The 115,343-nt window shown below is 57.9% G+C and carries 78 protein-coding genes, 2 tRNA genes, 1 pseudogene and 1 riboswitch (2 of these 82 running past the window's edge); of the genes and pseudogenes, 39 read left to right on the forward strand and 42 right to left on the reverse strand.

From position 1 onward, the window contains the following. Positions 1 to 1,278: the 5' portion of a proline--tRNA ligase gene (proS, locus tag P8A25_RS04560; RefSeq protein WP_215442716.1), read on the reverse strand. The gene continues 243 nt to the left of window position 1, outside the view; only the first 1,278 of its 1,521 coding nucleotides appear in the window; its start codon is at positions 1,276 to 1,278; its stop codon lies beyond the left edge, outside the window. A gap of 54 nt (positions 1,279 to 1,332) precedes the next feature. Further along, positions 1,333 to 2,025, reverse strand: coding sequence for a site-2 protease family protein (locus tag P8A25_RS04565; protein ID WP_102713520.1), 693 nt, complete (start codon positions 2,023 to 2,025; stop codon positions 1,333 to 1,335). 216 nt (positions 2,026 to 2,241) lie between these two features. On the opposite strand from P8A25_RS04565, the gene P8A25_RS04570 reads away from it, so the two are divergent. The 6 genes from P8A25_RS04570 (at position 2,242) to P8A25_RS04595 (ending at position 8,267) form a co-directional block, all read left to right on the forward strand. Continuing rightward, on the forward strand, positions 2,242 to 2,847 hold the full coding sequence (locus tag P8A25_RS04570) for a hypothetical protein (RefSeq protein WP_404838778.1): 606 nt from the start codon (positions 2,242 to 2,244) through the stop codon (positions 2,845 to 2,847). Between the two features lie 75 nt (positions 2,848 to 2,922). Continuing rightward, a complete protein-coding gene (locus tag P8A25_RS04575; protein WP_180972372.1) occupies positions 2,923 to 3,831 on the forward strand; it encodes a sugar phosphate nucleotidyltransferase in 909 nt (302 codons plus the stop codon). Positions 3,832 to 3,843: 12 nt separating this feature from the next. Continuing rightward, on the forward strand, positions 3,844 to 4,938 hold the full coding sequence (locus P8A25_RS04580) for an aminoglycoside phosphotransferase family protein (protein WP_215442715.1): 1,095 nt from the start codon (positions 3,844 to 3,846) through the stop codon (positions 4,936 to 4,938). Between the two features lie 28 nt (positions 4,939 to 4,966). Next, on the forward strand, positions 4,967 to 5,893 hold the full coding sequence (locus P8A25_RS04585; RefSeq protein WP_215442714.1) for an NAD-dependent epimerase/dehydratase family protein: 927 nt from the start codon (positions 4,967 to 4,969) through the stop codon (positions 5,891 to 5,893). A 407-nt stretch (positions 5,894 to 6,300) separates the two neighbouring features. Continuing rightward, positions 6,301 to 6,657, forward strand: coding sequence for a hypothetical protein (locus P8A25_RS04590; protein WP_215442713.1), 357 nt, complete (start codon positions 6,301 to 6,303; stop codon positions 6,655 to 6,657). 230 nt (positions 6,658 to 6,887) lie between these two features. After that, positions 6,888 to 8,267, forward strand: a complete 1,380-nt coding sequence (locus tag P8A25_RS04595) for a replication-associated recombination protein A (protein WP_215442712.1) — start codon at positions 6,888 to 6,890, stop codon at positions 8,265 to 8,267. 125 nt (positions 8,268 to 8,392) lie between these two features. Here P8A25_RS04595 and P8A25_RS04600 read toward each other — a convergent pair whose 3' ends face one another. The 4 genes from P8A25_RS04600 to P8A25_RS04615 form a co-directional block, all read right to left on the reverse strand. Then, positions 8,393 to 9,610 (reverse strand): hypothetical protein, encoded by a 1,218-nt coding sequence (locus tag P8A25_RS04600; protein ID WP_215442711.1) that lies wholly within the window; start codon positions 9,608 to 9,610, stop codon positions 8,393 to 8,395. Positions 9,611 to 9,636: 26 nt separating this feature from the next. Beyond that, entirely contained in the window at positions 9,637 to 11,865 is a 2,229-nt protein-coding gene (locus P8A25_RS04605) for a discoidin domain-containing protein (protein WP_215442710.1), read from the reverse strand. A gap of 110 nt (positions 11,866 to 11,975) precedes the next feature. After that, complete coding sequence (locus P8A25_RS04610) at positions 11,976 to 12,575, reverse strand: manganese efflux pump MntP family protein (RefSeq protein WP_215442709.1); 600 nt, start codon at positions 12,573 to 12,575, stop codon at positions 11,976 to 11,978. A 792-nt stretch (positions 12,576 to 13,367) separates the two neighbouring features. After that, complete coding sequence (locus P8A25_RS04615; RefSeq protein ID WP_022397069.1) at positions 13,368 to 14,087, reverse strand: GDSL-type esterase/lipase family protein; 720 nt, start codon at positions 14,085 to 14,087, stop codon at positions 13,368 to 13,370. A 142-nt stretch (positions 14,088 to 14,229) separates the two neighbouring features. Here P8A25_RS04615 and rpoN point away from each other — a divergent pair, with 142 nt between their 5' ends. Further along, the gene (gene rpoN / locus P8A25_RS04620; RefSeq protein WP_102721407.1) at positions 14,230 to 15,627 is read left to right on the forward strand and encodes an RNA polymerase factor sigma-54; all 1,398 of its coding nucleotides are present in this window, start codon (positions 14,230 to 14,232) and stop codon (positions 15,625 to 15,627) included. Positions 15,628 to 15,776: 149 nt separating this feature from the next. Then, positions 15,777 to 16,931 (forward strand): MFS transporter, encoded by a 1,155-nt coding sequence (locus tag P8A25_RS04625; protein WP_102721408.1) that lies wholly within the window; start codon positions 15,777 to 15,779, stop codon positions 16,929 to 16,931. A 23-nt stretch (positions 16,932 to 16,954) separates the two neighbouring features. On the opposite strand, the gene P8A25_RS04630 is transcribed toward P8A25_RS04625, so the two are convergent. Both P8A25_RS04630 and eboE read right to left on the reverse strand, forming a co-directional pair. Continuing rightward, on the reverse strand, positions 16,955 to 17,905 hold the full coding sequence (locus P8A25_RS04630) for a M28 family peptidase (RefSeq protein ID WP_215442708.1): 951 nt from the start codon (positions 17,903 to 17,905) through the stop codon (positions 16,955 to 16,957). Positions 17,906 to 17,908: 3 nt separating this feature from the next. Next, complete coding sequence (eboE, locus tag P8A25_RS04635) at positions 17,909 to 19,174, reverse strand: metabolite traffic protein EboE (RefSeq protein ID WP_404838779.1); 1,266 nt, start codon at positions 19,172 to 19,174, stop codon at positions 17,909 to 17,911. Between the two features lie 94 nt (positions 19,175 to 19,268). Between eboE and P8A25_RS04640 the strand changes: the two genes are divergently transcribed. The 3 genes from P8A25_RS04640 (at position 19,269) to P8A25_RS04650 (ending at position 22,939) form a co-directional block, all read left to right on the forward strand. Then, positions 19,269 to 21,641, forward strand: a complete 2,373-nt coding sequence (locus P8A25_RS04640) for a glycosyl hydrolase family 95 catalytic domain-containing protein (RefSeq protein WP_215442706.1) — start codon at positions 19,269 to 19,271, stop codon at positions 21,639 to 21,641. Between the two features lie 215 nt (positions 21,642 to 21,856). Beyond that, positions 21,857 to 22,609 carry a GNAT family N-acetyltransferase gene (locus P8A25_RS04645; protein ID WP_404838798.1) on the forward strand — a complete coding sequence of 251 codons (753 nt, stop codon included), beginning with the start codon at positions 21,857 to 21,859 and terminating at the stop codon, positions 22,607 to 22,609. A 138-nt stretch (positions 22,610 to 22,747) separates the two neighbouring features. Then, a complete protein-coding gene (locus P8A25_RS04650; protein ID WP_404838780.1) occupies positions 22,748 to 22,939 on the forward strand; it encodes a hypothetical protein in 192 nt (63 codons plus the stop codon). A 12-nt stretch (positions 22,940 to 22,951) separates the two neighbouring features. On the opposite strand, the gene P8A25_RS04655 is transcribed toward P8A25_RS04650, so the two are convergent. The 7 genes from P8A25_RS04655 to pheA all read right to left on the reverse strand — a co-directional run bounded on the left by P8A25_RS04655 (position 22,952) and on the right by pheA (position 33,471). Further along, the gene (locus tag P8A25_RS04655; RefSeq protein WP_022397076.1) at positions 22,952 to 24,397 is read right to left on the reverse strand and encodes a Gfo/Idh/MocA family protein; all 1,446 of its coding nucleotides are present in this window, start codon (positions 24,395 to 24,397) and stop codon (positions 22,952 to 22,954) included. Positions 24,398 to 24,886: 489 nt separating this feature from the next. Next, positions 24,887 to 25,495, reverse strand: a complete 609-nt coding sequence (locus tag P8A25_RS04660; protein ID WP_022397077.1) for a hypothetical protein — start codon at positions 25,493 to 25,495, stop codon at positions 24,887 to 24,889. Between the two features lie 112 nt (positions 25,496 to 25,607). Continuing rightward, positions 25,608 to 26,897 carry a DEAD/DEAH box helicase gene (locus P8A25_RS04665; RefSeq protein WP_102721414.1) on the reverse strand — a complete coding sequence of 430 codons (1,290 nt, stop codon included), beginning with the start codon at positions 26,895 to 26,897 and terminating at the stop codon, positions 25,608 to 25,610. A 483-nt stretch (positions 26,898 to 27,380) separates the two neighbouring features. After that, positions 27,381 to 27,989, reverse strand: a complete 609-nt coding sequence (gene pgsA, locus P8A25_RS04670) for a CDP-diacylglycerol--glycerol-3-phosphate 3-phosphatidyltransferase (protein WP_022397079.1) — start codon at positions 27,987 to 27,989, stop codon at positions 27,381 to 27,383. A 253-nt stretch (positions 27,990 to 28,242) separates the two neighbouring features. Further along, the gene (ligA, locus tag P8A25_RS04675) at positions 28,243 to 30,627 is read right to left on the reverse strand and encodes an NAD-dependent DNA ligase LigA (RefSeq protein WP_215442704.1); all 2,385 of its coding nucleotides are present in this window, start codon (positions 30,625 to 30,627) and stop codon (positions 28,243 to 28,245) included. Positions 30,628 to 30,651: 24 nt separating this feature from the next. Beyond that, on the reverse strand, positions 30,652 to 32,268 hold the full coding sequence (locus P8A25_RS04680) for an alpha-L-fucosidase (RefSeq protein WP_022397081.1): 1,617 nt from the start codon (positions 32,266 to 32,268) through the stop codon (positions 30,652 to 30,654). A 45-nt stretch (positions 32,269 to 32,313) separates the two neighbouring features. Then, a complete protein-coding gene (gene pheA, locus P8A25_RS04685) occupies positions 32,314 to 33,471 on the reverse strand; it encodes a prephenate dehydratase (RefSeq protein WP_102721419.1) in 1,158 nt (385 codons plus the stop codon). Positions 33,472 to 33,612: 141 nt separating this feature from the next. Here pheA and P8A25_RS04690 point away from each other — a divergent pair, with 141 nt between their 5' ends. Both P8A25_RS04690 and P8A25_RS04695 read left to right on the forward strand, forming a co-directional pair. Next, complete coding sequence (locus P8A25_RS04690; protein WP_215458411.1) at positions 33,613 to 34,392, forward strand: hypothetical protein; 780 nt, start codon at positions 33,613 to 33,615, stop codon at positions 34,390 to 34,392. A 397-nt stretch (positions 34,393 to 34,789) separates the two neighbouring features. Beyond that, positions 34,790 to 35,323: a TlpA disulfide reductase family protein gene (locus P8A25_RS04695; protein ID WP_022397084.1), complete on the forward strand. Its 534-nt coding sequence runs from the start codon at positions 34,790 to 34,792 to the stop codon at positions 35,321 to 35,323. A 62-nt stretch (positions 35,324 to 35,385) separates the two neighbouring features. Here the strand turns inward: P8A25_RS04695 and P8A25_RS04700 are convergent, their stop codons facing one another. From P8A25_RS04700 to dnaA, 7 genes are all read right to left on the reverse strand, one after another. Further along, a complete protein-coding gene (locus P8A25_RS04700; protein ID WP_022397085.1) occupies positions 35,386 to 36,357 on the reverse strand; it encodes an RluA family pseudouridine synthase in 972 nt (323 codons plus the stop codon). A gap of 16 nt (positions 36,358 to 36,373) precedes the next feature. Next, positions 36,374 to 37,150, reverse strand: coding sequence for a Nif3-like dinuclear metal center hexameric protein (locus P8A25_RS04705; RefSeq protein WP_102729635.1), 777 nt, complete (start codon positions 37,148 to 37,150; stop codon positions 36,374 to 36,376). A 13-nt stretch (positions 37,151 to 37,163) separates the two neighbouring features. After that, a complete protein-coding gene (locus P8A25_RS04710; protein ID WP_404838781.1) occupies positions 37,164 to 39,218 on the reverse strand; it encodes a DUF4340 domain-containing protein in 2,055 nt (684 codons plus the stop codon). Between the two features lie 27 nt (positions 39,219 to 39,245). After that, entirely contained in the window at positions 39,246 to 40,817 is a 1,572-nt protein-coding gene (locus P8A25_RS04715; RefSeq protein ID WP_022397088.1) for a Gldg family protein, read from the reverse strand. Between the two features lie 42 nt (positions 40,818 to 40,859). Continuing rightward, entirely contained in the window at positions 40,860 to 41,642 is a 783-nt protein-coding gene (locus P8A25_RS04720; RefSeq protein WP_215442701.1) for an ABC transporter permease subunit, read from the reverse strand. A gap of 54 nt (positions 41,643 to 41,696) precedes the next feature. After that, a complete protein-coding gene (locus tag P8A25_RS04725; protein WP_022397090.1) occupies positions 41,697 to 42,632 on the reverse strand; it encodes an ABC transporter ATP-binding protein in 936 nt (311 codons plus the stop codon). Positions 42,633 to 42,794: 162 nt separating this feature from the next. Next, a complete protein-coding gene (gene dnaA, locus P8A25_RS04730) occupies positions 42,795 to 44,201 on the reverse strand; it encodes a chromosomal replication initiator protein DnaA (protein WP_022397091.1) in 1,407 nt (468 codons plus the stop codon). Positions 44,202 to 44,794: 593 nt separating this feature from the next. On the opposite strand from dnaA, the gene P8A25_RS04735 reads away from it, so the two are divergent. Next, complete coding sequence (locus tag P8A25_RS04735; RefSeq protein WP_251828037.1) at positions 44,795 to 45,286, forward strand: NUDIX hydrolase; 492 nt, start codon at positions 44,795 to 44,797, stop codon at positions 45,284 to 45,286. Positions 45,287 to 45,501: 215 nt separating this feature from the next. After that, positions 45,502 to 45,576, forward strand: a tRNA-Met gene (locus P8A25_RS04740). Between the two features lie 811 nt (positions 45,577 to 46,387). Here P8A25_RS04740 and P8A25_RS04745 read toward each other — a convergent pair. Beyond that, positions 46,388 to 47,572 carry a hypothetical protein gene (locus P8A25_RS04745; RefSeq protein ID WP_215442700.1) on the reverse strand — a complete coding sequence of 395 codons (1,185 nt, stop codon included), beginning with the start codon at positions 47,570 to 47,572 and terminating at the stop codon, positions 46,388 to 46,390. Positions 47,573 to 48,096: 524 nt separating this feature from the next. Between P8A25_RS04745 and P8A25_RS04750 the strand changes: the two genes are divergently transcribed. Then, the gene (locus tag P8A25_RS04750; RefSeq protein ID WP_215442698.1) at positions 48,097 to 48,525 is read left to right on the forward strand and encodes a helix-turn-helix transcriptional regulator; all 429 of its coding nucleotides are present in this window, start codon (positions 48,097 to 48,099) and stop codon (positions 48,523 to 48,525) included. 59 nt (positions 48,526 to 48,584) lie between these two features. Here P8A25_RS04750 and P8A25_RS04755 read toward each other — a convergent pair whose 3' ends face one another. The 3 genes from P8A25_RS04755 to secA all read right to left on the reverse strand — a co-directional run bounded on the left by P8A25_RS04755 (position 48,585) and on the right by secA (position 53,753). Further along, a complete protein-coding gene (locus P8A25_RS04755; protein WP_146021077.1) occupies positions 48,585 to 48,824 on the reverse strand; it encodes a hypothetical protein in 240 nt (79 codons plus the stop codon). Positions 48,825 to 49,223: 399 nt separating this feature from the next. After that, positions 49,224 to 50,324 carry a GNAT family N-acetyltransferase gene (locus P8A25_RS04760; protein ID WP_102731398.1) on the reverse strand — a complete coding sequence of 367 codons (1,101 nt, stop codon included), beginning with the start codon at positions 50,322 to 50,324 and terminating at the stop codon, positions 49,224 to 49,226. A gap of 75 nt (positions 50,325 to 50,399) precedes the next feature. Then, a complete protein-coding gene (gene secA, locus P8A25_RS04765; protein ID WP_102726697.1) occupies positions 50,400 to 53,753 on the reverse strand; it encodes a preprotein translocase subunit SecA in 3,354 nt (1,117 codons plus the stop codon). A 219-nt stretch (positions 53,754 to 53,972) separates the two neighbouring features. Here secA and P8A25_RS04770 point away from each other — a divergent pair, with 219 nt between their 5' ends. The 3 genes from P8A25_RS04770 to uvrA all read left to right on the forward strand — a co-directional run bounded on the left by P8A25_RS04770 (position 53,973) and on the right by uvrA (position 61,170). After that, entirely contained in the window at positions 53,973 to 54,344 is a 372-nt protein-coding gene (locus P8A25_RS04770; protein WP_146019206.1) for a hypothetical protein, read from the forward strand. Positions 54,345 to 54,438: 94 nt separating this feature from the next. Beyond that, positions 54,439 to 55,437: a hypothetical protein gene (locus P8A25_RS04775; protein WP_215442696.1), complete on the forward strand. Its 999-nt coding sequence runs from the start codon at positions 54,439 to 54,441 to the stop codon at positions 55,435 to 55,437. A gap of 210 nt (positions 55,438 to 55,647) precedes the next feature. Beyond that, on the forward strand, positions 55,648 to 61,170 hold the full coding sequence (gene uvrA, locus P8A25_RS04780) for an excinuclease ABC subunit UvrA (RefSeq protein WP_215442695.1): 5,523 nt from the start codon (positions 55,648 to 55,650) through the stop codon (positions 61,168 to 61,170). A 990-nt stretch (positions 61,171 to 62,160) separates the two neighbouring features. Here uvrA and P8A25_RS04785 read toward each other — a convergent pair. The 3 genes from P8A25_RS04785 to P8A25_RS04795 all read right to left on the reverse strand — a co-directional run bounded on the left by P8A25_RS04785 (position 62,161) and on the right by P8A25_RS04795 (position 68,333). Further along, on the reverse strand, positions 62,161 to 67,866 hold the full coding sequence (locus P8A25_RS04785; protein WP_404838782.1) for an RHS repeat-associated core domain-containing protein: 5,706 nt from the start codon (positions 67,864 to 67,866) through the stop codon (positions 62,161 to 62,163). 80 nt (positions 67,867 to 67,946) lie between these two features. Further along, positions 67,947 to 68,156 carry a hypothetical protein gene (locus tag P8A25_RS04790; RefSeq protein WP_215443754.1) on the reverse strand — a complete coding sequence of 70 codons (210 nt, stop codon included), beginning with the start codon at positions 68,154 to 68,156 and terminating at the stop codon, positions 67,947 to 67,949. Positions 68,157 to 68,174: 18 nt separating this feature from the next. After that, a complete protein-coding gene (locus tag P8A25_RS04795) occupies positions 68,175 to 68,333 on the reverse strand; it encodes a hypothetical protein (protein ID WP_022397449.1) in 159 nt (52 codons plus the stop codon). A 250-nt stretch (positions 68,334 to 68,583) separates the two neighbouring features. On the opposite strand from P8A25_RS04795, the gene P8A25_RS04800 reads away from it, so the two are divergent. The 7 genes and pseudogenes from P8A25_RS04800 to P8A25_RS04830 all read left to right on the forward strand — a co-directional run bounded on the left by P8A25_RS04800 (position 68,584) and on the right by P8A25_RS04830 (position 81,284). Beyond that, a complete protein-coding gene (locus tag P8A25_RS04800) occupies positions 68,584 to 69,630 on the forward strand; it encodes a glycosyltransferase (RefSeq protein WP_215443759.1) in 1,047 nt (348 codons plus the stop codon). 17 nt (positions 69,631 to 69,647) lie between these two features. Further along, positions 69,648 to 71,903, forward strand: coding sequence for an alpha-1,2-fucosyltransferase (locus P8A25_RS04805; RefSeq protein WP_215443761.1), 2,256 nt, complete (start codon positions 69,648 to 69,650; stop codon positions 71,901 to 71,903). Positions 71,904 to 72,236: 333 nt separating this feature from the next. Beyond that, a complete protein-coding gene (locus P8A25_RS04810) occupies positions 72,237 to 74,276 on the forward strand; it encodes a hypothetical protein (protein WP_215443763.1) in 2,040 nt (679 codons plus the stop codon). Then, positions 74,255 to 77,482, forward strand: coding sequence for a glycosyltransferase family 10 domain-containing protein (locus P8A25_RS04815; RefSeq protein WP_215443765.1), 3,228 nt, complete (start codon positions 74,255 to 74,257; stop codon positions 77,480 to 77,482). Before P8A25_RS04810 ends, P8A25_RS04815 begins: the two co-directional genes overlap by 22 nt. Positions 77,483 to 77,527: 45 nt before the next feature. Then, a complete protein-coding gene (locus P8A25_RS04820; protein ID WP_215443768.1) occupies positions 77,528 to 78,334 on the forward strand; it encodes a hypothetical protein in 807 nt (268 codons plus the stop codon). Positions 78,335 to 78,404: 70 nt separating this feature from the next. Next, positions 78,405 to 79,109 (forward strand): annotated as a pseudogene (locus tag P8A25_RS04825) (glycosyltransferase family 10 domain-containing protein); the annotation flags it as partial. A gap of 300 nt (positions 79,110 to 79,409) precedes the next feature. Continuing rightward, positions 79,410 to 81,284, forward strand: coding sequence for a hypothetical protein (locus P8A25_RS04830; protein WP_251827990.1), 1,875 nt, complete (start codon positions 79,410 to 79,412; stop codon positions 81,282 to 81,284). Between the two features lie 147 nt (positions 81,285 to 81,431). Here P8A25_RS04830 and P8A25_RS04835 read toward each other — a convergent pair. Beyond that, positions 81,432 to 81,519, reverse strand: a tRNA-Ser gene (locus P8A25_RS04835). A gap of 241 nt (positions 81,520 to 81,760) precedes the next feature. Between P8A25_RS04835 and cobO the strand changes: the two genes are divergently transcribed. Continuing rightward, positions 81,761 to 82,288, forward strand: a complete 528-nt coding sequence (cobO, locus tag P8A25_RS04840) for a cob(I)yrinic acid a,c-diamide adenosyltransferase (RefSeq protein WP_215443772.1) — start codon at positions 81,761 to 81,763, stop codon at positions 82,286 to 82,288. Positions 82,289 to 82,348: 60 nt separating this feature from the next. On the opposite strand, the gene P8A25_RS04845 is transcribed toward cobO, so the two are convergent. From P8A25_RS04845 to P8A25_RS04880, 8 genes are read right to left on the reverse strand one after another with little or no spacing between them, the layout of a single operon-like run. After that, positions 82,349 to 84,232: a cobyrinate a,c-diamide synthase gene (locus tag P8A25_RS04845; protein ID WP_215443774.1), complete on the reverse strand. Its 1,884-nt coding sequence runs from the start codon at positions 84,230 to 84,232 to the stop codon at positions 82,349 to 82,351. A 43-nt stretch (positions 84,233 to 84,275) separates the two neighbouring features. Further along, positions 84,276 to 86,894, reverse strand: a complete 2,619-nt coding sequence (gene cobM / locus P8A25_RS04850; protein ID WP_215443776.1) for a precorrin-4 C(11)-methyltransferase — start codon at positions 86,892 to 86,894, stop codon at positions 84,276 to 84,278. After that, positions 86,891 to 88,108 carry a precorrin-6Y C5,15-methyltransferase (decarboxylating) subunit CbiT gene (gene cbiT / locus P8A25_RS04855; protein ID WP_404838783.1) on the reverse strand — a complete coding sequence of 406 codons (1,218 nt, stop codon included), beginning with the start codon at positions 88,106 to 88,108 and terminating at the stop codon, positions 86,891 to 86,893. The genes cobM and cbiT overlap by 4 nt, the downstream gene beginning before the upstream one ends. Continuing rightward, on the reverse strand, positions 88,096 to 89,214 hold the full coding sequence (cbiD, locus tag P8A25_RS04860; protein WP_215443779.1) for a cobalt-precorrin-5B (C(1))-methyltransferase CbiD: 1,119 nt from the start codon (positions 89,212 to 89,214) through the stop codon (positions 88,096 to 88,098). The genes cbiT and cbiD overlap by 13 nt, the downstream gene beginning before the upstream one ends. Positions 89,215 to 89,247: 33 nt before the next feature. Continuing rightward, positions 89,248 to 89,910 carry a precorrin-8X methylmutase gene (locus P8A25_RS04865; RefSeq protein WP_215443781.1) on the reverse strand — a complete coding sequence of 221 codons (663 nt, stop codon included), beginning with the start codon at positions 89,908 to 89,910 and terminating at the stop codon, positions 89,248 to 89,250. Between the two features lie 6 nt (positions 89,911 to 89,916). Then, on the reverse strand, positions 89,917 to 91,155 hold the full coding sequence (locus P8A25_RS04870) for a hypothetical protein (RefSeq protein ID WP_215443783.1): 1,239 nt from the start codon (positions 91,153 to 91,155) through the stop codon (positions 89,917 to 89,919). After that, positions 91,152 to 91,859, reverse strand: a complete 708-nt coding sequence (cobI, locus tag P8A25_RS04875; RefSeq protein ID WP_215443784.1) for a precorrin-2 C(20)-methyltransferase — start codon at positions 91,857 to 91,859, stop codon at positions 91,152 to 91,154. Before cobI ends, P8A25_RS04870 begins: the two co-directional genes overlap by 4 nt. 1 nt (position 91,860) lies before the next feature. Further along, on the reverse strand, positions 91,861 to 92,826 hold the full coding sequence (locus P8A25_RS04880; RefSeq protein WP_215443787.1) for a sirohydrochlorin cobaltochelatase: 966 nt from the start codon (positions 92,824 to 92,826) through the stop codon (positions 91,861 to 91,863). Between the two features lie 9 nt (positions 92,827 to 92,835). Then, a riboswitch (cobalamin riboswitch) is annotated at positions 92,836 to 93,041 on the reverse strand. Positions 93,042 to 93,319: 278 nt separating this feature from the next. On the opposite strand from P8A25_RS04880, the gene P8A25_RS04885 reads away from it, so the two are divergent. Beyond that, positions 93,320 to 93,715 (forward strand): TfoX/Sxy family protein, encoded by a 396-nt coding sequence (locus P8A25_RS04885; RefSeq protein ID WP_404838784.1) that lies wholly within the window; start codon positions 93,320 to 93,322, stop codon positions 93,713 to 93,715. 21 nt (positions 93,716 to 93,736) lie between these two features. On the opposite strand, the gene P8A25_RS04890 is transcribed toward P8A25_RS04885, so the two are convergent. Both P8A25_RS04890 and P8A25_RS04895 read right to left on the reverse strand, forming a co-directional pair. Then, positions 93,737 to 94,750: a TlpA disulfide reductase family protein gene (locus P8A25_RS04890; protein WP_102728068.1), complete on the reverse strand. Its 1,014-nt coding sequence runs from the start codon at positions 94,748 to 94,750 to the stop codon at positions 93,737 to 93,739. A gap of 164 nt (positions 94,751 to 94,914) precedes the next feature. Next, positions 94,915 to 95,415, reverse strand: coding sequence for an N-acetyltransferase (locus P8A25_RS04895; RefSeq protein ID WP_215443791.1), 501 nt, complete (start codon positions 95,413 to 95,415; stop codon positions 94,915 to 94,917). Positions 95,416 to 95,608: 193 nt separating this feature from the next. On the opposite strand from P8A25_RS04895, the gene P8A25_RS04900 reads away from it, so the two are divergent. The 11 genes from P8A25_RS04900 to P8A25_RS04950 all read left to right on the forward strand — a co-directional run bounded on the left by P8A25_RS04900 (position 95,609) and on the right by P8A25_RS04950 (position 111,127). Next, positions 95,609 to 96,463: a hypothetical protein gene (locus P8A25_RS04900; RefSeq protein ID WP_215443793.1), complete on the forward strand. Its 855-nt coding sequence runs from the start codon at positions 95,609 to 95,611 to the stop codon at positions 96,461 to 96,463. Positions 96,464 to 96,572: 109 nt separating this feature from the next. After that, positions 96,573 to 97,097, forward strand: coding sequence for a hypothetical protein (locus P8A25_RS04905; RefSeq protein ID WP_102721497.1), 525 nt, complete (start codon positions 96,573 to 96,575; stop codon positions 97,095 to 97,097). Between the two features lie 173 nt (positions 97,098 to 97,270). After that, positions 97,271 to 97,414, forward strand: a complete 144-nt coding sequence (locus P8A25_RS04910) for a hypothetical protein (protein ID WP_022397401.1) — start codon at positions 97,271 to 97,273, stop codon at positions 97,412 to 97,414. A gap of 175 nt (positions 97,415 to 97,589) precedes the next feature. After that, on the forward strand, positions 97,590 to 98,150 hold the full coding sequence (locus P8A25_RS04915; RefSeq protein WP_102729667.1) for a four helix bundle suffix domain-containing protein: 561 nt from the start codon (positions 97,590 to 97,592) through the stop codon (positions 98,148 to 98,150). A gap of 139 nt (positions 98,151 to 98,289) precedes the next feature. Further along, complete coding sequence (gene argS, locus P8A25_RS04920; RefSeq protein WP_102728238.1) at positions 98,290 to 100,047, forward strand: arginine--tRNA ligase; 1,758 nt, start codon at positions 98,290 to 98,292, stop codon at positions 100,045 to 100,047. Between the two features lie 13 nt (positions 100,048 to 100,060). After that, on the forward strand, positions 100,061 to 101,674 hold the full coding sequence (locus tag P8A25_RS04925) for a tetratricopeptide repeat protein (RefSeq protein ID WP_215443795.1): 1,614 nt from the start codon (positions 100,061 to 100,063) through the stop codon (positions 101,672 to 101,674). A 384-nt stretch (positions 101,675 to 102,058) separates the two neighbouring features. Then, positions 102,059 to 102,334 carry an acyltransferase gene (locus P8A25_RS04930; protein ID WP_404838799.1) on the forward strand — a complete coding sequence of 92 codons (276 nt, stop codon included), beginning with the start codon at positions 102,059 to 102,061 and terminating at the stop codon, positions 102,332 to 102,334. 148 nt (positions 102,335 to 102,482) lie between these two features. Then, positions 102,483 to 104,585, forward strand: coding sequence for a M3 family metallopeptidase (locus P8A25_RS04935; protein WP_215443797.1), 2,103 nt, complete (start codon positions 102,483 to 102,485; stop codon positions 104,583 to 104,585). A 24-nt stretch (positions 104,586 to 104,609) separates the two neighbouring features. Beyond that, positions 104,610 to 105,932 carry a Gfo/Idh/MocA family protein gene (locus P8A25_RS04940; protein WP_404838785.1) on the forward strand — a complete coding sequence of 441 codons (1,323 nt, stop codon included), beginning with the start codon at positions 104,610 to 104,612 and terminating at the stop codon, positions 105,930 to 105,932. A gap of 545 nt (positions 105,933 to 106,477) precedes the next feature. Next, positions 106,478 to 107,287: a PEP-CTERM sorting domain-containing protein gene (locus P8A25_RS04945; RefSeq protein ID WP_215443801.1), complete on the forward strand. Its 810-nt coding sequence runs from the start codon at positions 106,478 to 106,480 to the stop codon at positions 107,285 to 107,287. A gap of 132 nt (positions 107,288 to 107,419) precedes the next feature. Further along, positions 107,420 to 111,127 carry a LamG-like jellyroll fold domain-containing protein gene (locus P8A25_RS04950; RefSeq protein WP_404838786.1) on the forward strand — a complete coding sequence of 1,236 codons (3,708 nt, stop codon included), beginning with the start codon at positions 107,420 to 107,422 and terminating at the stop codon, positions 111,125 to 111,127. A 302-nt stretch (positions 111,128 to 111,429) separates the two neighbouring features. On the opposite strand, the gene P8A25_RS04955 is transcribed toward P8A25_RS04950, so the two are convergent. Together P8A25_RS04955 and P8A25_RS04960 are read right to left on the reverse strand one after the other, a co-directional pair. Next, entirely contained in the window at positions 111,430 to 114,222 is a 2,793-nt protein-coding gene (locus P8A25_RS04955) for an SEL1-like repeat protein (protein WP_215443805.1), read from the reverse strand. A gap of 300 nt (positions 114,223 to 114,522) precedes the next feature. Then, positions 114,523 to 115,343: the 3' portion of an AMP-binding protein gene (locus P8A25_RS04960; protein ID WP_102731363.1), read on the reverse strand. Its footprint extends 307 nt past the window's final position; only the last 821 of its 1,128 coding nucleotides appear in the window; its start codon lies off the right edge, out of view; the stop codon is at positions 114,523 to 114,525.

The raw sequence follows: 115,343 nt of genomic DNA on the forward strand, positions 1-115,343 counted from the left end.
GTCCCGGAAGGCGATGGCCCGTTGAAGCAGGGTATCCTGGATGTTCTGGAGAATGTCCGTGACGGTATCAACCAGTTCCGTTTCCGGGACGAAGGATTTTTCATTGACGGGCAGGTCGCGCCGCTGGAGGCAGACGGAGCCTTTTTCCAGGTCCCGGGGGCCGATTTCCAGGCGCACGGGCACTCCCTTTTTCACCCATTCCCATTTCTTGGCGCCGCCGCCCAGGTCGCGCCTGTCCACCAGTACGCGGAGCGGCTGGCCGTGGAAATTCTTGGCGCGGAGGGTGCGTGCCAGTTCCTCGCAGTGGTCCAGGATGGCCTGGCGGCTTTCTTCCCTGGGCGTGACGGGGATGATGACGACCTGCTGGGGGGCGACGCGGGGCGGGCATACCAGGCCGTCGTCGTCGGAGTGCATCATGATGAGCGCCCCGATCATGCGGGTGGAAACGCCCCAGGAGCTCGTCCAGGCGAACTGCTGGGTGTTGTCCCTCCCGGCAAAGCAGATGTTCTGGGATTTGGAGAAGTTCTGCCCCAGGAAGTGGGAGGTCCCGGCCTGGATGGCCTTGCGGTCCTGCACCATGGCTTCCACCGTGTAGGTCTGTTCCGCGCCGGGGAAGCGTTCCGCCTCCGTTTTTTCTCCGGGAATGGTGGGAATGGCCAGAACGTCCCTCTGGAAGTCCTCGTAAACCTTGTGCATGGTGAGGGTCTCCTCAATGGCTTCCTCCCGGGTTTCATGGGCCGTGTGGCCTTCCTGCCACAGGAATTCGGCCGTGCGCAGGAAGATGCGGGGCCTCATTTCCCAGCGCATCACGTTGCACCACTGGTTCACCTTGAGGGGCAGGTCGCGGTAGCTGGAGGTCCAGCGGGCGAAGGCCGCGCCGATGACGGTTTCCGAGGTGGGGCGGATGACGAAGGGTTCCGTGAGCTCCCCGGTAGGAATCATGCGGGTCTTTCCGGTAGCTTCATCCTTCTGCGCTTCCAGCCTGTGGTGGGTGACCACGGCGCATTCCGTGGCGAAGCCTTCGGCGTGCTCCGCTTCCTTCTCCAGATAGGAAATCGGAATCAGGAGAGGGAAGTAGGCGTTCGTGTGGCCGGTGTCCTTGAAGCGCTGGTCCAGGTCCTTCTGGATGAGTTCCCAGATGGCGTAGCCCCACGGCTTGATGACCATGCAGCCGCGCACCTCGGAATTCTCCGCCATGTCGGCGGCCTTGATGACTTGCTGGTACCACTCGGGAAAGTCCTGGGCGCGGGTGGGGGTGATTGCAGTTTGTTGAGACATATTGGATGGTATGTTGAATGGAACGGGCGCGGCCCGCAAAGGAAGCTCGGAATATTAAAAGGGGGCGTTTCTGTATTCCCGGTAATTGCTGTAGGCGAAGAGGGCCATGAATATGGGAATGAAGTAGCCGTGGAAGAGCTGGAAGCTGAGCAGCCCGATAATGATGGACGTGATGAACCCGGTCATGAACACTTTCCTGGGGGAGCGGATGAACTGGGCGATCAGCTGGCCGCCGTCCAGGGGGTAGATGGGCAGCAGGTTCAGGATCGTCCACCATTCCCCGATCATGATGAGGCAGGAGAGGATGTAAAGCTGGGGGGAGATGGCCGCCGCCGTGAAGGGGCTGATGGCCAGGTCCCAGAAGGTCAGGTTGTGCGCGGTCATGACCGGAGCGACGATGTTCCAGGTAATCCACAGGCTGATGATGCCCAGCAGCAGGGTCATCATGGGGCCCGCCAGAATCATGAGGGCCCTTCCTCCGCGCGTCAATTGCATGCCGTGGCTGCTCGTCAGGCCGCCGAAGAGTTCCAGGACGATCGTCTGCTGGCCGCCGCCCAGCCTGCGGCCCACCAGCGCGTGCCCCATTTCATGGGACAGGATGGCGACGAAGCCGGCAATGACGAACAGGGCCGGATAAATGAGGCCTTCCACACTGTTGATGCTGAGAGCGCCGCCGAAGATGGCCAGCACCACCCAGAAGCTGGGGCGGATGTAAACAGGTATCCCGAACAGGGTGAAATGAATCATGCGCGAGAGGGTAAGGGCAGATTCCCCTTTTGCCAAGCCCGGAGAATGTGCATGCACCGTTTTGGCGTTGGTACGGTGCAGGGGATTGTGTTAAAAGGCCTTCATGAGGCTGTTTCCCATCATCCTGTGCTGTGCCGTTCAGGCCGTACGGGGGTATGACGGACCCCCTCCCCTGACGGAGGTGGACGGCCGTTCCCCCATCCGCATGGGGGGGAATTGCTGGGCGGCTACCGTTCGGACTACATCCACCGCGGGGAGAAGCTGGGCCCCAATTCCGTGGAAGGCCAGATTTCCGGCGGGGCCTCCCTGTCGGACTCATGGGCGGTCAGCGGGGAACTCTTCGCCATCCGCAACTGGCAGGGGCGCAATTTCAGCCAGACCACCTTGCACGGGGAACTTCAGTATTACCTGGCGGACGAGTGCACGGCCGGACTGTTTGTCAACGGGCAGTGGTATGATTCCTGCCCCCTGAAAACCGGGGTGGAGCCCGGCCTGTCCCTCAAGTGGAACCCCATGCCGTCCTGGTCGTTCAGCGGCTCCTTCCTGTATGATTCCGGGCAGGAGGGGGTGTACTCCCAGTGGGGCGTTACCTGGCAGCCCCTGCTGTGTGAATCCGTCGCCATGGTGAATACGGTTTCCCTGGGGTTTTCCCATGATTACCTGGGGAGAAACGGCTTGAAGGAACTGATGGTGCGCACGGGCGCGCGGTGGGCCGTTTCCGGCAGTCTGCGGTTGGAGCCTTTCCTGGGATGGTATTGCGGCTACGGGCGTGACGATTTCAAAAAAGTGGTGCTGGGCCTTTGGTGCTCTTACGTTTTTTAACGGGCGGATTTCTCCGGTTTTCCGGCATTTTCCAGTTGCCAAACGGGGAGGCTTGGTCATAATGGCCTGCGTATTATGAAGCCTACACTTCTTGTTTTAGCAGCTGGTATGGGTAGCCGTTACGGCGGTCTCAAGCAACTTGACCCGATGGGTCCCAACGGTGAAGTCGTTCTCGACTATTCTGTTTATGATGCCATCCGGGCCGGTTTCGGAAAAGTGGTATTCATTATCCGCCGTGACTTTGAAGACATTTTCAAGGAAAAGGTCGGCAGCCGCTTTGCCGGCAAGATTGAGGTGGATTACGCCTTCCAGTCCCTAGACGACCTGCCTGAAGGATTCTCCGTGCCGGAAGGCCGTGAAAAGCCCTGGGGCACCGCCCATGCCCTGCGCGCCGCCCGCCAGGTGGTGAAGGAACCCTTTGCCGTGGTGAACGCGGATGACTTTTACGGCGCGGACGCCTTTGTGCAGGCCGCCAAGTTCCTGACCTCCACCACGGATGAACCCGGAAAGGCCCATTACGGCATGATCGGCTATCCGTTGAAGAACACCCTCTCCGACAACGGGGACGTGAACCGCGGCATCTGCTCCATCAAGGAAGGCCTGCTGGACGGGGTGGAGGAATTCGTGAAAATCCAGGCTGATGAAGACGGCGTGGTGCGCGGCAACAACCTGAAGGGCGAACGCCTGCCCGTGGACCCCGGCGAACTGGTTTCCATGAATTTCTGGCTCTTCTCCCCCTCCTTCATTGAGCTGACGGAAGACCGTTTCATTGACTTCCTGAAGGAACACGGCCAGGAGCCCAAGAGCGAATGCTTCATTCCCACCGTGGTGGACGCCCTGATTCATGAAGACCGCGCGGACTGCGCCGTTCTTCCCACCTCCTCCACCTGGTTCGGCATGACCTATCCCGGGGACAAGCCCATGGTCGTGGAAGGCATCAACAAACTCATCAAGCAGGGCGTATACCCTGAAAAGCTCAACTAAGCCTCTTTTCCCATGCACGATCTCAAGGCTGTATCATCCCTGTTCGATCTCCGGGGCGACTTCGTCCACGGTTACTCCTACGGCAGCGGCCACATCAACGACACCTACTGCATCTGGGTGGACCAGGCGGGCCAGCGCATCCGCTACATCCTCCAGCGCGTGAACCATAACGTGTTCAAGCAGCCCATCCCCCTGATGGAAAACGTGAAGCGCGTGACGGACCACGCCCTGAAGCGCCTGAAGGAGGAGGACTGCCCGGAAGCCTACCGCCGCACCCTCACGCTGGTTCCCTCCGTGGACGGCAAGCCGTACGCCCTGGATGCGGACGGCAACTGCTGGCGCGTGTACCCGTTCATTGAACGCGGACGCACCTATGACCAGATTGAAACCACCAAGCAGTGCCAGGAAGCGGCCCGCGCCTTCGGCGAGTTCCAGAAACTCACGGCGGACCTGCCCGGAGAACCCCTGTTTGAAACCATCCCCGATTTCCACAATACCACTTCCCGCCTGGAGGCCCTGAAAAAGGCCATCCAGTCCGACCCCCTGGGCCGCGTGAAGGAAGTGCAGAAGGAAATAGACTGGTACCTGGCCCGTGAAGCGGACTGCCATCTGGTGGTGGATTACCTGAAATCCGGCGAACTGCCCCTGCGCTGCACGCACAACGACACCAAGCTGAACAACGTGATGCTGGACGACGTGACCGGGGAAGGCATCTGCGTGATCGACCTGGACACCACGATGCCCGGTTCCGCCATTTACGACTTCGGGGACATGATCCGCACGGCCACGTCCCCCGCCGCGGAAGATGAAAAGGACATCTCCAAGGTCACGATGCGCATGTTCATGTTTGAGGCGCTGGTGCAGGGTTACCTGAGCTCCGCCAAGAGCTTCCTGACGCCTCTGGAAAAGAGCCTGCTGCCGTTCTCCGGCAAGCTGCTCACGATGGAATGCGGCATCCGCTTCCTGACGGACTACCTGTCCGGAGACGTGTACTTCAAGATTCACCGTCCGGAACACAACCTGGACCGCTGCCGCACGCAGATGGCCCTGGTGGAATCCATCGAGGCGCAGATGGATGAAATGAAGGCCGTTGTGGACCGCTACTAACCAATACCTACCAACATCGGAAAAACACATGAAGATTCTCGTAACCGGCGGCGCCGGATTCATCGGTTCCCACATTGTGGAACACTATCAGGACAAGGCGGAGGAAATCCGCGTGCTGGACAACCTGCGCACGGGCTACCTCAAAAACCTGGACGGGCTCAAGCACACCTTCATTGAAGGCTCCATCTGCGACCGCGAACTGGTGCGCCAGGCGGTGCAGGGCGTGGACTACATCTTCCACATGGCCGCGCTCGTCTCCGTGCCGGAATCCATGAGCAAGATTGGAGAATGCATTGACATCAACGTCAACGGCCTTCTGAACGTGCTGGAGGAAGCCTCCGCCGCCGGGGTCAAGAAAATCGTGCTGGCGTCTTCCGCCGCCATCTATGGCGACAACCCCACCGTGCCCAAGCTGGAAACCATGTACCCGGAACCCAAGAGCCCCTATGCCATCACCAAGCTGGACGGGGAATACTACCTCAACATGTTCCGGGCGGAAGGCAAGGTCAACACGGCCGCCGTGCGCTTCTTCAACGTCTTCGGCCCCCGGCAGGACCCCAAGGGGGCCTATGCCGCCGCCGTGCCTATTTTCATTGAAAAAGCCGTCAAGGGAGAAGACATCACCGTGTACGGCGACGGCACCCAGACGCGTGACTTCATTTACGTGAAGGACATCGTGGGGGCCCTCACCTTCGTGGCGGAGCATCCGGAAGTCACCGGCGTGTTCAATGCCGGGTACGGTGGCCAGATCACCATTGAAGAATTGGCGCAGAACATCATCAAGGCCGCGGGTTCCTCCTCCAAGGTGCTCCATGCCCCGGAACGCGCCGGCGACGTGAAGCATTCCCGCGCCTGTGCGGACAAGCTCCGGAGCGCCGGATGGCAGCCCAAACACACCCTGCCGGAAGGCCTGGCGACTACGCTGGAATATTTCAAGGGCATCCTGGGCAAGTAACTTTCCGGAACCTCCGGGTTCATCATCATTCAGGGACTGTCTCCGCTCCTGCGGCGGAGACAGTCTTTTTTCATGCCGGAATGGCTCATGTATGACAAATTCCGCCGATGCTATCATCTGAATCATTCAAAAAGACATTTTGCCATAACGGGAATGGCAGAAGCGCAGCATTCCGATAGGAATGAAAATTCATTCATCATCAAGCAGGTTTCCTGGAATGAGGCAATACTTTGCAGCTACAATAAGATGATTGGCGGAAGTTGATATTTCGTATTTGTTAGAGAAAAAGATTTCTTACAGGAAGGGCGGGCGCCGGGATTGAATATCATTGACAGGAGGAAGGGTTAATAATAGAGACCAAAAACGATATGCATACCTTCAGAAGTACTTCTGCCAATCATCTAGCTGTGTTTAATGATCCCTATCTTGAACTGGTCATGGCCCGCCGGAAGGAGGAAGCCCGCTGGGGATGGATACCTTTTGCCGCATTCGTCTCCTTTTTATTCGTGTACCGTATCTTCGGCTTGTTCATGCCGAGCAATGATGCGGACGGCTCGGAACCCTGGCTTTTCGTGCTGGCGCTGGCAGGCTGGGGGCTTCTGGCGCTCATCCACATGATTGTGCTTCCCATCTGGATGCTGATCGCCTCCCTCCGTTACTGGGAGGTGAACCGCAGGATACTGGCGGTGACGGGGCTTCTGTTCAGTGTTCTTGCCCCTGTCTGCATGGTTCTGATGCTGTCCTGCTGGTCCGTGTCCGGTTGAAGCGGGGCTTGACCGTTCTACTGGACGCCGCGGGGAAGGGGCATTCTGCGGCGTGAGTCCGGTTGCCGCGGGCTCTCCTGGCTGATGGCCGTTTGGCGGGGCGGGTAATTTCTTCTCCCCTCTTTTTCCTCCTCTTTCTGCGGGGAGGGTACGGCGTTCCCTCCGTGAAACTTGCCGGATTCCGGGGATTGGCCTTTTCTCCGGCCTTCCCAGCGGGTAAAGTGCCTTTAATGGATCTGTTCAGTTTACAGGAAGCGGACGCGAGAGAAGGCTTCGAGCCTGGAGCGGATATGTCCGCCATGCCCCTGGCCGCGCGCATGCGTCCGCGCACCCTGGATGAAGTGGCGGGGCAGAAGCACCTGCTGGCGCCGGGAAAACTGCTGAGGCGCGCGATTGAAACGGACAGGTTCACCTCCCTGATTTTTTACGGTCCTCCCGGCTGTGGAAAGACCACCTTGGCCGCTGTCATTGCACAGACGACGAACGCCCATTTCATGATGCTCAACGGGGTGGAATCCAACGTGGCGGACATCCGGGAGAAAATCGCCCAGGCGCAGATGAGGATGAGCATGCACGGGCGGAAAACCGTCCTCTTCGTGGATGAGCTGCACCGGTTCAACAAGGCGCAGCAGGATGTCCTGCTCCCCCATCTGGAAAAGGGAACGGTCAGGTTCATCGGCGCGACGACGGAGAACCCCTACTTTGCGATCAACTCCCCCCTGCTGTCCCGCTCCCAGGTCTTTCCGCTGGAGCCCGTGCCGGAAGAGGAGCTGGCCGCCCTGCTGAAACGCGCCCTGGCGGACGCGGAGCGCGGGCTGGGAGCCTCCCGCGTGGACATGGAGGAGGAAGCCCTGAACCATCTGGCCGCCAAGGCGGACGGAGACGCCCGGAAGGCCATCACGGCTCTGGAAGTGGCCGTTTTGTCCACTCCTGCAGGGGAAGACGGCGTTATCCATGTGAACCTCTCCGTAGCGGAGGAATCCATCCAGCGCAAGGCCATCAAGTACGACCGCCTGGGTGACTCCCATTACGACACGATTTCCGCCTTCATCAAGTCCATGCGCGGCTCTGATCCTGACGCCGCCCTGTACTGGCTGGGGATGATGCTGGAAGCCGGGGAGGACATCCGCTTCATCGGGAGAAGGCTGGTCATCGCCGCGTCGGAAGACGTGGGGCTGGCGGACTCCAACGCCCTGCGCGTGGCGCTGGACGCGGCGCGCGCGGCGGAAATGATCGGCATGCCGGAGGCCCGCATCCCGCTGGCGCACGCCACCGTTTACCTGGCTACGGCCCCCAAGAGCAATTCCGCCTACATGGGCATCAACGCCGCCATGGATGACGTGCGCAACGGAAAAACGCTGGCCGTGCCGGAGCACCTCCGGACACCTACGCGCAAGAAGCTGGCCGCCGCCGGCGGTGCGGACGCGGCCAGGCTGGAATACCTGTATTCCCATGATTATCCGGAACATTACGTTCCCCAGGCCTACCTGCCGGAAGGCCGCGTTTACTACACCCCCACCGGGAACGGCCTGGAGCTGCGCATCAAGGAGCGCATGGAATACCGCCGCAAGCTGGCGGAGGAAGCGAAAGAAGTCGGGAAGAAGAGCTGAACAGGGCATTTCCCTTCCGTCTTCCGCCGGAAAAAGAAGAAGGCAGGAATTCCCATGGGAACATCCTGCCTTCCTGAAGGTTTTGATCGTGGTGTCTTGTACGTTTGCCGCTTTCCGGAAGGTAATCAGGATTCCTTGGTCACGATGATGTCGCAATCCGCCTCAAACCAGCCCTGGCCCTGGCAGTCGAAGACCAGGTCCGGCTTTTCCGAGCCGGAGAAGCGCAGGGTGAATTCCCGCCCGTTTTTGTCCTGCTGGTCCTTGGGAAGTTCGCTGACCACGCGGCTGCCCCGCATGAAGCGGGGATTGCGGATATTGCAGCCGCCGCTGTTCATCTTGAAGGTGATCTTGTAGTTGCCGGGGCCGTTGAGCATGCTGCCGATGTTGACGCGGGTGGGCGTAAATTCCGGGCGCAGGTCATAGCCCGTAAAGCGCGGCTCCTTGAGGGTGACGGGTTCCGTCAGGAAGCGGTAGTAGTTCTGCGCGCCTGTTCCCATGAGGGTTTTGGGGGAGATTTTGGCGATGTCCGCCAGGGTTTTCAGGGCCTGGTCCTTTTTCCCCTCGCTGCGGTAGAGCCAGAATCTGGCCGCCATGACCTGCTGTTTTTGCAGGGGCGTCAGGCCGGGGATTTTGAGCTGCCTGTCCACATAGGCATGGGCGGCCTTGTAGTCTTTCTGCCCGCCGTTTTTGCCGGAATCTTCCACCATCCGCTGTACCTTTTCAATGTAGGGCAGGTGCTTGAAGGTGTATTTGAAGTGCATGCCCCTGGTGTCTTCCGGGTCTGCCTTCTTGATTTTTTCCAGAATGTCCTTCCGGGCGGAGGCCGCGTACGGGGGAAGCTGCTGGAGGCCTTCCCCGTAAAGAAGGGCTGCGTTCGCGCCGGAAGAGGCGTCCGCCTTTTCCCACAGGGCATTGGCCTTCTCCTGCTGCTTCACGGCTTCCAGCGCCTGCTTCATGACGGCGGGCAGCGTTTCCTTGGAAACGCCTTCCGACAGGAAGACCATGCCGCCGGCGGGGGAAACCACCTGGATGGCCGGGATGTTCCAGATTTCACCGGGAGGCTTGGGCAGCTTCTTTTCCTCTTCCGTCATTTCCTCCCGTTCGTCCTGGATGCACCAGAGGACGGGTTCCGGGGAGTCCTTGGCCAGGTGCTCCACGGCGCGGGTGACTTCGCGCGATTTGGGGGACCAGTCCGTGCCGGCCCACACGACGATCATGTATTTGTTGACGGTTTTGGCCTCGTCCTTCACGGCGCTGTAGGCCGGGAGGGCCGCCTGGACGGGCGCGGACAGGAGGAGGGCTGCGGCCAGCAGGCCGGGAACGATGTTGAGATGATGAAACATGGCGTTAATGGAAAAGGGTGCAGGGGTTATTTTTCGTAAACGAGGATGTGGCGCAGGTGCATGAATTCCGGCTGGGCGTTCTTGGCTTCCACCTTGATCCACTTGGCCTTGGTGCCTTCCGGAGCGGTGATGACCCATTCCTTGGGCATGTTTTCCGTGGCGGCCAGGGGGAACCAGGTGGCTCCGTCCGTGGAGGTGGAGACCTCCATCTTCTTCATCCGGTCTTCATTGCCGTTGCGCTTGGTGACCACCAGCCCGGCCAGGTTCACGCCGTTTTTCAGTTCCACAATGACGTTGGGGTTCGTTTCCTTGTCCGTATGCTGGGAGCCGCCGCAGGGGCGCAGCAGGTTGATGTGGTCCCACGGGCTGTCCCACTGGCAGGTGGTGGAGCACCTGACCATGCCGTCCGCGGGCACCAGCTTCCAGCCCTGGGGGATGGCGGCATTGACCATGTTGGCAGACGTATCGGCGTCAGAGAAGGAGGCGGCCGCCTTGCTCAGGGTTTGGAAGGCCGGAATGGAGCGGGCCATTTCCGTGGCATAGATGGCTTTGCCGTAGGCTTCCTTCAGCTTCTTGGGATCGGGAGCTTTTCCAGAGGCTCCGGCTTCTCCCATCTGCTGGGCTACCTTGGCGAAGGCGTTGGAGAAGACGTCCGCCTGGCCGTTTTCCACAAAGGTTTTCACGGCCCATTCCAGCGCCTGGCCGAAGTTGGTGCCGTCCCCCGTTTTCAGGTGCGTGGAGAGAACCGTTTCCAGATAGGCCGCCTTTTCCTGCGGATTGGTCAGGAAGGCGGACTGGGAGTCCAGCACGGGCTGGAATTTGACCGCCCAGGAGGTGGGGGTGGTGGCGATGGTTTCATGCAGGTCCCGGAACCAGGCGATCCGGTCTTCGGACGGGATGTCCATCAGGAACTTGTTCTGCACGTCCTTCAGGGCGTCGAACGCGGCAAAGCCGTTCCCCTTGTAGTGGGAGAGGGCGTCCTTGGCGTACACGTACCAGTCGATGGGCTGCATGCCTTCCTTTTCCATCAGCAGGCGCTGAAGCTCCGTGCGGAAGAACGGGTGCAGCGGGGTTTGCTTGAGCGCTTCCCCCCAGGCCTGAATGGCTTTGTCCTTATTGCCGGCGGCTTCGTCCAGGCGGGCCTGCGCGGCCCACAGGTAGGCCTGGTCCGCCTTGGCGTTGTCCGCAAAGACGTTTTCCATCAGCAGGTAGGAGGTGGGGGCCTGTCCGCCGAAGATGTGGTTGTGCATCCCGCCGTCCGGTCCGCCGAAGCCGCCTTTCCATTCCCCGCGCTTCACGCGCACCGCATAGGCGCAGTGGCCGGGCTGCCCTACCGGGTAGGCCGGAATGCCGTGGGCCTGGGCCGCCATGGTGCCAAAGTAGGAGAGGCCGCCGCAGACGCCGCCGATGACCTGCGTGTTTTCCGCGGAGGTGTTGACGTCGCGCCACGGCACGTAGAAGAGGGGGCCCTGGATGGTGTCTCCGAAGAAGTTGTTGCCCGTGTAGGGGGCGGCCCAGCAGGCGTCCGTATAGCGCCGCCAGGGGAGGTTGACGTGCTCATTGCTCCATTCGTAGGATTTGTCGTCCCACGTATGGCCCACGACGAAGCGCATTTCCCACGGGCGCAGCTTGATGAAGCCGGGATGCAGCTTGTTTTCCTGATGCAGTTTCTTGAATATCTGGTAACGGCGCACCGGGTTGCTGTTGGCGGAGTTGGTTTTCAGCTTTCCCGCCATGGGGCCTGTGGAAAAGACGGAGGCAAGCCCGGTGGCGAGGGACTGGTAGTCCCGGAAGTCCGCGCTCCTGCTGTCCGCCTTCCAGATGTCGGAAAGGATTTGAAGGCCCTCCGGGGAGTTTTCCGGAATCAGGCCCGCGCCCAGGTAGAGTTCCATCCATGCCGGGTCATGTAAAAAGGCCTTGATGAAGGCCGCGTCCTGCGGGCTTTTGGAGAAAACGGCCTTCACGTTGTCCGGTCCCGTGACGCGCAGGAGCTCGTGAATGTCCAGCAGGTGGCGGTATTGCTTGTCCTGAAGCAGTTTTTGCTCCGATTTGGTTTGTTCTCCAGCCTTCAGGAGGGAGGAGCGGAGTTCCGTTTGCAGACCGGCAAAGTCGCCCGCGGCTATTTTCTGCGTCAGGGAGGCAGGAAGCTGGCTGGCGGCGGACGGCGCTTCCGTTTCAGGTTCCGTCAGATCCTGCGCCATGCAGACGGGCGCGGCGAGCAGGGCGGTGCAGAGAAGAAGATGTGAAATATTCATGTGGAAAAGCTTGTTTAAGGATAGCAGAAGAAGGGGGGAGGAAGCCAGTGCGTTTTCCGACTTATTACGATGCCGGAACAGTGTTTTTATCATCCGCCGCGAGGCATTTTTCAGCACAAATGGTCGCAGAGCATTTTGACGCCCAGGCCGATGAGGATGAGCCCGGCCCCCGCTTCCAGGTGGAACGTGGGGAAGCGGTGCAGCCGCCGGGTCAGGAAGAAGCCTGCCGCCGTGCACAGGAAGGTGGTGAAGCCGATGGCGGCGGCGGGAAGAAGAACGGCGTGGAGGGTGGGGGTGGTGCCGCACTGGGCAGAGGAGAGATAGATGCTGACGCCCGCCACCAGCGCGTCTATGCTGGTGGCAATTCCCACGGCCAGAAGAGTGGGCAGCGTCAGGCTGGTGACGTGGGGCATCTGCTCTTCTTCGTTACGGTGGTTCCAGCCCTCGCGGATGACGTTGACCCCCAGGAAGGTGAAGACGACAAAGCCCAGCCAGTGGTCCCAGGCCGCAATGTACTGGTGCACGGTTCCCGTGAGCAGGAAGCCAAGCACGGGCATCAGGAATTGTCCCGCCCCGGTGGAGAGGGAAAGCTTGATTCCGTTGCTCAAACGTTTTTGCTTAATGAGCAAGCCGTAGGTGAACGCCACGACAAAGGCGTCTACGGACAGGGCGAAAGCCAGGAATAACAAGTCGGCAAGCGGCATGCTCATTGCGGAGAGGCACTCTAGGACATCCCCCGCAAAAAGCAATTTTTTTGTTCCACGCGGTTTTTTCCAGGTTCCGGGTGCATGGGAGAGAGAAGAATCGGCACGTTCCCCATGAGGGACTGCCCAAATGCATGGAAGTCTGTTGTAGAGAGACTTTTCCGTTTTTCGTCAGGAGATTCGCCTATGCAATATTACTCTTTTCAAATGCAAAAACTGCTGAATAACAGCCTTTGCGTGATCGGGGGATCAGTTAATTTGGCGTTGGCGGTTTCTTTTACGCCCAGGTGCAGTAATTCAACGGAATAGCGATTGTCATGAAGAAGATAATGAGAATGGGAAAATTCGTGGTGTTCTCTGTTTTTAGAATTTCCCCTTGATAGATAAAAATTTTGTTTATTCATTAATTTACTCAACGTCAATATTTTAGATTACTTGCATATTTTCTTGCTTAAGAAAATGAATGAGACGGTAAAAAGTAATGCGGCAATAGATGAAAATATAATAGAAAATGTGCTATGGAACCATTCATCAAAACACAGTTCTCTAAGTCCGGAACATACACATAATACGTTGAAGATAGCTACACTAACGAGAATAAATTTCATTTTCAAAGGGTATTAAGCAAAGTAATTTAATCCTGAGGAGTGAAATTCTCAAGCATAAAGGCCTGAAAATGTTTCTGCAGGAGCCGTAAATTTCCCCCAATGATATTCCCGGCGCTACGGCTCCATAAACTGAATGCTGGAAGAGGGACATTTCTTCCGTCCGTCATGCGGTGAAGAAGAAAGGAGAGGATTACTTGCAGTATTTTTTCATGTAGGGCAGCACGGCGTTTGCCCAGATGGCATAACCCTTTTCCGTAAAGTGCAGGTTGTCCCTGCTGATGCCGGGCAGGAGCTTGCCTGCGGGGTCCAGAAAGCGCTTGTTGATATTGGCGTAGGTGGTGCGGGGCAGTTTGCACTGGGCCAGGATGGCATTGATTTTATCATTGTGCTGGCGCAGCTTGTCCTGCGGCCCCGTGCCGCGGGGGAAAATGCCCAGCAGGAGCACATGGGTGTCCGGGAACCTGACCAGCAGGTGCTCCACGGCGCCCAGAATGCCCATGGCCGTTTTTTCCGGAGCTTCCCCAGCCTTGAAATGGCCGGTGTTATTGGTGCCGATCATGACGATGCAGAGTTTGGGTTCCGTCTGGGCCGGTATGCCGGAATCCGTGATGCGGTAAATCAGGTTGGTGGTCTGGTCTCCGGAAATGCCGAAGTTGCAGGGATGGTAGGGTTTGAATTCCTTTTCCCATACTTGTTTTCCTTCTCTTTTCCAATAGTCCGTGATGGAGTCTCCCAGGAAAAGGACGCCGCAGGGATTGTTTTTCACCTGTTCCACCTGCTGTTCATACTGCTGCCTCCACCATTGGGGCTGTTCCCGCGGCAACGGGAGCAGGGGGGACGGCAGGTCGGCCGCCGTCGCCATGGAGAGGGAGGCCAGGAGGGAGAACGCAATTGCATGCAAGGTTTTCATTTACTTTCATAGTATACGCATGTTTTTTTTAAACGTTACATGAAAGTTGTGGTCTTTTTCCGCTTCTGCTGTGCGCTGGCAGCTCTTGCGCCGGGGCGTTCCCCCTTGCCAGATTCCGGGGGGTGGTGTAGCTTGTGACGGTATGAGTGAGGTATCCCTGCAGCATGGAATGGCGCGCCAGATGGCCGCCTCCCAGTCCATGCAGGCCGGGATGCAGATTCTCCAGGCCTCCGCTCTGGAATTGAAGCAGCTTCTCCGCCACGCGCTGGAGACCAATCCCATGCTTGAGGAATTGCCGGACGCTTCTCCGGAAGCTCTGGAGGACGGTCCGGACGGAGACGCCTGGAATGAGCGGGAGGACGGCTGGAACGAGTTTACGCCGGAAGGCCGCCCATCCGCGGAGGCCGCCGCACGCCGCGATTTCATGTATGAGTCCGTGGTGGCTCCGGAGTCCCTGAAAACCCATTTGATGGACCAAGCACAGCATTCCGCGCTGACCGGGCGCGCCCGGGACGCCCTGTTCCTGCTGATTGACGCCCTGGACGACCGTGGCTTCCTGACGGAGTCCCCGGAGGAGCTGGAGGAACGGGAGTGCTTCAGTATGCGGGATATGCAGGAGGCCCTGGCCGTACTGAGGGGGATGGACCCTCCCGGCGTGGGGGCGGTGGATTTGAGGGATTCCCTGCTGATTCAGCTTGAGCAGCGCGGCCTGAAGCGTTCGCTTGCCTTCCGCCTGGTCAAACGCTGCTGGCGGGAGCTGGCGGCGCACAAGTATGAGGAGGCCGCGCGCTTGCTGGACGTGGAGCCGGAAGCCGTGGCGGAGGCTCTGGAAGTGATCCGCAGCCTGACGCCGGATCCCGGCTGCGCCTATGCTCCCGGCGGCAATCCCCATCTGCTTCCTGACGTCGTCGTGGAGGAAGGGCCTTCCGGGGTTCTGGATGTAGTCCTCACTTCCGAGTACCTGCCGCGCCTGTCCATGAATGAACGGTACATGGAGCTGATGGCGGAGAGCTCCGGCAGCCGGGAGCTCCGGCAGTACCTCCGCAAGGCCTTCCGGGAAGGGCAGGAGCTGCTGCGCGCCCTGGACATGAGGCAGGAGACCGTGCTGCGCCTGGCCCGCGCCATTGTGCGGCGGCAGAAGGATTTTTTCAGGTTCGGCCCGTCCCGGCTGAAGGCCATGGGCATGGAGGAGGTGGCGGAGGAAATGGGCGTGCATGTCTCCACGGTTTCCCGTGCGTGCCGGGACAAGTACCTGTTGTGCAAGTGGGGAATGAAGGAGCTGAGGGCCTTTTTCAGCGCGGGCGTTCCGGCTGAGGGGGGCGCTTCCCCGGACGGAGCGGGCGCGGAGGCCGTGGCGTCCGGCGCCGTTCAGGAGCTGATGCGGCGGTTGATTGCAGAGGAAGATTCTTCCAAACCCCTCAGTGACGCCAGGCTGACCGCCGCGCTGCAGGAGCAGGGGGTGAACATCGCCCGCCGCACGGTGGCGAAGTACCGGGAGCAGATGAAGATTCTGCCCGCCTCCCTGCGCCGGGGGATATGACAGTCCACTATATTTTTTAATGGTTTATTGATAGTTTATTATCAATAATTTATGTCTTGTTCTGCGGGAATGCTTTCCCTGTTTTTATTTCCGGCGGAAGAGGCGGTTGACTGATGCGGCTTTGGTGCTATAGTCCCCGCTTTATCGTGATGCGTACATTTACCTGGCCTATTGCCCTGCTGCTGGCGGGGCTTCTTTTTCAGACGGTGGCGTTTGCCGTTCTGAATACGGTGGTTCCGCTGTGGATGGAACAGTCTGACGCCGCCACCTGGGAGGCCGGGCTGGTGGGGGCTTTTTTCTTTCTGGGGAACCTGGCGGGCACGCTGATGGCCGGCGGGGTGATCCGCAAGGCCGGGTTCAAGGGTAGCTACCAGTACGCGTGCATGTTATGCGCGGCGTCCACGCTGCTGCTGCTTGTGTTTCCCGGCGCGCTGGCCTGGAGCGGCCTCCGGCTGCTGACGGGGATAAGCTGCGCCCTGGTCTGGGTGGTGGTGGAAAGCGCCCTGCTGAGGGCCGGAACGCTGAAAACCCGCGGCATTCTTCTGGCCTCCTACCTGGTGGTTTATTATCTGGGAACGGTGCTGGGCCAGCTCCTCCTGGGCTGGTTCCCCAGCGACATGTCCCTGGTGGTGACGGAGGTGTGCCTTCTGTCCGCAGTGGGCATGATTCCCCTGCTGTTTGCCCGTCTGGAATCTGATTCCGCGGGCGCCCTGTCCTCCGTGCATGTGGAGGTACGGACGCTGCTGAAACGCCGCAGCGTGTTTCTGGGCGTGGTGGGGTGCGTTATTTCCGGCGTGGTGCTGGGAACGATTTATTGCCTGATGCCCCTGTTCCTGAAACACCAGGGCATGAACCACTCCTCCGTGGGGTACTGGATGGCCCTGCTGATTGCCGCGGCCATTCTGGGCCAGTGGCCCATGGGACGGCTGGCGGACAAGTACGGGCGCGCCTTCGTCATGAAATGCCAGTCCCTGCTGGTGGTGGCCGCCTGTGCCGGACTGGTGCTGAAAGGCGGCCTGATGGCCCCCTCCCTGATCGCGCTGGGGCTGGCGGGTTTCTCCCTGTACCCCGTCGCCATGGCCTGGGGGTGTGAAGAGGCCTCACGGGATGAGCTGGTGACCATGAACCAGCTTCTGCTGCTGAGCTACTCCATTGGCACGCTGGCCGGGCCTTCCCTGACCTCCTTCCTGATGCAGCGGTATTCCGACAACTGGATGCCGATGGTCATTGCGCTGGTGGCGCTCTCCTTCATGCCCGTGCTGATGCTGGGCGGCGGCCACGGAAGAAGAAAGCTGTCCCGGTAAAAGAAGAGGGGGAGAAAGAGGCGTCAGGGTTTTTTCTGGTCCGCCGCGGCGTTTTTCTCCGGTTTGGGCACGTCATTGTCCGCCACCTGGTGAATCATGTCCGTCAGGGCGTGCACATAGTCCTCCGTATGGGAATCCGTAATGGCGTACTTGCACAGGCATGAGACCGTGGGGATGCCCAGCGCCGCGTAATGGCGGTCATTGCCCGCAATGGCGGAGGGCTCCCGGTGGAAGGTGGGGGGAGCCTGCTCCCAGGATTTGGTGAAGGGAGTGGCGCACTGGCCCGCGAATTCCTTGCCGCGGAGCGTGGTCATGAACAGCACGGCTTCCTGCGGGGATTCCGGTTCCGGCTGTTTCTGCTCCGCAGCGGCGGCCAGTTCCTGCGGTTCCAGGTTGATCATGCCCAGGATGTTGGCCGCGCCGATGCTGCCGCTCAGGGTTTTGGCGTGGACGGAGGCTCCTGAGGAGGCGGATGCGGGTTCCGCTCCGTTTGCATACGCGACGAAGTAAATGTTGTGGTTGGTGGGAATGTCCTTGAGGCCCCTGGCCGTTTCCAGCAGCAGGGCCGCTCCGCTTCCGTTGTTGAGCCGTTCGCTGGAATCGTAATTGGCCCCCACCACGATGCTCTGGTTGTTGGAATACAGTCCGGGCTTGTAAACCAAGACGTTGTAGATGGCGGTCCCCTTTTTCGCATCCCCTCCGGAAACGGGCTGCAAGGTGACGGCATAACCCATGTCCGAGAAGCTTCCGGCGATGTATTTGGCGGCGGCTTCCATGGATTTGGGCTGCCGGGCGTTTCTGGGCCCGATGTCTTTTTGCAGGACTTCCGTATGCTTTTCCATGCGCGCGCCCAGGCTCCGCGGCGTATCCGGGCTGCCGGAGGAGGAAGCGGGAAGGAGGGTGCAGGAGGAGAGGCCGGAGGCCAGCAGCAGGAATCCGGCGGTCAGGGCGGCGTGTTTGTGAATGCGGGTCATGTCTTACAGGGTTTCAACGTAATGCAGTTCACGGGCAATCTGAGCGGCCAGGGGAATTTTCAGATGGTCCGGCAGGACGCTCCACGTATAGGTTTCCACCTCCAGGTGGGGGTTCAGGCCCGGATGGCTGCGGAGGAAGGCGTGCGTTTTCAGGATGAAATCCTCCGTGCCCCGCAGGGGCGGTTCCGGGGAGGCGTACAGGGGAATGTGGTAATGAATGCGCCATTGGGAATCCCGCGTTTCTTCCGCGTAGTCCCGCCCGTAGGCCAGGGCGTTCGGCAGGTCCGGGAAAAGCATGGTTCTGCCCCGGTGGAGGATGCTGGTCTGGTGGAAATAAACGCCGTCGTCAAACTGGCGGAGGCGTTCCAGGTCTTCCTCCCCGCGTATGCGGCATTCCAGGGCGTTGGAGAACTGCACCTTGCAGAGGGAGATGTTGTTTTCCTCCCAGGCGGAGAGGGTGTCTGCCGGTTCCTCCCGCAGGATGGCGAAGTGGCAGGTGTCATACGTCAGTCCCAGATGGCGTTCAATGAGTTCGGGGCGGCGGGAGTGGTTGCGCAGGCCGTTGAAAAAGCGGATGGCGCCCTCCGTATCGTGGAAATGGCCGAAGGGCTCCGGCTCCAGCCCAAGCTGCATCAGGCGTCCGGTCTGCCTGCTCAGCACGTCCAGGAATCCGCTCATGGCGTCCAAGCGGGAGAACATGCGCTCCTCCTCCGCATGGAACCAGCTGTGGGAGGCGGGGAGCGTGCTGACGGTCAGCCTGTCTGCGTTTTCATCCCCGATGCGGGCCAGGATGCGGAAGAGGTTGCAGGTGTATTCAAAACGTTCCGGCGTGGTCCAGTCCGGCTGGAAAACGTGTTCCTTCACCCGCTGGCCGTGAAAGTTCCCGTAGGGAAAGCCGTTGAGGGTTTCCACGCGCGCGTCGTGTTCGTCCAGCCATGATTTCAGGGCTTCCACGGCGTGCGGCGTTTCCAGCAGTTCCGCTGCCGCCCTGGCGGACAGGCGCAGGCCGATGCCCCGGGGGCGGTCCTTCAGGGGGGAATTCAGTGCGGCCAGTTCCTGCCGGATGCGGGGAACGTGGGTCTGGAGGGCTTCCCGGGTTTCCGCCCAGGATTCGGCGGGATGGATGTTGGTGCAGTAGGAAAGCATGGCGGGGCAGTATGTGCTGGTTTGGGGAACGGCGTTCCACTCCGGGGGAAAATGGTGGAAGATGCATGCGCATGGGGCGTTCCTCAAGCCTACATACGGTTCCGCAGTGAGGAAAAATTTCATGGAATTGCGGCTTTTGGCGTCATTCGGAAGCGTCCTTTCCGGCGGAAAGAATGGCTTTGAAAAGGCTCCGGATATATGGTAGTATCTTTCCGTTATGCGTCCGTTCTTCTTTCTCCTTCTTGGTGTTCTGTTCCACGGGGATGTCCTGCGCGCGGCGGAGGAATCAACGGCCTGGAAATCCTCCCTGATCCGGTTCAGCCGTCCGGCGGAATGGAAGGAGACGCGGCCCCAGAAGGGAACCGGGGACAACTCCTGGGCGAAGGACGCCACGCCGATCGGCAACGGAAGAATAGGAGCGCTCATTTACGGAGGCGTGGAAAAGGACCGCCTGGAGCTGACGGAAATCAGCATGTGGTCCGGAGGTTTTTGCAGTGCGGAAGCCAAGGATAAGGGGCCGGATTCCGTCAAATTCGGATCCTACCAGCCGTTCGGCACGCTGGAAATCACGTATCCGGCAGCAGAGAACGTGCAGGATTATAAAAGGACGCTGGATGTGGCGGAGGCGCTGGCCTCCGTGTCCTACAACTCCGGGGGAGTCCGTTACCGGAGGGAGTATTTCGCCAGCGTTCCGCACCAGGTGGTTTCCATGACGGTGCAGGGGGACAGGCCCCGTTCCGTGGAAGCCTCCTTCCGCTTGGCGACCTTGCATCCTCAGGACAGGATTACGGCCACGGCCGGAGGGGGCAGGGGAATGATTCTGATGCAGGGTTCCCTGAAAAACGGATTGACCTATGAGGCGCGCATTGCCGTTCTTCCCAGGGGTGGAAGTGTCACGGCGGACGGCGGCTCCATCACCGTCCGGCGGGCGGATTCCTGCCGCGTGCTGGTTTCCCTGGCTACGGATTACGTGCTGGACGCTTCCCGGAACTGGAAGGGGGAGCCGCCCCGCAAGAGGAATGACGCCGTTCTGGCCCGTGCGCTCAAGGCGGCTCCGGAGCAGTTGAAAGCCGCCCACCGGGGCGCCTACGGCAAGCTTTACCACCGCGTTTCCCTGGACCTGGGAGAGACGGAGGACGCCACGGCGGAACTCCCCGTCAACGAGAGGCTGAAGAGGTACAGGCAGGCGGTGGACGCCGGAAGGGACGCCCGTGATCCCGATCTGGAGGAACTGGTGTTCAACTTCGGCCGCTACGTCATCCTTTCCTCCTCCCAGCCGGGGAATCTGCCCGCCAACCTCCAGGGCCTGTGGAATTACAGCCTGATTCCGCCGTGGGATTCCGACTACCACAATAATATCAACATCCAGATGTGCTACTGGGGAATGCTCCCCTCCAACCTGGCGGAATGTTATGACCCGCTGGTGGACTACATCCGGGAAATGGCGCCCGCCGCGCGTAAAATCACCCGGGAGGAGAAAGAGTTCAGGACGGCTGGCGGCAAGCCCGCTCCGGGCTGGACGTCCAGGACGGCCCAGAACATTTACGGGGGCCAGGGATTTAAATGGAACAAGCCCGCTTCCGCGTGGTATGCCCTGCATCTGTGGGAACGCTACCTGTTCACGATGGACAGGGAGTATCTGAAAACGACGGCTTACCCGATGATGAAGGAAATCTGCCGTTTCTGGGAAAGCCAGCTCAAGCCCCTGCACGCGGGAGGAAGCAACTTCCGGACGGAGGACAGGAAGGTGACGCCGGAAATAATCTCCCGGGAGTTGAAGGACGTGAAGGAAGGAACGCTGGTGGCTCCGATGGGCTGGTCCCCGGAGCACGGCCCCAGGGAGGACGGCTGCGCGCATGACCAGCAGATTGTCTGGGAATTGTTCCATGATACCGTACAGGCCGCGGAAATCCTGGGCGTGGACGCCGCCTGGAGGAAGGAACTGGCCGCCAAGAGAGACCTTCTGGCCGGTCCCAGGGTGGGGGAGGACGGCCTGCTGCTGGAATGGATGATTGCCCGCAAGCCGGGCGATTCCTGGGACCCGCGCCACCGTCACACGTCCCACCTGTTTGCCGTTTATCCCGGCAACCAGATCAGCCCGGAAAAGACGCCGGAATGGGCGGAAGCCGCCCGTAAATCCCTGCTGGCGCGCGGAACCACGGGGGATTCCCGCCGCTCCTGGACCTGGGCGTGGCGCGCCAGCCTCTGGGCGCGTTTTCTGGACGGCAATAAAGCGTATGAAATGCTTCAGGGCATGATGCGCCACAGCATGATGGACAGCCTGTTCACCACGCATCCGCCCATGCAGGTGGACGGGACCATGGGCATCGTGGCCGGCTTTGCTGAAATGCTGCTCCAGTCCCGCACCGGGCGCCTGCATCTTCTGCCGGCTCTCCCGGAAGCCTGGAAAAACGGGAGCGTGCTCGGACTGAAGGCCCGCGGCAACATTAGCGTGGACATGGACTGGAAGGACGGCAGGGTAACGCAGTTCCGCCTTTCCTCCCCGGTGGCGCAATCCGTCCGGGTGGCCGCCAATGGCACGGAAAAGACGTATGAACTGACGCCGGAGACGCCCGTCAGGGGCAGTTGAGGACCCCCGGTGTCCCTTCACGCCGTTACAGTTGTTTTTCAGCAGGTACAGCCTTGTTTCTGTTGTAAGGCCCCCATTTGCCAAGGGAGTAATGCGTCCGCTGATGCCCGGATGAACAAAAGGGCTTGTGCCTGTAACGGGAAGTCGGGGCATGGAATGAGTTTTTGACATTTTCACAGGCGGATATTAAAATTAGTAGAATGGAAGATGCGCCTTTGAATACGGATTTTATCAATTTAACGGCGGACAATCTGGCCAGTGAACATTTATGCTGCATTATCCGCAGCCGGGCCCCCCATCCGGGCGTTGAAGCAAAGCGGCAATGGCTTGCCAGCCGGATCAGGGAAGGCCACGTCTTTAGAAAGTTAAATGCCAAAGGAGTGGTTTTTATTGAATATGCCCCTCTGGAGACGGCCTGGGTTCCCATCCTTGGGGACAACTACTATTATATATATTGCTTGTGGGTTTCCGGCAGCTACAAGGGGAAAGGGTATGGAAAATTGCTGATGGAATATTGTCTGGCTGATGCCAGGAAAAAGGGCAAATCAGGCGTTTGCATGCTCGGAGCTGAAAAACAGAAGGCCTGGCTTGCCGATCAATCCTTCGCGAAGAAGTTCGGCTTTGAGGCGGTGGATGCTGTCAGTCATGGCTATGAACTGCTTGCTCTTTCCTTTGACGGAACAACGCCGAGGTTTGCGCCGAATGCCAAAAAGGGGAGAATTGAGAGCCGGGAGCTGACAATTTATTATGATATGCAATGCCCCTTTGTGCATCAAAACATTGAGCTCATAAAACGGTACTGTGGAGAGAACGATGTTCCGGTATCTCTCATCAGGGTGGATACGCTGCAAAAGGCAAAGGAATTGCCCTGCGTCTTCAATAACTGGGGCGTGTTTTACAAGGGGAATTTTGAAACGGTGAATTTGTTGTTGGACATTGCCAATCTAAAAAGAATCCTCAAGAAATGAGTTGAGCCGGCGCTTTCATAAATTATTCAGGCTGTGTGGTTGCATCTTCCCGGTGCAAGTCATTCTTCCTTTCCTGCCTTTTTCACTAACAGCAGGCAGGGAACCGATGCTTATTGCGGGTTTCCATGCTCCGCCTTTATGAACGTGAGCGCCCGTTCCATCAAGGAACAGGGGGGGGGCCAATGGAACAGCCTGCTTCCTTTTGCCCCTGCAACCGCTGTTCACGCCAATAAAAAACAGGCACGCCTTGCAGCGGCCTGTTTTCTGAACGGGAAATCCGCCCCGGCCTGGAAGCCCGCTGTAAAGGCGGAAAAGCTCCAGGCCGGATGAGGAATGAGTTTTTTACTGAACGATGCCCAGCGGGGCGGTCGTCTTCCAGTCTCCGCGGGTGAAGTCCGGGAACACCTGGGGCATGCCGCCCTGGGCCACGGAGTATTCGGAAAGCTCGGAGACGGAGGACCAGAAGGCGCCTTCGTATACGTTCTGGTCCATCGGTTCGCCCTTGCGGAGGCATTCGATGATGCGGTAAAGCATCACGAAGTCCATGCCGCCGTGGCCGCCCATCTTCAGGGCCAGCGGGCCGACTTTCTTCCAGAGCGGGTGATCGTACTTTTCAAAAATGGGGGCCAGTTTTTCGTTGCCTTCAATCCATTCGTGATAGTTGCCGTTGCCCAGCTTTTCACCGGCCACGCGGGTCGGGAAGCCGGCCAGCGTGCCCAGGGTGCCCTGAATGAGGTTCAGGCGGGAGTAGGGGCGCGGGCTGGTTTCATCCCATTCCACCAGGATGGTGCGGCCCATGGTGGTCTTGATGATGGAGGTGTTCATGTCGCCGCAGGCGAAGTCCAGCTTGTTCCACTTGTGGTCCGCCGGGAAATTCTTCTTGGCATAGGCGGCGCGGCCCAGGGCCGGGCTGGAGAAGGAAACGAGCCTGCCGAAGCAGTCGTCCTTGCGGGCCAGGTTCATGTACTGGGCGATGGGGCCGAGGCCGTGCGTGGGGTAGACGTTGCCGTTGCGCTTGGCGTAGTGGTAGGTTCTCCAGGAGCCGGTGCCGCGGTCCACCTGCTTCATCTGGCCGCGCAGTTCGTGGATGTAGGCGGCTTCCCCGTACAGCAGGTCGCCGATGACGCCCTGGCGCACCATGTTCAGGTACATGAGTTCTTCACGTCCGTAGTTGACGTTTTCCATCATCATGCAGTGCTTCCGGGTTTCCTCGGAGGTATTGACGATTTCCCAGAGCTCCTTGATGGAGACGGCCATGGGCACTTCCACAAAGGCGTGGGCGCCCATCTTCATCACGTCGCAGGTGACGCGGCAGTGCCATTCCCAGCTCGGGCAGACGATGACGGCGTCCGGCTTGACTTCCTTCATCATGCGCTTGTAGTCTTCCGGGCCGTTCGTGAAAATGGGAGGGCGCTTGCCCGTCTTCTTTTCCACCAGCGCCGCGTTGCGTTCCGCCCAGTCCTTGTACAGGTCGCAGATGCCGACGACTTCCGCGCCTTCAATGACGGCCATCTGGCCCACGTGCATGGAGCCGCGTTCACCTACGCCGACGAAGGCCACGCGCACCTTGTCCAGCTTGGGGGCCCTGAAGCCGCCCATGTAGATGGCGCCGGGCTTGCGCGGGGGCCACGTGGTCATGGGACCGATGTTGTTCGGGTCCGGAACGATGATCTTTTTGGGAGCCAGGGGAGCTACTTCCTGGGCGTTGGCGAAGGAACCGGCAGCCAGGGCGCCAGTAGCCAGACCCAGGGTCTGAAGGAAACGACGGCGTGATGATGAATTATCCATGGATGGTAATTATATGGAAGGATTTGAGTCCTTAGTTTGCCATACATACCCGGACTTGAGAATCTTTCTTTCACGGATGGTGCAAAAAATGCATTCTCCTGCGGGAGAGAGGTGCTCCGCGCCGGAGGCGTCAAAAGAGGGGAAGGCAGGCTCCTTCCGGGAGGCGGGCATGAAAAAGGCCCCATTCCTGCCGCAGTGCGGGAAGGACGGGGCCTGTCAGGTGCATCACCCGGTTGTGCCGATGTTGCATGCCGTTGCTTGGGAGTGAAGGGGGGTGAGCGTATCGCTGCACCGCGGTCCGAAGGATCGGCCCTGCATCGGAGGACATCCGGAGAGTGTTGCGTGGTGTCGCCGGCGCTGGCTGTTGTTTCCTTTCCTGGCGACGGGGAAGATCATTCCGTTTCCTGCGGCTTCTGTTCAGGGAACCTTGACGGGGTCCGCATGCCGTGGAATCGGGATCATCTTCCCGGTCGTTTTGAAGTGGTCCGGTTACTGAGCCGTGCCGGCGGCGGGAAGTTTTGACGCGGCAAGCCTGGCATAAGCTTCATTCAGCGCCTTGCCCAGCCTGGGGCGGAAAACGGTGGTGGTCGGCAGCTGCGTGCCTTCCATGTCACAGGAGCGGAGGATGTCGGGAATGGACGGGGCCAATGCACGTTTCATGATATTCATGCAGTCTTCCAGGTCTACTCCGTATTTTTCCTCCATCAGGTTTTCAATACGGTCCGCCATCTGCTCCATCCTCTCAATCTGTTTTTTAGTCAGAATCGGCTGAATGGTCGCGTTCGGGTCGGGGACGTAGCTGGTCAGCATTTCAATGGCCCGTTTCAGGTCGTCCGGCAATTCCGTTGCATTGCCGCTGTTGAGAACCTGAGCCAGAACCTGGTAGCTGCTGGTAGCGTTTTCGTCATAATCATGAATGCCTGAGGCCAGCGCCACGCCTGCGATGCTCTGCACGTAGCGGGCTACTTCCGGGGAATAGTTGCCTTCCACAAACGTGGAGGGAACGTCATCCGCGTAAGCCTGCATGGCGGCCTGGCAGGCGAGGGAACCGACGGTACCCACGCACAGTGTCTTGATGATGGACGAGATGATTTTCATGATTGAAACTCCGGTTGAAGCTTCCCGACTGGAACGGTCCGGTGAACCGTTTGTAGCAAGTGAGACTGTGCAGCCCCTGATTTCGTTCAAAAGTTTTTTTGAATGATTAAAATCATGCGCCCGCACGGCTTCCCTGCCTTCCGGCGGAATTCCGCCTTCCGTAACTTTTCCGCGGCCCCCTGCGGGAGGCGGAACGGTTTTCCTGCATGGAGTTTTTCCTTTCCCTGTGCGTGCCGGGAACCGTCTGCAATTCAGACGGTATGGTGGCGCTGGAGGAATGGACGGGAAGGAGGCGCCCCAGCAGCTTGTGCACGTCCCTGGCTTTTTTGATTTCATCCGGGGAACAGAGGGCGATGGCTTGCCCGGCGGCTCCGGCGCGTGCCGTGCGGCCGATGCGGTGCACATAGACTTCCGGTTCTTCCGGCAGATCGTAGTTGATGACGAGCTGCACGTCTTTCACGTCAATGCCGCGGGCGGCGATGTCCGTGGCGACGAGAATGGGCGTTTCCCCGGAACGGAATTCCCGGAGCATGCGTTCACGCGTGCCCTGGCTCTTGTCGCCGTGGATGGCGGAGGCCGGGTGGTCCTTTCCGGTCAGGAAGGAGGCCAGGCGGTTCGCGCCGTGCTTGGTCCGGGTGAAGATGAGCGTGCGGCCCGGCTGTTCCTGCTGTTCCAGCAGATCCAGGGTAAGGGGCCTTTTTTCCGCCTGGGAGCCAACCATGCAGAGGGACTGTTCCACCCTGTCCGCCGTGGCGGCCGGGGGGGTGACCATCACCGTTTCCGGTTCCTGAAGCAGGGACTGGGCCAGTTGCAGAATGTTGTCCGGCATGGTGGCGGAGAACATCTGGGTATGGCGTTTCTTCGGGATTTTGGCGACGATCTTTTTCAGGGCCGGAGCGAAGCCCATGTCCAGCATGTGGTCCGCTTCGTCCAGAATCAGGGTTTCCACACCGCCCAGGTTGACGGTCTGGCGTTCCAGATGGTCAATCAGCCTGCCGGGCGTGGCTACCAGAATATCCAGGCCGCCGGCCAGCTTCTTGAACTGGGGGGCGTACCCCACGCCGCCGAAGATGACGGCGGTGGACAGGTTCAGCCCTTTGGCGTAGGCGCAGATGTTGTCATGAATCTGCGCGGCCAGTTCCCGGGTGGGGCTCAGGATGAGCGCCCTTACCTGGCGGGCAAGCGGCTTTCTGGGATGTTCTGAAAATTGTTGAATAAGGGGCAGGGCGAACGCGGCCGTTTTGCCGGTTCCGGTCTGCGCCAGTCCCATCAGGTCCTTGTTCTGCAGCAGCAGGGGGATGCAGGCTGCCTGGATGGGGGTGGGGGTCTTGTACTCCAGTTTCTCCAGCTGGCGGAGAATGGGAGCCGACAAGCCAAGCTCCCTGAATGTGGTTGATACCATGTTTATTGATGTGTCTGTGAATGCGCCTCGGCTGCAATGAACTGACGGAATCACGACAATAGTGGAACAAAAAGAAGCCCGCAGGAGCGATACTGAAAGGATCAATACGGAGACGCCCGTATTCCGCCAACCGCAAATGACTATCAAAAATCAACAACCAAGCACCATTCGGCGGGAACAGGGCCATAAAAGCACGGCAAAGGACAGCCGTCAAGAGAAATAAAAACGTCCTGCACGTCATGAATCCTTTTCCGTCAGTTCCGGAAGAGGCTGGAGATGGAACCCGGTTGGCGGCCATCAAGGAGGAACGGCCTGTAGGAGCATGGAGCGCGGCAAGTCCTTGCGGCAACTGGATACTGGATTGAGCTTTAGCTAATTACTTCTTTAAAAAAGCTTGTGCCCTCCTGCGGAATATCAAGTCAGTTTCCGTAAAGGCCTGCGGCTCTCTTGGCACGCATCACAGGCTGTCCGGAGGGATGTATTTCAGCGCTGCAGAAATTTGCGCGCGCCCACGCAGTAAACGGCCCCGGAATACACGGTCAGGATGATGGAGCCCCACAGAGTGAACTGGTACAGGAAATTGGAAGCTCCGGATCCGTGCCACAGGCAGAGCGCCGCAAGCTGGTCCAGGAAGGAGGGCAGGTATTCCGGCGTGTGCGTCCAGGTCAGGGCCAGCAGGGAGGCGATGCAGAAAGCCAGCTGGAAGGCGGTTTTCCATTTGCCGGACGTGCCCGCGGGAATGATGACGCCGTGGTCCTGGGCAATCTGGCGCAGGCCCGTGACCAGGAATTCCCGGCTGATGATGAGAATGGTGACCCAGACGGGGCATAGCCCCACGCCCGTCAGGTAAATGAAGGCGGCGGAAACGGCAATCTTGTCCGCCAGGGGGTCAATGAGCTTGCCGAAGGTGGTGACCTGGTTCAGGCGGCGGGCCAGGTAGCCGTCCAGCCAGTCCGTGCAGGCCGCCAGGATGAAGGTGACCAGTGCGGCCAGGTATCCCCAGGAATACTGGTCCGCGATGCTGACTGCTGCCGTGAAGACGACTACCAGGGCAATCCGTGTCAGGGTAATGGCGTTAGGCAGGTTCAGCATACGCGGTTTATTAGGGAGCAGATGCCGGTCCGTAGCAAGCTTTTTTGCAGGATTCAGGAATTAAATTCCCGGAATGCGGCACACGGAAAAAATCAGACGGAACATGGAAGGGAGAAGAGATGGACGGAGGGCGCGCATCGGGCGTTTTTGCCTTGAGCTCCGGCGGGATGGAACAGGCGGAAGCCTGCGGCATGATGCAGGGAACGGGTTTCTGTAGCGTCGATGGGAAACAGCGTAGGGTAGGGATGGCGGCCTATTCCCCGACCAGCTTGTTGAAGTCTTCCTCGGAGATGACGGGAACGCCCAGCTTGAGGGCCTTGTCCCGTTTGGAGCCGCCGCCGCTGCCTGCCAGGAGGTAGGAGGTGGATTTGGAAATGGCTCCGGTGGCTTTCCCCCCGTGAGCGGCAATGAGCTGTTCAAAGTAGTCCCGCGGATGGCTGAGCGTTCCGGTGATGACGAAAGTCTTGCCGGACAGGGCCCCCGCCGGGATTTCCAGAAGGTTGGCCCGGTAGGACTGGGACTGGGGATTGATGCCCAGGCCGCGCAGAACGTCCATCGTATGGTTCCCCGCTGCGGAGGTGAAAAAGCTCTGGAGGGATTTGGCCGCCGCCACGCCGATTTCGGAGCCATAGCTGAACTTGGCCGTATTTTTGCGCAGGTAGCCCGTTTCCAGATAGGGGGCGGTCAGGCGGTTGATTTCATCCGTCAGTTCCTGATGGCGCTCCTGCACCGCCTCTGCGGAAAGCGCGCCTTCCTTCACCGCCTTCCTGTTTTCACGGGTGTTGGGGTTGGTTTTGGCGGCTTGTTCCATCAGCTCGTCCAGGAGCACGATGTCCCGGAGGTAGGGGGAGTCCGCCACATGCTCCAAGTCCGGGTGCGTGTCCGCCAGCGCCTTGGCGACTACTTCCCCTACCAGGGGAATGCCGAAGGCGATGAGCCAGCGTTCCAGCGGAAGCTCGCGCGCGTTTTGCAGGGCGTCCAGCGCTTTCTGGGCGTTCTTTTCCCCATAGCGGCGCGGTTCCTCCGGCGTGCCCAGGTTCAGGTTGGCGAGCTGTTCCAGCTTCAGGGGGAAGAGGTCCAGCGCGGAGGCAGCCAGGCCGGAGCTTCTCAAAGCTTCCGCCACGGAAGAGCCGATGCTTTCCACATCCAGCGCGGAGCGGGAGCAGAAGTGGGTGATGCCCGACACGGCCTGCGCAGGACAGGTGAAGTTGGTGCAGCGCCAGGCCACTTTTCCCTCCTCCTTCATGATGGGGTTGCCGCACGCGGGGCAAAGGCCCCCCGTGGCTTCCAGAATGCTGTAGGGCCTGGCATCCGCCGGACGTTTGGAAAGGTTCACTTTCAGAACGGCGGGGATGATTTCCCCCGCCTTTTCCACCAGCACGGTATCTCCGATGCGGACGTCCTTCCGGTCGATTTCATCCTGGTTGTGAAGGGTGGCTCGCGCCACCGTGGAGCCGGACAGCAGCACGGGCTTGAGTTCCGCCACGGGCGTCAGCACCCCGGTGCGGCCCACCTGCACGATGATGTTCAGCAGGGCGGTTTCCTTCTGTTCCGGGGGGAATTTGTACGCCGCCGCCCAGCGGGGGGCGCGCGCCGTGGCTCCCAGGGCCTCCCGGGTGGCCATGGAGCTGATTTTAATGACGGCGCCGTCCGTGCCGTAGGGGAGCGTGTGGCGGAGCCTGTCAATGTCCCGCACGGCCTGACGGGTGGATTCCAGGCTGTCCGTATAATACACTGGATCATTGCAGGGAATGCCGCAGTGGCGGAGCATGTCCCAGAAATCCTTTACATTCGTGAGTTCCGGCCCTTCATAGGCGCCAAGCCCGTGGGCCAGGAAGGCCAGGGGACGGGCGGCCACCTGCCGGGGGTCCAGCTGCTTGAGGGTTCCGGCGGTGGCGTTGCGCGGGTTGGCGAAGGCGGGGAGCCCTTCGGCGTCCCGTTCCTCGTTCAGTTTGGCAAAGGCTTCATTGGGCATGAAGACCTCCCCGCGCACTTCCAGCACGGGAGGGGCGCCAGGGGGAAGGGTGAGGGGGACGCTGCGGATGGTGCGGACGTTGGCCGTTACGTCGTCCCCCACGTCTCCGTCCCCTCGCGTGGCCGCATAAGCCAGATGTCCGCCGCGGTACATGATGGAGAGGGCCACCCCGTCAATCTTGGGTTCCACGGAGACGGGCACCGTTTCCGTTTTCAGCGCCTTGACCAGCTTGTTGTAGAATTCCACCAGTTCCTCGTCCGGAACAGGGGCGTCGCGCTGCTCGAAAATGTCGTCAATGGACAGCATGGGCACCGCGTGCCTGATCTGGTTGAAGCCCTGGAGCGGCGCCCCCCCCACACGGCGCGTGGGGGAATCCGGCTCCGCCAGTTCGGGATGGGCCTTTTCCAGCTTTTCCAGCTCCAGGAACAGGGCGTCATATTCCGCATCGGAGATCTCCGGTTCCGCCTGTTCGTAATACAGCCGGTTGTGGCGGCGCAGTTCGGAACGCAGGTAATCCACGCGGTTGCGCACGTCTTCCTCCGTCTTGCCGGGCTGGACGGGGGCGGCGCTTTCCTGCGGTTCTCCGGCTTGGGATCCCGCTTCATCCTTTGCCTGCTGTGACGGCTGCTTGCCGGCCGCCAGGGAAAAAAGGTCTTCCTCCATAAGGAAAATGAGTGGAAAAGAGGGCTATTTGCTCAGTTTGATGACGGAACAGGGCGTTTTGGAGTGTTCGTGCGCCTTGAACAGAACCGTTCCGTTGACGACGGGCAGGGCGGTGTTGTCTCCCAGCAGCACCGCTTTGGAGTAGCCTGCGGGAAGGGAGACGGAGGTTCCTTCCTCGTCCTCGTATCCGGTGGAATCCAGCGGCTGCATGCGGGCGTATTCCGCGCCTTCCGTCAGTTCCTTCATGGTCCCTTCGCTGGGCGGCTGGGCCGGTCCCTTGTCCGGCGGCGGAACCAGGAAGACGAAGATGTCCCCCTGCCGGTTGATGGAGGCGGGCTGGTCCAGTTCCGTGAAGGCCCGCGTGCCGTACACGGCCTCCCCGTTGATCTTGAGCCACTGGCCCACGCCGCGCATGGTGGCGGCCACTTTTTCCGGAACGGTTCCGTCCGCCATCGGGTTCACGTTCAGCAGGAGGTTGCCTCCCTTGGTGACGCATTCCACCAGTTTTTCAATGACGGTTTCCGGAGACTTGATGTTGGTGTCATACCGGTTGTAGCCCCATTTGTCGCTTACCGTCATGCAGGATTCCCAGTCCACGCCGGGATAGCCGCGCCGGGGGATGAAGCGTTCCGGGGTGATGTAGTCCCCGCAGCGCAGGTCCAGCGTGCCGGCCTGGTCCCGGTTCAGGCCGGAATAGGCGTACAGGCGGTTGTTCATGATGACGCCGGGATTGATGGAGCGCACCATGTCCATCAGTTCCGGCGCTTTCCAGCCCCTGGCCCCTTCCATGGCTCCCTGGGAATAATCCCACCACATGATGTCAATGGGAGCGTAACGGGTCATCAGCTCCCGGACCTGGGCGTGCAGGTACTTCTGGTAGGCGGCGTGATCCCGCGGGATGTTTTTTCTTTTAAGCATTTCCGCCTGTCCCGCGGGGTAGCAGAGGTCCGGACAGATGGTGTTGTCATAGGACGGGTGGTGCCAGTCGATGACGGAGTGGTAAAGGCCTACCTTCAAGCCGCGCTTGCGGCAGGAGTCCACGTATTCGCGGATAATGTCCCGGTTCACGGCGCTTTTGGCGTCGTAATCCGTCTGGGCGCTGTCAAACAGGCCGAAGCCTTCATGATGCTTGCTGGTGAGCACCACGTATTGGCACCCTGCGTCCCGGGCAAGCCGGGCCCATTCTTCCGTCAGCCCTTCCTTGGGCTTGAACAGGGGCAGGGCTTCCGCAGCGTAGGAATCCGTGTCCACTTCCACGTTTTTCTGAATCCATTCGGAACCGCCGGGCTTGCCTTTCCATTCCCCGGCCAGCCCGGAATACAGGCCGTAGTGGATGAACATGCCGAATTTGGCGTCCCTCCACCATTCCATGCGACGGTTGCGTTCTTCCGCCGTTTCCTTCACGGCAGCGTGGTTGGCGTCCGCGGGGAGGGGAAGTCCGGGGGCGGCTGCCGAGAATTCCGAGGGAACCGTGGCGGGGGCGTTTTGTTCCGTCCTGCCGCTGCGCAGCCGGGCCGCGAACTGTTCATCCAGGGCCAGCGTGGGCTGCCCGTTCTCCGTAACGATTTTAGTGGCGGACTGCTGGGCCAGAGAGGGAAGTGCCAGGGTGAGGGCCAGGGCGGCAATCGTAGCGATTTTCATGGTTTTTCAGGGTGGTATGAAGCGGGGGGAGAAAGATTAAGCCGGTCAAATGACGTCCGTATCCGCGTAACTGCCCAGGATTTTCAGCATGGAGCAGTGCTGTTCCAGCTCCGGGAGGGTCTCCCGTAGGGGGGATTCCTGAATGTGGCCTACGGCGTCTATGTAAAAGACGTACTCCCAGTTGATGACCTTGGAGGGGCGGGATTCAATGCGGATCAGGTTGTTGTTGTGCCGCTGGAAGCAGTTGATGACTTCCGCCAGGGTGCCGGGCTTGTGCTGGATGCGGATGAGCAGGGATGTGCGGTCCCTGCCGCTGGGCTGCGTTTCCTGGCGGCCGATGACGGCAAAACGGGTGGTGTTGCAGGCTTGGTCCTGCGCGTCTTCTTCCAGAATGTTCAGGCCGAACAGTTCCGCGGCCAGCGGGCAGCCCAGGGACGCCGCGCCCATGGAGGCGTTCTCCTTGGCGAGGATGCTGGCCTTCGTGGTGGAGGAGGTTTCCACGAGCTCCGCGTTCGGGAAGTGCCGCAGAATCCAGTTCCGCGTCTGGCCGAGAACCTGCGGATGGGAATACAGGATGCGGATGTGTTCCCGCGGGATGTCCGCCATCAGGCTGTTGCGGATGTTCAGATTGATCTGGGCGCAGATTTTGAGGGGGGAGGTGACGAAGAGGTCCATCACGGCGGTCACGGAGCCTTCCGAGGAGTTTTCCACGGGCACCACGCCGTACTGGGCCTTCCCGCGGTCCACCATGTCAAACACGTCCTTGAAGCTCTGGCACGGGATAAGTTCGCAGCTTTTACCGAACTGCTTGAGGGCCGCCTGGTGGCTCCATGTGCCCTTGGGGCCCAGGTAGGCAATGGTAAGCCCCCCTTCCAGGAAGAAGGAGCAGGAGATGATTTCACGGTAAATGGCCTGGAGGGAGGCCTCCGGCAGCACGCCCGCGTTCAGGCGGTTCAGCTTGCTGAGCAGGGCCGTTTCCCGTTCGGGAACGAAGATGGGGGAATTCCCCTCCTTTTTAATGCGGCCGACTTCATGCACCCATTCGGCGCGGTTCTTAAGCAGCTCCACAATCCGGGCGTCCACCTCGTCAATGGCCAGACGCGCCTTCGTCAGGGCGATGGTCTGTTCATCCGTGTTTCCGCTTTTCTGCTGCCGGGGGGGATTGGCCGGGGAGGCGGAATCCCCGTGTTGAGTGTTCTCCATGTCTCTGTGAAAGCTGTGTGTTTAAAGCCGCGTCAGGGTAGCGGTTCCGGAGGGGCAAATCAAGATTAAAGGGGGGGCTTCTCCATGGCGGATTTTTCTTGCATGCACGCAAGATGCAGGGTAGGTTTGCCTCTCTTTAATATGATGAAAAAAACATTGTTGCCGACTGCCGTGGCATGTTTCCTGGGCGCCGTTTCCCAGATAGCCGGCGCCAGCGGGCAGGCCGTGAACGTTTATGTCTCCCAGGTCTCCCTGTCCTTCCCTGATCCTGCCGGCGTGGATGACATGTTTAACAGAAATAAGGATGCCGTGGAGGTGGTGCTGGGTTTCGTTGCTCCCAAGGGCTGTAAATTCGTTAAGGGCGGTGAGGACTCACAGCTTGAAGTTACGGATGGCCGCGGCGCCAGGACAAAAGCCAAATTCGACAATTTCTTTACCCGTATTGCGGATTCCGGAGCATTTGCCAAACATTCCCTGAGGCTGAAACAGAAACCTGTGTTTCCCCTGAAGCTGGACGGAGTGGTCAACATGAAGGTTTCCGAAGGAAGCAGGACTTTTCCGGGCCAGGAGTTTGACGCGCGGAAGGGTGTCAAATTCAAGGTGGAGGGCATGGAAATCACCGTGAAGGATGCAAAGGACCACGGCAAGGCTTCCGGTGAGGTTGAACTGGAATTCAATGATACGCTCCATGTGGAGGAAATAACGCTGACTGACGCGGAGGGCGGCAAACTGGAGATACCCGGCGTGTCCAAAAGTTCGTTCAGCTTCGGTTCCGTTCCTTCCCGCACTTATACGTACCAAGTAAAGAACATGCCCGCTAAAATGAAAGCTACGGTGGTGGCCAGCAAGGGCGTCAAGGCCATGGATGTTCCCGTGAAGGTGACCGTGGATTTGAATGCTCCGCCCAAAAAGGGGGCATAAGGGAATATTTTTATGTTGGACTGTTTTTTACAAGGGCCGGGAGGCCCTTGTTCCCGGTTGACTGTTTGTTGATGGGACGCGGAGGCGGTTGTTGAGCCTTTGCCGGGAGAATGGGGGCCGCCAAAAAATCGGCGGTTTAGCTCTTGTGCGTTTTCTGTCCAGCCGCCAAGTTAGGTTCCGGCCTTCTTCCTGAAGAACCGTGGTGCGGCGCGCCGCTGAATTCTTTCTTTTCCCGCTCCCGGCAGGTGAAAAACAAATGCAAATTCCTGTTCCTTCGTTCAGCTTTTTTCCCGGCCTTCTCAAGCCGGCATTACCTGCCTGTTTTCCTCCTCTTCAGAATACGCTCCGGCGAATAATCTTGCTTGACCGTTATTTTTTTATTGATAATGATGGGTCTATGAAAAAATCCATCAAACTGTGCTCTGTTGCTCTCATGCTCGCCGGATGCGGTGTGGCCGGAATATTTTCCGCCAGCGCGGATACTCCGGCTCCCAAGGCCGGGGAGGCTGCCGTTTCCGCCGTGGGGAAGGCTCTGGAAAAAGCCGATTTTTTAACCAAGGACAGGCCGAACCCAAAAGCCAAATATTATCTTTTCCTGTATTCCGCCAGTTGGTGCGGCCCCTGCTGCCGGGAAATGCCCCACGTGGTGCGGACCTACCGGAAGATCCGCCAGACCGATGATGTGGAACTGGTGCTGTTTTCCTGTGACAAGACGGAGGAGGCCGCCAAGGCATGGGCCAAGGAGGAACGGATGAAATTCCCCATCGTCAAGCCGAAGAAAGGGAACGGCATTCCCGGTTACAAGCCGGGAGGCTCCATTCCACGGCTGGGAATTGTGGATGGCACGGGCAAGATCATCATCACAGGGCATCCCGCCACGCTTCTGAAAGACTGGCGCAAGTTCTGCAAGCCGGAGGAAGGCAAAAAATAGGGGCTTCCTTTGCCTTTTGGCGCTCCCTCCGCCGTTTCCGAAATACGGAAAACAGGGCCGCTTCAGCTCTGCTCCCCGTTTTTCCTCACCGGGCGCGGCTCCGGAACGGCTCCGTAAAGCCCGTTGGGAAAGAGCTGGAGCCACGGCGTATATTCCGGCGGGATGGGTGCTTCAAACTCCATGCGCTTTCCCGTGCGCGGGTGGTCGAAGCCCAGCCGCCACGCGTGGAGCATGAGCCTGCCGGGTTTCGCCTTCTGCCGGGCGGGTTTGGCGTAAATGGGGTCCCCGATGAGCGGATGGCCCAGATGGAGCATGTGCACGCGTATCTGGTGGGTTCTGCCCGTGTGGAGCGTGCACAGGACCAGGGAGGAATCCGTGGCCGGGTCTGCGCACAGCAGGTCGTAGTCCGTAATGGCGGCTTTCCCGGTGCCCGGATTGACCACCGCCATTTTCAGGCGGTTCACGGGATGGCGCCCAATGTGGGTGAAAACCGTGCCGGAGCTTTGGGAGGGAATGCCCTGGACAACGGCCAGGTACCGTTTTTCCGTGCTGCGGGCCGCGAACTGCGCCGTCAGGGACTGGTGTGCTCCGTCGTTCTTGGCAATGACCAGGCAGCCTGACGTATCCTTGTCCAGGCGGTGGACGATGCCGGGGCGTTCCACGCCGCCGATGCCGGAGAGGTCCCCGCAATGGTGGAGCAGGGCGTTCACGATGGTGCCGTCCGGGTTGCCGGCGGCGGGATGCACGACCATGCCGCTTTCCTTGTTGATGACCACCACGTCTTCATCCTCATACAGGATGTCCAGGGGAATGTCCTGCGGCCGTGCTTCCGCCGGTTCCGGCTCCGGAATGCGGACGGTGATGGAATCACCGCGGGAAACTGGGTTTTTAGGCTTGGCGGGAGTGCCGTTGACCAATACGTCCCCGCTTTTGATCAGGCTCTGGATTCTGGAACGGGAAAGCTCCGGAAGGTGGGCGGCAAGGTATTGGTCCAGGCGGATTTTCCCGTCGGCATCGTCCGTGGTCAGATTCATGATCCGTGGCGTTTGGTCAATGGCTGTAGGCGGAGGGCGGCAGGTCGATGAAGGCATAGTCCAGACCGTAAACGTCCTTGAGCAGATGCCCCAGGGCTTTTACGCCGAACGTCTCCGTGAAGTAGTGGCCGCCGAAGACCAGATTGACGCCCAGTTCATGGGCCATGGGGATGTTCCAGTGGGAACCCTCCCCGGTCACGTAGGTACGGCAGCCGAGGGCTGCGGCCTGGACAAGGTCGTCCCCGGCTCCTCCGGAGCAGATGAAGACGTCGCCAGCCGGGGCATCCGGGGAATCCGCCCAGAAAGTTTGAACGGACGCTCCGAGGACGGTTTCCAGCCGCTGCGCCAGCTCCCGGCACGTGCCGGGGAATTCCCCGTGCGTACCCAGGGAAACGCCGTGGTAGTCCAGTCCTTCATTGGAACATGGCCGGATTCCGCAGGCCTTCGCCAGCAGGGCGTTATTTCCGTACACGGGGTGGACGTCCAGAGGAAGGTGGGCGGCGTAAATCGCCAGGTTCCCGTCCATGGCGGCTTTCAGCTTCCGGTATGCAATGCCGGTAATGGGCTGCATGGTCTGCCAGAAAATGCCGTGATGAAGGAGGAGCAGGTCCGCCCCCGTCTCTAATGCCGCATGGATAGCCTTCTCCGAGCCGTCCACGGCGGCGGCTACCCTGGAAACGGCTCCTCCGTTTTCCAGTTGAAGGCCGTTCAGGGCGCGGGATGCGTCCGGAATGGAATCCACGGAAAGGATTCCGTCCAGAAAAGCGGTAACGGTGTGCAGCTCAATACTCATGCGGGAGGAATGGTCAGTTGTCTTCCGAGAGGCTGGCGCCGAGCAGGCGCACGGCGTCCATGTTCAGGATAAAATAGTTGGGGGATGTATTCACCCTGCCGTAATAAAACCTGCTGTATCCGGCCTCTCCCGCCGGAGCGATTTCCAGCGTGATGACTTTTTCCTCCGTCTCCGGTTCCGGGGCGAAGGTGATGTCGCTGGGGCCGGCCTGGGACTGCACGGGGGACGCCTCCTTGTAAACCTGGAGGATGAGTTTCAGGCGGAAAACGGGATTCTTCAGCGCCTCGTGCGCTCTGGCGTCCGTATAGGGGAGCCAGGTGCTCACCTCCATCTTTTCCAGCTCGTCCAGATAGCGGTTGGCGCGGTTCGGATTGATGTTCAGGGTTTCATCCTTCCCATCCTTGGCAGCGGTCCATGAATCGTCCAGACGGTCAGATTTCAGGATCAGGGGACCGCCGGAGCCGATGCGTTCCAGATGCATTTCCTTGAGGTCGAACCTGCTGAAAGAGAAAAGCATTTTTTTCTTCCAGGCCAGGGCGTCCGTCAGCAGGTCCTTCATGTAGGCGCTGTCCAGCATGACGACGGTGGGCTTGCCGGCCTGGCGGGCGTACCAGGAACCGTCCGTTCCCTTGGAGAAAAACACCGTCACGGGGGGGCGCGGTTCTTCACCGGGCTTGGGCAGCAGGGACATGGTGAGCGTCATCCTGGGATTGTCCAGCCCGTACACGGAAAGGTCCGTAGCCTTGTCAGAGGCGAAGCCGGCCACCTTCCCCAGCTTGACGGTTTTCAGCAGGGAAACGAGATGCTCCGGATTGGCCTCCTGGTAGCGGGAGCCTTCCGCCGTGTACAGCCAGGTGGGCTTGATGCCCTTTTTCTCATCACCCTGAATAAAGCGGGCGATGGTGGGGTAATCCTGAAAACTCTTGCGGATGGAAAGCCCGGTGATCTTGTAATCCCCGATGTCCGTCAACTGCTTGGAGCGCAGAAGGCCCAGGTCCAGCGGAATGTTGCGCACGCCGGGCACCTCCTTGTTGGTCTCCGTCGTCTGCGCCAGTTCAAAGACGGCCTTGCGGTCGGAAACGGTGGCCTTCACCAGTTCGGACAGGCTTCCGTTGTCGGAAGGGGGGTAAATGCGGAGCGTAACGGGCTGTTCCTCCGTTTGCAGGGATTTGCCGTCCTCCGTGGGGAGGCCTGTGAAATTCCTGATGGAGACGGAGGTGATCTGGTCGTCCGTCATGTCCGGCACGCTGGTTTCCTCCGGATTATACACGCGCACGGCGGTCAGCTTCTGGAGCGTGCCCAGCAGCACGTCCATCATGGCCGGGTCCGTATCCAGGGAAAGGGGGTACGTGATTTTCCAGGGGCTGCCGGGAGTCTTGCGCTCCAGGGCGATGCGCTGGCCTCGGTTGTTGATTTCAATGGAGGCGGGCATGGCCGGATGCAGGAGCAGGGGGCGGTGGTCCCGGAGCTGGCGGATGCCGGACTTGAACAGGGGCAGGATATTGCCGGTGCCCACCAGGATGCGGGTGTCCCGCCCGTAGAAATCCGTCTGCATGTAGGTGGTATCGTCCGTGGTCTTGTTCTCCGGATCGTCCACCAGCCAGGGAGCGAGGGACCCCAGCGTGTAGCGGGCCACGGTGGAGGAGCGCTTGCCGTCGTCGCTCATCTCCTTCAGGGTGATGGTGACGGGCGTCGTCTTCACGCCGAACTCCTTCAGGGAGGCGGAATCAATCTTGTGCAGGGGCAGCGCGTCCACGATGCTGGTGGAATATGTGTACTGGAGGATGGCCGCCGCCGCGCGCGGGTCCATGCGGTCGTTCCACGGCTTCTCGCACCACCAGACGCCGTTGGGCTTGCGGCGGAACTCCGCAACGTCCCCCATGCAATTGATGCGCATCCAGGAAACCTCGTTCATCTCCTCCCGGGTATAGGGGAAAAGCCGTTCTCCGGAACTGAAGGCGGTGCGCCCGATGATGCGGGACAGGTTGCCGTCAATGGTCAGGAGCACCGCCGCGCCGATGGCGGCGAGGGTGACGAGGATAAGAAGGATGAAGCGGAATGTGCGCATGTGCTTCCGGTGATGGGCGTGGTGGAGTTAATGGCGGCGCGTGTTCCAGATAATCAGGGCAATCAGAAGCGCCAGCAGGGGAAGGCCGATGTTTGTCAGGAGTTCCAGAATGCCCAGGGCGTTGCGGTCCAGGTTCAGCTTCACGGTCAGGTCATGGCGGGAGCCGAGGCCGCGCAGTTCTTCACGGTCCGTCATCCAGCCGACCAGCGTGCGCATGAAGTCCCGCTGTTCCGGCTTGATTTGCCTGGGCTGGAGCAGGTCCGTATTCCCCAGCAGCACCAGGCGCCCGGTGGTCTTGTTCTGGTTTACGTCCCCGGCGTTCCCGCGGATGAGGGCCGCGCCGATCATCAGGGGCCCCGGGTTGTCTTCCCGCGCGTCAAACTGGGCCGGGAACTGGTTGTACTTGGTTTCCCCGTAATAATCCTCCGTAGTCACCAGCAGGGGGTATGGCGTGATGCGCTTCTGCTCCATGGCCGCGTTGTCGGAATCCAGGATGAGGGAAATGCTCTCCCCTTCCAGCCCGGTGCTGGAATTCCAGAATTCGCGCGTGCAGTTCAGGGAGGGCGCGAAAATGGCGTTAATCTCGAAAACGGAGCGGTTGCCCCTGTTGCGGAGCATCACGCGGTCATTCTGTGGGCGCAGGCCCTGTTCACGGAGGAACCGGTAAAGCTGTTTGGGCGTATCCTGCTGGGGTTCCAGCATGACCAGGATGGCGGCGTTCGGGCGCGCCCAGTACCGCTGGAGCACTTCCGCCTCCTGCGGGGACAGGTCGTACTTGGAGCCGATGATCATGAACCCCGCGGCGTCTTCCGGAATCTCCTTCAAGCCGCTCATGCGGATGGGAACGAGCTGAAGGTTGACGGAACGGCAGATTTTCCCCAGCGTGGTGAAAATGCTTTCCTCCTGGCTGTTGCTCAGCGCCTCGTTGAAATTGCTCTTGTCCGCCGCAATATACATCTTGCGGGGTTCTCCATTGGCCGCCCCGTAAATGCCGGCGGTCATCATGTCTTCAATCTGGAGGGCCACCGCCTTCATGCTCTTGCCGTCCGGGCTGGGGGCGTACACCACGAAGGCGTCTCCGGGCAGGATGCGCACGTGGGCGGCGTCCGCCTGGGTGCCTTCAAACGTCTTGAGCGCTTTTTCCGTGTCTTCCCGGGCATCGATGATGACCAGGTTCTTCTTGAATTCAATCCCGTAAATGTTCGCAATCTCCCGGGCCTTGTTCGGCTGGCGGAGGGGGTCCACGTACTCCACCTTCACCTTCCCGTTGGAATAACGTTCGTACTCCTCAAGCAGGGAGCGCATGCGGGTGTAATTCTGCGTGGTGCGCAGGAAGGCGAACGTGATCTTGACGGGCGTCTTGCGGTTCTGGATTTCCGGAGATTTCAGCATGTTGATGCTCTGCTGGGAAATCTCATAACGCTGGTCTTCCGTCAGGTCCCGGCGGTAATATTCGTGGCAGCCCACGTAATTCAGGCATACGACGATGAGGAACAGCAGGAAAAGCTTGATCCAGGTCATCCAGGGGCGTCTGACCTTGCGGGCGGGAGGGAGGGGGGATTCCGTGGCCGCGGCGGGGTTGTCTGGTGCTTCGCTCATAGATAAAAATGAAAAGGGGTGAAAGGGAAAAGGCGGGGTAGATCAGTGCTTCCAGCGGCGGTGGTCAATGATGCGGATGGTGACGGCCAGCGTCAAGACCGTCATGGTCAGGTAAAAGACGACAGGGCGCGTATCAACCAGCCCGGCGGAAAAGCGGTCCAGATGTTCCGAGCAGGACATGTAGTGGAAAATCCCCGCTGCGGGGAATTCCCCCCATACCACGGGAATAAGCCCCATGAAGAAAATCAGCACCAGCAGGCCGATGGTGATGATGCCGGAAATGATCTGGCTGCCCGTCAGGGACGAGGCGAAAATGCCGATGGCCGTGAACCAGGCGCCGACCAGCAGCAGGATGGCGTACGCCCCGGTCCAGTCCGCCAGGCGGTAGGGGAGGACCATGCCCGCATCATACCCGTAAATCCACTGCACGATCAGGTTGGACCAGTCCGCCAGAAGGGGGTACAGCAGCATGGGCAGCCACAGGATGATGTAAAAGGCGTATGCGGAGAAATATTTGCCCAGGACTACCTGCCATGTCTTGATGGGCGTGGTCAGCAGGGATTCCAGCGTTCCTGTCTTCTCTTCCTCCGCCAGGGAACGCATGGTAAGCAGCGGGAAAATGAACAGGAAATAAAACCAGAACATGGGGGAATGCAGGATGAAGAACAAAATGCCTTCCTTCTGCGGGGCCAGCTGGAACGCCTTCAGCGTGCCGGACAGGGAAACGCTCTGCAGGGCCATGACGAAGGCCAGGATGACCCATCCGTACGGGGTCATCACGTAGCTTCTGAGTTCTTTTCTGAAAATGGTAAGTACCGGAGACATGGGGAGAAAAGGAAAATGCGGGGTGGTGGATAGAGAGGGAGAAGAAACGGGCGGTTAATCTTTACGGGTCATTTCCACGAACACCTCTTCCAGGGTGGGGGTGTGGCGGTAAATATGGCGCAGGGGGCAGCCCTGTTCCGCAAGGAGGCGCGCGGCCTTCTCACGGGTATCCGTTCCGGCCTCCGCGCGTACGGTCAGCGTATGCCAGCCATCGGCGTCCGTGCCTTCATGGATGACCTTCTTCACGTGTTCCAGGCTTTCCAGCTTCTGCGTAATCAGCTCCAGATCCCCGCGGAACTCCAGCGTAATCTTGCCGGCGGCGCGGAGGTTGGCTGTCAGGTTAGAGGGGGTATCCGCTGCCTTGATGGTCCCCTGGTCAATGATGATGACCTTGTTGCAGATCATCTCCACCTCACTCAGAATATGGGTGGAAAGAATAATGGTGTGGTTGGCCGCCAGCCCCTTGATCAGCTCGCGTATCTGGCGTATCTGGTTAGGGTCCAGGCCGTTGGTGGGTTCGTCCAGAATCAGCAGGTCCGGTTCACCCAGCAGGGCGTCCGCCAGGCCCACGCGCTGTCGGTAGCCTTTGGAAAGGGTGCGGATCATCTTGCGGCGCACGGGGTCCAGGCCGCATTGCTCCACGACCTTGGAGACGGCGGGCCATATTTGCTTGGAAGAAATGCCTTTAAGCCTGGCGCGGAACTTCAGGTACTCCGTCACGCGCTGGTCGTCGTAAAGAGGCACGTGCTCCGGCAGGTAGCCCAGGTGCTTGCGCGCCTCCAGAGGATTTTTAACGATGTCGAATCCCGCAATCGTGGCGGTCCCGGAAGTGGGGGGCAGGTAGCCGGTCAGCATGCGTAAAGTTGTGGTCTTGCCTGCGCCGTTCGGCCCCAGGAACCCTACGATTTCCCCCTTTTCAATCTGGAAGGAGGCATTCTTTACCGCTTGAAAGCGGCCAAACTCTTTGGAAAGCTGGTCGGCGTGAATCATGGAATCAATGGGAACAGGGTGATTCTAATCCAAACCGCTCCCGTCTCAAGCTTATTCTCCCCTGTGCCGCGGAGACGCCGCCGCCGCTTGAAAAGCAACACATGCTGAAAAGGAACAGCGGCTGTTCCAACATTACTGGGGAAGGGCTGCCGGGAAGGAAAATCAATCCTTCAAATCCTCCTCCAGCCGCAGGACGATATCCCGCACGCGCACGTCCTCCTCCATGCGGGAGGCAACCAGCTTGTTGGCATGGATCACGGTGCCGTGGTCCCGGCCTCCAAAGGCCTGGCCGATATCCTTCAGGGAGCATTCCGTCAGGCGGCGGCTCAGGTACATGGCAATCTGCCGGGGAAAGGCGATGCTGTTGGGGCGGCGCTTGCCGGTCAGGTCGCTCACCTTGAGCTCGTAAAAATCCGCCACGCGCTTCTGGATGGAATCCACGGTCAGGATGCGGCTGGTTTCTTCCCGCAGGATATCGCGCAAAAGCTGCTCGATCTTGGCGATGTCCGGCATGTCCCCGGACAGGGAGGTAAAGGTGGCTACGCGGAGCAGGGCCCCTTCCAGGCGGCGCACGCTCTTCTGGATGCGGCTGGCGAGGAACTCCAGAATCTCGTCAGACACGTTCATGCCGGCCCGGTCGCGCTTGCTGCGCAGGATTTCCAGCCGGGCGTCATCATCCGGAAGATTCAACTCCACCGTAAGGCCGGACTCCAGGCGTGCCGCCAGACGGGAATCCAGGTTGGAAATATCGCATGCGGCGGCATCGGCGCAAATCACGATCGTTTTGTGGGCGTGGAATAGCTCGTCAAACGTATGCAGGAACTCTTCCACCGTCTTCTCCTTGCCGGAAATAAATTGCACGTCGTCCACCAGCAGGACGTCCGCCTTGCGGTACTTGCGGCGCAGCTTGGCGAAGCTCTGCCCGTTCTGGGTGCGGGACGCGTCAATAAACTCATTGGCGAACTGTTCGCCCGTGACGTACACCACATTCGCGGAGGAATCCTGGTGAAGCACCTCATGGCCGATGGCCTGGAGCAGGTGCGTTTTCCCCACGCCGGACTTCCCGTACAGGAAAAGGGGATTGAACAGGGCCCGTTCCGACTGGGCGATGGACAGCCCTGCCTGATAGGCAAAGCGGCTGTCTTCATAAACTACGAACGAATCGAACGTGTACAAATCATTCAGGCATGCCCGGGTTCCCTGGCTGCGCTGTTTCTTTGCCGTGGCGGACGGGGAATCCGCCGCAGGCGACGTTTTGGAGCGGGAGGAAGCCTTTTGTGGTTGGCCTTCGGCGGCCGGCAGGGATGCCACCTCGTCCGCGCAGATGAACTTCACCTGGCGCTCCGTGCCCAGGGCCAGCATGGCGGCCTGCTTCAGCTCCGGCGTATAGCTGTTCTCCACCCAGAGGGCGGCCATGGGATCGTCACACACCAGCGTCAGCGTCTTTCCGGAATCCTCCAGGAGGGAAAACTTGGGAAACCACAATCCATACACCTCCGGAGACATGATTGTTTGCAGGGCTCCCGTGATCCTGGACCAGGTGGCTGACAATTCTGATGGTGGCGTCATTGTTGTGGAAATAAAAGATGTTGCTGGTTATAAACGGCCGTGAGGCCTTCCGTCTCGCTACGAGGCCGCCCGCGGATGGAACCGGAATGGGTTCATCCACAGCCGTGACAGCTCGTGGCGTCCATCGGGATGGAGAAGGCGAACTCATCCGCTTTCAGCTCGACACCCCGGTCGACGGAAGCGCCAAAGTACTGATTTGCGCCTGAGGAAAAAATATCTTTTTGAAGCAGCGTGAGTCATCGTTCCGCGGCTCTACGTTCCACGGGGGTTCCACACCAAAAAATATTTTAGTCTTGCTTCCTCCAATAATTTAGTCCTCCTGAGTATATTCTTTGAATGACACTATAATTATTTTATTATCAGTGAATTACTACTTTGTTACTGGAGTGTGTGACGAAAAGGAAACAATTACGCCGCCGTAAATCAAGCACTTACAGGCACCGGACCAGAAAGCCCCAGAGAGGTTCCGGAAGAGGGCTGCCGGGATGGTTGACAAGAGGCGCCGGGAAACCTAACGTGGCTGCATCATGGAACAGATGGGACAATCCGGGGAAACATGTTATTCCCTCTGCCGGGGCAAATTTTTGGAGCTCTTGAAAGCAGGAAGGTGGGAATACGTGCGCCGGGTCAATGCCAATGGAGCCGTCATGATCGTGGCCGTGACGGAGGACGGCGAATTGCTGCTGGTGGAGGAATACCGGGTTCCCCTGCATGCCCTGACCATCGGACTGCCTGCGGGCATCTCCGGAGATGAAGGGGAGGAAAGCACATTGCAATCCGCCCGGCGTGAGCTGGAAGAAGAAACGGGGTACCGGGCGGATGCCTGGACGTATCTGTTCACGGGGCCTTCCTCCCCCGGATTGACCACGGAAATGGTATCCTTCTACCTGGCGGAAGGGCTGCACCAAATATCGGAAGGCGGCGGGGTGGCTCATGAAAACATCACCGTGCACCGCATTCCTCTTCCGCTGGTGCATGGCTGGCTGATGGACCAGACAGGGCAGGGAAAAGTGGTAGACCCGAAAATCTTCATGGGCCTCTATTTCCTGTCCCGCTCTGTAAATGGCGTGGGACTGGAGGAGTAATGACGCTCTGCGCCGCAAGTGTCCGGACGCAGGAAACGGCCTGGGCGGCAGGCTGTGTGAAACGGTTGGAGGAAAAGAACGATTCATCGTCAATGATTTTTCTGGATGGAGAAGCGGGCTGTCGTGATAAAATGCTCCTGACCCATAAAAAAATCTGGACATTCTTTCCAATCCGGGCTAAATATCTCCCCGCTTTCCAGCACCAACCACTTAACGGCAGGGTAGCTCAGTGGTAGAGCAGAGGACTCATAAGCCTTTGGTCGGGTGTTCAAATCACCTCCCTGCTACCAATTTTACAAACCCGCAAGTGTTTAAAATACAGCACTTGCGGGTTTTTATTTCTGACAACTGCAGTACATTATTGTGGTTTTTGGAAGCAATGGACAGGTGAAATTACTTAATTCGAGCAGGCTGATGAGGCGGTTGTATTGGCGGGATCAATACCAGAGTCCGAGAGAGCCATTCTTGAAAATGCGTATCCCGATCATCGCTCTCCTGGAAAAGCATATTTTACCTTGAAGTGGGTGGATGAGTATGTGCAGCCTATTTTGTCCGAATACGTTTCATTCACTGCGGGCAATAGCCACCACGGTTCTGCATGCGGCAGGGGCGGATCATGCTCTTGCCCGCGAGATTGTGGGGCATGATTCCGAGATGTCTCACCAGCTGTATATCCGACCTTCGGACGATCAACGCAAGGAGGCGATGGAGAAGCTTTCCGAGATGATTGTTCCTTGGCATGCAGTGAAGATCCCATTGAGATGGAGAAGCGTGATCTTGTCGCTCTTTGTCCCAAGTGTATCCGTGCCTTGATGAAGATCAGTTAAATGTACTGAAAGAAACTCTAAATAAGATAGACATTTTAACTTACAATACGTGATGATACAATACACACAATAGGCGAAGGGGCGCGGGTGGAAGGAGGAGTTGTGGTAAGAAGTACGGCGAGAAATCAAGCCTGACATACAAATTTATGAAAATGCATACCTGTGTTTGTTGTTCTCAATTCGGAATGGTGCATATCTTTGACTCCCCCATGTCTTCCCCTCATAGAGAATACTAAAAACGATCGAATTGAACTGACACTAATTAACTTGAAATCTATTCGAAATAATCAATTATATTTTTTTCCAAATCGGAAATTATAATCTGCAATAAATCACCAGTTTCAGTATACGGCTTATATAGTATTTTGTTTTGTATATCTTTTTTGAATTTCTGTAAATTATCCCAGTCATTTTTTATTATTTCAAGATCATCTAAATCAACAGAAACGGAAGGAGCTTTTGAATAGAAATAAGCCATACCCAGAGGCTTGTCGGCCATCGAATTATTCAAACTTGTTAATAACTCCTCCGCTGTACCTGAAACGGAACGTTCTTGGTTTGTCGCAATATCAATTGTTGGAGTTCCCAGTTTATATTTGAATATTGCGATAACAAAATCAACGTTGCAAATTATTTGACGATTTATAATATCTTGAGGATACCCTGGTTGAGATGCTAAATCTTCCCAACCATGTACGATTAAGCGTTTACAACAATATGATTCATGATGTCCACGTCTAAATTGAATTTCTAATTTTTCCAATAAATTCTTTCGTTCTAACCAAGCATCACTAGGTGAAGCTATCACAACATTTATCTCTCCAGATTTTTTAGATTTCCTTTTCTTTATACTTTGATGTTGTGGAATTACGAGGTCCAATATATCTTGATTCCACTTTGAAGAATCAGAAAGAAAATTCATTAGAATTTTTAAATCCTCCAAAATATTAATTTGTTCAGGCGAAGATAAATTATTAGAAATTCGTTCTAGACAAGTTGGGCAAATCCTGGCTTGCCTCATTCCATCATCAATTCCTGTCTTATTTTGCAAAAAATCATATATGCAACCCGTTGTGATTTTATGTCTAAAATCTATATCATCAATATATAATGACAAATAATCAACAATAAAATATAATAAGCCATTGTTCTTCGATAAGTCCGTTAAATAAATCCATCCCCAAAAAGAAAAAATGGACAATTTTTTATATTCATGAAAAAAATAATTATCTATATATTGTTTTTCTGTAAAACAAAAAATTTTATCAAATTCATGAATTTTTTTATTAATTTTATTTAAAATGGATATAAAGGAATCCGGTTTTGATATTATATCAGAATCTATGTTTATATCGCCGCCATTAACAAATTTAAGATGTGTGGTTTTATTATTAAGGAAGTCGCAAATTCTGTTTTTATTGATTTCAAAATCAACATCAAAAAGAAGTAATATTTTCATAGTTTTCCTTAGTTAAAAATACAATAATAGACAAGTCAATGATAATCATCACTTACTAGCACTTTGTTATTATCGACTGAATGAATGCGGTGGTAGAGGAACCGATTTTCGAGAGACAGGTTAATATGCTGCGGGGGCTGGTAGGGGAGAGGAGGAGCTTTTTTGAGGGACGAGGGATGATTTGCGAGGAACGATGTTGAAATTTTGTGAGGATTGCCTGATAAAACATCATCTGCAGATTATGTTGACGACATGAGCGAGTGGAAGGTTATTCCGAGTGATCAATTTGTACGCGATATGAAGTGGATGGGTAAACGTTATCCTCGGGAGACCGCGCAAATGATTCGCAACCTGGACGAATACCGGGCTCATCTGGAAGATTACGGCAATCCCATGCGAATGGTGAAGTATTCCTACGTTCACCGGGAATACGTCGGGTTGCCACGCCATCGCACGATCTGTCAAAGAACAAGCGTTATGCAACGGTCGAAGATGACCTGAGAGACTGTGTATCGCCCGAGATCATGGAGGAAGCCAAACGGATCGCTGCCGCTTCCACCGTTTCCTCGGCTCTTGCCCATATGCGCGTCAAGGCAGGAATTTCGCAGAATATGATGGTTGCGGCACTCGATTGTTCCCAGCCGCGCATTTCCGCGATTGAAAGCGCGACCAATGACAAGATGAGCATGGCCGCCGTTCTGAAGTATGTGGAGGTGATGGGCTTCCCCTTCAAGGTTCAGTTGGAAGACGGTAGGGTTATTGCCGTGTCTTCCGTACCGAAGGGAAGGAAATCTCGCAAGAGCGTGTTGCGAAAACCTGTAAAGCCTAGGACAAAAGTCCATCCCAGTGCCATCCCCTCTCCTGCGCTACCAGCCCTCCTCACTGTCCTCGGCAAATATTATATAACCCACCCCACAAAGACAAATCTACTGTGTTCGCAATTGGAAAAATAGCATTCGCCTTTCCACGAAAAAACGTTCCGTTTTTGGGCTATTGCAAGAAAACCTGTTCCTCAAACTGTCATTTTTTTCTGGAAGTTCCTGGTTTCCTCTTCTTCGGAACGGTTGACACCTTGAAAGGCAATCCCGTCACCTCCACGTATTTCAGGAGGGCAGGCATATGGATCTTTTCGTTGTTTGCCATTTCGATGGACGAAAATACACCGAGAAGAATATCCAAGAGCCGCAGCCATCATCTTCCGAGAAATACCCGCCTTGGTCCGCATGGCCATCAGGGCATAGGCACAAGACATGCGAGCATTGCGCCACTTGATCTCCCCGATTTCCCCCCGGTATATGTGTCGCATATATTTGATAATTGTTATTTAAGTTAAAACTAACTAGTTGTCTGCGCTAATTATTCAATGAAAATCTATAAGAGAGGCGTAAGATTTTTTATATGAGACTAGTTATAAAAACTTTCATAAAAATCTCAATGAATAATGACTCGTGAGTTGCAATGAACGTCAACCTGGAAAGTTGAAGGAATACCTAGATGGCCTGCCCTGTATTCGCTCCTATTAGGGGAATGGTCTTCATGGGGGCAAACGGTAAAGAAGAACCGTCAGAAAATAAGAGATTTCCTCAATTCCAGTCAATAGACGCGAGAATGGCGAAGCTACTGAAGTTGAATAAACAGGTAAAGCGCGTTTTTATTTAAGTCTCAGGCCAAAAACCCCGGATTTGCGGCCGCTGAGTTCCAGGGCGCGCAGGCGTTCCGGAGGGAGGCAGTCACGGGAGAATTCCGCGTAGTGCATGCGGTCCCGGAAGTAGTGGACGGCGCTTTGAGAGAGGGCGAAGATAAATTCCATGCCCATTTCCTCCGCTTTTCTTTTGGCGAATTCACACAGGGCGCGGCCATAGCCGCGGCCTTCATGGCGGTGCTTGATGTACAGGCAGCCCAGTTCCGCGCTGCGGTGCTTCGGGTAGGGATAGACGGCAACGCAGCCCACGATGCTGTCGTCCAGGGTCAGCACGTAGTAGTCATCCATTCTGGCGGCGATGTCTTCATAGTTCCGGTTGACCAGCTTGGAATCCACCACGGAGCGGGCGATCATGGAGAGGAGCTCCGGAATGTCCTCCTCCTTCAAGGGGCGTATTTCCCGGTAGGAGTCCGTGTGGACCATGGTGCCTACGCCTTCTTCCGAGAAGAGTTCCTCCACCAGTACGCCTCGCATTTTGCCGTCCAGCAGGTGTACCCGGGGGATTCCCGTCCGGCAGGCCTCAGCCGCCTGGTCCAGTAGTTCCCGGTGGGTTATTTCTCCTTCCAATCCCGCCACTTCCGATTCCAGAATGGCGGCAATGGGGCGTCCGTCACGGGAGGGAACCTTATGGTCGTTGAGCAGGGCGATGTATTTGGAGGCTCCCAGACTGAATGCCATACGGACGGATTCCGGGTCAAAGGAGCCGGAACGGCCGGAGGCCACCACGGGGATCTGATGCCTCCCCAGGATTTCCCGGACTCTTTCCCGGACAAGCTGACCGCCTTTCAACGGCGCTTCCACCAAGGCGGAGCGCATTTCACAAACGCGCGTGTGTTCGTACAGCGCGGAGGCGTCCGTTCCTTCCACTATCAGCACGGGCCTGACGCCTATTTCCTGAAGAGCGTCCAGGTCCAGCAATGCGTCCACCAGCTCTTCGGAATCCACCAGGGGGCGTTCCACATGCACGGCAAAGATTTTGTCCCTGAAGTACGGGACGTACTCCAGCACGGAACGGACGTTGGTGGATTTGTTGGGAGGGAGCGTGGTCAAGGGCGGCCCGGAAGCTTGAAGACGGAGGGAACGGCTGTACCCGTTTCCTCCGTCCTGTAAGTGATGCGTAATGTTTTAGAACGTGCGGGTATCGGCGGAATCCCGGTTGTCCATGGTTTCCGCGAAGTCCTGGGAGTCAAGAGTGACGGCGATTTCTTCTTCATCGCCGGCGGCAGGCGTTTCCGCCGGCGCCTGGGCGGCTCCCTCCTTGCGGAGCACGACGCTGACCTTGCGCCTGGGCATGACCAGCTTGGGTTCCGCCACAGCGGGCTGATAGCCTTCCCCAATGGTGGTGGCGTCGGAAATGACGGCTGGAGCTTCTTCCTGTTCCGGCTGTTGTGCGGACTGGTGTTCCCGTGCACGGGAGACTTGTTCCCGCAGGGCGGAGAGCAGGTCGCTGGGCATGCCGTCAAAACCTATTTCCGGCAGGTTGGCGCCGTCTTCCTGATTTTCATCGGAAGAATCAAACTGGGGCAGGCTGGCCAGGAAGTCTTCAAACGCATCCAGGTTGGTGGTGCTCTTGAAGAGGTTGCCGATGGCTTCCCCCTTGATGCTTTCCATCAGGGTAACGAACAGGTCGTAGGCTTCAGACTTGTATTCCACCAGGGGATCCTTCTGGCCCTGGGCGCGGAGGCGAACGCCTTCCCGCAGAGAGTCCATGTTGTACAGGTGCTCCTGCCACATTTTGTCAATAGCCCCCAGGATGATCTGGCGTTCCATGTGGTCCAGGTATTCCGGACGTTCGCGGGAAGCCTTGTCTTCATAAGTGGCCTTGACCTTGTCAATGAGGAAGGCGATGGTGTCATCCATCTGGCGTTCTTCCAGCTTGGCGGCGTCCGCCGTCAGTCCCAGCGGGAAGGAGGAGTTCATCCAGGCGAGCAGTTCGTCCGGATGGGTCAGGCCTTCCGAGTCCGGATCCAGGAATTCATGGGCGCGGGTGGCGATTACTTCTTCCAGAATGTCGTAAATCATTTCCCGCGGGTTTTCCGTGGAAAGCACTTCATTCCGGTAGCCGTAAACGATTTCACGCTGCTTGTTCATGACGTCGTCATAGTCCAGCACGTGCTTGCGCCACATGTAGTTGCGCTGTTCCACGCGTTTTTGGGCGGATTCCACGGATTTGTTCAGGAAGCTGTGTTCCAGGGCTTCGCCGTCGGCCACGCCCAGGCGTTCCATCATCTTCGTCATGCGTTCCGCCGCGCCGAAGTTGCGCATCAGGTCGTCTTCAAAGGAGATGAAGAACTGGGAGGCGCCGGGGTCTCCCTGGCGGGAGCAGCGGCCGCGCAGCTGGCGGTCAATGCGGCGGGATTCATGGCGTTCCGTACCCAGGACGAAGAGGCCGCCGAGGTCGGCCACGCCTTCGCCAAGCTTGATGTCCGTACCGCGGCCCGCCATGTTGGTGGAGACGGTGACGGCTCCGCGCTTGCCGGCCAGCGCCACGATTTCCGCTTCGCGCTGGTGGTTTTTGGCGTTCAGCACTTCATGGGGGATTTTGGCCCTCTTGAGCATGCGGGAGAGCGTTTCAGAGGCGTCCACGCTGGCCGTGCCGATCAGGATGGGCTGGCCTTTGTCATGGAGTTCCTGAATTTTGTTGATCACCGCGTTGAATTTTTCACGGCGGGATTTGAAGATGAGGTCGTTCTGGTCCTTGCGGATGCAGGGGCGGTTGGTCGGGATGGGGAGGACGTCCAGCTTGTAAATGTCATGGAATTCCGCAGCTTCCGTTTCCGCCGTGCCGGTCATGCCCGCCAGTTTTTTGTACAGGCGGAAGTAGTTCTGGATAGTGATGGTCGCGTAGGTCTGGTTTTCACGCTCCACTTCCACGCCTTCCTTGGCTTCCACGGCCTGGTGCAGTCCGTCGCTCCAGCGGCGCCCCGGCATTTCGCGGCCCGTGTTCTGGTCAATGATGATGACCTTGCCTTCCTTGACGACGTATTCCACGTCTTTTTCGTAAATGCAGTAGGCTTTCAGCAGCTGGGAGGTGGTGTGCAGGCGTGCTCCCGTTTCATCAAGCTGCTTGGTCAGTTCATTCTTGCGGCGCAGCTTGTCCTTTTCCGTCATGCGGGGGTCTTCATCCATTTCCGCAAAGGCGGTTCCCAGGTCCGGCAGCACGAAGTCCTCCGGGTGGCCGGGGGAGATGACTTCACGGCCTTTTTCCATCAGGTCGGCGTCGTGGGTCTTTTCATCCACGGTGAAGAACATTTCCTCCTTCAGCTTGTAGAGTTCCTTTTTGCGCGTATCCTGGTAAAGGGTCAGTTCATATTTTTCCACGATGCGGCGCAGCTCGGGATCCTGCATGGCGCGCAGAAAGGCGCGGTGGCGGGGCTGGCCTGTCTTCACCTTGAACAGGCAGCGGCCCACTTCTTCCGTGCGGCCTTCTTCCTGGGCTTTCAGGGCCTGGGACATGAGCTCGTTGCAAAGGTCCGTCTGCGCTTTCACCACGCGTTCAATGGCGGGGCGCAGGGTATCGTACTGCTGTTCCCGGGTGACGACCGCGGGACCGGAAATGATGAGAGGCGTACGGGCTTCGTCGATAAGGATGGAGTCCACTTCGTCCACAATGGAGAAGTAGTGCCCGCGCTGCACCTGCTCGGATTTGGAGGTCGCCATGCCGTTGTCGCGCAGGTAGTCGAAGCCGAATTCGGCGTTGGTGCCGTAGGTGATGTCGCAGGCGTATTGCTCCCGGCGAAGCTGGGAGGGCATCATGCTCTGGATGCAGCCGACCGTCAGCCCCAGGAACTGGAAGAGCATGCCCATCCATTCGGAGTCGCGGCGCGCCAGGTAGTCGTTCACGGTCACCACGTGCACGCCCATGCCGGTCAGCGCGTTCAGGTATACGGGAAGGGTGGCGACAAGCGTTTTGCCTTCCCCCGTGGCCATTTCCGCAATGTAGCCGCGGTGCAGGGCGATGCCGCCCAGCAGCTGCACGTCAAAGTGGACCATGTCCCACAGTTGTCTTTGTCCGCAGATATCGCGTTCTTCCCCGCAGAGCAGCCGGGCGCCGTGTTTGACGGCGGCAAAGGCTTCCGGCAGGATCTGGTTCAGGTAGCGTTCGCGCAGCTTGTCAAACTGGGGGGTGATGTTGTTCCAGGCGGCCTTCCCCTCTTCAATGGAGGCGGGAGTGGCTTCCACCGTGGGGAGGGCGGCAAATTCGTCTTTCAGGGATTCAAAGCGTGCGTTCAGCTTGGCGGCTATTTCCTCCAGCTCTTCCCTGGGAGCGGCTTCCACAATGCGCACGGGGGGAAGCTCCATGGGGAGGAAGCGGTGAAGATAGCCCTGCCATTCCTTCGTTTTTTCAAGCAGGAAATCCTGACCCTTGCCGTTCCATGATTCTTCAATGGAGACGATTTGTTCCACAATGGGGCGCAGACGGCGCACTTCACGCTGGTTTTTGGTACCGACAATCTTGGTTAGAATCCACTTAATCATCTTTGTCTTGTTGAAAATTGACGAGGTAGAGTCGCTTTCAGCGGTCTAAGAATCGAAAAATACTAGCGGCTGCCGGAAGAATTGCAAGCACGGCCCTCCATTTGCTTTGATGATGACGTAATAGGTTGGATTTGGGCGGCATCATTCTGTCTTCCTTCCGTTTTTCCTTGCCTCTCCCTTTTCCCTGTAGGAGTGTATAGGGGAAAGGAGAGAATGAGCATGTACGGAGTATTCCATTCCGCCGGGCTGGCCCTTTTTCTGCCGGCTGTTTGCATGATGGCCGGCTGCCAGGAAAACGGCGCCGTAAAACAGCAGGAAGTGAATTTGCTGTCCGAGGGGATTGATGAGGACGGCAACCTTTTCATGCATTTTGAACTTGATTCCCATTACCACGGGGATTTGTATGCGGAAGTTTCCATGAAGGGGAATGAAATGCGCATTGCTCTGTATACTCATTCCACTCCCGGAGCTTCCCGGAAGGTGCCTTATGCGGACGGTTACAGGCTTGTTGTTCCATGGCCCGAGGGAACGGATTCCGTGGATATTACCCTGTGCGGAATAAATTTGGGAGGGTGGGAGAAACATAAATAGTAATGGAGGGAGGTTCCGTTCAGAGACGTTTTTGTTATCTGAATGTTAACGGAAATTCCTGTGTGGAGGCGCTTGCTTGTGGTATGAAGGCGGAATGAAGCCTCTTTTGGGGATGGGATGTGCGGTGCTGGCCGTTTGCGCCGTCGGCTTTTCAGCGTACCGCATCCTGATGGAGAGGATGCCCGATGAAATTCGGGGAACGCGCCTGGTGATGGAACATGACGCTTCTTACCTGCCGAAGGCGGGCATGGTGCGGCTGGAAAATGCCGGATTTTCCAGCATGGTTCACGGGTTGGAGAACGGGGGGAAGTTTTTCTCACTGGCGGAGTGCATCGTGGAGGCGCGGCAAAAGGATATTCTGGATGATATGCTGGATAGGGTAGATCCGCAGCGTTCTTTGCGTTTCCATGTGATTTGCAACGCTTCCGGCGCGATGAAGGAAACATGGCTGGACGATGGAGGGAACGGGGAAAACGCCGTCCTCATCAACCGATGCATGGCCGTTCTGGGAGCCTATTGGCTCTTGCGCCGTTATTGTGATGATGAACAGCTGTTTTTCAAATGGATGAGGCTTTCGTTGAGGAACAGGAAAACGGCGTTTCTGGATGGTTCCGTGGAATACCTGTTTCCCTGGCTCAGGCCGGACCGGGAACAATATGTTCATGGAAAGTGGATTTCGGATATCGAATCCGTCACCTATTATTGTTATCCTTTGGAAGAAAGGGGAAAGAGTTCTCTTCCTTCCCCATTCATGTACGCGGTTACGAGCCGGAAAAGGTTTTCTTCCGTCTCCTTGGAGATTCGATGCTCCGCGTTGAAAGGAGCATTGATAGACGTGGAGATCAAACAGGACAGCCAGATGATTCGTGCCGGAAGGGCCGTGCTCATCCGGATTGATGGGAACGATCATGGCTGGTCTTATTCATGGAACAGGCGCCCCGGAAAAATGTTGCCCGTGCGGCTGCCTTCCATGGAGATTCCGGAAGGCGGTCCTCCGGCCATGATACTTCCGGTTCCGGAAGACTTCCGTTCCTGTCCGGAGGAGGAAATTTTGCCTGCATTAATTGAAGAATGCCCGTGCATGAGCATGTAAGCCGGCGCTTGAGCACTAGGCATGAAACGGGAGGCGCATGCCATTGCATTCCGGCTGCGTCATACATGGAAAGAGGCAGACGATCAGTTGGGAAAGAGGATAAACGTAAACTTTTTCTTGGCCGGTTTTGTTGTGGAACCGTGTGGTGGTCCATGGTTCATGACAGGTACTTCTCTTGGAATGATTCCAAATTGATGATATAATTACTCTATGAGTCATTTTGAGGATGGGCGCATCCGCATCCGCGGCGCCCGTGAGCATAATTTGCAGAATGTGGATGTGGACATTCCCCTGGGGCGGCTGACGGTGGTGACGGGACCTTCCGGATCGGGGAAAACGAGTCTGGCCATGCACACGCTGTATGCGGAAGGGCAGAGGCGTTATATGGAAACCTTTTCCCCGTACGTGCGCCAGTTCATGGACCGTATGGACAAGCCGGACGTGGATGCCGTGGAGAACATTCTTCCGGCCATCGCCCTGCATCAGCGCAACTCCGTCAGGACGTCCCGCTCCACGGTGGGAACCATGACAGGGCTGAACGATTACTGGAAATTCGTTTTCGCCCGTCTGGCCGTGGGGATAGATCCGGAAACCGGACGGGAAATCAAGCCGGAAACACCCGGCTCCATTGATGAAAAGCTGCATGAGGAATTTCCTTCCGGAACGGAGGTGATGGTTTGCCTGGAAGTGGCGCGGCCCGAATCCGTGGACCTGCCCACGCTGAAAAGGAATCTGGTGGCGCAGGGGTATTTGCGCGCCTTTGCGCATGGAGAGGCCCTCCGGCTGGAGGACGAGGAATGGACCCTGGAGGACGGGGCTCCTTTGCTGGTGATTCAAGACCGCGTGAAGCTGGCGGAAGACCAGCGGGAGCGCAGACTGGAAGCGCTGGAAACGGCCATGCGCCTGGGTGGTGGCGTGGCCCATGTGATTCCCCGCGTGGACGGCATCTGGCTGCCCGCCATGAAATTCCGCGGGGACTGGCATCCGCTGATGGAGCCGCGGCCCGGATTGTTCTCCTTCAATTCCCCCCTGGGGGCATGCCCGGAGTGCCGCGGCTATGGCCGCGTGATCACCATTGACTACAACCGGTGCATCAAGCCGGAGCTCAGCGTCAATGACGGGGCCATCCATATTTTTGAAGGGGAAAGCAAGGTGTTTTCCGAATGCAAGAAGGACCTGATGCGCGGCTGGCGCAAAAATACCCGCAAAGTTCGTCTTGATGTACCGTGGAAGGATTTGAAACAGTGGGAACGGGACTGGCTGCTGTACGGGGACGGAGAGGATCCGGATGAAATGTATGAACAAGGCCTGTGGTACGGCATTGCGGGCTTTTTCAGGTACCTGGAAAGCCGCACGCATAAAATGCATGTGCGGGTGTACCTGAGCCGTTTCCGCACCTATCAGGAATGCCCCTCCTGCCATGGCTTGCGCCTGAGGCCTGAAGCCCTGCAATTCAAGGTGGGCGGCAGAAGCATGCCGGAACTCTCCGGGATGCCCATGGACGAACTCCTGGCCTGGGTAGATCAATACGTCACGCCGCGCGCGGATGAAGACCCCGGCTTGAAGCATGCCGTGGCGGAACTCAGAAGCCGCCTGGAATATCTGAATGAAGTGGGTCTCGGCTACTTGACGTCCGACCGTCCCACGCGCTCCCTTTCCGGCGGGGAGATTGAACGCGTGAGCTTGACGACCTGCCTGGGCGCTTCCCTGACGGATACCCTGTTTGTGCTGGATGAACCCACCGTAGGGCTCCACCCCCGCGACACTTCCCGTTTGATTTCCGCCATGAACCGGCTTAAAAAGCGCGGGAATACGCTGGTGGTAGTGGAGCATGAGGAAGCGGTGATGCGTGCCGCGGACAGCCTGGTGGACATGGGGCCCGGCTCTGGCCGGGAGGGGGGAAAACTGGTTTATTCCGGAGAACCTGCCCGGATTGGGGAAGTTGCGGACTCCCTGACGGGGGCGTTCCTTTCCGGCAGGCGGCGCATCGCGGTGCCTAAAAAGAGGCGCAAGCCGCGTCAATTCCTGACCGTATCCGGCGCCACGCGCCACAACCTGCACAAGCTGGACGTGAAAGTGCCTCTGGGCGTCTTCACCTGCCTGACCGGCGTCAGCGGGTCTGGAAAAAGCACCCTGGCGCACGACGTGCTGTACCTGAACGCTCTGGTGGAAAAAGGGGCCGTATGCGAGGATGAACCCGCCCATGTCAAATCCATCAAGGGCTGGGAACAACTGGATGAAGTGGTGATGGTGGACCAGAGTCCCATCGTCCGGACCCCGCGCTCCACTCCTGCCGTTTATGCCGGGGTCTTTGAAGAAATACGTTCCCTCTTCTCGGAGACGGAAACAGCCCGTGCGCGCGGCATGAAGCCCGGTTTCTTCTCCTTCAACAGCGGCGACGGCCGCTGTCCGCGCTGCATGGGCATGGGGAGTGAAAAGGTGGAAATGCAATTTCTTTCAGATATCTTCGTGCAGTGCCCGCTGTGCCACGGCTCCCGGTACGGAAGTGAAGTGCTGAGCGTGTACCGCGACGGCAGGAACATTGCGGATGTGCTCGGCATGACGGTGGCGGCTGCGCTGGAATACTTCAGAGCGGAAAAAGGGGCCAAGGCCTCCCGCATTGCTTCCAAGCTGGGCGTGCTTCAGCGCGTAGGGCTGGGGCACCTGACCCTGGGGCAGCCGCTGAACACTCTCTCCGGCGGGGAAAACCAGCGGTTGAAGCTGGCTAAAATCCTGCTGGACCAGATTGGATCCGGCGCGAACAGCCCCAAGATGCTGATTCTGGACGAGCCGGGAACGGGACTTCACTTTGCCGATATTGAAATTCTGCTGGCCGTGTTCCGGGAACTGGTGGAGCAGGGGCACACCCTGCTGGTCATCGAGCACAACCCGGAATTCATCAAATCCGCGGACTACGTGATCGACCTGGGGCCGGAAGGCGGCGCAGGCGGCGGCCATGTGGTAGCCACGGGCACACCGGAGGAAATTGTAGCCTCCGGGAAGGGATATACGGGCAAATACCTCCGGGATGTGCTGGAAGGGCGCCCTTCCGTTTACGATCCGGCGGACGCCGCCATGCCGGAATCCGCTGACGTGGACATACCGGAAGGCGTGATGGCCCTGCGGGGAGCGCGCCACCATAACCTGAAAAACGTGGACCTGGACGTGCCGCGCGGAGAAATGACCGTGCTGACCGGGCTCTCCGGCTCCGGGAAAAGCTCCCTGGCCTTCGACATCTTTTTTGCGGAAGGGCAGCGGCGTTTCATGGACGTCATGTCCCCGTACGCCCGGCAATTCACGGAACAACTGGAAAGCCCTGACATTGACCGCTTGACCGGATTGCCCCCCACGGTGGCCATTGAACAGAACATGTCCCGCGGCGGCACCAAATCCACTGTGGGCACCGTGACAGAAATCTGGCAATTCATGCGTCTGCTATATGCCAAGCTGGGGCAGGCCTACTGCCCGCAGTGCGGCGTGTCGGTGGGCAAAAGATCGGAATCCGAAGTGGTGGAGCTGGTGGTGCGGCAGCTGAAAAAACACGGCAGTCTGGCCTTGCTGGCTCCCCTCGTCAGGGGACGCAAGGGGCATTACGCCGATCTGGCCCGCTGGGCGGAAGGAAAGGGATATGAGGAAATGTGGGTGGACGGCAAATTGGTTTCGTTGAGCAGATTCCAGCCGCTGGATCGTTATTCCAGCCATGACCTGGACCTGGTCGTTTCACGTCCGGAGGCCTCCTGGACCCCGGAAAAACTTGCCGGAGCGGTGCATGCCGCGCTGGAAATGGGGGAAGGGTTCCTGCAAGTGCTTCCGCCCGGTTCCAGCCGGTCGGAGTTGATGGGGACCAAGCTTGCGTGCGCCTCCTGCGGGCAATCTTTCCCGGAACTGGAACCGTACACGTTCTCCTTCAACTCTCCACGCGGGTGGTGCCCTGTGTGCCGCGGGCATGGCATCGTGGGCAAGGGAAAGATGAAGGAAGACCAGGCGCAATCTCTGCTGGAAGCCGAACTGAAATATGACAAGGAACTGGCGCGGCAGGCGGACGATGACAAAGGGGTGAAAACCTGCCCCGCCTGCCAGGGAGTGCGTTTGAATGAATTTGCGCGCGCCGTGCGGCTTCAGGGAGTGACTCCCGGTGAAATCGCCTCCCTGCCTGCCGTAGCCGCCGCGGAACTGGTCAAAGGATGGAAATTTGAACGGGAGGAAGCTCTCATTGCCCGTGACGTGGTGGCGGAAATCACGCAGCGCCTCAACTTCCTCCAGCGGGTGGGGCTGGGCTACCTCTCCCTGGACCGCAGCGCCACGACGCTTTCCGGCGGGGAAACCCAGCGCATCCGCCTGGCATCCCAGCTGGGTTCCCACCTGCGCGGCGTGCTTTACGTGCTGGATGAACCCACCATCGGCCTGCATCCGCGGGACAACGAACTGCTGCTGGGTACACTGGATGAACTCAAGCGCCGGGGCAACACCCTGCTGGTAGTGGAACATGATGAAGACACCATGAAGCGTGCGGACCACATTGTGGACATGGGGCCGGGAGCCGGCATCCATGGCGGCAGGATTATGGCTCAGGGCACCTTTGAGGAACTGGCAGCCATGCCGGACTCCGTCACGGGCGCAGCCCTGCATCATAAGCCGCGCCATCCCTACCGCGGGAAAAGGCGCAGGATTCCGGCTAAAAAGGATGAATCCGCATGGCTGAGGGTGGAGGGCTGCTGCCTGCACAACCTGAAGGACGTGAACGTGGCCATTCCCAAGGGGCGGCTGACGGTGCTTACCGGCGTATCCGGCGCGGGGAAAACCTCCCTGATGACGGGAACCATCCGGCTGGCGGCGCGCCAGGCCATCGGCGACAAGCTCACTCGGGACCAGAAAAAGCTGTGGAAAACCTCCTCCGGGTTTGACACGCTGCGCATGGTGTACGGCGTGGACCAAAGCCCCATCGGCAAGACGCCCCGTTCTACGCCCGCCACCTATGTGGGCTTTTTGGACGACATCCGGACCCTGTTCGCGCAAACGGCGGACGCCCGCAGGCTGGGCTTCGACCGCGGCCGCTTTTCCTTCAACACGGGACAGGGTAACTGTGAATCCTGCAAGGGCACGGGCATGCAAAAGCTGGAAATGGACTTTCTGCCCCCCTGCTACGTGCCGTGTGAAACCTGCCGGGGCAAGCGCTATAATGCCGCCACCCTGACCGTGAGGTACAAGGGGAAAACCATTGCAGACGTGCTCCAGATGGACTTTGCGGAAGCGGCGGAATTCTTTGAAAGCCAGCCCCGCATCTCAGACCCGCTCAAACTGCTGGCGGAAACCGGCTTGGGCTATCTGACCTTGGGGCAGGCTTCCAACACGCTTTCCGGCGGTGAAGCCCAGCGGCTCAAGCTGGTGACGGAGCTCATCAAGGGGCGGCGCGTCAGCCGGAACGCCCTGATGAAGGGCAAGGAACTGCCCGGTGACCTGTACCTCATTGAGGAACCTTCCATCGGCCTGCATCCGCGGGACGTGAGATTGCTCATCGACGTGCTGCACCGCCTGGCGGACCAGGGAAACACGGTCATCGTCATCGAACACAACACGGAAATCATGGCGGAGGCGGACTACATCATCGACATGGGCCCCGGCCCCGGTGAAGCCGGAGGAACCATCGTGGCGGAAGGAACCCCGGAGCAGATAGCCAAAAAGAACTCCCCCACGGCGGAATATATCCGCCGCGAGTTGGACGAGGGTAAATAGCCGTAACATTGGCAACGCCGTTCCGGATTTTTTCGAAACGGCGTTACCATGTAGGAAGGAAACAAGGTCCAGTCCGGAAATGTTTTTTCAAGGGAAATAAAATACGTGTATTATCTTTTCTTTGTTTTTCCAGACGGCACTTTACTTTTATCATGGAAAAAGCAACGTGCTAATAGAGAAGGACCGGCAACATGCCAATTCTTTTGACCCTCTTTTTTGTATCTATAGGTGCACACCACCTTTCGATATCATGTAAGCTAATCCGTCCGTGCGAAACTTGGAATCAATTTTCCCATGATTTTATCAACAACTTTTGCATGGTCTGCAAGAATGGTGCCATTGTGAAACAAAAACGGAATTATTTATTTTAATCTTGTACTGATTCAGTTGTTTAATCTGTATTTGTCTGGTGATTGAATAAGAGAAGCATCACAAGCGTACAAAATTTCAATCTCATCATCTAATGTAGGATAATTGACACAACAAGAATATTTTGTATATTTTCGAATTTTTTATATTGGTTCGATTTATTGGATGACTATTACAATTGTTTATAGAAAATATGTGGAGGAATAGGATGTTGAATTAACGTATTTTCAGATACCTTTTTAATATTATCATTCATCATATCAACTTCGTACCATTCATTGTCTATACAGACGAATATAGTATGAATATCATTTTGATAAATACAAGAAACTGCCTGATTGAAGGGGATACCAGGTAATGGAGAATACTTTTTCCACAAGACATACATATCTCCCTCTCGAAAATAATATAAATAATAGTCTTTGTAAATATTGCGGCCATATAGATTAAACGGATCTTCCAAAGACGGACAAAATAGAATACTATGTCCAATTATAAAAACAGTAATCAATAATAATATTATTACAACAAAGTATTTTATTATTTTCATAATTTTTAAAAAGGAAGACAAATGCTAGTCGGTTGGAAATGTTCTGGTAAATTATAGGGGAATGTATTTTTTTAAATATCATCAATTTGGTACTGTATTTTTATTTCTTCAGGCATATCTTTTAAGCAACACGAATAGGAAATACTCCATCTATAGGTTTGTTTCCAATTTCCCAAGGGACCTGAATATTTAAGTTCGGGTCCTATACCATATAAAAATGATGTAAGAGACGTTGTATTTTCTACTTGAAAATGGGCGATAATTTTACTTAATTTTAAATCCACTTCAAGAGAAACATCACCGCGACCACTTTCTACAAAATGGGCTCGACCATTGGGTAGGTCTCTGATAAATTCATTTGGGCCAAATTTTAATTTTACATTCGTATATCCTTCCCATTCCCAACATTTCTTTCTATTTTTATTTTTTTTGAGAAATCCGTCAATCAATTTTTTTCCTATGGAAGAATTCTTTATAAGCAAAGATTGTTCTGAATTTTCTATGTGCTCAGTTTTACCGGGGTGCACAGCGACAACCCAACGAACAAAATCAAGCCAGGTTTCTGACCATCCTTCCGTTTTACGAAGTGAACATGGTGGTGTGGAGTAACCAAATTGAGGGTCAAAAGCAGAACAACTTGCCATTCCAAGACTATCCCATGCCATGTTGATCATGTTTTTTATTATTCTGTACAAATTCCACCCTCCTTTTTCCTGAATCGGATCCCTATTGATCCACCTGCCATCGAAGGGATTGAGATGGCGGTAATTGTAGTAAACAAGGCCTAATTCATCATCCGAGAACTCACAGGAGAATCTGAATTTGTTTTCCCGGGCCATGTCTCCCTTAGTAATGAGTAGACTACCGAAGGGAGCATACTCGTATTGGACTCTTTTCATCTGCTGTCCATCAAAGATGGAGGTGACATTTTTCATCGCATCGTGCATGAAGTAAAGATGTTCTTTCACTGCCGTTTCGTTCTCTTTCCATTTGGTCATCATCAGGAGACGCGTGCCTGTTAGTCCGTGCAATTCCCATAAATAGCTTTTTTCTAATATCGGCTTAGGATACATCAAATTGATTTCGGCTATTTGTAGATAACTATGGTATAGATAATAAACATGGCTTGAGGTCGTTCCATTGGTAACAATCTTTTTGTTAAAACGACGTCCCATATAATCATAGTTACAAGTAACAACGATCCGTCCGTCCCCGCTAGTAAAGACGACGGGGCGGTCGTTGGCATCGTAGGAGACTTCCCAGACGCCCGTTGAGGTCCTGATGCGGGTCTGGTTGCCGTCGGCGTCGTAAACGGGGGTAAAATCTTCTTCTCCCCCGGCAATATCCGCGTACTGGTTGAGCCGGTTGGATTCATAAGCTACTTCTTCCTTCAGTTCCTGGGCGGTCTTGCGGTTGCCGATGTTGTCATAGCAGTACGCAAAGCTTCCTCCCCGGCTGATGCGGTCTTCCAGCAGTTCACTGCGGCTGTTGTAGGTAAAATCTCTTATCGTCGCGGGAGTGGCAGCATCCCATAAGTCCCGTCGTTGAGTAGGACGCATCAGCGCGTCGTAGTCGTATTCGTGGCCGGCCGCCAATTCGCCATCCGCTCCCTTCCTGTAACCGATAGCGGTTACGAGGTTGAGTGTGGAATGGTAGGTGTTTTGGCGGACCATGCCGTTGGGGTAGGTGAGATGGTGGAGGAAGCCGGTGGTTGGATCGTACTGCCAGGCAAAGGGAGAAGCGATGCCTTCCAGATTCATCCCAATCATGCCGCCTTTGGAATCGTAGTCAAGATGGGAGTGCTGCACGGTGCGTGTGCCGAGCATCAGGCGGTAACCTTCAGAACGACCCAAGGCATCGTATTCTTCTTGAAGAGAACTTTCCACCTGTCCAGAGGAAGTGTCCTGAATCATGCGGCCATAAGCATCGTAGGAGCATTCCCTGATACCCGAGGCGTCCCGAACAGAAGTCATTTGACCCAAGTGGTTGTACGAATAAAGCCATGGATGTGTGCCGTCATTATGGAAGACGGAGACGAGTTCCCCAGTGAGCGGGGCGTAGGCATGGGTGGTGACGATCCCTCTGGCTTTAGTCAGGGTATGGAGACGATTGAGATGGTCGTAGGTTTTGGAGATGCAGGAGCCGTCGGCATAGGTCTTGTTCAATTCCAACCCCGTAGCCTCGTCATAGAGCCAGGTGGTGGTATCCCCGTCGGTGCGGTCGGAAGGATCAGTGGTGATTTCACCTGCATCCGTTCGGAAGGTGGTCAATGAGACCATATGGTCGGCTTCGTCGTAGGCGAAACAGGCCGGCTGGATGTCCGTGCCGTACTCGGCTGTCTTTCTGCCGCGCATGTCATAGGAATAGCAGGTAGTTCCTCCCAGGGCATCGGTGATGCAGGCAGGATGGTCACAGCAGGGCAGGTAGCTGGTGGTGGTTACGTTACCTGCAGGATCAGTGACTTTGACGGAACGTCCGGCTGTATCAGTTTCAATCGTCGTCACATTACCCCTGGCATCGGTCTGTTTTAGAATCATTCCCGTAGAGGTATAAGAACGTTCCTGTGAAGAATGAATCCCGGCATGATTCGTTTGGCTTACGGTGACTCCGTCAATTGCTAACGACTCGGCTACGATAGTTGAAGTAGGAATGCGGTTGAACTGAGTCCGTGTGGCGGGAGCAGTGTACTCCGTCCACTGGATGCTCTGCTGTCCATAGACGTCCGTGGAAATGGTCTTGCTTTCCAGGAGGAGATCAAGCTGTGAAACCATACTCTCAGTGGTTTGGGTGAGAGGAAGGCCATCCGCATTATAGGTAGTAGAAGTCTGCACCTGGTAGACGCCGTCTTCCCGGAGCCGGTAGCAGGTGGAACTTTCCGATATCCGGTTGCCGGAGGGATCGTGCGGGTACGCTTCATCCAGCAGGACAGTTTGCTTCATCATCTCTCCCAGTTCATTGTAGTCTGTGAGGGTAGGAGCCATGTCCTCCGTCTGGGAATGCACGAGCAATCCTTTACTATTGTAAGTGTTTCTAGTGACCATGAATTTTCCCTGGGTATTGGGAGTTTCTTCTCTGGTGATCTGACCAAAGCCGTTTTCCAGAGACCGTGACAGCACAACTCCCTTGGACAAGGTCGTGGTCAGGATGCCTTCCCCGGTCAGCTCCAGCTGGGTCTCCATCTCTCTTTGCCCCGTTCCTCCTTGTAAGGTGGTTGTGCCGTCGTAGTAGGTTCGAGTGACCAGGGTAGCCCCTGCAGGAGTGGCGACGGTGGTGGTGAGTCCGTCATCGCTGTATTCCTTCCTGGTGACCCGTCCCAGGATGTCCGTAGAGGAAACGACCCGTCCCTGATCGTCATACTCCATGCTTTCCGTCGTCGTCATGGCTCCTATGTCGCGGCGTGTGGCAATCGTCCTTCCCGCCGCATCCTTCATGTAGGAGGTAATCGTTTCTGGCGTAGTCTCAGTAGCTGAGCGGATGGTTTCCACCAGCTGCTTGGCCGTGTTGTAGCCGTAGCTAGTGGTGATGCCGTCTTCATCGGTTTCCCTCAACGGGCCACAACACATCCATTCCGTCGTGCTGGTGCGCCCGTTGCCCTTCGTCGTCTTGACGAGCCTTTGCTCGTTGTCGTACTCGTAGTCCTCCGAGGCAATCAGCGACCAGTCCTTTCCGGTGTGAACGTATTGTTCTTTCCTGGTGGTGGCGCCGTTTTCAGCGATGTACTCTACGTTCCGGGTACTTTGTCCGGGAACGATGCTTCCGTTGGCCTGCACGGTCTCCGTCACCTTGTGGACGGCCCCGTATTCCGCGGTTGCTTCATAGGAATAGACCGTCTGGACGCCATTGACGCCCTGGCTCATCTTCCGCCTGCCCCGGGCGTAGGGGTATTCGGCTCCTTCACCATAGGTTTCCGAAATGCTCGCATGGACCTGGTCGGAACCCAGGGCGGTTTCCGTCACGGTCGTGCGGGTGGCCTGCGGGCTGTCTTCATACGTGTAGGTGCGCTTGAGAAGCTGGGTTTCTTCTCCATCCTCGGCAATAACCACCTCGGTTTCCGTAGCGGGTCTGAAGTCGTTAAAGCGCAGGTCGGCGTAAGTCGTGCGTGTCCCCTTTTCACCTCCTCCGGCCCAGGGAGCAGCGGAAAGCACGGTTCTGCCCTGGTCATCGTACTCGTAGCGCGTGTACCCTCCATCGGGCTTGATCTCCAGGGACACCCGGAACTGGTCGTTGTAGGTGTAAAGCGTAGTCTGGGCCAAAGGTGTGTTGTATCCCTGGGTGCTGCTGATGGTCAACCAGCCCCCTTCGGTGTACTTCTTGACTGTCCGGGTACAGGAAGAAGGCGTTTCATCGTTGATGCCGCGCAAGCTCTCAATCATTTCCCATTTGCCTCCGGGCAGCACGTTTTTCTCCACCGTTCGCACGGTGCGCTCATCCCCCTCTCCCTGGATGGTCGTCACCTTGTTGCCCTCCGTCCTTCGCTGCGTCCGGAAGACAGGCATCCCCTCCCTCTGTTCGGCGATATCCATCACCTGCACGCCCTGGTCGGAGCTCAGTTCATAGCTGACCGTCTTGTAGGGAGTTCCGGTGCCGGCAAAGCCGCGCGCATTCTTGCTCACCTGGCCGGGAGCGTACCATTCCAGGGTGAGCCTGTTGCCTTCCCCAACCGCCTGGAGCAGTCCCTGGGACTTGGACCAGATGCTCTCAATGGCTCCCGTGGAAGGATGGCGGTTCACCTTCATCTGACGGGAATAATCTTCAGCCGTGGTTTCCACGCCGGAGGCGGAGACCATGGAGACGACCTTTCCGGTGGCTGCCGAGAAGCGCAGGGTGCGCCCATTGCTCTGGACCATGTCCAGATAGGCGGGAGAGCCGCCGGTGCAGGGAGACATGTCGGCATTCAGCTTCTGAACCTTGTAGTTCAACTTGCGCGAACTTCCGGAGACGGAGGCTCCGGCATGACCGTCAGAACTCTGGAAGGAGATGGAACTGCCCGTGGGGCGTTTGACGGAGATCTGCCCGGTTGCTGGATTACAGGAGGCGGTCCATTCGAGGGGATGCTTGTAGCGCAGAGTGATGGGACATGGGGAGGAAGGTTCGGCAAGAGTGCGGGGAAGCGGGGGATTGTCTCCTCCTCCATTTCTACCTCCGGAATCCCCCTCGCCCACTTCAAGGATGCCTTCGCAGTCGTCGGCTCCATCCGGGTTGCCGCCGAAGAAATGGGAGGTGTTCTTGCTGCAATCGGACTGTTCGATGTCTTCGTCGCAATCACAGGAACAGGGGCATGGGCATCCTCCTTCCTCCGGTTCGCTGGAGGAAGAAGAGAGGGAGCTGGAACTCGAAGAGCTCGAAGAACTGGACGAGGAGGAAGAGCTCGAACTGCTGCTGGAAGACGAGCTGGAAGAAGACGATGAACTCGAACTGCTCGAGGAGGAGCTGGAAGACGGAGCACTGCTGGAAGAATCCGGCTCCTGGGGCGGCAAGGAACTGCTGTGGAAACTGGAAGACGACCAGCTGCTGGAAGAAGATGACGAGGAAGAACTCGAACTGCTGGAAGACGACGAACTGGAAGAAGAAAGCGGCGCGCTGCTGGAGGAATCCAGAGGCTCGGGAGCCGAAGAACTCGGCTGGAAACTGGATGAAGACGAAGAACTGCTTGACGAGGAGGAGCTCGAACTGCTGCTTGGCTTGGGATCAAACTCAAACGAATCTCCTCCCCCTGCCGAACTGCTCGACGAGTTCCCTTCTTCCGCCTCCTGGTACAGGTTGACCAGGGTTAGCACGGTTTCTCCCTCCTTGCCGGCAGGCGTGTTTTCCGCCAGCAGGTAATAATCCAGGTCGGGCTCTCCTTCCTTGTCGCATATCAGGACAATGCAGAACTCGGCTTCCGATCCCTGGTCGGGCTGGTGTTGATGGACGATATGGCACCAGTAGTATCCCTGGTCGAACTGGATCTGCGGCAGAGAGGGGTGGAAGAGCCCGGCTCCGTGGAGAGTTCCAGATCCTTGGCGGGGATGGAAAGGGAGATGGAAGAGTGGGCGTGGAGGTGGAGAAAACAGGTGGCGGGAGCCATGACCTTGAGGTATCCGGACTATTCGTGCCGGGTGTTGTTGGAAGCAGTTCGTTTGGGGATAAGGACGGGAGCGGAGAGTCCGTTGACCAGGAAGTTGCCCTGGGGCTGTCCGTTGGGGTACATGGGAATGAAGGGGTAGACGGTGTCCATGGCGCCGATGTTGAAAGTGTTGTTCATGGCAATGAAATGATGTTTGTTCAATGGTTGCGACTACCATGAATCAAAAACTAACAACGTAAACACGCCGGGAACGTTATGATATTTGGTGAGTTTTTGAGGCGGATGGCAACGTGTGAAAAGGGAGGGGATTCTTCTCCGGTGGCACATATTTCTTTGCCATATTTTCAAAATTTACCCATTGCCAGCTTAAAAGGCAGCGTGCTAGCGTCCATCAATGAATTCGTTCAACATCTAACTCCATTATTTCATGAGCACCACATTGAAAAAGATCTATGTCAACGGGTTCCCCAGTCTCTACGGGGGCGCGGGAACTGAACTCCACCACCAGATTTTGGTCTGGCTCCACATGGGTATTGACGTCCATATCATCCCCACCAACGGCGGATTTGAAAATGAAGCCCTTTATTTGGAAATGATCCGTATGGGCGTTCATATCCACGCTCCCAACGACTGGACAGTCCTGCAGGAAGGGGATGCCATCATCGGATTCTGCAACGGCGAATTCCTGGAAAACATGCCAGCCATTCGCCAGCGCACCAAACGCACCATCTTTGTCAACTGCATGACCTGGCTTTTCAACAAGGAAAAGGAACTCATGAAGCAGGGGCTCATTGCCATGTTCCTTTACCAGAACGAGGAAGTCAGGCAGAAGAACATGCCCCTGCTCAAGCGCTGCAACGACGACCCTACCATTGCTTTCATGACGTTCAAGCCTTACTTCCACAACGAATCCTTCCCCTTCATTGAGGAGAGGACGCAGGAATACTTCGGCTGCGGGCGCATCTCGCGCCAGGACGCGGACAAATTTGCGGCCAATACGCTCCATATTTATGAATATTTCGTGGCGCCTGTCTTCAAGCGTGGCCTTTTTCTGGGGTTTGACCAGAGGAGCCGGGAGAAAATCGGAGAGCCTTACAGTTGGATACGCACGGCCCGCGACCAGAGGGAGGTGAGCCAGCAGGACTTTTACAAGCACTGCCAAATCGTGCTCCAGCCGACGGACACGACGGAGAACTGGCCGCGTGTCGGTTTTGAATCCATGGCAAGCGGAAGCGTGCTTGTGGTGGACAACCGTGGAGGCTGGAGGCAGATGGTGGAGCATGGCAAGACCGGATGGCTGTGCGACCATGAAAGGGATTTTATCTACTACGCCAGCAAGATGGCCTACGAGCCCAACCTGAGGTCCGACATGGCCCACGCGGCGCGGGAGCGTGGACTGGAGCTTGGAGGGCTGGAAGCGTCTGTAGCCAGCTGGGAGGAAGTCTTTGACGCGGTGGAAAAACTGCCGGCTTAGAAATGGGAGGAAAAACCATGAAAAAGAAAACAAATATTGTCGTAGGCATTTGTTCATGCCATGGAACGGGAGATAAACGGAAAGCGGTAAGGTCTACCTGGCTGGCCCATCCCGCGCAGAACGTTGAATGCATGTTCTTTGTAGGAGGAAACCGGGTTCCGGAGGGGGAAGAAGAAGATACGGTGGGGCTTGATGCGCCCGATGGCTACAACGAGCTCCCCGCAAAAGTGAAATCCTTCTTTCGTTACGCGCTGGAGAATTACGAATTTGAATGGCTCTTTAAATGTGATGACGATACGTATTTGGAATTGAGCCGGTTGACCTCCTTGATAGATGAAGATTATGATCTGATTGGGGATGCGATGGTTGCGCTTCGCAATTCACCGAGCGGAGGGGCGGGCTACCTGCTGAAGCGCAGCATGGTGGAAAAGCTTGTGAATGCGCCGGGTTTTGCGGAATGCGGGGCAGAGGATGTGATCGTAGGTGAACTGGCAGGCAGGCTCGGAGGCCGCTTGAAATCCACGAAACGGCTTTACATGTCCAATGTTTATTACCCGGAACGGGATAATGACATGGTAACGGCCCACTGGTGTTCTCCCGACATCATGCAGGCCCTGTATTCGTTTAATTACAAAATTCCCTCCGCTGTGTGCGATGTTGTTCATCTTCATTGGAAAGGGGAAATGCTGTTTTATTCCAACGGGGCGTTCAGGAGACGGGATACTTCCTGCTATGGCTGGTGGAGCATTGGCTCCAAGGGTGAACTGAAGCTGAAATGGCAGATGTGGCCTATGGAGCAGCTCCTTTTGGAGGGAGAACGGTTTATCGGGTCTGAAACGGAGATATTCCAGCGGTCGGACATGCCGTCCCTGGCCCGGTTATGGGCTGAACGCCGTCTTTCTTCCGGCAACGTGGAAATCATGGACCAATCTCCTCTGCTGTATATCCATTTGGGGTGCGGCACCCGGAGGTTGAATGGCTGGTTGAATCTGGACGCTCCCAATTATGATATTACCAGGCCGCTCCCGTGGAAGGACGATTCCGTAGACGCTTTTTATCTGGAGCATGTCATTGGAACAGTAACGTCTGCAGAGGCCTGCCGATTTTTCACGGAAGCCTTCCGTGCTCTAAAACCCGGAGGAATCTTACGATTAAGTTTCCGGGACGTGCGCCTGATGCGCGGGGTGATGACGCCCGCGTTCAGGCAATACATGAAGAAACAGGGGAAAGGAAATCACACTCCGGAGAATGATTTGTGTGCATTTATGGAAGTCTACAAGCAACAGTCCCTGTGGTCTGCCGATTTCCTGAGTTATGTTTTGGAAGAGCTGGGGTTCCAGGTTTCCCAGCATGCTCCGGGTAATTCCCGCCATTTGCACCTTCAGTGTCTTGAAAGGCGATCCGACAGGGATGAACATCCTTTTGACCTGCTGGGCACGGTTTGCCTGGATGCCCGGAAACCGCAGAAGACTGTTACCGGTAAATTTTTATCCTTGCGTCCCGCTTCTGTTCCGGCATCTCCCGGTTACGTCACGACGCAGTTTATGCCCGGCTCGCGTACGTGCAATCATCTGTTCCAGATAGCTGCTTCCTATGCGCATGCTCTCCGGCTGGGTGTGGGATGCCGTATTCCCTGGAGATACAGTTCCGAGACCTGGGAGCTGATGACTTATCTGGGTGAGGCCTGTTCGCTGTGCCCGGACGGTGGATATAACGATCCCGTGACATACAGGGAGCCCGGATTTTCCTACCATCCCATTCCTGAAACGGTTCGCTACGGCGCCCTGAGAGGGTATTTCCAGAGTGAGCGGTATTTCAAGGATGTTGCGGAAGAAATCCGTTCCCTGTTTGCTCCTCTTATTGCTCCCGTCCAGGAGGGCGTGGCCGGCGTTCATATAAGGATGGGGGACTATCTTGACCGTACAGACATGTACCATACGCCGGATGTTCCCTTTCTTAATGAAGCTTTACGGAGGCTTTCCGGCAACATCAGTAAGCTGGTCGTCTTTTCCGATTCTCCGGAATTGGCCCGGAAATTGATGGAGGGCGTTCCGGAAGCAACGCGTTTTGAAATAGTCATGGATGAGCATGAGACGCTGGACGCCCTCCGGGAATTGACGTCCATGCAGGAACTCGTCCTTTCCTGTTCCTCCTTTTCCTGGTGGGGGGCATGGCTTGGAGACCAGCAGAGGGTTTTTATTCAAAAACAGTGGTTTACCGGAAAGATTGAGGACGAGCAGGACATTTTCTGCCCGCAATGGATTAAACTTTAACAGGTACATTTTATGAAATGTGTTTTGATTGTGTCTCCTGGGGAAAAGTCGGAGGGAGCTTCGGAATTGCACCGGATGGGTTATGAGCTGGAGCTCTATCCCTCTACCGCGGATCTTTCCCCCCTCAGGGATGCGCGGGAAGAGGAAAGTGCATCCTACCTGGGACGGTCCCCGGCGTCTGCGGAACGTTCGCACGTCCGTTCTCTGAGGGCATCTTTCATACGTCTGCTGGAGGACAGAAATTATGCTGGGAGTGACCTGATTATTTTCGGAGAAAGCGATGCCGTGCCGATGGTGGCTTCTTCCCGCTTGGAAACGGCTCTCAGGAAGGAAATGAAGGAGCATCCGGAGACGGATATTTTCCGGCTGTTCCATCATGCAGTATGGTCTCCGCAAGGGGCTCCGGGGGAATCTGATGAAATCTTGTTTGAAGATTTCAAAACGGGAAAGACGGATGCCAATACCTCCTACGTATGGGGAACGCATGCTCTCGTCATCCCTGCTGCCCGACGCCCCAGGGTGGCCCGGGTTTTTGCCGATTACCGGTTGCCGACTGATATTGCCCTGGAGGCTGCCAACAGCCATGGAGACCTCAAGATCCGTGTGGCCCGCCACAATCTGTTTTACCAGCACGAACGGACTAAGCAGAGGCCCGATTGCAAAATTGCTGTTTGTCTCTCATCCTATAAGCGTCTGACGGATTTGCAGAGGCAGATTTGGTGCATGATGGATCAGAGCTATCCGAATCTTCATGTGTTCGCAGCTGTCAAGGGGATACCGGAAGGCACGTACCGCAGAACAGTGCTCCCTCTCTTTGAACATTTTATTCATGAAGGCCGTTTGACGATGCGGCTTTTCCCCAACAAGAACCAGCTATCCAATTTCTTGGACACGATAAGGGATTTGAACGTTTCCGATTACGATCTTTTCGCCAAAATTGACGACGATGATTTGTACGGAAGGGATTATTTCAAGTCAGTCAATAAATTCCATCTGCATCTTCCGCCGGAATTCAGCAGCTTTTATTGCGGGCCGGGCGAATATCTAAGCGTGCGTGGAGGGTATCCCTTCTCCGGAAACGGATTTTTCGGCTGCTTTGGCCCCACCTTGGTATTGAGCCGGGATGTGCTGGAAAAATTAATAATTTGTGAGACCAATCCTCACATGATATCCCAGATCTCGCCCAGGCTCCGTCATGCCGGGTATGGATTTACGGAAGACAACTTCATGCACATGATGATGCTGGATACCGGAAGCAGCAACCGCACCCGGTATGTACAGGAAATGGCCCTGCCAATGCATCTGGCGATTCAGACCGGCAATGCTTCCGTGATGCGCGGAGGGCTGGTTCCGGGAGATTTCCGGGGCAGAAACTGGAACATTTCTACGAACCAGGTTAATGAGGAGCGTCTCATGGAAGTGCATCATCCGCAATGGCATGATATTGTCCGTGTCTTTGGGAACAGGGCGCGCCGTTTTGAACGGGACGACGAAGCGGACGTCCTCTCCGTCACTGATGAGAAAATAACTCTCAAGTGGGATTGCTGGGGCGTGGAGGCGTTTAAAAAGATGGAGGATGGAACCTTCTATTTGTCGAGCGGCGGCAGACAGGAAGAACCTTTTTCTCCCCGGAAAAAAGTGGCTGTCCTGTTTATAGCCACAGGGCGTTATATGACGTTCTGGGATGAGTTTTATGCGGCCTCCAAACAATATTTCCTGACAGGGCATGATGTGCATTATTTTCTGTTCACGGATCATCCGGAAGTGGAAACCGGCGATGACGTGACTCTTGTCCGCAAGCCGTTTTATCCGTGGCCCATGGAAACCTTGAGAAGGTTTGAGACTTTTTTAACCGTTCGGGAGGAATTGCAGCAATATGACTACATTTATTTCATGAATGGAACTTTGCTTCCCGTAGGGCCTGTCGGTCAGGAAATTTTCCCGATGAACCGGCAGGGTCTCATGGTGACGCTTCATCCGGGGTACTACCAACGCCCCCGTTCCACTTACCCCTACGAAAAAAATGGAATGTCCCGGGCGCGGGTGCTCCATTCCGAAGGAGAATATTATGTCGCCGGAGGCTTTAACGGGGGAAGGGCTGAAGACTATCTCCGCATGTGCCGGGAGTTGGCGGATGCCGTCAGGCGGGATCTTGAGGACGGTGTCATTGCCGTTTGGCACGATGAAAGCCACCTCAATAAATATGTGATTGGCCGGCATCCCCTTGTTTTATCTCCTGAATATTTATTCCCTGAAACATTGGACTTTAATCAAAAAAATCTCATGGCGATCAAACCGAAAGTAAAAATGATCGTAAAGGATAAATCTCTTCAAAAACACGGAGGTCACGCATGGTTGAGGCAACAGATATAAATTCCCGGCAGGTCAAACGTGCCGCTTTTGCGGACTTCTGGCCGGGGTTTGATCCACATGATAATATTCTGTCCGCGGTTTTGACGGAAAGACTGGGCATGACCGTTGTGGATGACCAGGATCAGGCGGATTTTTTAATCTACTCCGTTTTTGGAGAAAAACATCAGAACTTTAAGGGGATTCGAGTTTTTTATACGGGGGAATCCGTCAAACCGCGTTGGGATGAGTGCGATTATGCCATTTCATTCATGAAGGGAGATATTCCTTATCCCGAATGTCATTTGAGGATGCCCTGCTGGATGAACAATGGCCCTGTCAGAAGAACGGGAAAAATAGAACAATACTCCAAAGACAGAAAATCCCTTCTGTCCAGGCATACCCGGTTTTGCAGCTTTGTGTATTCCAATGGGAATGCTCCGGAAAGAATTCATTTCCTGCGCCTGCTTTCCCGGTACAAGCATGTAGATTGCGGCGGGATGGTCATGAACAACATGGGCTCCTGCGTTCGGGATAAAATAGCTTTCTGCTCCTCCTGCAAATTCACGATTGCCTTTGAAAACTATCCGGCTGCTGGTTACGTGACTGAAAAACTGTTTGATTCTCTTGCCGCTCTTTCCCTTCCCATTTATTGGGGAGCCCCCGATGCAGGGATGGAGGCCAATCCATCCCGGTTCGTCAATGCCGCGGACTTTTCCACCCCGGAGGCCCTGGCTGAATATGTGATTCGTCTTGATCAGGATGAAGACCTTTACCTCAGTTATATGGACGGTCCCGTTTTTGTACCGGGCCAGCCGGACATCGGAGAATATATGAACCGTCTGGCAGAATTCTTTTCCATGATTTCATGCAGCGGGAATATATGCCGGACTGGCAGGCCGCGTACGGAGGCTTGCCGTCTGCATCACGGCTATCCCGTCATGTCCCGTCATGATGACGGAAAACAATGGACGGGAAAGGCGGAACTTCTGCTGCCCCAATCGCTGGCGGCAACTCCGTTTCCCGTGTTCTGTCCGGAAGGGAAGGACACGGCTTCCCAATTCATCCGCAAGCTGGCCATTATTCCGGCTAAAAAACATTCGGAGCGCTGTCCGGATAAAAACAGGCGCTTGTTGAATGGAAGGCCCCTGTTCCTGTATTCCGTTTCCTATGCCCTCCAGGAAGGATTTGTTCCGGTTGTCAGTACGGACAGTGAAGAAGTTCTGGAACGCTGCCGTCGGGAAGGCATCCGGTGCTTCCGGGAGACGGTGGACGACCGCCGAATGGAAAATTGCGTACGCCAGGTATTGACCCGTTTCTCCTGTGACATATTCGCCGTACTTCAGCCGACTTCTCCCTTCCGTCGTCGGGGACTGTTGCGCCAAATGGCGGAAGACATGGAAAAAGGGAAAATTCAATCCGCTTACACGGCCCGCAAAACCAAAATGATTGGTCACATGGAGGGACATTTCCATCTGGCGCATCGGGAACAGGACGCCAAGAAATTTTTCTATTTTTTTGACGGAAATATTAATGTTGTTACCCGGAAAAAATTTCTGGAATCGGGTACGATGTTTGATGACGGCTCCTGCCCTTACCCGAATGATTTTCCCTGTTGTCTGCAAATTGATACGGAAGAAGAGTGGAAAGCCTTGTCACGGTTAGGTGAATTTAAAGACTGGCAATGTTTTCTGGCTTCAGAAGGGCATAAAAAACGCATTTGCATCGTCTCAAATAAACGTGATTTGAAACGCAACTATTCCTCTTTTGTCGACTCTTGCGACAAAGTAATGAGAATCAGCAAAATGGATAACTTGAATTCCGGTCTGGCGGGAAAAAGGACGGATATTGTTCTTGTTTCCTGCTTCGCCGGATACCTGGCTTTTTCCCCTGGGGAAAGGCATATGGAAATTTTACGCGGAGTCCCGGAAATTTACTTCAACAATGAAGAATTGGGCTATTCCAATGAATTTGCTTGTAGGGAAGGGCTGGAAAACTGGAAATTCATGCCGGGGGAAGTTCACCGCAGCACGGGCAATTTTACCACGTTGAGCAAGGCGCTTTGTCTGGCGGACTATTTATTCCCTGAAGCCCAGCTTTACTATTTGGGAGATACGGATATGAACCTGAGGGCCGCGGGTTCTTCAAAGCATCATGCGCCAACGGAAAATGCCTACATGCAGTCCCTCATTGACAGCGGAAGAGTCATTCCCATTCTGGAAGATGCCGCCGGTGAATTTCATTACTCCGTCCCGGCGCCGCCGGTTTCTTCCCAGGGGAATGTTCCCGCACCGGGCTTGCTTCCTGTGGACACCATTCTCATCAGCCATCCTCAGTGGACAGACCAATTTCAGATGAATGAAAAACGGGGACGCCGGCTTCACCGCAATGACCACGCAACCATACTTCAACATGATGAAAACAAACTCGTTCTTAAATGGGATAACTGGGGGACTGAAGAATTTCTGAGGATGGAAGAGGGTAAATATCAGTACCTTGACTATCATTATTCTTCTACCATCAATGAAGTGAACAAATACGCGCGGGAATTGCTCATCAACCCGTATGACGGCTATAACTCCGTGTTCCGGCATTCCAGCCGTCCCTTTATCGGCATGAGGTATCATCAATGGGAGGGGTTGCTGCTGCTGGAACGCATGTATCGTGATGTTGAAAAAGGAATACGAAAGATGCCCCGGCTTCAATCCGTCCTGCTGATGGGGATTTGCAAGGATGCGTTTGCAGCCCTTATTCTGGCGCAGCGATTGAAAAAGGATTTCCCGCATCTTCATATTGGCGTGTGGGGATGCCCATGGCCGGTGGATTTAAGTGGACAGTCTCCTGTATACCGGGGAATAAGAGTTTCCCCATCTCATGAACAGATAAGGAAAAAAAGACCGTTTAAAAATCTTTTGGAGCGTTATGGAGATCCTCTCAAACTGCTTCAGCAGCCGGAATCCTCCGGACTTTGTTTGTTTGCCTTTTACAGTACCAGTCAACATTGGACTCTTGATGAAGAAGCGACGAACAGATTGGCTCCTTACCTTCTGAAAACATATGCCCATCAGGCTGGCAGCAAGGAACATCATACTGTTGTTCACGGAAAAATCGTACATCTGGTAAAGGAAAAGCCGGCATTGGTTCAATCCTGGATTGAAGAAATGTTCCGGATGATGGAAACGGAAAGCGGGAACCATGGGGAGGTGAGAAATCTGCGTATATCCGCCTAGGCGTTTCGCAAAATCCCTCAATAATGAAAAATCCCTAATCAAAAAATGGAATGCCAATCACAAAAAACAAAATTGGCCGAAAACATGAAACGGATAGGTTTTCTCCGTGTTCTCAATGAAGAAAACGCAGTTATCCCATGTTTGTTGAGCGTAGCTCCCGTTCTGGACCACGTTGTGGTGCTCTGGGCGGATATGGATGACCGCAGCATTGACCTGGTCAAGGAATGGGAACATCACCTTTGCCACGCTTGTCAATGCCGGGTCAGCTTTCTTCATTATCCGCATCATGTCGTTCCTCCTCATTCCGTGGATGACTTGAGGAGCCTTCCCCGGGAAAACAGAATTGACACCTACTTGAATTTCGGCATGGAATTCATTCGCCGTCTTTATGAAGGGCAGCTGTTTTGCGTTTCTAAAATAGACGCTGACCAAATTTATTTTACCCGGGAACTGGAAGCGGCCTTTCAAATGATATCCGGTCCGGAGGATTGCGTCTCCATCCGGGGGCACAATACCCTGGTTCATCAGCAAAGATTGATGATTTATGGTCCTCGGCCGGTAAATGGCGGTGGCGACTCCCTCATCTGCGGCATGAACAACTTGCCCCGCTTTGGAATTGCGGCGCCTTACGAAGTGGATATAACCGCTCATCCGCAGGTGACCCCTTATCCTGATGCCTGCTGGATGCACTTCATGAAAACGGCTAAATACAAAAATGTCATCCGGGAATTTCATGACGATGAAGTCATCCCTCTTTCTCAAAAGCCGGCTCTGCAGGAGTGCTTTCTCTCTCGTATTCTGCCGTTATTGCAGGAGGCAAAAAGCCCGTATGCGCATCTCCGCCTGGACTAGTTTCGTTTGATGCCGGTTGGACAGGAAATCGCATGTTTTCTCGGAAAAACTCTTATCTCACGTCACTCGGATGGACTCTCCCGTTTGCATAGCTTTTACCGACTTTGAATCCGGGTTCAAACCGCAAAACCACATTCTGGGCCTGATCTTGAAAGAACGTTTGGGCGCTGTTTTTGTGGATGACCTGGCCCGTGCCGACTTGCTGATTTATTCAATCTTTGGAAATGCCGCACGTTACTTTAAAGGTCCTCGTCTGTTTTATACGGAAGAACCTGTTTTGCCGCGCTGGAAGGAAGGATGCTATTCCCTGACAAGCCTGAGAGATGGAACGCTTTCCGGGGACCGTCATTTTCGTTTTCCTGCGTGGTTAAACGCCGACTATATCCGCAGGACGGGTCACATTGAACAATACTCCTCCGTTCCAGGGGATATTGTCAACCGTCATGAAAAATTCTGTAATTTCGTCTATTCCGGGGGAGAATTCCGAGAAGCCGTCCGTTTTTTGGAAACTCTTTCCCAACACAAATACGTAGACAGTTCCGGCCAGCTTCTGAACAACACGGGCATGATCGTTAAAGACAAAGTCGAATTCTGCTCCCGGTACAAATTCACCATAGCGTTTGAAAACTATGCTTCCCCCGGTTACATAACGCAAAAACTGACGGATGCTTTTGCTGCCGGAAGCCTGCCCGTCTACTGGGGAGCACCGGATGCCTGCCGCGAATTCAACCCCGGGCGGTTCATCAATGCTCGTGATTTTCGCAATCATGCGGAACTGGTCCGGTATGTGGAGCACCTGGACAGGAATGTTGACGAATACCTCTCCTACTTCAAGGGCCCCTTGTTTGACGAGGGACAGATCGGCGTGGATGGCCTGCTGGATGAAGCTGCCTTGTTTTTCAAGAAAATTTTCAGAGAGGGAAATGCTGGGCGGCAGCCTGCCTCCATGGAGGGAAAGGACGAACCGTTGCTTCACGGGGGAGTTTTTATGCCGCGGTATGACGATGGGAAACCATGGACGGTTTCGGAAACAGTTTCTCCTTCTCAAAAACGGCCACTTGGACGGCCATTCAATATGGCGGCATGCATTGCATCATACAAGCGGGTGGAAGACCTCCTTCGCCAGATTCTCTGCATGATGAACCAGAGCTATCCACATCTGCATGTATTTGCAGCAGTTAAGGGAGTTTCGGCTGAAACGGCCCGCAGGATTCTGCTTCCCCATGTGCAGCCGTTCATCGATGCCGGAAGAGTGACGCTGCGCCTCTGCCCTAACAGAAACCAGCTTACCAACTTTATGGATACCGTCCGTGGCCTGGATATTTCATCCTATGACCTTTTTGCCAAGATTGACGATGATGACTTCTATGACCCGGACTACTTCCGGCATGTTGCCGATTTTCATGCCCTGTTGCCCGATGGTTATTCAAGCTGCCACCGTGGGGAGGGCCTGTGGCTGAAACGGCATGAAGGATACCCTTATCTGGAAAAATCCTTCCTGCTGGCCCTGGGGCCGGCTCAAGTCATGTCGCGGCGGGTCATGGAGGATCTGCTGGCTTGGGAAACCGACCGCGCGGCTATGAAGGAAGCCATGTACCGTTGTTTAAGGCAAACGGGATTCTATCAATTTGGCTTTGCGGAAGACCAGCTATTCCAGACCGTCATGCTGGAACACGGGTGTGCTGACATAGCTCCCTATCTGAAAAAGCGGGGAATTCACAGCCATCTGATTATGCAAAAAAGCAATGCTTCCATCATGCGGGGAGGTACTGTTTCCGAGGAATTCCGGAAAATGCAGAACGGTGCTTCTACAGATGCCGGGAATGATGAACACCTCGTGGACATCATCCATTCTGACTGGAAAGGATGCATGAAAATCAGCAATGGACGGGCCATTCGCCTGGACGGCCCTCGGGATGAAGCCGACGTGCTGTCTCTGACCGGAGTGGAAATCACATTGAAATGGGATAAATGGGGCGTGGAAACCTTTACGAAAATGGAAGAAGGCGCCTACCGTTTACGGAAGAAGGAAGAAGCCGCCTTCCTTCAATCTCCTCCCCATGCCTCCTCCCTTATTCATTTGCGCCAGCAGGATTGGACGGATGGCTTGTGCATCACGGGAAACAGGGGAAAGCGTTTAAATTGCAACGATGGAGGCGAAATCCTTGAATACTCGGACAAAAAACTCGTCATAGGCTGGGATTACTGGGGAAAGGAAACCTTTCTTCGCAGAGAGGACGGTAATTACTGGTTCTCTTCCTATTCATTCATGGCGCCGGACTCTTCTACTGTGGATGAATATGTCATTGCTCTCTGCGGCGCCCCGGAAAAACCGTGGCTGCATTCAACGGGGCGTCCCGTCGTTCGTATCCGTTATTCTTCCTGGAACCTGGAAGACCATTTGGACAACATGAAACGGGATATCCTTGAATTTCTCGCCGCCACCCCGCATGCGAAGCGCATTCTCCTGGCAGGGAGGGCGGAAGAAGCCCTTGCCTGCCTTCTTCTCGCTTCATGCATTAAAAAACGCTATCCTTCCGTCCGGACGGGAATTCTCGGAATGCCGTGGAACGTCGGCCGGGAAAGTCGGCATACAGAGGAAAACTGTCCTCAAGAAAAACGTCTCCGGGTCAATCCGTCGTTGCTGCTTAAGGAAAACCGGGCGCAAGGAATCGATACTTGTGCGTACGCTTTCCATGTAAGCAACAGTAACCCGGAACAAGTGGAAAACAATCTCCGGAATCTCCTTGATTCTCTCCAGATCATTTACAATTTCTCGCCCCCCTGCGGTTGGGGGGAAAAAGATGAATGCAAGTGTGCAAAAAACTTCATTCAGCAATATCCGGAAATATTCAAGCGCATGGCGGATTGCTGTTTTGACGACTTGAAAGGAAAATCCGCCCCACCGGAATATATCGATCTGAACGCATGGATCATGGAAGATAGATAAAAATTAGAGTTATTTACTTGTTACTAAGTATATAGGTCCCTTTTGAAAAGATGTACAGGAGATTCATGCCACAGCACAGAACACTACAGCCTGGAAACGAAAAACCTTGAGAAATCAAGGGTTTTACTCATCTTAAAATCTGAAAACTGGCGGAGAGAGTGGGATTCGAACCCACGGTGGGTTGCCCCACGGCGGTTTTCAAGACCGCTGCATTAAACCGCTCTGCCATCTCTCCATGCAACAAGCGCGGGCATAAGCTACCGTGAGGAGGGCGGTTCTGTAAAGTCCTATTCACGTCTGCCCACAGGTTTGCGGAGATGGCATGAGTGCCTGTGCTTCATGAAATTTTGTGCTGCCCGGGGAGATGTTTTATCCCTGACCAGCAGGGGAATGCGGAGACCGGTAGTGCATTTTACGCCGGGAATCAAGGGGAATTTGGGTTGGGTATTACTCTCAGGGGCTGTATAATGCCGGGCATGAAAGGCTCCCGCATTCTTGTCCTGACCGGGCCCGGCAAGGGAAAGACGACTTCCGCCTTCGGCATGGCCCTGCGCGCGTTGGGGCATGGCGGGAAAGTGGCCGTAATTCAGTTTATCAAGCACGACGGTTCCTATGGAGAGGTAGTGGCTCTCCGGCAGTTTCCGAATGCGGAGGTGGTGTGTTCCGGGGCCGGATTTACGGGCCGCGCCAGGGATGAAAAGTCCCGTGAACGCCACGCTTCCGCCGCCCGTGACGGCTGGCGGCTGGCCCGGCAGAGGCTGGAGGACGAATCCTTGAAAACCGTGATTCTGGACGAGATTTTTTACCCCCTGAATTACGGTTTCATTTCCGTTGTGGAAGTCGTGGATGCTTTGAAAAAAATTACCCCCGGAAAGGTCGTTGTCCTGACAGGCCGGGATGCTCCGGAGGAAATGATCGCCGTGGCCGATACCGTGAGCCGGATTGAATGCGTCAGGCATGCCTTTCAGCAGGGAATCAAGGCTCAGAGGAATGTTGAGTTTTAAGATATTCTCTTCTGAAAATTCTCAGGTAAACCTGTTCTCTGCCGTTGGCCCTCCCTCTCTTCATTCCTGCGTCGCCCTGAATTCCGGTGGAAGCTGCCCCATGAGTTTCAGGGCGCATTCCCGGGGCGTCGCTTCCGTGGTGTCTATGGAGAAGTCATGCGGGAAGTTCTGGTGAATGCTTCCGTATTGGCGCTCCGCATGGGCCGGGTCCGGAGTCCGGTCGGTACGGTTCCGCTCGCGTTCCAGCAGGATGTCCTCCCGGCAGTCCACTTTGATGAGGGCGCGGGGAACGCCGCTCAGGCGGTTCAGGAGGTCTTGAACCCAGGCGCGGGATTCGCCGATGACGTGGTCCACGATGACCAGGGCGCCTTTCCGCGCGGCCTCCGCAATGGCGGCGTGGAAGGACTCGATGAAGGGGAGCCCGGTTTCCCGGACGGCGTCCAGGGCGTTTTCATGCCTTCCCCGGCTCATGGACAGGTAGTCGTCCATGGAAAAAATCATGGAGTCCTCCTCCATGAGGCGGTGCAGGGTCCGGGCCAGCGTGCTTTTCCCCGCGCTGGAGGCTCCGTTGAGCAGGATGACGCGCCCCAGCCCCGGCTGAGGCTCCTGCGAGTGGTCCGGGGTTTCCGTTCCCCAGTACAGGTGGATGTAGCCGGCCTTCACGTTCCCATCCGCCACTCCTTCCCGGCTCTTGTTTCCATTCTTGTCCGTCACTGTGTAAAGGGGCGGGTAGGGCCGGTTCAGTTCAATTCGGGACCAATGGAATTCATGGCCGCGGATGCGGGTGAAAGGCAGCCCGAACGGGGCTCCCGTTTCCATCACGGCTTCCCGGTATCCCAGGGAACGGAGTTTTTCCCCCATCCGCGCCGTCCCGTCAATGACTCCGCACATGTTCCTGCTTGTCCCGTCCGGAAGCGCCAGTTCCTTGCACAGGTACATGTAACCGCCGCATTCGGCAAAGATTTCTCCGCCGTTCTTGGCAAATTCCAGGATGGCGCTCCGCATGGCCTCATTGCTTTCCAGACGGCCCGCGAAGGTTTCCGGATAGCCTCCACCCAGGTAGAGGGCCCTGGTTCCTTTCGGCAGGGCGGTGTCTTCCAGCGGAGAAAAGCAGGTGATGTCCCAGCCCGTTTGCCTCAGCCGTTCCAGGTTGTCCCCGTAGTAAAAACAGAAGGCATTATCCCGGGCTACGGCCAGAATCCCGAGGGGAGGGGCGGGCGGCAGGGGAACTTTCAGCGGCTCCGGACGTCTGCGTTCCGTGATGTTCATCAGCAGTTCCCAGTTGACGCGCTTTTCTGCCTCTGCCGCCAGCCGGAGGAACCAGGATTGCTGCCGGGCTTCCTCTTCCGCGGGAACCAGGCCCAGCTGCCGTTCCGGGAGCGTCCATTCCGCGTTTTTGGGGAACGCCGCCACCAGCGGCGGCATCCTGTGGTGGTCCAGCGCCCGGCGCAGAAGGTCCGCGTGCGCGGCGCTTCCCACGCCGTTGGCAATAACTCCCGCTATGTTCAGGCCGGGATGGTGCTGGGAGAAGCCGCGGACGACGGCGGCAATGGACCCCGCCATGCCCCGCGCCTGAACCACCAGCAGGACGGGGAGGCCAAGCGTAAGGGCGCAGTCCGCCGTGCTTCCTTCCAGGCTTTCCGGCGTTCTGGCGTCAAAGAGGCCCATGGCCCCTTCGCAAATAGCGATGTCCGCGCAGGAGGCGTGCCGTGCCCATTGGGAACGGACTCCGTTTTTCCCCATCATCCACGTATCCAGATTGAAGGAAGGCAATCCCGTCGCCTGCCGGTGGAAGGAGGGGTCAATGTAGTCCGGGCCGCACTTGAAGGCCTGCACGCGTAATCCCCGGGCGGAGAGCGCCGCCATCAGGGCGAGGGATACCGTGGTCTTGCCTCCCCCGGACTGGGTGGAGGCGATGCAGAAGGCGTGAAAAGGCTTATTCATGGGAAACAGGCAAATTCTGCGGATGCTGTCTTTCCGGATCAGGTCAGGATATTCCGTACTTGTCGGCGTAGCCTCTCCGTTCAAAAAGGACGTCTCCGTCCCTGATGGTCCGGGGGCCTCCCAGAAGCACCAGCGTGGACATGTCCACGTCCTCCAGCGGGAATTCGTCCAGCGTCCCCACCCATTTCCGTTGGGCCGGGCGCCCCGCGTGCTTCACGTAGGCGCAGAGGGTTTTCCCCCCGCGTTGGTTCCGGAAGATGCGCAGGGCCTCCTCCAGCAGATGGCGGCGTTTGCGTCCGGCGGGGTTGTAAAGGACCACGGGCAGCGCCGTTCCGGCGCTTTGCTCCAGGTTGGCACGGATTTCCTCCGCAGGGACCAGCAGGTCGGACAGGCTGAGCAGGCAGAAGCCGTTCTGGAGGGGCGCCCCCAGCGCGGAGGCGGAAATGCTGGCCGCCGTAATTCCCGGGAGCACTTCAATGCGGACCGGGGAAAAGCGTTCGTTTTCCTTCCTCATTTCGTAGAGCAGCCCGGCCATGGCCAGGATGCCCGGGTCACCGGAGCAGACCATGCAGACATTTTCCCCGTTCAGAGCCGCTTCCAGCGCGGCCGTGCACCGCGGCACTTCCCCCATCATCCCGGTCTGGATCATCTTTTTCCCGTGGATGCGTTCCCGGATGAAATCCAGGTATTTGGTGTAGCCGGCTATGCAGGTGCATTGCTCCATGGCTGCCGCCGCTTCCGGCGTAAGCTGGCCCGGAGACCCGGACCCCAGCCCGATGACGATGACATTTCCGGCTCCTTGACGGGCCTTGTTCCGGCTGCCGTGAGGGCACGTTGCCAGGGCCAGCGTGACGTCCCCGCCGCAAACGGTTTTAGGAGTGCTGATTTTACCCCCGGAGGCCAGAATGGCGGAAGCCTCGGAAACGGAATGAGTCCCCGTTTTTTCAAAGACGGCGTCTGACGGCGTGGGAATTTCCACCGCGTCCAGCTCGGCTGGCTCAAAGACATGGAAAGGCACATTCCATGTTGCGGCCAGGGCCAGGATGGCCGGTTCCTGCTCCTTGAGCGTGCAGGAGGCAAGGGCTTTGATACGGGACCGGGAGATTCCCTGCCGGGCAAGAAAGCCTTCCGCGTATTGCTGCAGCAGCCCGGGTTCCGTTCCTTTTTTGCAGCCTATTCCAAGCACGAAGGAGGATGACTGAATAAGCAGGGCGGCAGCTCCCCCCGCAGATTCCGGGGGCTCTTCATCCCAATAGACGGCGGGAACGTGCGGTTTTTCCGCGGCTTCCGCTCCATCCGCCCGCGCCGGAATGACCTGGGGACAGTCCTGCCAGTACCGTTCGTGGATTTCCTGCGGACCGTGAAAAGATACGGTGTCTCCGGCAAGCAGGGCCGCATTCAGGTTTTTGATGGCGTCCGGGTTGAGAACGCAGGCCTTTTCCCTGGCCGCCGCTTCGTCAAAGGCGGTGATTCCCCGCGTGTCCGTGGCGGTGGTGATGACGGCCTCCCCGCCGCTGATGCGGGCCAGCCTGCGCGCCAGGCGGTTGCCGCCGCCCAGGTGGCCGGAAAGCAGGGGAATGAGGTGGGAGCCGGACTCCGAACAGCAGACTACCGCCGGGTCCGTGGCCTTGTCCCGGAGCAGGGGAGCCGTTTTCCTGACGGCAATTCCCGTGGCTCCGATGAAAACGTGCGCGTCAAACAGGTTCCACTGCCGGGCAAGCAACGGGTCGAAGTCCTCCGGGGCAACCCGCGTGACTCCTTCCGTTTCCCCGGCCCTGCCTACGGAATGGATGACGGCTTTCCCCAGGGACTGGGAAATCTCCTGCGCCTTGCGGACTCCTTTTTCCGTGAAAGCGTAAAACGCGCAGCTTCCGTCGAACCGTTCGTCTTTCTTCTCATTCCGGTAGCCGTGGCTGAACTGGCCGTGGTAGAGCAGGGACTGCCCGCAGCCGTGCGCGCCGATGGCGTCTCCCACCAGAATGAGGGCCTGCCTGCCGATGCCCGCGCGGGCCGCTTCCGCGGCAATGGTGGACAGCGTGCCGCGGATGATTTTTTCATCCGGCCAGGTGGCGCGGTACACCACCGCCGCCGCCGTATCGGGGGATTTCCCGGCGGAGACCAGCCGTGCGGCCAGTTCGTCCAGCTTGCCCGCGCTGAGGAAGAACGCCAGCGTGGCTCCCGTCCCGGCAAAGGCCTCGCAGGCCTCCCCGGAGGGCATGGGCGTTCTTCCCGGGGTGCGCGTCAGCACCAGGCTCTGGGCGAGTCCCGGATAGGTCAGTTCCGTGCGCAGGGCCGCCGCCGCCGCAAAAACGCTGCTGACTCCCGGCACCACAATGGATTCAATGCCCTTCTTGTCAAGCAGGTCGAATTGCTCCGCGATGGCTCCGTACATGGAGGGGTCCCCCGTGTGGAGGCGCACCACTTTTTTTCCTTCCAGCACGCCCCGGGCCATCACTTCCACCTGTTCCTCCAGGTTCATTCTGGCGCTGTCATGAAGTTCCGCCTCCGGGCGGCAGCGCTTGAGGTGCCCCGGATTGACCAGGGAGCCGGCGTAGACGACCACGTCCGCCTCCTTCAGGAGGGCGGCGCCTCGTTCTGTAATCAGGTCTTCGGCTCCGGGGCCGGCTCCTATGAAGTGGATGGGAAAACGGGCGGTATTCATGCGCGGGAATAGGTAAAAAGGGTGATGCGGTTGCCGTGCCGCAGATGGTGGTAGGTTCCGGCAATGGGAGATTCGGAGGCGATGTCCAGGGAGAACATCCCCGTGCGTGCGGCGGCGTTCCAGCCGTAAAGCAGGTGCTCGCTTTCCGTGGTTACGGCGGAGGCTACCAGAAGGCCGCCGGGGTTCAGGGCGTCAAAACAGGCCTGCATGATGGATTCAAGGGCGGCGCCCCCGCCTCCCAGGAAAACGCGGTCGGGTGCGGGCAGGGCAGCCAGGGCTTCCGGCGCTTCTCCCTGCATGCAGGCGTAATTCACGCACCCCAGCTTCCGGCAGTTCCGGCGGATCAGTTCCAGGCGGGACGCCTGCCGTTCCAGCCCGTACACGGAAAGCCCGGGGCGCAGGGCGGCGGCTTCCAGGCCGATGGAGCCGCTTCCGGCTCCCACGTCCCACAGCACGCCCCAGGCAGGGAGGCGCAGCTTGGACAGGATGACGGCGCGCACTTCCTCCGCGGTAATCAGGTTGTTCTCCTTTTCATAAAAATCCGCCGGCAGTCCCAGCGGCAGAATGGGGGCGGCTCCGGAACGTTCGTCCGGCAGCAGCAGGAGCATGGAGGTGGGGGCGCATTCCTCCCGGGCCAGTTCTGCCAGGGTTCCTTGCAGAATGCGCTCGTCAGCCATTCCCAGGCATTGGGCCGCCACGGCGGAACGCCCCGCCGCTGACGGATGGAACTCCATGGCCGCCGCGGCCAGGCGGCAGGCGGTGAAGGGATGGCCACCGTAGATGACGGCGAGCGGCTGGGCCAGATTTTCCCCCCACGGAATATATTCCGTGCTGTGCGCGCTGAAGCAGCGTGCGCGGTCCCACGCCATGCCCAGGCGGTGGAACAGGGCCTGGAAGGACGTGGGGGCGGGGACGAATTCCAGCCGGTCTCCGTCACAAGCCAGGGATTGGAGCGTGCCGCCCATGCCGTGGAACAGGGCGTCTCCGGAGGCCAGCACCACCACGTTGTTGCCGTGCCGTGCTTCTTCCAGGGCTTCCCGCGCCTGTTCCCGCGCGTTTTTGCCGATGGGGATGCGCCGGGCGTCGGAAGGGGGACAGGCTTCCAGCAGGGCGGAGGAGGCGTAAATGCTCTGTGCCTCTGCCAGTTTGCCAAGCAGGGCCGGGGACGGTTGAAGCGGACCTGTGCCGCAGGAAAAAACAGTCAGGGGTGGCATGGAGGTATGTCGAGAAGGAGGTTGCCGGAAAAGCCGGAAATCAGGAAACGGACGGGAAGGCCGGGCACGTGGCGCTGGAACTGGCGCTGCGCTTCCGCGGCGAGGTCGCGGTAAATGGAAAGGTGGGCCTCTTCCGGCGTCAGGGCGAGCGCCTGGCGGACGGAAGAACAGGCCAGGATGCCCCGGCGCGCTTCCCCGGAAAGCGGCGCATGGCGTTCCGCCGTGCGGAGAAAGAGCGGCATGTCCTGGGCCACCTTGTGGGCGTGGGTGTTGGCAAATCCGGCGGCGTACTTGCAGAGCTTGCCCGGCATGCAGGCCACTACGGCTTCCGTCATGCCCTGTTCACCTGCGCTCTGAAGGCTTTCCGCAATGAAATCCCCAATGCAGATGAAGGAAATGGAGGGGTATTCCGGCAGAAGGGTCTTCGCCAGCGCGGCGGTGCGCCCCCCGGTGCAGAACACGGCCTTCCTGAAGCCGGAAAGCCGGGTAGAGCGCACGCAGATGCGGATGGTGGCGATGTAGGCTTCATGGCTGTACGGGCGAACGATGCCGCTGGTGCCCAGAATGGAGATGCCCCCCACCACGCCAAGCAGGGGATTGAGCGTTTTCCCGGCGAGCTTTTCCCCGTCCCGCACGGAGATTTCCGCCAGCCAGCACCCTTCCCGCATGCCGGCGCGTGCCAGGTTGTCCGCAATCATGCGCCGCGGTCCGTGGTTGATGGCCCATTTGTGCTGCTCGCAGTCCAGGCCCGGCAGCGTGCACAGGCCTATGCCTCCGCCGGAGCGCAGGATGAGGAGGGCCCGGCCAATGGGCAGGAGATAATCTTCCCGGGCGGCCTGCTCCGGCACGGCTGCGCTTACGCGCGCTTCCAGCACGGCTCCATGGGTGCAGTCCGGGTCGTCCCCGCCGTCCTTGACGATGCGGGCGAACCCCGGCGCGCAGTCTGCCAGCGGAAGCGTTCTCGTCTCCCCGTCCGGGAAAAGCAGGGGAAGCGGTCCGTTGATTTCTTCCCCGTTCAGCGTTTTCCATGCGGCCGTGATGGCGGCGGCGGCATTGGCTCCTGTGGAAAATCCTTTCCGGAGCGGCTGGCGGAGGGGGGCGGACATGGATGGGGGACGGCTTTTTGGAATGCGGAAAACTTAGGAGGCGGGCAGGTTTTCCAGAATGGCGTGCAGGGTGGTCACGGCCAGGGCGCTCCCGCCGCGCCGCCCGTCCAGGACAATCTGCGGGACGGGGCACGTTCCGGTCAGCAGCTTGGATTCCACGACGTTGACGAAGCCCACCGGCATGCCTACGATCAGGGCGGGCCTGATGCCTTCCTCCAGCGCGTACCGGGCGATGCGGGCCAGGGAAAGGGGAGCGTTCCCGATGAGGACGATGGCTCCGTCCAGGATGGGGCGCGCTTTTTCCGCGGCGCAGATGGCGCGCGTCCTGCCTGTGGATTTGGCCTGTTCCGCAATGTCGGCATCGGAAATATGGCAGTGGATGTCCTCCCGTGCGTAGCCGGGATGGGCGCGCCTCAGCCGTTCCACGGAAAGTCCGGCGCGGATCATGTTGGAATCGCAAAAGATGGGGCAGTGCCTGCGGAGCGCCTCCAGGGCGGAGGGAATGGGATCATGGCGGAACGCCAGCCCCTCGCCGATGGAAAGGTCCGCCGTGGTGTGGATGAGCCGCCGCATGACCTTCCATTCGGCAGGCGGCAGCTCTTCCCAGCCGTAGAACTCCCGTTCAATGGCGGCAAAGCTCTCCGCCTCAATGGCGGCGGGGGGCATGTCCCAGCGGATGTTAAATTCAGAGGTCATGAGAAGTCAGTGGGTATAGTGGATGAAAAGTCCCGTCAGGGCAATAAGAAGGATGGCCCCGATCATGCGGGAAAGCTGCATGACCACCACGATGGTCAGGGCGTCCCGCGTGGGGAAGATGCCCATGGCGGAGGGAAGGTTGCGCCGCAGGGCGCGGATGGGGTTGCCGATGGCGCTGGCTACCAGCATGGCCAGCAGAATCTGGGAGGAGGTGACCATGCCGTGGCTGCGGAGGTTGGCGGCCACCCCTGCGGCCTGGACCAGGCCGCCCATCTGCGCGGCGACGATGCTCATGAGCTCCGCGGGAAAAATGCGGTTCACCCAGTCCGGCACATGTTCCTCCCACCAGGAAAACAGGCCGTTTTTCATCAGCCATTCCACGCCGATCATCAGGGGGACCGTCAGGCAGAGCATCCGGAAAACAAGCGCCAGCACCCGCAGGCACGTCTGGCGCAGGGATGTGCGCCATTCCGGGGAGGCGTGCCCTGCGGCGGCCACGGCGCCGGCATTCCCGGAATCCGGCGCGGCGGCGGGGCTCTTCCTGCGGTGGAGGAACAGCACGGCCGCTATGAACAGGAAGCCGAAGCCCATCTGCCACCCGAAGTAGCAGATGGCGGGCAGCCCCACCGCGCCGATGACCGGATACGCCACCCGCAGGGAGTGGGAGACGTAGGAAAGGTAGCTGTTCACCATGCCGCCCGCAATCAGGTTGGAATGAGTAATTTTGCCTTCCGCGTGGCTGCTCACCAGCATGCCGTTGGCGGCGGCATTGGAATAAAGCGCCGTGGGGATGGACAGGCTGATGATTTCCGGCAGGTGGGCCCAGCGGGCCAGTCCGCCGAACAGCTTGCCCAGGGCAAGATGCCAGCGGAAGATTTCAGCAATGCCGCCGATGAAGGCCGCCACGGCCACCAGGCCGATCAGGCTGCCAATCTGAGGAAGGCGCGCCAGAATTTTTCCCGCGCCTGTCTCCGGAACCTGGGTGTTCCGGGAATGATGGCTCTTTTTGGGCGGCGGGGCAGGGCTGGAAGCGGCGGCTTCCGTCTTTTCCCCTCCCGCCTGCGTTTCCCGGGTGGATTCCCCGGCAGGCTTCATGGCTGTGCGGGCTTTTCCCGATCCCCCGGCGCCCATGCCGGCGGGCATGTGGACCACCATGACTCCGGAGGCTGCCAGGGCCAGCGCCAGCCAGAGCCAGCGGAGGGGCCGGCGCCAGGGATAGGTGCGGGAGTGCCTGGTGCCGTTCATGCCTTCTTGACGAACATCAGGGAAAGGTATTCTTCCGGCCTTGCGTCAATGACGTGGATGTCGTCCGTAATAAACTCGTCGGGCATGCCGAGCCTTTCCCCGTAAATGACGCGGATGTCCTTTTCCCGCCGGATGCGCTCCATCAGGCGCGCGCGGCTGCGGTAGGTCTTCATGAGAACGGTGGTGGTTCCGGGCGGGAACTCCAGGGAATCCGCCATCTCCGGCTTGAAGGCGGGAATGACCCGGAGCCGTTCCCCGTTTTCCACCAGTATTTGGCGGCTGCGGGCCGCCAGGGTGCAGAAGGAGGTGACGCCCGGCACCACTTCCGCGTGCAGGCCGGGATTCCGGCTGAGCAGGAGGCTCAGAATATAGCCGAAGGTGCTGTAGGTCATGGCGTCTCCCAGCGTGGCAAAGGCGCAGTCCAGGCCGCGGGAAAGAACTCCCTCAATAATGGCCGTATTCTTTTCAATCTGCTCCTGCCTGGTTCTCGCGTCGCGGGACATGCTGAAAACCAGCTTGCGGAACTCTGCCTTCACGCCGCCCACGGAACGCACCACCGCTTCGGAAATGCTGAAATCGCTGTTGGGTCCGGTCACCGTAAACACCACGTCCACGGAGCGGAAGACGTTGACGGCCTTGAGCGTGAGGTATTCCGGATTTCCGGGGCCGATGCCTACCCCGTAGAACTTTCCAGGGCTGGCCATGTCAATGCGCTTGTTTGGGGATCATGAGGTCGTCCTCCGTGGTCCGGGCATGGCGGGAAAAAACGGCGCGGATGCCCGGGTTTTCCCCCAGCCCACGCAGGTGGGTCTTGACGGTGAAGCCCTCCTTCCTGAGCATGGAAGCCCAGGAATCCTCCTCATCCCCGCCCAGGTCGTTCTTGGCGTGGTCTCCGGCCACCAGCATGAAGGGGGCCAGCCAGACGGTCTTGGCGCCGGACTTTTTAAGCTGTTCCAGAATGGGGGCCACCCCCCGCGTTCCTTCCACGGTGGCGAAAAACGCCAGGCTGTCTCGGTCGTTCAGCTCGCGGGCGAAGTCGGAAAGCACCATGTCGCAGCGTCCTTCCTGCTGGCCGTGCCCCATGAGCAGGATGGCTTCATCCTTCTTCCGTTCCGCGGGGAAATGCTCCAGAAGGGCCGTGATGGCCTCGTTCCTGTCCCGTTCGCTTTCCAGCAGGGGGCGGCCGATGAACACGTGGTCAAAGCTGTCCGGATGGCGCGCCAGGAAACTGACGATCTGCCTCTCCATCCGGGAAAACTCCTCGCCGGGGGCGATGTGGAGGGACTGGACGCGCAATGTGCGTATGCCTTTGCGGGCCATCTGTTCCAGATTTTCCTCCACGGAGGGAACGGGGGTTCCGCGTCCGGCAAGCTTCTTGCGGATAATGCTTGAAGTGTAGCTCCACTTCAGGCGGTCCGGGGCATAATGGGCCAGCATGTCCTTCTCCAGCTCCTTGTAGGAGACGGTAGCGTCCTGGTGGCTGGTCCCGAAGGCCACGAGAAGAAGCCCTTCCTGCCGTGACGGCGCCGCCTGTTCCGCCGGGGCGGGGGACGCTTCCTCCCTGCATGGGGCGGCGGAAAGCACGGGCAGGGAAAACAGGGTGAGTCCTGCAAGAAAAACGGAGGAAAGGGGCAGGAATGCCCCCGGCACGTAAGAGGATGCTTCAATCATGCGTTGATGAGGTATGGTGAACCGAAGCAAGGATATTCGGACTCCGGGTCTCCAACCTCCCCCTCGCCTTCACCCTCCGGAATGGGAGGACTGGCTGACCGGAACGCTGGCGGAAAAGCGTTCCTTGAGGGTTTGTAACCCGATACCGCAGCGCGACTGTTTCCGGTTCTCACGGAATTCCCCGTTGCTTCGGCGTGTTTAATGGCGTTTTTAGCCGTCACTGTCAATGTTTATTAGAACGCCGCCGAATTTCCGGAGGCTGGGAAAAAATGTGCGTGGACGGGTAAAAACCGCCTTTTGGCCGTTCCTGCGCCTGCTCTTGGAAAAAATGCAGGGTTCCGGATGCGGAAGCGGTGGAAGACGGGGCATTCCGGGGTGCAGAAATCCCGGCGGAAAAGAGAGGGAGGAAGCGGCCCATTCCGTACCGTGCCGGGGCTTTCCAATCCGGTGGGCCGCAGGCCGGAGTTTGCTGCTTGCAGAAGGCGGGGCAGGTATGAGAACATGGAGCATGGCTTCTTCCCCGAATGTTGTAGAATATATCTGTTTCCAGCTCCGGCATGCCGGGGACATTTCCTTCAAAAAAATGTTTGGGGAATACGGCCTGTACTGTGACCGGAAATATTTCGGCCTGGTATGTGACAACCAATTATTTGTCAAAATCACGGAGCCGGGCCTGAAGCTGCTTCCGCAGCAGGAGCAGGGCAGTCCCTATCCCGGCGCCAGGCCGCATTTCCTGATGACGGAACTGGACGATGACCGGACTCTCTCCTCCTTTGTCCGGGCAACCTGTTCCGTTCTCTCCGCTCCGGATGTCTTATCCGGGAAGAAGAAAAAAGCTTCCGGAGAAAAAAGAAACAGGCGTCCGTTAACGCCTGTTTGTTCCGGATGAAATGCCGTTCGGCTGAAAGGCTTATTTATCTTCCGGAGCCTCTGGCACAGCCAGGGAAGAAAGGCTCTTTTTCAGATTGCCCGCAACGGTCTGCGTGGCTTCATTGTCGGACTCCGCGAATTTGTCCACGGCCTGCGTCAGGGATTTGAGGTCGGATTCGGAAACCTTTCTCCCTTTCGCCTTGCGCTGCTCCAGGGCGGAAATCTTCTTGTTGAGGTCGGCCAGCTTCGGCAGGTCCTTGTTCGCCTTCAGAGTCGCCAGCGGTTCGTCAAACTCCTTGACGGAGGGGACCGCCGTCTTGAGGCGCGTGATGGCCGTCACCGCTTCCAGCGGGTTGGACTGGATCTGGGCCTGCACCATGTCCTTGGCGTCTCCCAGCCATTCGTCAAAAGCGGCGCAGACGGCCTGGGCCTCCTCGTCATCTGTTTTCTTCCGCAGGGGCGTGATCTTGGACTCGATGTTGCTGCCGTTGGAAACGACTGTCTTGGCCAGGGACTTGTACTTGTCCAGCTCCACGCCTTCCAGGATGGGAAGGCCGCGTTCCACCTTCATCACCTCCTTTTTCACCAGGTCGTAAAGCTGGGTGGGATGCCCCTTGGCCACCACCTTTCCGTTGGCCCCGATCAGCACCGCATGCGGCAGGCCTCCCGGGCAGGAGGCCGCCGGAATATCCAGCCCCTGATAGACGGGGAAGGTAATCTTCTTTTCCTCCAGGAACTGCTTCACCCTGGGGGTCAGCCCCTGGCGGTGGCTGCCAACCACGGTGAAACCCTTGGACTGGAATTTGTCCTGTAATTCCTGCAAATGCGGCATGCTGGCGATGCAGGGAGGGCAGTTGATGCCCCAGTATTCAAAAAACACCACCTTCCCCTTCAGGTCGGAAGCCTTGATTCTCGGCCCGTGGAGGTGGCTGCCTTCGTCAAAGGATGGGTAGGTGACTTTGGCGCCGTTCCCGTTGTCCGCCGCGTGGAGGAAAGCCGGGGCCGTCATGGCGGCAATGGAGCCGGACAGAATGAGGGCAGTAAAGGTTTTCATAGGATGGATGATGCAGAATCCCGCATTGAGTGTCAAGAAGGAAGCTCGCGCCCCGCGCTGCCTTCTCCGGTTGTTTCCTCGGCTGTCCCGCCTGTTCTGTTTCGACGGGCTGTGCACTTCCGGTCCGGGGACGCCCGGCGGCCCGTTCCCGTGGGAAAAACGCTTCAGGCAATATCCAGCCCCATGATGTAATCCGTCATGTAATAGCCGTGGCCTATGTGGAAATCCCCGCGTTCCAGTTCCCGCATGCCCATGCGCTGGTAAAACTCCACCGCGCGGGTGTTGTAGCGGTTGACGTTCAGGCGCATCAGGCACGGTTCCGGATGAATGCTCCTGATGTAGCTGACGGCCTGGCGGAACAGGTAGCTGCCGATGTGCAGGCCCTGGAAACCGGGCAGAACATAAATTTTCTGCAAGTGGAAGACGCCGGGGCCTTCCGGCTGGACGGACAGGTAGCCGCAGTCCTCCCCCTGATGGGAGGCGATGAAATACACGTGCCCTTCCTCCATCTGCTTCTCCAGATTGGCGGGGGAATACATCCAGTCCATCATGAAATCCATCTGCTCCTGGGAAAGGAGGTCCCGGTAAGTGGCCGGAAAAGCCTGGAGGGCCAGTTCATGAATCAGCATGATGTCGTCCTTGGCGGCTTGGCGGAGTGTTGGCATGGCGGGAATATTACACGGAAAAGCCCCGGATGAAAAGGGCCTCTTCCACGTTCCCGGCGGAATTTTCCGTCCATGGCCCACTTTCCCCTCCCTATTCCGCCGGGGACGCCGTATGCTGGATGACACAGGCTTTTTTGACGGAAACCGGGGGGAAATCCTGTCTGTATTGTGAACCCTGCATGCATGCCAAATCATGAGAGAACCCATTCCCATACAACAATGGCTCCCCGCGGGGCCGCTGAGGGACATGGGTGAAAAATATGTGAGCGGCCTTCCGGACGTGGCGCAGAACCCCATCGGCCCGGAATCCCTCATGCACCAGTCCGACCACTCCTGGACGGAATACCTGGTGGCCTACTCTCTGCTGTATCCGTGGGTGGTGATCGCGCTGGGCCTCCTGGGCGGGCTGGCCCTGGGGGCCTACTACCTTTTTTGCCGCCGCCGGGAATACGACCACCGCATTTTCTGCTCCAAATGCGGCACCATGATGTACCCGTGCGGCCTGCACTGCCCCAAGTGCGGCACGCCCAATCCCAAACCCCGCGCCCTGAACTGGATTGGTTATTCCAGGCTGCGCACCGTGATTCCGTCCACCGGGTGGAAAAGGCATGAGGAAGTCCTCCGCAGCTACCGGCGGTGCTTCTACTGCGGCCAGCCGCTCCATGAGCCTACGCTGAACCAGCGCTGCCCCTCCTGCGGAAAGGCGGTGCTCCAGGGGGAACAATCCGTGGACCAGTATGATGCGTATGTTGGGCGCCGCAGGGGCTGGACCTTTGCGGCCGTGGTCGTGCTGGGCATCATTCCCATCCTGGGGCCGCTGCTGGCCTCCTCCCTGTACAAGAGGACGCTCATCAACCCGTATTCCCTGTACATGACCGTATTCAGGGAAAGCTTCCTGATGGTGGTGCTCTTCCTGTGCCGCCATCTGTTCCGCCTGCTGCCGTTCATCGGAATCATCGGCATGCCCGTCCTCTGCGTGACGGAATACCACCTGTACCGGCGCATGTTCCTGTGGAAGACGGAGAAATATGACTTCGGCGAGAAGTAGGGGGGGCCTCCGGGCGGGAGCTTCTTCCCGGGGCGGCCTTTCCGGTGCATCCACGGGAAATGATGGGCTGCGGCATTGACTTGGAATCCGGGCCACGTACCTTTCCCCCATGCAGATGCGTTATGTCCTCTTGCCCTTCCTGGGAGCCCTTTGCCTGGCCCTGGCCGCCTGTTCCGTCACATACGGCAACAAATCCGTGGCGTCCCCGGAAGTATACGGCAGGCTGGCGCCGGGAAAATCCTCCAAGGCGGACGTTTACGACGCGCTGGGCCAGCCCTCCGACGTGGTGACCATGAAAAACGGCGTCTTGTGGACCTACCGCTACCGCAAGGCTAAAAACGACTTCCTGGGCAATATTCCCCTCTTTGGCGTCGGCCTGATTGCCGGAGGGAAAAACGGGGACGTTTATACGGTGCTGGCCCTGTTTGACCGGCGGGGCGTGCTGGCCTCCCGCACGGCGGCGCGGCAGAAGCTGTACACCTCCAATCTGGCCTCCCTGAAACGTTCCCTGGACGTCATGATGGAGGGCGAATCGTCACACCGGCGGGTGGAAACGGAGATGAAAAAAATAGGCAGGCCCTTTGATCCGTCTGCGGCCAAGGATGCGGACCTGCTGGAAAAGTCTCTTGATTAACGGCCTGCGGGCTTTCTCTTCCTTATTGTATCAAGTATGACAAGGAATCGTTTTTTTCTAATGGACTAAACTTACTGCATACAGTAAGTAGGCGGCGTTCCCCAAAGGGAGACGGCAGGGATTCTTCCTGAATTCCTCCGCTCCCGGGGGAGCAAACCCTATAGAAAAATAGAATGAAAATGAAAAGAAAACTGGCATTGGTTCTGGCGAAGGCTTTCTCCGGAAAGTCCGTGCCGGAAAAGAAACGGGAAAAAGAGGTAAAGGCCTCCAGGAAACTGGAAGCATGGCTGAAGGCTTCCAGAATGCGGTCTTTCTAGGAAAGGCACGCTGACGGAAAAGGCGGATTCGGGCGCTGGCCGCCCGGTTCGCGGGGAGGGACGGGGAGAAAAAATTGAGTCTCCCTTTTTTCATCGTACCATAAAACGATGAAGCGCGTGAATGGGACGATGGGGACGGCTGGGTTCTTTGGGACGGAGAGGGAAGGGAGGACAGATGGATGACGGGCGTTTACTGCCTAAGGGAGGCGGCTACAGACGGCTTCTTTCATTCCGCAAGGCCCAAATCATTTACGATTTGACGGTAGCTTTCTGCAGACGCTACTTGAGTCGTGATGCGCGTACTACTGACCAGATGGTGCAGGCGGCGCGTTCCGGCAAGCAGAATATTGCGGAGGGGAGCATGGCTTCCGTCACTTCCCGTGAAACGGAAATCAAGCTGACCAATGTAGCCCGGGCCAGCTTGGAAGAGCTTCTGCTGGACTATGAAGATTATTTGCGTACGCGCGGGTTGAGGCTATGGGATAAGGATTCTCCCGAATCTCTGTTTATGCGGAAGGCCTCCCTGCGGCATGACCATTCGGAATGGTTTTTAAATCTGGCTCATTCCAGAAACGATGAAGTGTTCGCGAATATGGCGGTTTGTCTGATTCATCAGGCCGCTTTTCTCTTGAAAAAACAAATGAATGTACTGGAAGAACGGTTTTTGCAGAAGGGAGGCTTAAGGGAGAGAATGACCCGGCTGCGGAAGCAGAGGAGAAAGTCGGGAAGCTCGTAAAAGCAATTGTCTCACCGGTCTCATTCGTCCCAATGGTCCTCCCGGGCAATTTCCGGGCTGGGTTGCGGGTCAAAAGATATGTCTTCATGACAGTTGCGCCTTGACTACGGCGTTGGAATGTCCGTTCATCTGGGCAGACATGACCATACCCGGAATTCTTGAAGAAAAGTTGTCCGCCGCATTGAAAGCGGTGTTGGGGGAGGAGCTTCCCGCTGATTTTTGCGCCAGTGTGACGCCGTCCGCGGATTTGCGGTTCGGGGACTATCAGAGCAACGCCGCCATGGTGCTTGCCAAGCGGTGCCGCACGAATCCCCGCGCTCTGGCCCAGCAGGTGGTGGACCGGATGGGGCAGGACGGCGTCTGCTCCCTGGAAATCGCCGGGCCCGGCTTCATCAACTTCCGCATCAAGCCGGAATTTTACGCCGCGCGCCTGCTGGCCATGCTGGCGGACGACCGGCTGGGGGTGGAAAAGGTGCAGGACCCCAAAACCATCGTCATTGACTTCTCCGCGCCCAACGTCGCCAAGCCCATGCATGTGGGCCATATCCGCTCCACCATCATCGGTGACGCCCTCTCCCGCGTGGCCCGCTTTGTGGGGCACAACGTGATTACGGACAACCACATCGGGGACTGGGGCACCCAGTTCGGCATGATCCTGTGGGGCTGGAAGAACATTCTGGACGAGCAGGCCCTGGCCGCCAACCCCATTGACGAACTGCTGCGGGTGTACAAGGACGTGAACCTGATGTGCAAGGAAAAGCCGGAACTGCTGGACACCTGCAAGGCGGAGCTGGTGAAGCTCCAGGCCGGGGACGGGGAAAACCTGGCGATCTGGAAGCGCTGCGTGGAAGTCTCCAAATCCGGCCTTTCCAAAATCTACGACCAGCTTGACATCCACTTTGACTACTGGCTGGGGGAAAGCTTTTACAACGACGCCCTGGCTCCGCTGGTGGACGGCATGATCGCCGCCGGAATGGCCCGGGAGAGCGACGGCGCCATCTGCGTGTTTTCCGACGGCTCCGTGCCGCCCAATGAAGACCCCTTCCTCGTGCAGGACAAGGGGGAATGGCGCGCCAACCCCTGCATCATCCGGAAGGCGGACGGCGGCTTCCTGTACGCCACGACGGACCTCGCGACGCTGGACCACCGCATCAGGACGTGGGGGGCGGATTCCATCTGGTACGTGGTGGGCGCACCGCAGGCCCTGCATTTCCGCCAGATATTCTCCGCCCAGCGCCGCCGCGGCATGGACGGGGATTACCGCCACATCGCGTTCGGCTCCATCCTGGGAGACGACCGCAAGCCGTTCAAGACGCGTTCCGGGGACACCGTTTCCCTCCAGGACGTGCTGGATGAAGCCATTGAACGCGCCGCCCGCGTAGTGGAGGAAAAAAGCCCGGACATGCCGGAGGAGGAAAAAAAGCGCGTGGCGGAAGTCGTGGGCATAGGAGCCGTAAAATTTGCGGAGCTCTCCCAGAACCGAATGACGGATTACGTCTTCAACTGGGACAAAATGCTGGCCCTCCAGGGGGACACGGCCCCGTACCTCCAGAACTCCTATGTGCGCGTGCGTTCCATCTTCCGCAAGCTGGACGGCAGCCCGCTGGACTGGTCCGCCCCCATTCAGCTTTCAGAAGATGCGGAAATCCACCTGGCCCGCCTCCTGGCCCGCTACGGGGAAGTGGTGCCGCAGGTGCTGGACGACTGCCGCCCGAACGTGCTGGCCGCCTACCTCTTTGACTTGGCCCGGGCCTTCCACTCCTTCTATGAGGCGTGCCCGGTCCTGAAATCGGAAGGGGCTGTGCGGCACTCCCGCCTGGCCCTGTGCGAGCTGACGGCCCGCACCCTCAAGCACGGGCTGGGCCTGCTGGGCATCCAGCTTCCGGACAGAATGTAACCGTTTCTTCCTTATGAACGCCTCTTTCCGCCATGTCCTGCTGGCCGCCGCCATGGCGGGATTCTGTTCCGCTGCTGGGGGCGGGGAACACGGGTACTGGATGAGCAGCCCGTCCCTGAACGGCTGGCGGGAGGCTGTCTTCCGCGCCGGCGTTCCGGCACAGCCTGCCGTGCTGCCGCCCGGCGTGGAGCCGATGATGGTGGGCTCCTCCTCTCCTGCCGCGCAAATGCTGGTGCTGGAAGGAATGACGCATCTGCTCACCTTCGGGGACATGCGTGCTTTCCGGAAATTTGACGCCGCGCTCCGGCTGGACCCGGACTGCCTCATGGCCCACTGGGGCAGGTGCATGAGCCTGATGGGCGCCGGACCCGCTTTTCAGGACCAGCGCGTCCATTCCATGAAGCGCATGAAGGAGCTGGCGCTGCGTCCGGACTGTCCGGAACAGGAACGCGCCTATGCGGACGCCCTGGCCGTGCTGCTGATGAACGGGCCCGTGAAGGCGCAGGAAGCGTGGAAAACCATCTGCTCCACCTGGAAGCGCGACCCTTACGCACCCCTCTTTTACGCCATGCTCCTGCGGGACGGCTTTGACGGGCAGGGCAACCCCGGAGAGGGGCAGAAAGAGGCCGTCCGCGTGGTGGACGCCGTCCTGAAAGAACGCCCCGGCTCCCAGGCCGCCCTGTTCATGCGCGCCCTGCTGGAGGAAGTGGCTCCCGTCATTTCCCCGGAAACGGTGGAAACCGCCCGCAAGGCCGTGGCCGCCAACCCCTTCTCCGCGTCCGCCCATCATCTGCTGGGCCATTGCCTGTTCCGCACGGGAGACTATGAAGGGGCATGCGCCGCCTTCAAGGACTCTGAAAACCTGTGCCTGGCCTGGGAAAAGGCGGAAAACGTTCCCCCCGCGCTGGATGACGCCTGGTTCCGCTCCATCCTTTACCGGGCCGTTTCTGAATTCTGCGCCGGACATTACAGGCAGGCGAACGCCGTCGCCGCCCGCGCCGCTTCCGTTCCCCTGGACAAAAAGCATCCGCTGGCCCCCGGCACCCTCCTGCAAATATGGGAGGCCAGGACACTGCCCGCGCGCCTGATGCTGGCCCGGCCTGACCTGCCCGCGCAGGCTCTTGTGCTCAAGGCTTCTCCGGGACCGCTGCCCAAGGGATTTCCGGATTTGAGCAACGGCATGGCGGCAGTGGTCACCCAATACATGGGCGCCTGTTACTCTGCCAGGCAGGGCAGGCCGGGCGCCGTGGCGTCCGCCTTTGACAAACTGTCCGGCGTTCTGCGCCTGCTCATGGAAGGCGCGGACGCCGCCCGGCGGCAGATGAGCGTCTCCTACTGGGCTCGCTGCCTCCAGATGGGAAGCCTGTATTCCTCTGAAATCCGCTCCCTCATGTTCCCGGACTCCGCCAGCGTCTGGATGTCCGAGGCCATCGGGAGCCAGCGCTTCTCCTCCCTGCTGCTGCCCCCCGTGGTGCCGTACCCCGCGGAATGGAAGCTGGCCCGCGCCTATCTGAAGGCCGGGAAATACCGGGAATGCGCGGACATGTGCGAACAGGCGCTCAAACGCTTCCCGAACCATGCCGGAGTGCTGGACACGCTGAAACAAGCCCGCGCCGCCGGAAAATAATCCATCCTGCCATCCTGCCGTTTCTCATGGAACGGACTGGAGACTCCGTCCCCGGCAGACGGGAAAGGGACTGGGATGAATAAAAACTTTGGAAAGGCGAACAACATGGATATTTACGAAAGACTGAAAAACGGAGAACCGATCAACACCCGGGAATCCAGGGAATTCAAGGAAATACTGTGGCCGGAAACGGTGAGAAGCCGCACGCTTTGCCAGAAAATCAATTCGCTCCCACCGTTTGACGGGGAAGTGCGGGCCCTCGTGAATGAACTCTTTGAGGGCAGGTTCCCGGAATCCTCCAACATCTCTCCCCCCTTCCAGATTGACCGCGGACACTGCGTCTCGGTGGGCGAGCGCGTATTCATCAATGAAGGCCTGGACGTGATGGCCGCGGGAAGCGTCACGATAGAAGATGACGTGCTGATCGGGCCGCAGGTCTCCATACTGACGTCCAATCATGATGCCGGCAACTTGTTCATCTTGAAAAATAAGCCTGTAGTGATAAAAAAAGGGGCGTGGATCTGTTCCAGGGCGGTTCTCTGTCCCGGCGTCACGGTGGGTGAAGGGGCTGTCGTAGGCGCCGGCTCCGTCGTAACGAAGGATGTCGGTCCGCATACCCTGGTAGGCGGGAACCCCGCAGCATTCATTAAAAATATTTAACAGGCAAACGCCGCTCCTCCGGATTCTCCTAAAACATGGTAAACTTCATCTTTTCATGGCCGCCGCAGGGAAGGCCGGAGCTCCCATGAACTCCTGTATTCCCGGAATAAGGCCATCTTCATTTTCAATAACAAATACATCAAGCAACATGAACCATCCCTATCTGGACCCCTCCTTCCTCGTTTCCTGGTCACGGCTCACGCCGGACGCCATCAAGCCGGACGTTACGGAAGCCATCTCCCGCGCCAGGGCGAACATCCAGGCCATCTGTGACCAGCCGCTGGACTCCCTGACCTATGAAAGCACCTTCGGCGCTCTGGAAAAAGCCTCTGAGGAACTGCACCTCGGCTGGGGCCGCATCATGCATCTGGACTCCGTCAATGACGAACCCGCCCAGCGGGAAGCCATCGGGGAAATGCTGCCGGAAGTGGTCGCCTTCTCCTCCTCCGTTCCGCTGAACCCGTGCCTGTGGACGGTCCTGAAAGCAGCCGCGGCCTGTGACTGGGTGAAAAACCTCTCCCCCGTCAGGCAGCGCTTCATTCAGGAAACGCTGGCGGACTTCCGTGAAAGCGGGGCGGACCTGCCGGACGAGGTGAAGCCGGAATATGCGGAAATAGAAGCCCGGCTCTCCCTGAAGACCAAGAAATTCGCGGAAAACGTGCTGGACTCCACCAACGCCTGGGAACTCATCGTGGAAAATGAAGCGGAACTCTCCGGCCTGCCGGACTCCGCGAAGGAAGCCGCCCGGCTGGACGCCCTGGCCAACGGCCACGGCACGGAAGAAGCCCCCCGCTGGCGTTTCACGCAGAAATTCACCTCCCTCCAGCCCGTCATGCAATTTGCGGACTCGGACGGACTGCGCCGTAAAATGTGGGAAGGCTCCTGCTCCATAGGGAAGGACGGGGAATATGACAACGAGGCCCTCATTGCGGAAATCCTGGAACTGCGGGATAAAAAGGCCCATCTGCTGGGGTATGGCTGCTTTGCGGACTACGCCACCTCCCGCCGCATGGCCGGGAGCGGAGCCAACGCCTTGAATTTTATTAATGACCTCCATGACAAGGTGAAGCCCTCCTTCCTGAAAGACATGGAAGCCGTACGGCGGTACAAGGAGGAAAAAACCGGAAAACCCGTGGAAAAGCTCTCCCCGTGGGAAACCGCCTACTGGTCTGAAAAACGCCGCCGCGAGCTCTACTCCTTTGACGAGGAAGATTTGCGCCCGTACTACTCTGTGGAAAAGGTGATGGACGGCCTCTTCTCCATCTACTCCGGCCTGTACGGCATCACGGTAATGCCGCGCCCTACGGTGGCGTTCAAGCCCGGTGAATTCGGGGAAGTGCCGGAAGGCGCGGTGGAAGTATGGCACCCGGACGTCCTGTTCTATGAACTGCATGATGCGGAAAGCGGGGAACATCTCGGTTCCTTTTATGCGGACTGGCATCCGCGGGACTCCAAGCGCGCCGGAGCGTGGATGAACTACCTCAGCGTGGGGGAACCCCCGCACGGCGGCAAGCCCCGCGTGCCCCATCTGGGCCTCATGGTCGGCAACATGACCAAGCCCGTTGGGGACAAGCCCGCGCTGCTGTCCCACCGGGAGGTGGAAACCATCTTCCATGAATTCGGCCACCTGCTGCACCAGCTCCTCTCTGATGTGGAGGTGAAATCCCTGGCTGGCACCAACGTGGCCTGGGACTTTGTGGAACTGCCCTCCCAGATCAATGAAAACTGGTGCTGGGAGCGGGAATCCGTGGACCTCTTCGCCGCGCACTATGAAACGGGTGCAACAATCCCGGACGAACTGTTCTCCAAAATGCGCGCCGCCCGCAACTACATGAGCGGCACGGACTTCATGCGCCAGCTCTGCTTCGGCAAGCTGGACCTGGAGCTTCACGTGAACTGGCCGCGGTACAAGGGCGCTCCGCTGGAAGAAACGGATGAACGCATCCTGGCGGACTACCGGGTGCCGATGACGGATCGCGGCCCCTCCGTGGCACGCCGCCTGACCCACATCTTCGCGGACCCCACGGGCTATGCCTCCGGCTACTACTCCTACAAATGGGCGGAAGTGCTGGAAGCGGACGCCTTCAGCCGCTTCCTGAAGGAAGGGGTGCTGAACCCGCAGACCGGGCGCGACTTCCGCCGCTGCATCCTCAGCAAGGGCAACAGCAAGCCTGCCGCGGAACTCTACCGCGACTTCATGGGCCGTGATCCGGACGCGGAAGCTCTGCTTGTCAAATCCGGCATCCTTTAAATCAATCTCTCTAACACAATCCTCATGCCTGAACAAAAAAGACTCTCCCTCGCCGGCATCGGGTGCGGCTCCCGCACGCGCACCTACATGAAGCTGGCCATGGAACAAAAAAACCGCTACCGCATCGCCGCCGCGGCGGACCCCGTAAAGCAGCGCACGGAAGCCGTGCGTGACTTTGCCCCGGAGGAGGAGCGGGACTCCATCCGCCTGTTCAAGGACGCCGCCTCCCTGCTGGAGGAACCGCGCCTGGCGGACGTAGCCATCATCGGCACGCAGGACGACTACCACTACGCCCCGTGCAAAAAGGCCATGGAGCTGGGCTACCACGTCCTGCTGGAAAAACCCATCGCCAAGACGCTGAAGGAAGCGCTGGAACTGCGCGACCTGGCGCGCCAGCTGAAACGCCGCGTGGCCGTGTGCCACGTGCTGCGCTACACCCAGTTCTACCGCACCCTGAAAAAAATCATCGCCAGCGGGGAAATAGGGGACGTCATCACCTTCAACGCCAATGAAGGCGTGGGGGCGTGGCACTTCGCCCACTCCTTCGTGCGCGGCCACTGGGGGAACAGCAAGACCTCCACCCCCATGATCGTGGCCAAATGCTGCCATGACATGGACATCCTCTACTGGCTCATGGGGCGGCGCAAGTGCCTCTCCGTAGCCAGCTTCGGGGAGCTCACCTTCTTCACGAAAAAAACGCTCTCCTCCCCCCGGCCGGAACGCTGCACGGACTGGACCACCCCGGTGGGGGAAGACCCCTGGGACGCCCGCAAATACGCCACGGACGACGAATGCAAGCGCTGGCTGGGCATGGTTTACGACCGCGCGCAGGAAGCCACCGCAGAGGAAATCTGCGAATGGCTTGAAACCTCCCCGTGGGGCAGGGACTACCTCCAGTGCGACAACGACCAGCCGGACCACCAGGTTTCCATCATGCGCTTTGAAGGCGGCCTGACCGGCACCTTCACGATGACGGCCTTTGAACAGGGCCGCCATATTGAAGTATACGGCACCAAAGGCAAAATCCGCGCCGGAGCCTTCTACAAGGAAAACGGCCCCGGTGAAATCACCGTCACGCCCCACTTTGGCGGAAAAACCCGCGTGGTGGAGCTGGAGGAACTGGCTGGCGGCTACCAGGGCCACGGCGGCGGTGACTGGGGGCTGGTGGAAGCCCTTTACGATGACATGCTGACGGTTCCCTCTCCGGCGGACATGACCACCTCCATTGAAGAATCCGCCCACTCCCATGTCATGGCCTTTGCCACGGAACACGCCCGGCTGACCGGCCAGGTGGTGGACGTGGCCGAATCTGAGCGCCGGGTCATGAGAGGTGAACTGGACTACTGATCCGGTAGTTCAACACTTCAATTTCCAGAAAACGGACGGGAAACCGTCCGTTTTTTATTGCTGGTTCCGGATGTGGAACCGTAGATGGCTGCAACCATCTTCCTCCATGAAAAACGGAATAATTAATGGAATTCGTGGAAATACAGAAAAAGAATATTTGGTCAAGTCTGGAAATCATAAATATTCCGGTTTTAAATGATAAAAAATAACTTATTGGTCAGGACAGGGTTATAAAACGGACGGATTTGGAATCCGGAGTCAAGCCTACAAAATTGAAAGAAAAACGTTTTAAGGAAATTTGGCTTGGCAATATCCTGGAAATTGCCGTAGGGATTTCCTGATATAACAGGCTTTCTTTTTGTTCCGCAATCATTACTGACCGTCTTTGCATGTTGGCGGCGGTAGTCGTCAGGGCCGGCGGTATAAAGCTGTGAAAAGGGGGAATGGGGAAATGTTGCAGAGCATCAGGAAGAACAATTTTTCACGGCTGTAACATCCATACCGGATTCCAAATCCGGCATATATCTTGTGAATTGGCTAAAACCATGAAGAAATCATTCATTCTGCTATTATTGGCAGGCGCCGTCTCCGCGGCTTCTGCGGCTTCCCTGAAAATTAATCTGGGTTCTTCCTCTGCGGGGGATCCGGATTGGATCAGTGTGGCTACCCAGGCTTCCTCCATCACGGGAGGAAAAGCCACCTCCTACGCCTCCATTGCTTCCTTGAGCAAAAACGGGGGAAACGTTTCCCCGTCCGTGGTTCTCGGCAATCTGGGCGGTCAGGACGTCACGCTCACCATGGCGTACAAAAGCACCGCCGCCATGAATGCGGGTTACCTGGACGCGACAGGCACGTCCCCCTCCATCAACTCCCTCTTCCCGGACAGCATGGCGCAATCTTCCATTTCCGGCAAGTGCAACGGGGTGAAGGGACAGACCGTCGGCCTGCAATTCACGTTGAGCGGCCTGGCGGCCAATACCACCTATTATCTGTACGTTCTGGGCAACAACGGTTTCTCAACCAATAAAACCAGCATGGCCCTCTCGGGCGGTGTCAGCAATGTCACAGGCAGCCTGATGGACGGCTATGAAGGAGCGGGAACGGTGACCGGTTCAACCTTCCAGGGGACGACGGATTCTTCCGGCGTGGGGATGGAATGGGCATTCACCACAAACAATTCGGGCCAGGTGACGCTCACTTATGAACGCTCCGCCGGAGCGGCCGCGGATGTGGTAAATGCAGATGTCAGCTTGAACGGATTCATGCTGGCAACCGAACCCATTCCCGAACCGGCCACGGCATCCCTGGGGTTGCTCGGACTGGCGACGCTGCTGTTGCGGCGGCGCAAAAACTAAGGAGCATTCAGCATTATCTTTGACGAGATGTCCGGAAAGAAGGGATGGACCGCCCATGTTGTTCATCCCTCCTTTCCGGCATTTTTTATTTGCAGAAGTCTATCTGTTAGATTATTTAATAACCTTATATCTATGAAAAAGAAATCTCTCTTCGGCGTCCTTGTGGCGGTGGCTCTCTCCGCTCTGGGGAATCCGGGGCAGGGTGCGGGAACGGTGGAATCCTTTGGCGTGGACTTCGGCAATGCGGCTTCTGCGGCACAGCCGGGCTGGACGAATATGGGGGTGGTGACCACCACGCCATCCTCCACGCTGAAAAGCGTGCCCCTGCGGAGGAATAACCTGGAAGCCTCTTCCTCCCCCGTGCTGGCTGGAACGCTATTTGGCCGCTCCGTTTATCTGGCGGTAACGGCCAAATCGGAAGCGAGCGTGGGAAACATGTGCTATAACAACGCCAATTCAACGTGGCGGGAAAAGGGGGAAACCCGCGGAGGGCAGCCGGGCGGCGTGCTGCAGGCGGAAAGCGCCTTCTCCTTTCCGAATCATGGGGAAGCCCTGAATACGAGTTTGCAATTGTTTACCAACGGCATGGCGGTCCGGGCCGGCACGGTGCGCGTTTCCCTCTCCGGACTGGCGCCCGGCAAGGAATATGCCGTTTCTTTTTTCCTGGGCAGCGGCAAGCCCGCGTACCAGTCCGTTTCCCTGGTATCCGGCGCTCATGTGGACGTAAAGGCGCTTCAGACCTCCACCGGTTCCCGCACGGAAGACACGTGGAAAGGGGGTGTCAACACGGCGGACGCGGATACCTATATGGCGGTGGAATGGACCGCGGCAGCGGATGAGGCCGGGACGCTCGTTTTTGACGTGGTGAAGGAAGGCAGCTCCGCCGGAACCGGAACCCTGAATCTGAATGCGCTGACTGTCCGCACGGATGATACCCCGGCCCCTCCCGCTCCGGAGCCGAAGCCCGTCAGCGTGCTCCACAACAGGGCGCTGACCGTTCTTTCCTCCCCGGTGGCGCTTCCCGTGCCTGCGGATGCCTGGACCGGAACGGGGGAAATGACTTGCGAACTTTGGGTCAGGCCGGATGGGGACGCCGCCTCCGGCGCTATTCTTTCCCTGGGGGCTTCCACGCTCTCCCTGAACGGAGGCCGTCTGCATCTGGAATCCGGGAATGCGGAAACTCCCGCCTCCGTGGAGGCTTCCGGCCAGCCCTTCGCCGCCGGAACCTGGCACCATGTGGCCGTGGCCCTGGGAACGGAAAACGTCAGCCTGTATGTGGACGGAACATTGGCGGGAACCGCTCCTGCCGCGCCTTACCTGGCCTCCATGAAAAACGGCTGGACAGGCCTGGTGCTGGCTGCGCAGTTCAAGGGAGCCCGGGACGAACTGCGGTTCTGGAATGCGGAGCTGGGGACCGGAGCGGACGACTTTTTCCTGACGGGGCCGCTGCCCATGGCCCACCCCAGGTATGGCCGCCTGGTGGGGCTGTGGCGGCTGGACGGAGACTTCCGGGACGCCAAGTGGACGGAATTCGCGGACAAAACGGGCAGCTCCTTCACCCGCCCGTACCAGGCGGTGACGCCGTCCGGCACGGAATTCTCCATCGTCATGGACAACAACACCTTCCGCTACATGCTGGTGACCGGGTACGTCCGCGAAAGCCATATCATGTGGAACTGGCCGTCCCGTCCCCACATGATCAATAACTCGGATATCATTTACATCGGCGCCGCTTCCGCCGCCGCCAATGGGGACATCAGCTTTTCCTACCCGGACAACGACGTGACGGAAAGCCGGGGCGTGCAGCTTCTCCCCGCTGACGGCGCGCGGACGAACGTTCTGGAATTCACCGGAGAAGACGCTTATATGAACGTGGGCAACGGACTGCTGGCGGGCAGCAATGCCAACGCGTTCACGATTGAAGTGAACCTGGCTCTATCCGCCGGGGAGCAGAACGTCACTCTGTTTGAAAACGACAGCGTGTCCATGACGCTGGCGTGGGCGGATGGCCATTACAAAGCGCGCCTGCAGGCGGGCTCCACGGCTGCCTGGGAGGCGGACCTGCCCGCCGTAGCCCTTCATGAATACTTCTGGCTGGCCTTCATCCGCAATTCCACGGCGGGAACGGGCGTCTTTTACCTGAACGGCGCCCCCCTGCAAACGGCGGCGGTTGCCGCCGGGGAAATGAACGGCACGCCGAATGCCGTCGTGGGCCGGAACCTAAAGGGGAAAATAGACGACATGCGCGTGTGGCATCTGGCCCGGCCCGTCAACCGTTTGGGCACGGAAGTACAGCCCAACTGGAATGACCGTCTCATCGTGGCTCACTGGGGGAACAGCGACGTCTTCGGCCGTGATACCGCCTCCTGGGCGGAACATGTCCGCACGCTGCGCAGCATGACGGAAGGGGTGGGAGGCATGCGCATCCGCCTGGGCATTGCCGGAGGCGCGTGGAGCGCCATGCTGCCGGCTGCCGCCGCCCGCCAGAGGTTTGCGGACGGCATCAGGGACCTGTTGAAAAAATATCCGCTGGACGGCGTGGACCTGGACTTTGAATGGCTGTACCAGGGGGATGGAAAGTGGACCAACTACGGGCAACTGGCCCAGGCCATCCGGGAGACGAATCCGGACATGTTCTTTTCCATCTCCCTGCATACCGTCGCCTACTGGTTCCCCGCCGCGTACATGCAGTATGTGGACTACTTCACCTTCCAGAACTACGGGCCGGCCATTGACGTGAATACTTATAACAGCATGGTTTCCGCCTGCGGAAAATCCCGGAATCAGGGCTTTCCGGATAAAAAGATCATCCTGAGCGCCCCATTCCAGGGAACGCCCGGAACCGCCGGGCTGCCTGACGGCAAAAAGCCGGGGGACTACATCAAGGGCTACAGGGACATAGCCGCCAACTGTCCGGAAGCGGACAACCCCGATCATGACACGGCCGTTTATTCCTATTCCGGCCTCAATCTGACGCTCCATTACAACGGCGTCACCACCGTCAAAAAGAAAGCCAAATACATCAGCGACCAGAAGCTGGCCGGCTTCATGTACTGGGACATGGGGCTGGACGTGGCGGACGCTTCCGGAAGCAATAACTACTTTGACCGCCATTCCCTCCTGCGCGCCGCCAACCGCTACGTGTCTTCCACGTCGTTTCCCGTCACGGCTTCACCGTTCGGCTTGTCCCGGGTGGGGGCGTCCGTTCCCGCCGCAGGAGGGGCGGTGGATGTGGAAATTCAAATGGAAGAGGAAGCCCTGGGCTGGGTGGTGGCGGACTCCCCGGAATGGATTTCCGTTTCCGCCGCTTCCGGCATCGGCCGGACCATGATCATCCTGACGGCGTCGGAAAACAAATCCGCCTCCGGACGGTCCGGAACGGTGGTGTTCCGCGCTTCCGACAAGCAGGAATGTGCCGTCACCGTGACGCAGGCCGGGGCAGACCTGGCGGGCTATGACAAGTGGGTGCAGGACACCTTCCCGCCGGACGCCACGGCGGACCGGACGGCGGCTGATGCCTCCCCCGCCGGGGACGGCGTCACCAACCTGATGAAATACGCCACGGGCCTGGACCCGCTGAAACCCTGCGGAAGCGTGACGAAGGTATCCGTGGAAGAAGGCGTTGAAGGAAGCAGGCATCTGGTGTTGCGGTGGCCGGTAAATCCTCAGGCGGCGGAGGTAAAGCATGAAGTGGAAGTCTCCCCGGACTTGGTTAACTGGACTTCCCTGGGGGAAGTGGAAACCGCCGGAAGAACGTCTGCCGAATTCCGGGATGCGGAGCCCGTGCAGGACAGCGCCATGAAGCGGCGCTTCCTGCGCCTGAAAGTGACACGGGAATAACTTCAGCCGACCTCCTTGTGGAGGTGCCTTTCCGCCCCTGCTTACGCCTTGGAAAGCAAAATCCGTCCCGGCACGGCATGGCCGGAACAGGGAGCGCCATATACCCATGCGGGCGGCCCGAACAGCCACGCATGGCAGAATGCACGAACCTTGAATGGGCCTCCTCATCTTAAAAACAGAGAATGTCCCGTTGAAGAATCGCGCTCGCTTTCCTCACCTCATTCCCAGCCGGCCGCAGAGGCCTGCGGCGCTCCCTGCTCCCGCAAACCCATTCCGGGGCATTCACCGGGCAAAAGCGCAGCCTATTTCCCCGCCTTCTTCTTAATCTTTTCCTTCACCCGCTCCACATTGGCGCGGGCGTCTTCATTCCCCAGCTCCGCCGCCTGTTCATACCACTTCCGGGCTTCCGCCAGATCCTTGGCCACGCCCGTTCCGCGTTCGTACATGGAGCCCAGGTTGTTCATGGACTTGGCGTCGTCCTGTTCCGCTCCCTTAATGTAAAACTGGTAGGCCAGAGCCATATCCTGCGGAGTGCCGAGCCCTTCCTCATGCAGGTAGCCGAGCAGGAAATACATGCCGGGCACGGCATGCGTCTGGTTCTGTTCCAGCTTGGTCAGGATGTCCATCGCCGTTTTCGGGTCCGGCTCCATATCCTCTCCCTTGATGAGCAGGCGCGCCTTTTCCACCAGGGCTTCCGGGTCTTTGGTTGCGGCGGCTTTCAGCACATAATCCTTGTGAAGCTCCTTGTTCGGCTGCACGCCGATCCCCTGCTCGTAATACCGGGCCAGCCTCTTGAGGCCGCGCACGTCCTCCTTCTTCACCAGCGCGGTGGCCGCCGTCATGGCGGAGGCCAGCAGCTGCTGCCGTTCCGCAGGGTCCTGCACGTTCCCGGCCACGGTTTCATAATAATTGGCCAATTCGTCCAGGGCGGTCAGGCTGCCGAGTTCCACGGCCTGTTCCCAGAACTTCACGGCTTCCGGATTGATGGTTTTCGGGGCAGGGGCCTGGCGTTCCCTGCCGGACGGCGTCATCCAGGGGGGGACGGCTCCGGCGTCCGTCAGCGTATCTTCCGCGTTATCCTTCTGCCCCGGCTTGCGGAGCCACGGCGGGGTGTTTCCTTCCTCGCTATTCAAGCTCATCTTGACCTGCTGGTAAGCGGAATGGGAGGTATTCCGGCTGGCGTTCTGCGCCGCCGTTTCCGCCGTATCCTGGGGATAGGCCGCCTGGTTGGCAAGGAAGAGCAGGGAGGGAATGTGGCCCCGTGCCGCCAGGCCGTGCATCATGGCGCTGTAAGGCTGAAGGTTTTCATTATTGGAGCTCCACATGTCCGCCGCGTCCACATGGCCCTTCAGGGCCCCCCGGAACATCCAGGAATCCCCTTCCGCCATGCGTTTTTCCAAGCCGAATTCGTAAATAAGGGCGCGGCCCAGCACGTACATGCCGCAGGGATCCCCCTGTCCGGCGGAAAGCCGGGCCCAGGCCAGGGCTTCCGGATAGCCGGATTCCTCGCTCCTGTAGCTGAACAGCATCAGGTAGGCCAGGTCCGCCTGGCTGCGGGCGTCCCCTTCCTGAGCTTTTTTGCGGAGGCTGGCGGTCAGCTCCTCCCACTGTTCCGGCGTGACGTATTCGGAAATGCCTCTCAGCGTAATGAAGTCCCCGGAGGCGGCTTTCGCCAGGCAGTCGTTCAGCAGCGTTCTGGCGGGTTCCGCGGCCGGCTTGTCCATCAAATCCGGGTTTTCCATCTGGGCCAGGCGCAGCTTGGCCAGGGGATGGCCTTCTTCCGCCGCCTGCTTGTACCACGTGCGCATGTTCTCCTGCGCTTCATGGGCTTTGCCTATGGAATCCATGGTATTGGCCAGTTCCTCCTTCCACAGCTCGCCCAGCTGGACGCTGGAATCCGCGTCTCCAAGCTGGGAGGCCAGCTCCAGCTCCTTGTGCGTTTTGGCATAGGGGGGAAGCTGGTTGAGCTTTTTCTGGGGAAGGGAAAGCGGTTCCTTCAGGAAGGGCATGCCCCGTTCGTCATGAAGGGCCAGCAGGTCCAGGGCGGCCTTGCGCAGCTCCTGCTCCTGCGGTGGCTTCGCTTCGGAAACCAACTGGGCGTACCAGGCATAGGCATTATTGCTGCCCAGCTTGCGGGCCTGGTCAAACAGGGTCTGGAGCAGGTAGCCGTCCACGGTTCCCCTTTTCTCCTTCATGCAGCCGGAGAGATCGCCCAGCAGGGTTTCCAAATCTCCCCTGGAGCGCAATTCCGCCAGAAGCTTTCCGGACTGCTCCGCGGCAGTACCCTTCGTCATCTCCGCCAGCAGGCGCATGGCTGCCGCGTGTCCCTTCTCCGCGGCCTGGGAAAGGGGCTGGACGGCCATGTCCCGCCACTTCCTGCCGTCCGGATCGTTGCCGGAGGGCCCCCCGCCCAGGGAAAGGGCCAGTTCCCCCATCCGGGCCAGAAGAACCGGTTTGGCGTTTTTCCGGTGCTTCTCCAGGGACTCAAGCACCTTGCCGGGGTCTTCCTTCAGCCAGTCCACCCTGATAAAGGCGAGCTGGGCAAGCGCGTCCTGGTCGCCGGAGGCGGCTTTCTTTTCCAGAGGGGCGAGGTAGCGCTTCAACTCGGCTTCCGGCAGGTCCGTAACGGTGTACAGCGCCGTGACGGCGTCCATGTCTCCCTTCTCGGCCAGCTTGCGGCAGGCGTCCAGCCATTCCGCATGCTCCGGCTGCATGGACTGCGCCTTGAAAATCCCGAAAATCCCGTAGGGGTCCGTCATCATGAGCTTGGGAGCCGGATGACCGGATTTGGCGGCCGCTTCACGGAAGAAATGCTGCATGTGCTCCAGGCAGGCCAGCGGCAGGTCCCCCCGGTTCAGGTAATAAAGCCCCATCCAGTACTCCCCGGCCAGCATGTTGGCCCGGAAGTCTCCCGCGGCAGCCTTGCCGAGCAATTCCCCGTACGTCCAGCCGCCGTCCATGGGCAGCTGGGAAAGGTCCCGGACCGGGACTTGCTCCACCTGCACGGGTGGATTTGCCCCTGCCTGGGACGGAACGTCCTGGGCATGAACCGGAACGGAAAAAATAAAGGGAATAAGCAGAAGACGGGCACGCATGGATCAACTCTTTTCTAACAGGAAAAACCTCTGCCCTACAAGCGTTTTTCACGTGCCTGAATGTTTAATTATTGATGATGTCACGTTCTTTTTTTAAAGAAGACAAATGAAGCTGTGACGGGAGGCTCCGGGCACGTGTGCGGCAGCTCCCAAGGCAAAGGATAATGATAGCCGGGAAAGGCGGAATGGACAAAGTAAACAAGGGATATTAAGCCCCCCTGTGCCCCTTCCGTCCATCCAGTCCATCCGGTCCATCCGGTCCGGATTATTTAAAAAAGAGCCCCTGGAGGATGCGCCTCACTAAACCTCCCGCAGTTTTTCCGGGCATTCCTCCAGCAGCGCGCGCAGCCGGCGGCGGTCCAGTTTTCCCATCACCGTCAGGGGAATGGGCGTTTCCATGACGGCCCGGATGCGCTGGGGGCCGGGAGCAGCTGCATTCCATTCGCGGCACGCGCGTTCCAGCGGCACAGCGGCGGGACCGCAGGCGACCAGCTCCATTCCGGCCCGCGGGTGCGGAACGGCCTCCACTACCGCCTCCGGAACACGGCGGCGCAGCGCATCCTGGACGGCGTCCGGGTCCACCAGTTCCCCCAGGACTTTGACGAGCCTGTCCGCTCGGCGCAGGAAGGTCAGCAGACGCCCCTCCAGGCGCACCAGGTCGCGGGTGCTCCACCACTCCTGCGGCTCCACCCGTTCCAGCAGAAAACCTCCATGAGGCTGCGTCAGCAGGCGGCCGCACAGCTTGCCTTCCCCCTGGAAGCGCAGGAGGCCGTCCTCGTCCGTCTTTGCTTCCCAGTGGGGTAGCAGGGAAAGGCGGTCCGTGTGGTACGGATCGCCGGGGAAAGCCGTGGCGAGCTGGGAGCCGGACTCCGTCATGCCGTAGCTCTGCACCACGGGCCAGCCGAGGGCGCGGGCTTTCCTGCCCGTCTCCATGTCCAGCGCCCCCCCTCCTACGATGATGCATCCGGCGGTGGAAGGCGCGCGGAGGCGCAGATTGACCAAGTCCACCACCTGCGTGGGAACCAGGGAGGACCAGCAGGCCCCGGAGCTTTTCATCAGGTCCGCATAGGCCTGGGGATTCCACCTGCCGTGAAGCGCATGGACGTCGGTCCCGGCCAGGG

Source organism: Akkermansia sp. BCRC 18949 (assembly GCF_045011645.1).
GTDB lineage: Bacteria > Verrucomicrobiota > Verrucomicrobiia > Verrucomicrobiales > Akkermansiaceae > Akkermansia > Akkermansia massiliensis.

What these genes read in the sequence shown, in the direction of transcription:
- P8A25_RS04565 (WP_102713520.1), bottom strand. Translation starts at nt 2,025, where the DNA reads ATGATTCATTTCACCCTGTTCGGGATACCTGTTTACATCCGCCCCAGC.
- P8A25_RS04575 (WP_180972372.1), top strand. Translation starts at nt 2,923, where the DNA reads ATGAAGCCTACACTTCTTGTTTTAGCAGCTGGTATGGGTAGCCGTTAC.
- P8A25_RS04580 (WP_215442715.1), top strand. Translation starts at nt 3,844, where the DNA reads ATGCACGATCTCAAGGCTGTATCATCCCTGTTCGATCTCCGGGGCGAC.
- P8A25_RS04585 (WP_215442714.1), top strand. Translation starts at nt 4,967, where the DNA reads ATGAAGATTCTCGTAACCGGCGGCGCCGGATTCATCGGTTCCCACATT.
- P8A25_RS04595 (WP_215442712.1), top strand. Translation starts at nt 6,888, where the DNA reads ATGGATCTGTTCAGTTTACAGGAAGCGGACGCGAGAGAAGGCTTCGAG.
- P8A25_RS04600 (WP_215442711.1), bottom strand. Translation starts at nt 9,610, where the DNA reads ATGTTTCATCATCTCAACATCGTTCCCGGCCTGCTGGCCGCAGCCCTC.
- P8A25_RS04605 (WP_215442710.1), bottom strand. Translation starts at nt 11,865, where the DNA reads ATGAATATTTCACATCTTCTTCTCTGCACCGCCCTGCTCGCCGCGCCC.
- P8A25_RS04610 (WP_215442709.1), bottom strand. Translation starts at nt 12,575, where the DNA reads ATGAGCATGCCGCTTGCCGACTTGTTATTCCTGGCTTTCGCCCTGTCC.
- P8A25_RS04615 (WP_022397069.1), bottom strand. Translation starts at nt 14,087, where the DNA reads ATGAAAACCTTGCATGCAATTGCGTTCTCCCTCCTGGCCTCCCTCTCC.
- rpoN (WP_102721407.1), top strand. Translation starts at nt 14,230, where the DNA reads ATGAGTGAGGTATCCCTGCAGCATGGAATGGCGCGCCAGATGGCCGCC.
- P8A25_RS04625 (WP_102721408.1), top strand. Translation starts at nt 15,777, where the DNA reads ATGCGTACATTTACCTGGCCTATTGCCCTGCTGCTGGCGGGGCTTCTT.
- P8A25_RS04630 (WP_215442708.1), bottom strand. Translation starts at nt 17,905, where the DNA reads ATGACCCGCATTCACAAACACGCCGCCCTGACCGCCGGATTCCTGCTG.
- eboE (WP_404838779.1), bottom strand. Translation starts at nt 19,174, where the DNA reads ATGAAATTTTTCCTCACTGCGGAACCGTATGTAGGCTTGAGGAACGCC.
- P8A25_RS04640 (WP_215442706.1), top strand. Translation starts at nt 19,269, where the DNA reads ATGCGTCCGTTCTTCTTTCTCCTTCTTGGTGTTCTGTTCCACGGGGAT.
- P8A25_RS04650 (WP_404838780.1), top strand. Translation starts at nt 22,748, where the DNA reads ATGAACGTGAGCGCCCGTTCCATCAAGGAACAGGGGGGGGGCCAATGG.
- P8A25_RS04655 (WP_022397076.1), bottom strand. Translation starts at nt 24,397, where the DNA reads ATGGATAATTCATCATCACGCCGTCGTTTCCTTCAGACCCTGGGTCTG.
- P8A25_RS04660 (WP_022397077.1), bottom strand. Translation starts at nt 25,495, where the DNA reads ATGAAAATCATCTCGTCCATCATCAAGACACTGTGCGTGGGTACCGTC.
- P8A25_RS04665 (WP_102721414.1), bottom strand. Translation starts at nt 26,897, where the DNA reads ATGGTATCAACCACATTCAGGGAGCTTGGCTTGTCGGCTCCCATTCTC.
- pgsA (WP_022397079.1), bottom strand. Translation starts at nt 27,989, where the DNA reads ATGCTGAACCTGCCTAACGCCATTACCCTGACACGGATTGCCCTGGTA.
- ligA (WP_215442704.1), bottom strand. Translation starts at nt 30,627, where the DNA reads ATGGAGGAAGACCTTTTTTCCCTGGCGGCCGGCAAGCAGCCGTCACAG.
- P8A25_RS04680 (WP_022397081.1), bottom strand. Translation starts at nt 32,268, where the DNA reads ATGAAAATCGCTACGATTGCCGCCCTGGCCCTCACCCTGGCACTTCCC.
- pheA (WP_102721419.1), bottom strand. Translation starts at nt 33,471, where the DNA reads ATGGAGAACACTCAACACGGGGATTCCGCCTCCCCGGCCAATCCCCCC.
- P8A25_RS04690 (WP_215458411.1), top strand. Translation starts at nt 33,613, where the DNA reads ATGATGAAAAAAACATTGTTGCCGACTGCCGTGGCATGTTTCCTGGGC.
- P8A25_RS04695 (WP_022397084.1), top strand. Translation starts at nt 34,790, where the DNA reads ATGAAAAAATCCATCAAACTGTGCTCTGTTGCTCTCATGCTCGCCGGA.
- P8A25_RS04700 (WP_022397085.1), bottom strand. Translation starts at nt 36,357, where the DNA reads ATGAATCTGACCACGGACGATGCCGACGGGAAAATCCGCCTGGACCAA.
- P8A25_RS04705 (WP_102729635.1), bottom strand. Translation starts at nt 37,150, where the DNA reads ATGAGTATTGAGCTGCACACCGTTACCGCTTTTCTGGACGGAATCCTT.
- P8A25_RS04710 (WP_404838781.1), bottom strand. Translation starts at nt 39,218, where the DNA reads ATGCGCACATTCCGCTTCATCCTTCTTATCCTCGTCACCCTCGCCGCC.
- P8A25_RS04715 (WP_022397088.1), bottom strand. Translation starts at nt 40,817, where the DNA reads ATGAGCGAAGCACCAGACAACCCCGCCGCGGCCACGGAATCCCCCCTC.
- P8A25_RS04720 (WP_215442701.1), bottom strand. Translation starts at nt 41,642, where the DNA reads ATGTCTCCGGTACTTACCATTTTCAGAAAAGAACTCAGAAGCTACGTG.
- P8A25_RS04725 (WP_022397090.1), bottom strand. Translation starts at nt 42,632, where the DNA reads ATGATTCACGCCGACCAGCTTTCCAAAGAGTTTGGCCGCTTTCAAGCG.
- dnaA (WP_022397091.1), bottom strand. Translation starts at nt 44,201, where the DNA reads ATGACGCCACCATCAGAATTGTCAGCCACCTGGTCCAGGATCACGGGA.
- P8A25_RS04745 (WP_215442700.1), bottom strand. Translation starts at nt 47,572, where the DNA reads ATGAAAATATTACTTCTTTTTGATGTTGATTTTGAAATCAATAAAAAC.
- P8A25_RS04750 (WP_215442698.1), top strand. Translation starts at nt 48,097, where the DNA reads ATGGAGGAAGCCAAACGGATCGCTGCCGCTTCCACCGTTTCCTCGGCT.
- P8A25_RS04755 (WP_146021077.1), bottom strand. Translation starts at nt 48,824, where the DNA reads ATGTCTTGTGCCTATGCCCTGATGGCCATGCGGACCAAGGCGGGTATT.
- secA (WP_102726697.1), bottom strand. Translation starts at nt 53,753, where the DNA reads ATGATTAAGTGGATTCTAACCAAGATTGTCGGTACCAAAAACCAGCGT.
- P8A25_RS04770 (WP_146019206.1), top strand. Translation starts at nt 53,973, where the DNA reads ATGTACGGAGTATTCCATTCCGCCGGGCTGGCCCTTTTTCTGCCGGCT.
- P8A25_RS04775 (WP_215442696.1), top strand. Translation starts at nt 54,439, where the DNA reads ATGAAGCCTCTTTTGGGGATGGGATGTGCGGTGCTGGCCGTTTGCGCC.
- uvrA (WP_215442695.1), top strand. Translation starts at nt 55,648, where the DNA reads ATGAGTCATTTTGAGGATGGGCGCATCCGCATCCGCGGCGCCCGTGAG.
- P8A25_RS04790 (WP_215443754.1), bottom strand. Translation starts at nt 68,156, where the DNA reads ATGGCTCCCGCCACCTGTTTTCTCCACCTCCACGCCCACTCTTCCATC.
- P8A25_RS04795 (WP_022397449.1), bottom strand. Translation starts at nt 68,333, where the DNA reads ATGAACAACACTTTCAACATCGGCGCCATGGACACCGTCTACCCCTTC.
- P8A25_RS04800 (WP_215443759.1), top strand. Translation starts at nt 68,584, where the DNA reads ATGAGCACCACATTGAAAAAGATCTATGTCAACGGGTTCCCCAGTCTC.
- P8A25_RS04805 (WP_215443761.1), top strand. Translation starts at nt 69,648, where the DNA reads ATGAAAAAGAAAACAAATATTGTCGTAGGCATTTGTTCATGCCATGGA.
- P8A25_RS04810 (WP_215443763.1), top strand. Translation starts at nt 72,237, where the DNA reads ATGAAGGAGCATCCGGAGACGGATATTTTCCGGCTGTTCCATCATGCA.
- P8A25_RS04815 (WP_215443765.1), top strand. Translation starts at nt 74,255, where the DNA reads ATGGTTGAGGCAACAGATATAAATTCCCGGCAGGTCAAACGTGCCGCT.
- P8A25_RS04820 (WP_215443768.1), top strand. Translation starts at nt 77,528, where the DNA reads ATGGAATGCCAATCACAAAAAACAAAATTGGCCGAAAACATGAAACGG.
- P8A25_RS04830 (WP_251827990.1), top strand. Translation starts at nt 79,410, where the DNA reads ATGGCGGCATGCATTGCATCATACAAGCGGGTGGAAGACCTCCTTCGC.
- cobO (WP_215443772.1), top strand. Translation starts at nt 81,761, where the DNA reads ATGAAAGGCTCCCGCATTCTTGTCCTGACCGGGCCCGGCAAGGGAAAG.
- P8A25_RS04845 (WP_215443774.1), bottom strand. Translation starts at nt 84,232, where the DNA reads ATGAATAAGCCTTTTCACGCCTTCTGCATCGCCTCCACCCAGTCCGGG.
- cobM (WP_215443776.1), bottom strand. Translation starts at nt 86,894, where the DNA reads ATGAATACCGCCCGTTTTCCCATCCACTTCATAGGAGCCGGCCCCGGA.
- cbiT (WP_404838783.1), bottom strand. Translation starts at nt 88,108, where the DNA reads ATGCCACCCCTGACTGTTTTTTCCTGCGGCACAGGTCCGCTTCAACCG.
- cbiD (WP_215443779.1), bottom strand. Translation starts at nt 89,214, where the DNA reads ATGTCCGCCCCCCTCCGCCAGCCGCTCCGGAAAGGATTTTCCACAGGA.
- P8A25_RS04865 (WP_215443781.1), bottom strand. Translation starts at nt 89,910, where the DNA reads ATGACCTCTGAATTTAACATCCGCTGGGACATGCCCCCCGCCGCCATT.
- P8A25_RS04870 (WP_215443783.1), bottom strand. Translation starts at nt 91,155, where the DNA reads ATGAACGGCACCAGGCACTCCCGCACCTATCCCTGGCGCCGGCCCCTC.
- cobI (WP_215443784.1), bottom strand. Translation starts at nt 91,859, where the DNA reads ATGGCCAGCCCTGGAAAGTTCTACGGGGTAGGCATCGGCCCCGGAAAT.
- P8A25_RS04880 (WP_215443787.1), bottom strand. Translation starts at nt 92,826, where the DNA reads ATGATTGAAGCATCCTCTTACGTGCCGGGGGCATTCCTGCCCCTTTCC.
- P8A25_RS04885 (WP_404838784.1), top strand. Translation starts at nt 93,320, where the DNA reads ATGAGAACATGGAGCATGGCTTCTTCCCCGAATGTTGTAGAATATATC.
- P8A25_RS04890 (WP_102728068.1), bottom strand. Translation starts at nt 94,750, where the DNA reads ATGAAAACCTTTACTGCCCTCATTCTGTCCGGCTCCATTGCCGCCATG.
- P8A25_RS04895 (WP_215443791.1), bottom strand. Translation starts at nt 95,415, where the DNA reads ATGCCAACACTCCGCCAAGCCGCCAAGGACGACATCATGCTGATTCAT.
- P8A25_RS04900 (WP_215443793.1), top strand. Translation starts at nt 95,609, where the DNA reads ATGAGAGAACCCATTCCCATACAACAATGGCTCCCCGCGGGGCCGCTG.
- P8A25_RS04905 (WP_102721497.1), top strand. Translation starts at nt 96,573, where the DNA reads ATGCAGATGCGTTATGTCCTCTTGCCCTTCCTGGGAGCCCTTTGCCTG.
- P8A25_RS04910 (WP_022397401.1), top strand. Translation starts at nt 97,271, where the DNA reads ATGAAAATGAAAAGAAAACTGGCATTGGTTCTGGCGAAGGCTTTCTCC.
- P8A25_RS04915 (WP_102729667.1), top strand. Translation starts at nt 97,590, where the DNA reads ATGGATGACGGGCGTTTACTGCCTAAGGGAGGCGGCTACAGACGGCTT.
- argS (WP_102728238.1), top strand. Translation starts at nt 98,290, where the DNA reads ATGACCATACCCGGAATTCTTGAAGAAAAGTTGTCCGCCGCATTGAAA.
- P8A25_RS04925 (WP_215443795.1), top strand. Translation starts at nt 100,061, where the DNA reads ATGAACGCCTCTTTCCGCCATGTCCTGCTGGCCGCCGCCATGGCGGGA.
- P8A25_RS04930 (WP_404838799.1), top strand. Translation starts at nt 102,059, where the DNA reads ATGGCCGCGGGAAGCGTCACGATAGAAGATGACGTGCTGATCGGGCCG.
- P8A25_RS04935 (WP_215443797.1), top strand. Translation starts at nt 102,483, where the DNA reads ATGAACCATCCCTATCTGGACCCCTCCTTCCTCGTTTCCTGGTCACGG.
- P8A25_RS04940 (WP_404838785.1), top strand. Translation starts at nt 104,610, where the DNA reads ATGCCTGAACAAAAAAGACTCTCCCTCGCCGGCATCGGGTGCGGCTCC.
- P8A25_RS04945 (WP_215443801.1), top strand. Translation starts at nt 106,478, where the DNA reads ATGAAGAAATCATTCATTCTGCTATTATTGGCAGGCGCCGTCTCCGCG.
- P8A25_RS04950 (WP_404838786.1), top strand. Translation starts at nt 107,420, where the DNA reads ATGAAAAAGAAATCTCTCTTCGGCGTCCTTGTGGCGGTGGCTCTCTCC.
- P8A25_RS04955 (WP_215443805.1), bottom strand. Translation starts at nt 114,222, where the DNA reads ATGCGTGCCCGTCTTCTGCTTATTCCCTTTATTTTTTCCGTTCCGGTT.